98 protein-coding genes and 3 tRNA genes (2 of these 101 only partly in view) are annotated in these 114,655 nt (G+C 72.9%); 37 read left to right on the plus strand and 64 right to left on the minus strand.

What is annotated here, in order from left to right; all coding sequences use genetic code 11:
• Together DN051_RS26020 and DN051_RS26025 are read right to left on the minus strand one after the other, a co-directional pair.
• On the minus strand, positions 1 to 709 hold the 5' end (the start) of the coding sequence (locus DN051_RS26020) for an amylo-alpha-1,6-glucosidase (RefSeq protein WP_112439606.1). 1,229 nt of this gene lie to the left of the window's left edge; 709 of the gene's 1,938 nt are visible here — the first part of the coding sequence; its start codon is at positions 707 to 709; the stop codon falls past the left edge of the window.
• Entirely contained in the window at positions 706 to 2,265 is a 1,560-nt protein-coding gene (locus DN051_RS26025) for an MGH1-like glycoside hydrolase domain-containing protein (RefSeq protein WP_246040661.1), read from the minus strand. Before DN051_RS26025 ends, DN051_RS26020 begins: the two co-directional genes overlap by 4 nt.
• A 119-nt stretch (positions 2,266 to 2,384) precedes the next feature.
• Here DN051_RS26025 and DN051_RS26030 point away from each other — a divergent pair, with 119 nt between their 5' ends.
• The 3 genes from DN051_RS26030 to DN051_RS26040 all read left to right on the plus strand — a co-directional run bounded on the left by DN051_RS26030 (position 2,385) and on the right by DN051_RS26040 (position 7,786).
• Complete coding sequence (locus tag DN051_RS26030; RefSeq protein ID WP_199314676.1) at positions 2,385 to 3,620, plus strand: ROK family protein; 1,236 nt, start codon at positions 2,385 to 2,387, stop codon at positions 3,618 to 3,620.
• A gap of 407 nt (positions 3,621 to 4,027) precedes the next feature.
• Complete coding sequence (gene ppdK, locus DN051_RS26035) at positions 4,028 to 6,775, plus strand: pyruvate, phosphate dikinase (RefSeq protein ID WP_053758253.1); 2,748 nt, start codon at positions 4,028 to 4,030, stop codon at positions 6,773 to 6,775.
• A 174-nt stretch (positions 6,776 to 6,949) separates the two neighbouring features.
• Complete coding sequence (locus tag DN051_RS26040; RefSeq protein ID WP_053758254.1) at positions 6,950 to 7,786, plus strand: ATP-grasp domain-containing protein; 837 nt, start codon at positions 6,950 to 6,952, stop codon at positions 7,784 to 7,786.
• Positions 7,787 to 7,822: 36 nt separating this feature from the next.
• Here DN051_RS26040 and DN051_RS26045 read toward each other — a convergent pair whose 3' ends face one another.
• From DN051_RS26045 to DN051_RS26075, 7 genes are all read right to left on the minus strand, one after another.
• Entirely contained in the window at positions 7,823 to 8,239 is a 417-nt protein-coding gene (locus tag DN051_RS26045; RefSeq protein ID WP_053758255.1) for a TIGR03668 family PPOX class F420-dependent oxidoreductase, read from the minus strand.
• 83 nt (positions 8,240 to 8,322) lie between these two features.
• Positions 8,323 to 8,742, minus strand: coding sequence for an LAETG motif-containing sortase-dependent surface protein (locus DN051_RS26050; protein ID WP_053758256.1), 420 nt, complete (start codon positions 8,740 to 8,742; stop codon positions 8,323 to 8,325).
• Positions 8,743 to 8,967: 225 nt separating this feature from the next.
• Entirely contained in the window at positions 8,968 to 9,909 is a 942-nt protein-coding gene (locus tag DN051_RS26055) for an SMP-30/gluconolactonase/LRE family protein (RefSeq protein ID WP_053758257.1), read from the minus strand.
• A 123-nt stretch (positions 9,910 to 10,032) separates the two neighbouring features.
• The gene (locus DN051_RS26060; RefSeq protein WP_053758258.1) at positions 10,033 to 11,193 is read right to left on the minus strand and encodes an alkaline phosphatase PhoX; all 1,161 of its coding nucleotides are present in this window, start codon (positions 11,191 to 11,193) and stop codon (positions 10,033 to 10,035) included.
• 193 nt (positions 11,194 to 11,386) lie between these two features.
• On the minus strand, positions 11,387 to 11,776 hold the full coding sequence (gene nirD / locus DN051_RS26065) for a nitrite reductase small subunit NirD (protein ID WP_053758259.1): 390 nt from the start codon (positions 11,774 to 11,776) through the stop codon (positions 11,387 to 11,389).
• Positions 11,773 to 14,385 carry a nitrite reductase large subunit NirB gene (gene nirB, locus DN051_RS26070; protein WP_053758260.1) on the minus strand — a complete coding sequence of 871 codons (2,613 nt, stop codon included), beginning with the start codon at positions 14,383 to 14,385 and terminating at the stop codon, positions 11,773 to 11,775. Before nirB ends, nirD begins: the two co-directional genes overlap by 4 nt.
• A complete protein-coding gene (locus DN051_RS26075; protein ID WP_112439607.1) occupies positions 14,385 to 15,596 on the minus strand; it encodes an NAD(P)/FAD-dependent oxidoreductase in 1,212 nt (403 codons plus the stop codon). The genes nirB and DN051_RS26075 overlap by 1 nt, the downstream gene beginning before the upstream one ends.
• 219 nt (positions 15,597 to 15,815) lie before the next feature.
• On the opposite strand from DN051_RS26075, the gene DN051_RS26080 reads away from it, so the two are divergent.
• Positions 15,816 to 16,598, plus strand: coding sequence for a sulfite exporter TauE/SafE family protein (locus DN051_RS26080; protein ID WP_112439608.1), 783 nt, complete (start codon positions 15,816 to 15,818; stop codon positions 16,596 to 16,598).
• Between the two features lie 157 nt (positions 16,599 to 16,755).
• On the opposite strand, the gene DN051_RS26085 is transcribed toward DN051_RS26080, so the two are convergent.
• Together DN051_RS26085 and DN051_RS26090 are read right to left on the minus strand one after the other, a co-directional pair.
• The gene (locus DN051_RS26085) at positions 16,756 to 17,382 is read right to left on the minus strand and encodes a class F sortase (RefSeq protein ID WP_053758263.1); all 627 of its coding nucleotides are present in this window, start codon (positions 17,380 to 17,382) and stop codon (positions 16,756 to 16,758) included.
• Between the two features lie 110 nt (positions 17,383 to 17,492).
• The gene (locus tag DN051_RS26090; protein ID WP_053758264.1) at positions 17,493 to 18,017 is read right to left on the minus strand and encodes a hypothetical protein; all 525 of its coding nucleotides are present in this window, start codon (positions 18,015 to 18,017) and stop codon (positions 17,493 to 17,495) included.
• A 275-nt stretch (positions 18,018 to 18,292) separates the two neighbouring features.
• Here DN051_RS26090 and DN051_RS26095 point away from each other — a divergent pair, with 275 nt between their 5' ends.
• On the plus strand, positions 18,293 to 18,886 hold the full coding sequence (locus DN051_RS26095) for an NADPH-dependent FMN reductase (RefSeq protein ID WP_112442445.1): 594 nt from the start codon (positions 18,293 to 18,295) through the stop codon (positions 18,884 to 18,886).
• Positions 18,887 to 18,928: 42 nt separating this feature from the next.
• Here DN051_RS26095 and DN051_RS26100 read toward each other — a convergent pair whose 3' ends face one another.
• Entirely contained in the window at positions 18,929 to 20,575 is a 1,647-nt protein-coding gene (locus tag DN051_RS26100; protein WP_112439609.1) for a M4 family metallopeptidase, read from the minus strand.
• Positions 20,576 to 20,735: 160 nt separating this feature from the next.
• On the opposite strand from DN051_RS26100, the gene DN051_RS26105 reads away from it, so the two are divergent.
• Positions 20,736 to 21,149, plus strand: a complete 414-nt coding sequence (locus DN051_RS26105; RefSeq protein WP_053758266.1) for a gamma-glutamylcyclotransferase family protein — start codon at positions 20,736 to 20,738, stop codon at positions 21,147 to 21,149.
• A gap of 81 nt (positions 21,150 to 21,230) precedes the next feature.
• On the opposite strand, the gene DN051_RS26110 is transcribed toward DN051_RS26105, so the two are convergent.
• Together DN051_RS26110 and DN051_RS26115 are read right to left on the minus strand one after the other, a co-directional pair.
• A complete protein-coding gene (locus DN051_RS26110; protein ID WP_053758267.1) occupies positions 21,231 to 23,375 on the minus strand; it encodes a molybdopterin oxidoreductase family protein in 2,145 nt (714 codons plus the stop codon).
• 107 nt (positions 23,376 to 23,482) lie between these two features.
• Positions 23,483 to 24,169, minus strand: a complete 687-nt coding sequence (locus DN051_RS26115) for a SanA/YdcF family protein (protein WP_112439610.1) — start codon at positions 24,167 to 24,169, stop codon at positions 23,483 to 23,485.
• Positions 24,170 to 24,408: 239 nt separating this feature from the next.
• On the opposite strand from DN051_RS26115, the gene DN051_RS26120 reads away from it, so the two are divergent.
• The 5 genes from DN051_RS26120 (at position 24,409) to DN051_RS26140 (ending at position 31,544) form a co-directional block, all read left to right on the plus strand.
• Positions 24,409 to 25,317, plus strand: coding sequence for a sirohydrochlorin chelatase (locus DN051_RS26120; RefSeq protein ID WP_079000715.1), 909 nt, complete (start codon positions 24,409 to 24,411; stop codon positions 25,315 to 25,317).
• A gap of 34 nt (positions 25,318 to 25,351) precedes the next feature.
• A complete protein-coding gene (locus DN051_RS26125) occupies positions 25,352 to 26,668 on the plus strand; it encodes a deoxyguanosinetriphosphate triphosphohydrolase (RefSeq protein ID WP_053758269.1) in 1,317 nt (438 codons plus the stop codon).
• 215 nt (positions 26,669 to 26,883) lie between these two features.
• The gene (locus tag DN051_RS26130) at positions 26,884 to 28,149 is read left to right on the plus strand and encodes an NAD(P)/FAD-dependent oxidoreductase (protein ID WP_053758270.1); all 1,266 of its coding nucleotides are present in this window, start codon (positions 26,884 to 26,886) and stop codon (positions 28,147 to 28,149) included.
• 90 nt (positions 28,150 to 28,239) lie between these two features.
• A complete protein-coding gene (dnaG, locus tag DN051_RS26135; protein ID WP_053758271.1) occupies positions 28,240 to 30,141 on the plus strand; it encodes a DNA primase in 1,902 nt (633 codons plus the stop codon).
• Between the two features lie 104 nt (positions 30,142 to 30,245).
• Positions 30,246 to 31,544 carry an RNA polymerase sigma factor gene (locus DN051_RS26140; protein ID WP_053758272.1) on the plus strand — a complete coding sequence of 433 codons (1,299 nt, stop codon included), beginning with the start codon at positions 30,246 to 30,248 and terminating at the stop codon, positions 31,542 to 31,544.
• Between the two features lie 116 nt (positions 31,545 to 31,660).
• Here the strand turns inward: DN051_RS26140 and DN051_RS26145 are convergent, their stop codons facing one another.
• From DN051_RS26145 to DN051_RS26155, 3 genes are all read right to left on the minus strand, one after another.
• On the minus strand, positions 31,661 to 33,589 hold the full coding sequence (locus DN051_RS26145; protein WP_112439611.1) for an ABC transporter ATP-binding protein: 1,929 nt from the start codon (positions 33,587 to 33,589) through the stop codon (positions 31,661 to 31,663).
• The gene (locus DN051_RS26150; protein WP_053758274.1) at positions 33,589 to 35,322 is read right to left on the minus strand and encodes an ABC transporter ATP-binding protein; all 1,734 of its coding nucleotides are present in this window, start codon (positions 35,320 to 35,322) and stop codon (positions 33,589 to 33,591) included. The genes DN051_RS26145 and DN051_RS26150 overlap by 1 nt, the downstream gene beginning before the upstream one ends.
• A 102-nt stretch (positions 35,323 to 35,424) precedes the next feature.
• Positions 35,425 to 36,876 (minus strand): FGGY family carbohydrate kinase, encoded by a 1,452-nt coding sequence (locus DN051_RS26155; protein WP_079000717.1) that lies wholly within the window; start codon positions 36,874 to 36,876, stop codon positions 35,425 to 35,427.
• Positions 36,877 to 37,244: 368 nt separating this feature from the next.
• On the opposite strand from DN051_RS26155, the gene DN051_RS45885 reads away from it, so the two are divergent.
• Entirely contained in the window at positions 37,245 to 37,652 is a 408-nt protein-coding gene (locus DN051_RS45885) for a helix-turn-helix domain-containing protein (protein WP_246040655.1), read from the plus strand.
• Positions 37,649 to 38,332, plus strand: coding sequence for an IS630 family transposase (locus DN051_RS45890; RefSeq protein ID WP_199314655.1), 684 nt, complete (start codon positions 37,649 to 37,651; stop codon positions 38,330 to 38,332). Before DN051_RS45885 ends, DN051_RS45890 begins: the two co-directional genes overlap by 4 nt.
• 14 nt (positions 38,333 to 38,346) lie before the next feature.
• Here the strand turns inward: DN051_RS45890 and DN051_RS26165 are convergent, their stop codons facing one another.
• The gene (locus DN051_RS26165; RefSeq protein ID WP_112442447.1) at positions 38,347 to 38,652 is read right to left on the minus strand and encodes a YtxH domain-containing protein; all 306 of its coding nucleotides are present in this window, start codon (positions 38,650 to 38,652) and stop codon (positions 38,347 to 38,349) included.
• Between the two features lie 157 nt (positions 38,653 to 38,809).
• On the opposite strand from DN051_RS26165, the gene DN051_RS26170 reads away from it, so the two are divergent.
• From DN051_RS26170 to DN051_RS26190, 5 genes are all read left to right on the plus strand, one after another.
• A tRNA-Asn gene (locus DN051_RS26170) sits at positions 38,810 to 38,882 on the plus strand.
• A gap of 5 nt (positions 38,883 to 38,887) precedes the next feature.
• A tRNA-Asn gene (locus tag DN051_RS26175) sits at positions 38,888 to 38,960 on the plus strand.
• A gap of 168 nt (positions 38,961 to 39,128) precedes the next feature.
• A tRNA-Ile gene (locus tag DN051_RS26180) sits at positions 39,129 to 39,205 on the plus strand.
• 197 nt (positions 39,206 to 39,402) lie between these two features.
• A complete protein-coding gene (locus tag DN051_RS26185; protein ID WP_053758276.1) occupies positions 39,403 to 42,087 on the plus strand; it encodes a winged helix-turn-helix domain-containing protein in 2,685 nt (894 codons plus the stop codon).
• Positions 42,088 to 42,199: 112 nt separating this feature from the next.
• Positions 42,200 to 42,397, plus strand: coding sequence for a hypothetical protein (locus DN051_RS26190; RefSeq protein ID WP_053758277.1), 198 nt, complete (start codon positions 42,200 to 42,202; stop codon positions 42,395 to 42,397).
• Between the two features lie 9 nt (positions 42,398 to 42,406).
• Here the strand turns inward: DN051_RS26190 and DN051_RS26195 are convergent, their stop codons facing one another.
• The 3 genes from DN051_RS26195 to DN051_RS26205 form a co-directional block, all read right to left on the minus strand.
• Complete coding sequence (locus tag DN051_RS26195) at positions 42,407 to 42,826, minus strand: DUF7144 family membrane protein (protein ID WP_053758278.1); 420 nt, start codon at positions 42,824 to 42,826, stop codon at positions 42,407 to 42,409.
• Between the two features lie 137 nt (positions 42,827 to 42,963).
• Positions 42,964 to 44,388, minus strand: coding sequence for a DUF2252 domain-containing protein (locus tag DN051_RS26200; protein ID WP_246040662.1), 1,425 nt, complete (start codon positions 44,386 to 44,388; stop codon positions 42,964 to 42,966).
• Positions 44,389 to 44,400: 12 nt separating this feature from the next.
• Positions 44,401 to 44,814, minus strand: coding sequence for an SHOCT domain-containing protein (locus DN051_RS26205; protein WP_053758279.1), 414 nt, complete (start codon positions 44,812 to 44,814; stop codon positions 44,401 to 44,403).
• 339 nt (positions 44,815 to 45,153) lie between these two features.
• Between DN051_RS26205 and DN051_RS26210 the strand changes: the two genes are divergently transcribed.
• A complete protein-coding gene (locus tag DN051_RS26210; protein WP_234388742.1) occupies positions 45,154 to 45,510 on the plus strand; it encodes an STAS domain-containing protein in 357 nt (118 codons plus the stop codon).
• Positions 45,507 to 46,472, plus strand: coding sequence for an anti-sigma factor RsbA family regulatory protein (locus DN051_RS26215; RefSeq protein ID WP_053758281.1), 966 nt, complete (start codon positions 45,507 to 45,509; stop codon positions 46,470 to 46,472). The genes DN051_RS26210 and DN051_RS26215 overlap by 4 nt, the downstream gene beginning before the upstream one ends.
• A gap of 21 nt (positions 46,473 to 46,493) precedes the next feature.
• Here the strand turns inward: DN051_RS26215 and DN051_RS26220 are convergent, their stop codons facing one another.
• The 4 genes from DN051_RS26220 to DN051_RS26235 form a co-directional block, all read right to left on the minus strand.
• Positions 46,494 to 47,531 carry a rod shape-determining protein gene (locus DN051_RS26220; RefSeq protein WP_053758282.1) on the minus strand — a complete coding sequence of 346 codons (1,038 nt, stop codon included), beginning with the start codon at positions 47,529 to 47,531 and terminating at the stop codon, positions 46,494 to 46,496.
• 451 nt (positions 47,532 to 47,982) lie between these two features.
• On the minus strand, positions 47,983 to 49,338 hold the full coding sequence (locus tag DN051_RS26225; protein WP_053758283.1) for a carboxyl transferase domain-containing protein: 1,356 nt from the start codon (positions 49,336 to 49,338) through the stop codon (positions 47,983 to 47,985).
• Positions 49,331 to 50,803 (minus strand): acyl-CoA synthetase, encoded by a 1,473-nt coding sequence (locus DN051_RS26230; protein WP_112439612.1) that lies wholly within the window; start codon positions 50,801 to 50,803, stop codon positions 49,331 to 49,333. The genes DN051_RS26225 and DN051_RS26230 overlap by 8 nt, the downstream gene beginning before the upstream one ends.
• A 50-nt stretch (positions 50,804 to 50,853) precedes the next feature.
• Positions 50,854 to 52,266, minus strand: a complete 1,413-nt coding sequence (locus DN051_RS26235) for an SLC13 family permease (RefSeq protein ID WP_112439613.1) — start codon at positions 52,264 to 52,266, stop codon at positions 50,854 to 50,856.
• Between the two features lie 217 nt (positions 52,267 to 52,483).
• On the opposite strand from DN051_RS26235, the gene DN051_RS26240 reads away from it, so the two are divergent.
• The gene (locus DN051_RS26240) at positions 52,484 to 53,197 is read left to right on the plus strand and encodes a FadR/GntR family transcriptional regulator (protein WP_053758286.1); all 714 of its coding nucleotides are present in this window, start codon (positions 52,484 to 52,486) and stop codon (positions 53,195 to 53,197) included.
• Positions 53,198 to 53,243: 46 nt separating this feature from the next.
• Here the strand turns inward: DN051_RS26240 and DN051_RS26245 are convergent, their stop codons facing one another.
• Entirely contained in the window at positions 53,244 to 54,329 is a 1,086-nt protein-coding gene (locus tag DN051_RS26245; RefSeq protein ID WP_112442451.1) for a MerR family transcriptional regulator, read from the minus strand.
• A 139-nt stretch (positions 54,330 to 54,468) separates the two neighbouring features.
• Between DN051_RS26245 and DN051_RS26250 the strand changes: the two genes are divergently transcribed.
• On the plus strand, positions 54,469 to 55,332 hold the full coding sequence (locus DN051_RS26250) for an ATP-grasp domain-containing protein (protein WP_112439614.1): 864 nt from the start codon (positions 54,469 to 54,471) through the stop codon (positions 55,330 to 55,332).
• A gap of 45 nt (positions 55,333 to 55,377) precedes the next feature.
• Here the strand turns inward: DN051_RS26250 and DN051_RS26255 are convergent, their stop codons facing one another.
• The 9 genes from DN051_RS26255 to DN051_RS26295 are packed head-to-tail and all read right to left on the minus strand — an operon-like array spanning position 55,378 to position 66,209.
• Entirely contained in the window at positions 55,378 to 56,013 is a 636-nt protein-coding gene (locus tag DN051_RS26255) for a hypothetical protein (protein WP_246040663.1), read from the minus strand.
• 29 nt (positions 56,014 to 56,042) lie between these two features.
• Positions 56,043 to 56,852, minus strand: a complete 810-nt coding sequence (locus tag DN051_RS26260; RefSeq protein WP_053758289.1) for an FkbM family methyltransferase — start codon at positions 56,850 to 56,852, stop codon at positions 56,043 to 56,045.
• Entirely contained in the window at positions 56,849 to 57,076 is a 228-nt protein-coding gene (locus DN051_RS26265) for a Trm112 family protein (RefSeq protein WP_053758290.1), read from the minus strand. The genes DN051_RS26260 and DN051_RS26265 overlap by 4 nt, the downstream gene beginning before the upstream one ends.
• Positions 57,073 to 57,981, minus strand: a complete 909-nt coding sequence (locus DN051_RS26270; RefSeq protein ID WP_053758291.1) for a hypothetical protein — start codon at positions 57,979 to 57,981, stop codon at positions 57,073 to 57,075. Before DN051_RS26270 ends, DN051_RS26265 begins: the two co-directional genes overlap by 4 nt.
• 15 nt (positions 57,982 to 57,996) lie before the next feature.
• On the minus strand, positions 57,997 to 58,722 hold the full coding sequence (locus DN051_RS26275) for a class I SAM-dependent methyltransferase (protein WP_053758292.1): 726 nt from the start codon (positions 58,720 to 58,722) through the stop codon (positions 57,997 to 57,999).
• Positions 58,719 to 60,017 carry a condensation protein gene (locus DN051_RS26280; protein WP_053758293.1) on the minus strand — a complete coding sequence of 433 codons (1,299 nt, stop codon included), beginning with the start codon at positions 60,015 to 60,017 and terminating at the stop codon, positions 58,719 to 58,721. The genes DN051_RS26275 and DN051_RS26280 overlap by 4 nt, the downstream gene beginning before the upstream one ends.
• The gene (locus DN051_RS26285) at positions 60,014 to 64,288 is read right to left on the minus strand and encodes a DUF3367 domain-containing protein (RefSeq protein ID WP_112439616.1); all 4,275 of its coding nucleotides are present in this window, start codon (positions 64,286 to 64,288) and stop codon (positions 60,014 to 60,016) included. Before DN051_RS26285 ends, DN051_RS26280 begins: the two co-directional genes overlap by 4 nt.
• Positions 64,285 to 65,061 carry a class I SAM-dependent methyltransferase gene (locus DN051_RS26290; protein WP_053758295.1) on the minus strand — a complete coding sequence of 259 codons (777 nt, stop codon included), beginning with the start codon at positions 65,059 to 65,061 and terminating at the stop codon, positions 64,285 to 64,287. Before DN051_RS26290 ends, DN051_RS26285 begins: the two co-directional genes overlap by 4 nt.
• Positions 65,058 to 66,209 carry a glycosyltransferase family 4 protein gene (locus DN051_RS26295; RefSeq protein WP_112439617.1) on the minus strand — a complete coding sequence of 384 codons (1,152 nt, stop codon included), beginning with the start codon at positions 66,207 to 66,209 and terminating at the stop codon, positions 65,058 to 65,060. Before DN051_RS26295 ends, DN051_RS26290 begins: the two co-directional genes overlap by 4 nt.
• Positions 66,210 to 66,529: 320 nt before the next feature.
• Here DN051_RS26295 and DN051_RS45895 point away from each other — a divergent pair, with 320 nt between their 5' ends.
• The 4 genes from DN051_RS45895 to DN051_RS26310 all read left to right on the plus strand — a co-directional run bounded on the left by DN051_RS45895 (position 66,530) and on the right by DN051_RS26310 (position 69,942).
• Entirely contained in the window at positions 66,530 to 66,682 is a 153-nt protein-coding gene (locus DN051_RS45895; RefSeq protein WP_199314677.1) for a hypothetical protein, read from the plus strand.
• A gap of 2 nt (positions 66,683 to 66,684) precedes the next feature.
• Positions 66,685 to 67,929, plus strand: coding sequence for a PucR family transcriptional regulator (locus DN051_RS26300; protein ID WP_053758297.1), 1,245 nt, complete (start codon positions 66,685 to 66,687; stop codon positions 67,927 to 67,929).
• Positions 67,930 to 68,329: 400 nt separating this feature from the next.
• On the plus strand, positions 68,330 to 69,103 hold the full coding sequence (locus DN051_RS26305) for an IclR family transcriptional regulator (RefSeq protein ID WP_053758298.1): 774 nt from the start codon (positions 68,330 to 68,332) through the stop codon (positions 69,101 to 69,103).
• Positions 69,100 to 69,942 (plus strand): SMP-30/gluconolactonase/LRE family protein, encoded by an 843-nt coding sequence (locus DN051_RS26310; RefSeq protein WP_053758299.1) that lies wholly within the window; start codon positions 69,100 to 69,102, stop codon positions 69,940 to 69,942. The genes DN051_RS26305 and DN051_RS26310 overlap by 4 nt, the downstream gene beginning before the upstream one ends.
• A gap of 97 nt (positions 69,943 to 70,039) precedes the next feature.
• On the opposite strand, the gene DN051_RS26315 is transcribed toward DN051_RS26310, so the two are convergent.
• Genes DN051_RS26315 through DN051_RS26325 form a run of 3 tightly spaced genes read right to left on the minus strand, consistent with a single transcriptional unit; the run spans position 70,040 to position 73,228 of the window.
• Complete coding sequence (locus tag DN051_RS26315) at positions 70,040 to 71,434, minus strand: FAD-dependent oxidoreductase (protein WP_079000720.1); 1,395 nt, start codon at positions 71,432 to 71,434, stop codon at positions 70,040 to 70,042.
• Positions 71,427 to 72,656 carry an MAB_1171c family putative transporter gene (locus DN051_RS26320; protein WP_053758300.1) on the minus strand — a complete coding sequence of 410 codons (1,230 nt, stop codon included), beginning with the start codon at positions 72,654 to 72,656 and terminating at the stop codon, positions 71,427 to 71,429. Before DN051_RS26320 ends, DN051_RS26315 begins: the two co-directional genes overlap by 8 nt.
• Positions 72,653 to 73,228, minus strand: coding sequence for a toxin-antitoxin system, toxin component family protein (locus DN051_RS26325; protein ID WP_199314679.1), 576 nt, complete (start codon positions 73,226 to 73,228; stop codon positions 72,653 to 72,655). Before DN051_RS26325 ends, DN051_RS26320 begins: the two co-directional genes overlap by 4 nt.
• Positions 73,229 to 73,462: 234 nt before the next feature.
• Between DN051_RS26325 and arfA the strand changes: the two genes are divergently transcribed.
• Positions 73,463 to 74,980 (plus strand): arabinosylfuranosidase ArfA, encoded by a 1,518-nt coding sequence (gene arfA, locus DN051_RS26330; protein WP_112439618.1) that lies wholly within the window; start codon positions 73,463 to 73,465, stop codon positions 74,978 to 74,980.
• Position 74,981: 1 nt separating this feature from the next.
• On the opposite strand, the gene DN051_RS26335 is transcribed toward arfA, so the two are convergent.
• Complete coding sequence (locus tag DN051_RS26335; RefSeq protein ID WP_053758303.1) at positions 74,982 to 75,164, minus strand: DUF397 domain-containing protein; 183 nt, start codon at positions 75,162 to 75,164, stop codon at positions 74,982 to 74,984.
• Complete coding sequence (locus DN051_RS26340) at positions 75,161 to 76,000, minus strand: helix-turn-helix domain-containing protein (RefSeq protein ID WP_053758304.1); 840 nt, start codon at positions 75,998 to 76,000, stop codon at positions 75,161 to 75,163. Before DN051_RS26340 ends, DN051_RS26335 begins: the two co-directional genes overlap by 4 nt.
• Positions 76,001 to 76,127: 127 nt before the next feature.
• Here DN051_RS26340 and DN051_RS26345 point away from each other — a divergent pair, with 127 nt between their 5' ends.
• A complete protein-coding gene (locus tag DN051_RS26345; RefSeq protein WP_112439619.1) occupies positions 76,128 to 76,598 on the plus strand; it encodes an ATP-binding protein in 471 nt (156 codons plus the stop codon).
• A 25-nt stretch (positions 76,599 to 76,623) separates the two neighbouring features.
• Here the strand turns inward: DN051_RS26345 and DN051_RS26350 are convergent, their stop codons facing one another.
• From DN051_RS26350 to DN051_RS26385, 8 genes are all read right to left on the minus strand, one after another.
• On the minus strand, positions 76,624 to 78,411 hold the full coding sequence (locus DN051_RS26350; protein WP_112439620.1) for a pyridoxal phosphate-dependent aminotransferase: 1,788 nt from the start codon (positions 78,409 to 78,411) through the stop codon (positions 76,624 to 76,626).
• 136 nt (positions 78,412 to 78,547) lie between these two features.
• Positions 78,548 to 79,693, minus strand: a complete 1,146-nt coding sequence (locus DN051_RS26355) for an aldose epimerase family protein (protein WP_112439621.1) — start codon at positions 79,691 to 79,693, stop codon at positions 78,548 to 78,550.
• A 52-nt stretch (positions 79,694 to 79,745) separates the two neighbouring features.
• The gene (gene mmsB / locus DN051_RS26360) at positions 79,746 to 80,990 is read right to left on the minus strand and encodes a multiple monosaccharide ABC transporter permease (RefSeq protein ID WP_053758621.1); all 1,245 of its coding nucleotides are present in this window, start codon (positions 80,988 to 80,990) and stop codon (positions 79,746 to 79,748) included.
• A complete protein-coding gene (mmsA, locus tag DN051_RS26365) occupies positions 80,987 to 82,537 on the minus strand; it encodes a multiple monosaccharide ABC transporter ATP-binding protein (RefSeq protein ID WP_053758620.1) in 1,551 nt (516 codons plus the stop codon). Before mmsA ends, mmsB begins: the two co-directional genes overlap by 4 nt.
• A gap of 47 nt (positions 82,538 to 82,584) precedes the next feature.
• Positions 82,585 to 83,697 (minus strand): multiple monosaccharide ABC transporter substrate-binding protein, encoded by a 1,113-nt coding sequence (gene chvE, locus DN051_RS26370; protein ID WP_053758619.1) that lies wholly within the window; start codon positions 83,695 to 83,697, stop codon positions 82,585 to 82,587.
• A gap of 133 nt (positions 83,698 to 83,830) precedes the next feature.
• Positions 83,831 to 84,799 (minus strand): hypothetical protein, encoded by a 969-nt coding sequence (locus DN051_RS26375; protein WP_053758618.1) that lies wholly within the window; start codon positions 84,797 to 84,799, stop codon positions 83,831 to 83,833.
• A gap of 129 nt (positions 84,800 to 84,928) precedes the next feature.
• Positions 84,929 to 85,933: a zinc-dependent alcohol dehydrogenase gene (locus DN051_RS26380; protein WP_053758617.1), complete on the minus strand. Its 1,005-nt coding sequence runs from the start codon at positions 85,931 to 85,933 to the stop codon at positions 84,929 to 84,931.
• Positions 85,930 to 87,087: a mandelate racemase/muconate lactonizing enzyme family protein gene (locus DN051_RS26385; protein ID WP_112439622.1), complete on the minus strand. Its 1,158-nt coding sequence runs from the start codon at positions 87,085 to 87,087 to the stop codon at positions 85,930 to 85,932. Before DN051_RS26385 ends, DN051_RS26380 begins: the two co-directional genes overlap by 4 nt.
• A 256-nt stretch (positions 87,088 to 87,343) precedes the next feature.
• Here DN051_RS26385 and DN051_RS26395 point away from each other — a divergent pair, with 256 nt between their 5' ends.
• Positions 87,344 to 88,174 carry an SCO2400 family protein gene (locus DN051_RS26395; RefSeq protein WP_199314681.1) on the plus strand — a complete coding sequence of 277 codons (831 nt, stop codon included), beginning with the start codon at positions 87,344 to 87,346 and terminating at the stop codon, positions 88,172 to 88,174.
• Between the two features lie 21 nt (positions 88,175 to 88,195).
• Here DN051_RS26395 and DN051_RS26400 read toward each other — a convergent pair whose 3' ends face one another.
• From DN051_RS26400 to DN051_RS26415, 4 genes are read right to left on the minus strand one after another with little or no spacing between them, the layout of a single operon-like run.
• Entirely contained in the window at positions 88,196 to 90,262 is a 2,067-nt protein-coding gene (locus DN051_RS26400) for an iron ABC transporter permease (RefSeq protein WP_112439624.1), read from the minus strand.
• A gap of 3 nt (positions 90,263 to 90,265) precedes the next feature.
• Entirely contained in the window at positions 90,266 to 91,249 is a 984-nt protein-coding gene (locus tag DN051_RS26405; protein WP_053758614.1) for an iron-siderophore ABC transporter substrate-binding protein, read from the minus strand.
• The gene (locus tag DN051_RS26410) at positions 91,246 to 92,106 is read right to left on the minus strand and encodes an ABC transporter ATP-binding protein (RefSeq protein ID WP_053758613.1); all 861 of its coding nucleotides are present in this window, start codon (positions 92,104 to 92,106) and stop codon (positions 91,246 to 91,248) included. Before DN051_RS26410 ends, DN051_RS26405 begins: the two co-directional genes overlap by 4 nt.
• 57 nt (positions 92,107 to 92,163) lie before the next feature.
• A complete protein-coding gene (locus DN051_RS26415) occupies positions 92,164 to 92,619 on the minus strand; it encodes a MarR family winged helix-turn-helix transcriptional regulator (RefSeq protein ID WP_112439625.1) in 456 nt (151 codons plus the stop codon).
• A gap of 117 nt (positions 92,620 to 92,736) precedes the next feature.
• Between DN051_RS26415 and DN051_RS26420 the strand changes: the two genes are divergently transcribed.
• Together DN051_RS26420 and DN051_RS26425 are read left to right on the plus strand one after the other, a co-directional pair.
• Positions 92,737 to 93,759: an NADP-dependent oxidoreductase gene (locus DN051_RS26420; protein ID WP_053758611.1), complete on the plus strand. Its 1,023-nt coding sequence runs from the start codon at positions 92,737 to 92,739 to the stop codon at positions 93,757 to 93,759.
• Between the two features lie 143 nt (positions 93,760 to 93,902).
• Positions 93,903 to 94,322: an organic hydroperoxide resistance protein gene (locus DN051_RS26425; RefSeq protein WP_053758610.1), complete on the plus strand. Its 420-nt coding sequence runs from the start codon at positions 93,903 to 93,905 to the stop codon at positions 94,320 to 94,322.
• Between the two features lie 62 nt (positions 94,323 to 94,384).
• Here the strand turns inward: DN051_RS26425 and DN051_RS26430 are convergent, their stop codons facing one another.
• Both DN051_RS26430 and DN051_RS26435 read right to left on the minus strand, forming a co-directional pair.
• Complete coding sequence (locus tag DN051_RS26430; protein WP_112439626.1) at positions 94,385 to 95,533, minus strand: serine hydrolase domain-containing protein; 1,149 nt, start codon at positions 95,531 to 95,533, stop codon at positions 94,385 to 94,387.
• 50 nt (positions 95,534 to 95,583) lie between these two features.
• Positions 95,584 to 98,145, minus strand: coding sequence for a M14 family zinc carboxypeptidase (locus DN051_RS26435; RefSeq protein WP_112439627.1), 2,562 nt, complete (start codon positions 98,143 to 98,145; stop codon positions 95,584 to 95,586).
• 559 nt (positions 98,146 to 98,704) lie between these two features.
• On the opposite strand from DN051_RS26435, the gene DN051_RS26440 reads away from it, so the two are divergent.
• A complete protein-coding gene (locus DN051_RS26440) occupies positions 98,705 to 99,511 on the plus strand; it encodes an EI24 domain-containing protein (RefSeq protein ID WP_112439628.1) in 807 nt (268 codons plus the stop codon).
• Positions 99,512 to 99,558: 47 nt separating this feature from the next.
• On the opposite strand, the gene DN051_RS26445 is transcribed toward DN051_RS26440, so the two are convergent.
• Complete coding sequence (locus tag DN051_RS26445; protein WP_199314683.1) at positions 99,559 to 100,836, minus strand: pyroglutamyl-peptidase I; 1,278 nt, start codon at positions 100,834 to 100,836, stop codon at positions 99,559 to 99,561.
• 164 nt (positions 100,837 to 101,000) lie between these two features.
• Here DN051_RS26445 and DN051_RS26450 point away from each other — a divergent pair, with 164 nt between their 5' ends.
• Positions 101,001 to 103,442: a beta-glucosidase gene (locus DN051_RS26450; RefSeq protein WP_112439629.1), complete on the plus strand. Its 2,442-nt coding sequence runs from the start codon at positions 101,001 to 101,003 to the stop codon at positions 103,440 to 103,442.
• Positions 103,443 to 103,524: 82 nt separating this feature from the next.
• Here the strand turns inward: DN051_RS26450 and DN051_RS26455 are convergent, their stop codons facing one another.
• A complete protein-coding gene (locus tag DN051_RS26455) occupies positions 103,525 to 104,502 on the minus strand; it encodes an aldose epimerase family protein (RefSeq protein WP_112439630.1) in 978 nt (325 codons plus the stop codon).
• Positions 104,503 to 104,524: 22 nt separating this feature from the next.
• Complete coding sequence (locus tag DN051_RS26460) at positions 104,525 to 105,418, minus strand: SGNH/GDSL hydrolase family protein (protein ID WP_112439631.1); 894 nt, start codon at positions 105,416 to 105,418, stop codon at positions 104,525 to 104,527.
• Positions 105,419 to 105,705: 287 nt separating this feature from the next.
• On the opposite strand from DN051_RS26460, the gene DN051_RS26465 reads away from it, so the two are divergent.
• Positions 105,706 to 106,200, plus strand: coding sequence for a DUF3145 domain-containing protein (locus DN051_RS26465; RefSeq protein ID WP_053758603.1), 495 nt, complete (start codon positions 105,706 to 105,708; stop codon positions 106,198 to 106,200).
• Positions 106,201 to 106,328: 128 nt separating this feature from the next.
• Here the strand turns inward: DN051_RS26465 and fabF are convergent, their stop codons facing one another.
• The 5 genes from fabF to DN051_RS26490 form a co-directional block, all read right to left on the minus strand.
• Positions 106,329 to 107,600 carry a beta-ketoacyl-ACP synthase II gene (gene fabF, locus DN051_RS26470; RefSeq protein WP_053758602.1) on the minus strand — a complete coding sequence of 424 codons (1,272 nt, stop codon included), beginning with the start codon at positions 107,598 to 107,600 and terminating at the stop codon, positions 106,329 to 106,331.
• A gap of 85 nt (positions 107,601 to 107,685) precedes the next feature.
• Positions 107,686 to 107,934, minus strand: coding sequence for an acyl carrier protein (locus tag DN051_RS26475; protein ID WP_053758601.1), 249 nt, complete (start codon positions 107,932 to 107,934; stop codon positions 107,686 to 107,688).
• A gap of 104 nt (positions 107,935 to 108,038) precedes the next feature.
• Positions 108,039 to 109,040, minus strand: coding sequence for a ketoacyl-ACP synthase III (locus DN051_RS26480; protein WP_053758600.1), 1,002 nt, complete (start codon positions 109,038 to 109,040; stop codon positions 108,039 to 108,041).
• A 23-nt stretch (positions 109,041 to 109,063) separates the two neighbouring features.
• Positions 109,064 to 109,999, minus strand: coding sequence for an ACP S-malonyltransferase (locus DN051_RS26485; protein ID WP_053758599.1), 936 nt, complete (start codon positions 109,997 to 109,999; stop codon positions 109,064 to 109,066).
• Between the two features lie 89 nt (positions 110,000 to 110,088).
• On the minus strand, positions 110,089 to 111,294 hold the full coding sequence (locus tag DN051_RS26490) for a PucR family transcriptional regulator (protein WP_053758598.1): 1,206 nt from the start codon (positions 111,292 to 111,294) through the stop codon (positions 110,089 to 110,091).
• A gap of 73 nt (positions 111,295 to 111,367) precedes the next feature.
• On the opposite strand from DN051_RS26490, the gene DN051_RS26495 reads away from it, so the two are divergent.
• Positions 111,368 to 112,018 carry a pirin family protein gene (locus tag DN051_RS26495; RefSeq protein ID WP_107093908.1) on the plus strand — a complete coding sequence of 217 codons (651 nt, stop codon included), beginning with the start codon at positions 111,368 to 111,370 and terminating at the stop codon, positions 112,016 to 112,018.
• Between the two features lie 157 nt (positions 112,019 to 112,175).
• Here DN051_RS26495 and DN051_RS26500 read toward each other — a convergent pair whose 3' ends face one another.
• A complete protein-coding gene (locus DN051_RS26500; RefSeq protein WP_112439632.1) occupies positions 112,176 to 112,997 on the minus strand; it encodes a serine hydrolase domain-containing protein in 822 nt (273 codons plus the stop codon).
• A 136-nt stretch (positions 112,998 to 113,133) separates the two neighbouring features.
• On the opposite strand from DN051_RS26500, the gene DN051_RS26505 reads away from it, so the two are divergent.
• Positions 113,134 to 113,619 carry a MerR family transcriptional regulator gene (locus tag DN051_RS26505; RefSeq protein WP_053758631.1) on the plus strand — a complete coding sequence of 162 codons (486 nt, stop codon included), beginning with the start codon at positions 113,134 to 113,136 and terminating at the stop codon, positions 113,617 to 113,619.
• Positions 113,616 to 114,632 carry an aldo/keto reductase gene (locus tag DN051_RS26510; RefSeq protein ID WP_053758595.1) on the plus strand — a complete coding sequence of 339 codons (1,017 nt, stop codon included), beginning with the start codon at positions 113,616 to 113,618 and terminating at the stop codon, positions 114,630 to 114,632. The genes DN051_RS26505 and DN051_RS26510 overlap by 4 nt, the downstream gene beginning before the upstream one ends.
• A 20-nt stretch (positions 114,633 to 114,652) precedes the next feature.
• Here the strand turns inward: DN051_RS26510 and DN051_RS26515 are convergent, their stop codons facing one another.
• A protein-coding gene (locus tag DN051_RS26515; RefSeq protein WP_053758594.1) for a DUF4429 domain-containing protein crosses the window boundary here: on the minus strand, positions 114,653 to 114,655 show its final stretch. It continues 849 nt past the right edge of the window; only the last 3 of its 852 coding nucleotides appear in the window; its start codon lies beyond the right edge, outside the window — the gene reads right to left on this strand; it ends in the stop codon at positions 114,653 to 114,655.

Genomic DNA, 114,655 nt, shown 5'->3' on the forward strand with positions numbered 1-114,655 from the left:
CCTCCACGAACCGGCCCTCCATCGCGAGCAGTTGCCCGTTCAGGGCGGCCGGTGAGCGCGGCACCCGCAGGGCCCGCCTCTCGCCGTGCGGGCGGGCCACGACCCGCAGCGTCAGCTCCGCCGTGCCGTGCGGCTCCAGGTCGAGCGCCCACACGAGGCGGCGCGCCCCGGTGCCGGTCTCCTCCACCGCGTCCGGCGCGGGCTCGGCCGTCACCGTCGTACGGGACTGCCACTCGCCGCGCCGGTAGGTGAACTCGACGCCGTCGTCCAGGACCTGGCGGGAGCGCACCGCGCCGGACTTGGCGTAGGTGCGGTGGTCGGAGCGCAGCTCGAACTGGTCGGTGAAGTCCGCGTCGGCGGTGACGGCGAGCCGGACCGCGGTCGGCACCGGGCGGTTGCTGGTGATCCGCAGCGACTCGACGAACGAGCCGTCCCCGACCGCCTGTTCACGGAAGATCGCGTACGCCGGCGGCTCCTGACGGCCGCCGCGCGGGACCAGCACACAGCGCGCGGTGTCCCCGCCGGCCACCGGGCTCAGCGCTTCGGGCACGGCGCCGTCGACCGTCAGCTGCCAGCGGCTGAGGTGCCGGCCGTCCCGTACGAACAGCCCGTCCGGGGAGCTGCCGCCCCGCACGCCGCTGATGTCCCCGCTGTCACCCACGGCGGCGAACGTCCCGCCGTGCACCAGCAGATGATGCCGGTTCGTCATCCCCGGTCCCCTCCTTCGGCTCCGTCGGCTCCGGCCGCCTCGGCGCTCCTGGCACTTCTGTTGCTCCCGGCGCTCCGGTCGGCCCCGGTGTCGTGGGAATCCCTGCCCTCCAGCAGGTCGAGCGTCAGCGCGGCGGTCCAGCTGAAGCCGGCCGCCCCGCAGGCCTCGCCGGTGTACGGGTCCACGTACTCCGCGAACCCGGAGGCGTCGGCCGTGTCGAGCATCGCCTCGCGCAGCGCGCCGGCCCGCTCCCGCTCGCCGTGCACCCGCAGCCCTCGCTCCAGCAGCCAGCCCGTGTTGAACCAGGCCGGGCCGCGCCAGTAGCGGTGCGGGTCGAACGCCTCGCCGCGGAGGTCGTAGCTGGGCACGAGGCGGGTGCCGTCGCCGAAGTGGGGGCCGCTCAGGGTGCGCACCAGCGCGCCGGCGACCTCGCCGGGCAGCGTGGGCAGCAGCAGCGGGACGAGGCCGGAGACACCGCGTTCCGGGACGAGGCCGCCGCCGCGCAGGTCCCGGCAGAAGAACATGCCCCGCGCCGGATCCCACAGCCGCTCGATCAGGACGCCCGTCAGGCGCTCCGCGCGGGCCCGGCGGGCCGTCCCCGTGGCGCCCAGCTCGCCCGCGATGTCGGCCAGCGCGTGCTCCGAGGCGATCAGCAGCGCGTTGAACGCCGGGTCCTCCACGGCGAAGGCGCCGCCCGCGCCCGGCCCGTCCCGGTACCCGCCGTCCCGGTACCCGCCGTCCCGGTAGTCCGTCGCCAGCCGCACGTACCGCCCGTAGTCCAGGTCCGTCGGCCGGTCCTCGGGCGCGCCGTGGTCGAGGTCGGCGCGCCGGAACGAGCGGGCCGGGGCCGGGGCGACCCGGGCCAGCGGGGCGTCCCAGCAGGGGCTGTTGTCCATACCCTGTTCCCAGGGGTGCACCACGGACGCGAGCCCGGCCCCGCCCAGATCACGCCGGTGCAGCAGATAGCGGTGCCAGGCCGCGAGCCGCGGGTACACCCCGGCGAGGAAGCCGCGCGCCCGCGACAGACCCGGGTCGGCGCGGTGCACCAGCCAGGCGGCCAGCGCGTGCACCGGTGGCTGCACGGTGCCGGAGGTCTGTACGGTGCGCGGGGCGCCCGCAGCACGCCCCGCGGTCGAGGAGCGCCAGAAGTCGGGGCTCGGGAAGTACGCGTCGAGCGGCACGGAGGGGTTGAAGACGATGTGCGGGATCCGCCCGTCGCCCCACTGGGCGCCGAGCAGCGTCTCCAGCTCCGTCTGGGCCCGTAACGGCGACAGATGCCGCAGCCCGATCGCGATGAACGCCGAGTCCCAGGACCACTGGTGCGGGTACAGACCACGTGAGGGCACCGTCGAGGTTCCGGTCCAGTTGTCCTCCAGGACGCGCGCGGCCCTCAGGCGCACGGAGTCCGCGCCGGCGCCGGGATCGTATGCGACGGCGCGGGAGTCCTGGACCGGGGCACGGCCGGGAAGGAGGACGGCGCGTCGGGTGCGTGCCGGTTCCGTACGGTCGGCGGGCTCCGCGCGACGGGCGGTGAGTTGCGATGAGCGGTGTTCCACTCGGGGCTCCCCGAAGACGTCCGGCCGACCAGTTCGGCAGTGGCTACCGTAGGGTTACGTCTATTTAACACGCAAAACCCAATATGTAATGCAGGGTTGAGAAACACAAGGGGGTGCGCATGACCGGACGGCCCGGAAGAACGGCGGGCACGGGCAGGGGAACGGCTCAGGCGAGCGCCGGCGACCTGCTGGAACTGGTGCGCAGCGGGCGGGCCACCACCCGCGGTGCCCTCCAGCAGGCAACGGGCCTGTCCCGGGCCACCGTCGGCCAGCGCCTGGACCGCCTCTTCCGCGCGGGCTGGCTGCGCGAGGGCGCCGGCGGTCCGGTGGGTTCCCCGCTGGGGGGCCGCCCGTCCATCACCCTGGAGTTCGACGACGCGCACGCCGTCGTCCTCGCCGCCGACCTGGACACCCGGCACGCGCGTGCCGCCGTCCTGTCGCTGACCGGTGAGATCCTGGCCGAGCACGGCGGCACGCTGGTCATCGAGGACGGTCCGGAGGCGGTGCTGGGCGAGCTGGGGCGCTGGTTCGCCGACCTGCTCCGGAAGGCGGGGCACGGCGCGGAGGAGGTCTGCGGCATCGGAGTGGCCGTCCCGGGACCGGTGGACAGCGAGACCGGCCGGGTGGTCCAGCCGCCGATCATGCCCGGCTGGGACGGCTACGACATACGCGGCCGGCTGGCCCGGTCCCTGACCGAGCACACGGGCGCTCCCGGCGTACCGGTGCTGGTCGACAACGACGCGAACCTGATGGCCTACGGCGAGCAGCGCACCGGCCATCCGGACTGCTCGGCGTTCGTGCTGGTCAAGGTGTCGACGGGCATCGGCGCCGGGGTCGTGGTGGACGGCACGGTCTACCGGGGCGTCGACGGCGGGGCCGGCGACATCGGCCACATCAGGGTGCCGGAGGGCGTGGACGCGCTGTGCCGCTGCGGTTCCTACGGCTGTCTGGCCGCCGTCGCCAGCGGCGGTGCCGTGGCGCGGCGGCTGGCGGAGTCCGGGGTGCCGGCGGCCTCCGGCTCGGATGTGCGCGACCTGCTCGCGGCCGGGCATCCGGAGGCCACCGGGCTGGCACGGGAGGCCGGGCGCCGGGTCGGGGACGTGCTGGCGACGGTGGTGACCCTGCTGAACCCCGGGGTGCTGATGATCGCCGGCGATCTGGCCGGCACGTCCTTCGTCACCGGTGTGCGGGAGCTGCTCTACGAGCGGGCGCTGCCCCGGTCCACGGCCCGGCTGGAGGTGGTGACCTCGCGCCTGGGGGAGCGGGCGGGGCTGGTGGGGGCAGGTGCGCTGGTGGTGGAGCATCTGTACGCGCCGCAGCGGGTGGAGGAGAGGCTGCGGGCGATGGGTGTGTGACGGGCGTGTTTCCGTCTCTCGCGCACCGTCCGCATGGTGAAATCCGGGCTCCTGTGGCAGCGTGATTCTCACCACCCTTGATAAGGGTTGCGCTCAGATGAGCGGATCATGGGCGATTGCAATTCTCGGAGGGGTGGCACTCAGTGCCACCCCTCGATCGTTCATCGATCGAAATCAGACGTGCTGGAATGTGCTCATCTGAGCGGCAAACCCGATGCCGGGGTGGCCTTGTGTTCAAGAAGTGAAAACATCGGGCCGTCACCGCTTACCAAGCTTTGACTTTCGATCCGGTGGCGGACGAGTGGTTACAGGCGCATGACGCGCAAGTAGACGTACCCAGGCGCCTTCGATCTGGGTATGTTCCTCGCCGTCAGGGCAGCCACCGCGTCCTCGAGGAGTCGAGACCCGTGTCGGAAAACAAAGATCCCCAGGTAGCTGAGCACGGCACCAGCGTTGAGGACGTGAAGTTCGTTTACGACTTCACCGAGGGCAACAAGGACCTCAAGGACCTCCTCGGCGGCAAGGGCGCGAACCTCGCCGAGATGACCAACCTGGGGCTTCCCGTCCCTCCGGGCTTCACCATCACCACCGAGGCCTGCAAGGTCTACCTCGACAGCGGCGAGGAGCCGGCGGCACTGCGTGACGAGGTGAGTGCGCACCTCGACGCGCTGGAGCGGCGCATGGGCAAGAAGCTCGGCCAGGCCGACGACCCCCTCCTCGTGTCGGTCCGGTCCGGAGCGAAGTTCTCCATGCCCGGCATGATGGACACGGTGCTGAACATCGGCCTCTCCGACAGGTCCGTGCAGGGCCTGGCCAAGCAGGCCGGCGACGAGCGTTTCGCCTGGGACTCCTACCGCCGCCTGATCCAGATGTTCGGCAAGACCGTCCTCGGCGTCGACGGCGACCTCTTCGAGGAGGCGCTGGAGAAGGCCAAGGAGGCGAAGAAGGTCGCGGTCGACACGGAGCTGGAGGCCGCGGACCTCAAGAAGCTGGTCACCCGCTTCAAGAAGATCGTCAAGACCGAGGCGGGCCGGGACTTCCCGCAGGACCCGCGCGAGCAGATGGACCTCGCCATCAAGGCGGTCTTCGACTCCTGGAACGGCGACCGGGCCAAGCTCTACCGCCGCCAGGAGCGCATCCCGCACGACCTGGGCACCGCCGTCAACGTCTGCTCGATGGTCTTCGGCAACCTCGGCCCGGACTCCGGCACGGGTGTCGCCTTCACCCGGGACCCCGCCAGCGGCCACCAGGGCGTCTACGGCGACTACCTCCAGAACGCCCAGGGCGAGGACGTCGTCGCGGGGATCCGCAACACCGTCCCGCTCGCCGAGCTGGAGCGGATCGACAAGAAGTCGTACGACCAGCTCATGCAGATCATGGAGACCCTGGAGAACCACTACAAGGATCTCTGCGACATCGAGTTCACCATCGAGCGCGGGCAGCTGTGGATGCTCCAGACCCGCGTCGGCAAGCGCACGGCGGGCGCCGCTTTCCGTATCGCCACCCAGCTCGTCGACCAGGGCCTGATCGACGAGGCGGAGGCGCTCCAGCGGGTCAACGGCGCCCAGCTCGCCCAGCTGATGTTCCCCCGCTTCGACGACAGCGCGAAGGTCGAGCAGGTCGGCCGGGGCATCGCCGCGTCACCGGGGGCGGCCGTCGGCAAGGCGGTCTTCGACTCGTACACCGCCGTCAAATGGTCGCGTTCGGGCGAGAAGGTCATCCTGATCCGGCGCGAGACCAACCCCGACGACCTGGACGGCATGATCGCCGCGGAGGGCATCCTCACCTCGCGCGGCGGCAAGACCTCCCACGCGGCCGTGGTCGCGCGCGGCATGGGCAAGACCTGTGTCTGCGGCGCGGAGGAGCTGGAGGTCGACACCAAGCGCCGCCGGATGACGGTGCCCGGCGGTCATGTCGTCGAGGAAGGCGACCTGATCTCCATCGACGGCTCCAGCGGCAAGGTCTACCTGGGTGAGGTCCCGGTGGTCCCCTCCCCGGTCGTGGAGTACTTCGAGGGCCGTATGCACGCCGGTGCCGACGACGCCGACGAACTCGTCGAGGCGGTCCACCGCATCATGGCCTTCGCCGACCGCAAGCGCCGGCTGCGGGTGCGGGCCAACGCGGACAACGCCGAGGACGCCCTGCGCGCCCGCCGCTTCGGCGCCCAGGGCATCGGCCTGTGCCGCACGGAGCACATGTTCCTCGGCGACCGCCGTGAACTGGTGGAGCGCCTGATCCTGGCGGACACGCAGGCCGAGCGCGAGGAGTCGCTGAAGGAGCTGCTGCCGCTCCAGAAGCAGGACTTCGTCGAGCTGTTCGAGGCGATGGACGGTCTGCCCGTCACCGTCCGGCTGCTGGACCCGCCGCTGCACGAGTTCCTCCCCGACATCACCGAGCTGTCGGTGCGCGTTGCCCTCGCGGAGTCCCGCCAGGAGCCGCACGAGAACGAACTGCGGCTGCTCCAGGCGGTCCACCGGCTGCACGAGCAGAACCCGATGCTGGGCCTGCGCGGTGTGCGGCTCGGCCTGGTCATCCCCGGCCTGTTCACCATGCAGGTACGGGCGATCGCGGAGGCCGCGGCCGACCGCAAGGCGGCGAAGGGCGACCCGCGCGCCGAGATCATGATCCCGCTGGTCGGCACGGTCCAGGAGCTGGAGATCGTCCGCGAGGAGGCCGACCGGGTCATCGCCGAGGTGGAGGCGGCCCGCGGCACGGAACTGAAGCTGGCGATCGGCACGATGATCGAACTGCCCCGAGCCGCGCTGACCGCCGGTCAGATCGCGGAAGCGGCGGAGTTCTTCTCCTTCGGCACCAACGACCTCACCCAGACGGTGTGGGGCTTCAGCCGCGACGACGTGGAGGCCTCCTTCTTCACGGCGTACCTGGAGAAGGGCATCTTCGGCGTCTCCCCCTTCGAGACGATCGACCGGGACGGCGTGGGGTCCCTGGTGCAGGCCGCCGCCAAGGCCGGCCGCGCCACCCGCCCCGACCTCAAGCTCGGCGTCTGCGGCGAGCACGGCGGTGACCCGGAGTCGGTGCACTTCTTCCACGAGGTGGGCCTGGACTACGTCTCCTGCTCCCCGTTCCGCATCCCGGTGGCGCGGCTGGAGGCCGGACGCGCCGCGTCCCGGTCGCAGGGCAGCGACCACCGCTGACCGGGCGGCGACCACCGCCGCCCCCAGGCACCGGAGCCGCCGTCGGTCCCCGACCCTCACCGATCAGGCGGCGGCTCCGGCTCGCGGGGCAAGGAGGACGGCACCCTGTGCGGGGGTGCCGTCCTCCCCCGTCGAACGGGTAGGTTGAACGATCATCCAGTCAGGAGACGCGTCGTGACCGCCCGCCCCAGAGTTCTGTTCGTGACCGATCTGGCCTACCGGGCCCGGGGACGGCGCTACTGCGACGAGGACATCTTCCTCACGTCCAGGCTGCGCGACGAGTTCGACCTCGCCCTGTGCAACCCGCTGGACGCCGCCCGGCTGATGGACGGCTTCGACGCGGTGGTCGTCCGCAACAGCGGCCCCGTGCTGCACTACCGGACGGAGTACGGCGCCTTCCGGGAGCGGGCCGCGGCGCTCGGCACGCTCGTCTACAACCCGCTGTCCGGCCGCGGCGACATGGCCGGAAAGCAGTACCTGCTGGATCTGACCGCCGCCGGCTACCCGGTGATACCCACCGTCGACCGGGCCGAGGACCTGGGCCGGCTGCCCGGCACCGGCGAGTACGCCGTCAAGCCGAAGGCCGGAGCGGACTCCATCGGGCTGTCCTTCCTGCCCGCGGACCGGCTGCCCGGCCTGACCTTCGGCGACGTCCTCGTCCAGCCGCGCGTCGACTTCCGGTACGAGGTGTCGTTCTACTACGTCGACGACGCCTTCCAGTACGCGCTGTACGCCCCCGACCCCGGCCGCCGCTGGGTCCTCGAACCGTACGAGCCCACCGGCGCCGATCTCCGCTTCGCCCGCCGGTTCATCGAGTGGAACACCCTCGACCACGGCATCCAGCGGGTGGACGCCTGCCGCACCGCGGACGGTGAACTGCTGCTGGTCGAGCTGGAGGACCTCAACCCCTACCTCTCGCTCGACCTCGTCGCCGACCGGACCCGGGACGCCTTCGTCACCGCTGTGACGGCCTCCCTCCACCGATTCCTCGACGCCCCGTCACCCGTCTGAGGCCGCGGCGGCCCGCCGCTCACCGGCCCGGAACGGCTACGCCGACGACCAGCCGCTCCACCGCTCCACCCGGACCGCGACCGCGGGACCGAGCGGCGGGGAGTGCCGGTACTGGTCGTACCTGGCGCACAGCAGGTCCACCGCGGACCGCCGCTCCGGACCCTGCCCCAGTACGTCCGCGCGGCCGTCCGCGCGCACCCACCACAGCGTCGACCAGTCGTCGTCGTAGTGGTCGGCGAGCACGGCCACCGAGGGGTTCTCCCGGATGTTGCGCAACCGGCGCAGGTCCCAGGTGCTCTTGGGCTTGTGATCGACCGCGAAGTACACGACGTCGCCCAGGACGGCGAAGGTCACCGGCACCGCGTGGGGCACTCCGTCGGCGCCGGCCGTCGCCAGCCGGGCGACCGGCGAGGCGGCGAAGCGCTGCCGGGCGACGGACGGCGGGAGCCTCATGTGCCTCACCGTACGGCGGGCGGGAGGCCGGCGCCGCGCGGCGCCGTTCGGGGCGCCGTTCGGGGTATCGCCCTCCGCGCGGTTCAGTCGTTCGCGCGGCGCTTGCGGGCCGCCAGGACCAGACCGCCGCCCGCGAGCACCACGAGGGCGCCGCCCCCCGCGAGGTACGGGGTGGCACCGCTGCCGCCGGTCTCGGCCAGGTCGGTGTCGTCAGCCGCGCCGTCGTCCGAGGCCTGCTCCCCGGTCCCGGCGTCGTCCGTCGCCTCGTCGTCGGCCGGCACGAAGTCCGCGGGCGGGCTGTCGCAGCCGATGCCGTCCTTGTCGCGGTCGAGGTGCTCGCCGTAGTGCTCGTCGCCCTCCTCGATGTTCGCGTAACCGGCGGCGTACGCGGCGGAGCAGTTCTCGAAGGGGTGGTCGCCGTCGTGGGCCAGCGCGGTGGAGGGCAGCGCGGCCGCGGTCACGGCGGCGAGGGCGACGGCGCCACGCTTGAGGAACGGGTTCACGAGAGAGTCCTTCCGGGTTCGTGGTGATATCCGGGCCGGTGATCCTGATGGTGTGAACCGCCGGATATGAGGTGACCGAAGCTAGTGCGGGGCCACCACCGCGGGGGTGGGATGAAGGACTCGTGATGGGAACGTGACGTGACCGGAAAGTAGCTCTCCGTACGGGGCGCGGGCGTTGTCACCACCGCCCGGGCGGTGTCGTCGTCGCCCGCGCCCTCCCTGCGGTCAGGCCGGGATCGGGACCGCGACCCCGGTGAACGTCGTCTCCGGCGTCTGCGGGCTGGTGAAGCGGGCGTTGACCAGATACAGACGGTCGCCGTACCGGGCCGCCGTCGTGGGGACGTCGAAGCGCGGGTCGCTGATGGTGCCGCGCAGGGTGGCCGTGCGCAGCCGCCGGTCGAGGGTCCAGACGCTGATCAGGTCGAGCCGGTTCTGCACCACGTACAGGGTGTGCCCGATACGGACCAGGCCGTCGCCGTTCACCACCGAGTCGGCTCCGCGCAGGGTGATCCGCTCGGCCCGGCCCGTTCTCGGCGAGACGTGGTACAGCGTGCCCGGCGTGCTCCTGACGACGATCAGGCCCCGCCCGTCCGGTGTCGTCACGATGCCGTTGGCGTTGTTGACGTCGGGGAGCTGCTCCCAGTCGCCGGTCAGCGGCAGCGCGCGGACCGAGCCGCCGCGGGCACGCGGCACGCCGTACAGGACCGCGTTGCGTGAGTCGGTGAACCAGGCGCGGTCGCCGGTCAGGACGACGTCGTTGACGAAGGTGGTCGTGGCGGTGGTGAGCCGGTGGGTGCGTACGGCCTCGCCGGTGCGGGAGTCGATGACGCGGGCCGTGCCCCCGCCGCCGCCCGCCACGTACAGCAGGCCGTCGCGGTCCAGCTTCAGGCCGATCGCGACCGTGCCCGGCGTGCCCGCGGCGACGATCCTGCCGGCGCCGGTGCGCAGATCGGTGCGCAGGACGGCGCCGTCGGCGCGGGAACCCATGTAGGCGTACGGCTTGTCGCCGATGGTGATGCCCTCGGGCAGGAAGCCGTCGGGCAGGGCGAACTGCGTGGGCCACTTCCGGGGTGTGGCGGCGGCCGTGCCGGACGCGCCGGCCGCGGTGAGCGCGGCGGCGGCCGTGCCGGTCAGGACGGAGCGCCGGGACAGGTGGTTCCTGGTCATGGTTCGGGCCTCCGGGGATGGGAGTGATCGGGTGGGGCGGCGCACACGGCGACCTGCCCGCCGCACACGGGAGTTCCCGCCCGCCCCACCCACAACACGCCCCGGAGGCTGTCGAGTTGCTGTCTACGAGCGGAAGGGACCCGTCACCTCGTAGGTGATGCCGCCCGAGGAGCTGCCGCTCGTGCCGCGCTGGCTGGAGAAGTACAGGCGCCGGCCGTCGGGGGAGAACGCCGGGCCCGTGATCTCCGAACCGGACTGGCCGTCGATCCGCAGGAAGGGCGCGATCACGTCGTTCGGCGTGATGACGCAGATCTCCATGTTGCCCCCGTCCTCCGAGACGAACAGGTCGCCGGAGGAGGTCCCGGTGATGTTGTCGACGCCGGTCAGGGGGGCCGTGCCGGAGCCCACGAGGGAGTCGTCGTAGGCGAGTTCGTAGGTGTTCGCCGCGAGGTTGAGCTGCCAGACGCGGTTGTCGCCCTTGGTGGTGAACCAGACGGTGTTGTCGGCGTAGTGGCAGCCCTCGCCGCCGTTGAAGGACTTCGAGCCGGAGACCTGGCTGCGGGTCACGGTGGGGGAGCCGTCCGGGTCGGGCACGTCGGCCCAGGTGAACGAGCCGGACGTGGCGGATCCGGCGACCATCACCTGGAGGGTGCCGGACGACAGGTCGCCCCAGGTCGTCGGGATGAAGCGGTAGAAGCGGCCGTTCGTCTCGTCCTCGGTCAGGTAGATCACCCTGCGCACCGGGTCGGCCGCCGCCGCCTCGTGCTTGAAGCGGCCCATGGCGCCGCGGCGGACGGCAGCCTTCACGCCCCACGGGTCGGTCTCGTAGACGTAGCCGAGGGACACCTCCTCGCAGGACAGCCAGGTGTTCCACGGGGTCTTGCCGCCGGCGCAGTTGGTGCGGGTGCCGGAGAGGATGCGGTACGCCGACGTGATGGTGCCGGTCGCCGAGAACTTCACCGCGCTCGCGCCGCCGTTCGGGTCGATCTCCGAGTTCGACACGTAGATCCACCCGCTGCCGTCGGTGTAGCAGGCGCCGCCGTCGGGGGCGTTGTGCCAGGTGTACGAGGTGCCGGGGACCGTCTGCCCGGAACGGGCCACCACCCGGCTGGTGAAACCGGCGGGCAGTCTGATGCCGTTGGCGTCCGGGGAACCGAGCGCCCCGTAGGGACCCGTGCCGGGCTGTGCGGGGGCGGCGTACGCGGCGCCGCGCCACAGGCTTCCGCCGAGGGCGGCGGTCGAACCGCCGAGGACGGCCGCACGCAGCAGGCTACGACGTTCCACTCTGACTCCAGGGGTGTGGTGACCGTCCCGTCACCGGTCGGCGACGGGTCGTGCGGTCAGGGACCCTAGGAGAGCGGGGTGGACGGACCGTGGCCGGACCGTGACGCGCCGGCGTACACCGAGGTCGGCCGCCGTGTCGGCGGCGGACGCACGGTCAGATTCGGCAGGGAATGCGGGAATTGGCGGCAGCCCGTCAGCCGGCGCCGTTCTCGGAGCCCGGGCAGGACGGCGTCGCCACCCGCACCTCGTACGTGGCCACGTGTGCCGTCTCGTCGTCCAGGCAGTGCCCCGAGCGCAGGTCGTAGCGCTGCTTGAGCAGGGGAGAGGCGACGAACACGCGGCCCTCGTGGGTGCCGAGCAGGCCGCGGGAGAGAACCGCCGCGCCGCCGAACGGATCGCGGTTGTCGACGGCGTAGAGCCGCCCCCCGCGGTCCCGGAACAGGGCCGCCTGGCGGCCGTCCGGCAGCAGGGCCGCCACACCGCGGCCGGGCAGCAGCCGGTCCAGGCCGCAGACCGTGAACCAGTCCTCGCCCAGCCGGAGCTGGACCTGCGGGCCGGTCGTCTCGGGAGCCGAGGTCGTCACCGGGCGCTTCCTTCCAGGACGTCGTGCGCGGGCCGCAGGCCGATGGAGAGCAGCGGCAGGTCGGGCTTGATCTGGTCGCGCTCGGGGACGAAGCCGACGACCGGGTCGGGCGTGTCGGGGGCGTTGACGAAGGAGACGAACCGGGCGAGCTTCTCCGGGTCGTTGATGGTCTCGGACCACTCGTCCCGGTAGTGGGCGACGTGCGCCGCCATCAGGGTCTCCAGCTCCTCGCAGATGCCGAGCGAGTCGTGCACGACGACGTCGCGCACATGGTCCAGTCCGCCGGGGATCCGCTCCAGCCAGGTCGAGGTGCGCTCCAGCCGGTCGGCGGTACGGATGTAGAACATCAGGAACCGGTCGGTCAGGCGGACGAGTTCGGCGTCCGACAGGTCCTGCGCCAGCAGGTCGGCGTGGCGCGGGGTCGCGCCGCCGTTGCCGCCGACGTACAGGTTCCAGCCCTGGGAGGTGGCGATCACGCCGAAGTCCTTCGACCGGGCCTCGGCGCACTCCCGGGCGCAGCCCGAGACCGCCGACTTCAGTTTGTGCGGCGAGCGCAGTCCGCGGTAGCGCAGTTCCAGGTCGATCGCCATCCGGACGGAGTCCTGGACGCCGTAGCGGCACCAGGTGCGGCCCACACAGGACTTCACCGTGCGCAGCGACTTGCCGTAGGCGTGCCCGGACTCGAAGCCCGCGTCCACCAGGCGGGCCCAGATCAGCGGGAGCTGTTCTACGCGGGCGCCGAACATGTCGATGCGCTGGCCCCCGGTGATCTTCGTGTAGAGGCCGAAGTCGCGGGCGATCTCACCGATCACGATCAGCTTCTCCGGGGCGATCTCGCCGCCGGGGATCCGCGGGACGACCGAGTACGAGCCGTTCCTCTGGAGGTTGGCCAGGAAGTGGTCGTTGGTGTCCTGGAGGGCGGCCTGCTCGCCGTCGAGCACATGGCCGTCGGCGCCGATGGTGGGCGCGAGGGAGGCGATGATCGAGGCGACGGCCGGTTTGCAGGTCTCGCACCCGTCGCCGCCCCGGGCGCCGTCCCGGCCGTGGCGGTCTAGCAGGTCCCGGTAGGAGGTGACGCGCAGGGCCAGCACGATCTCGTACAGCTCCTCGCGGGTCTGGGCGAAGCACCCGCACAGCCCCTTGTCGACCTCGACCCCGCTCGCCTCCAGTTCGGCGGTGACCAGTTGGCCGAGCACCTTGACGCAACTGCCGCAGCCGGTCCCGGCCCTGGTGCACTTCTTGACCTCCGGCACGGTGGCGCAGCGGTGGTCGGTGACCGCCGCGCGGACGGTGCCCTTGGTGACGTTGTGGCAGGAGCAGATCACCGCGTCGTCCGGGAGCGCGGCCGGGCCGAGCTGATCGCCGCCGCCCGACCCGGCCGGCAGGACCAGCTGCTCGGGGGAGACCGGCGGCACGGACCCGGTGAGCGCGCGCAGCGTGCCGTAGGCCTCCGCGTCGCCGACCAGGACCCCGCCGAGCAGGGTGCCGTCGCGGCCGACCACCAGCTTCTTGTACAGGCCGGAGCGCGAGTCGGAGTAGACGACGTCCAGGCAGTCGTCGGTGGTGCCGTGCGCGTCGCCGAAGGACGCCACGTCCACGCCGAGGAGCTTCAGCTTCGTGGACAGATCGGCGCCGGTGAAGTCGGCGGCGTCATCGGCGGCGGCGATCGTGGCGGCCGCCGTCTCGGCCTGCTCGTAGCCGGGGGCCACCAGGCCGTAGACCCGGCCGTCCGCCGCCAGCGCGCACTCGCCGATCGCGAACACCCGCGGGTCCGAGACCGTGCGGCACCGCTCGTCGACGGTGATGCCGCCGCGCTCGCCGACCGTCAGGCCGCAGTCGCGGGCCAGTCGGTCGCGGGGGCGGACACCGGCGGAGAACACCACCAGGTCGGTGGCGATCGCGGAGCCGTCGGACAGCTTCATACCGGTGACGGCGCCGTCCTCGCCGACCACGATCTCCTGGGTGCCGGTACCGGTGTGCACGGTCAGGCCCATGTCCTCGATGGTGCGCAGCAGCGCGGCGCCGCCGCCGTCGTCGACCTGCGCCGGCATCAGGCGCGGCGCGAACTCCACGACGCGGGTGGCCAGCCCGAGGCCCTTCAGGGCGCCCGCGGCCTCCAGCCCCAGCAGGCCGCCGCCGACCACCGCTCCGCTGGTCGCCCTGGTCCTCGCGTACTCCTCGATGGCGAGCAGGTCCTCGATGGTGCGGTAGACGAAGCAGCCCTCGGCGTCCCGGCCGGGGACCGGCGGGACGAACGGGTAGGAGCCGGTGGCCAGGACCAGGACGTCGTAGCCGAAGACGTTCCCGGACCGGGCGGTCACCTCGCGCGCCGCGCGGTCGACGGACTCGGCGGGGTCGCCGACGTACAGCTCGATCGAGTGCTTCTCGATGAACTCCATGTCCGTCAGGGACAGCTCGTCGGGGCTCCGGCCCGCGAAGTACGAGGTGAGCTGCACGCGGTCGTAGGCCGGACGCGGCTCCTCGCACAGCACGACGACGCGGTGCGTGGTGGTCAGGCCGCGGTCGGCGAGCGCTTCGAGGAAGCGCTGTCCGACCATGCCGTGGCCGACGAGCACGATCGTGGGGGTGTCCCCCGGGGTGGCGGACATCAGCAGCCTCCATCGTTGGTCAGCAGGTGGAGCAGGGGGGCGCCGCCGGGGAGCTGCTCCGCGCCCTCCCAGGCGCGGGCCAGGTCGCCGACGGTGCCGAGTTCACCGACGAGGACCCCGCCGACCAGGCGGTCGTCGCGGACGACGACCTTGCGGTAGGTGCCGCGGGTGGCGTCGGCGAGCTGGACGACGTCGTCGCCGGGGCGGGGCTCCGGCTCGCCGAACGCGGCGAGGTCGAAGGGGTCCCGGCCGGCCAGGGTGAGGCGGGTGAGGGCGCGGGTGCCGGTGTAGCGGGCGGTGGTGTCGCCGGTCAGCGCGCGGGCCAGGACGTCGGCCTGGTCCAGGGCCGGGGCGGCGAGGCCGTACAGGGTGCCGTCGTGCTGGGCGCAGTCGCCGATCGCCCGGATGCGCGGGTCGGAGGTGCGCAGCTCGTCGTCGACCAGGACGCCCTTGTGCGCGGCGAGCCCGGCGTCCCTGGCCAGGCCCACCCGGGGGTGGACGCCGCAGGCCAGGACCACGAGGTCGGCGTCGAGGGTGTAGCCGTCGGCCATCTCGACCGCGCGGACCGCGCCGCCGGCCACGCGGACGTCGCGCACCCGGCACTCGGTGTGCACCTCGGCGCCCAGCTCCGCCAGATGCCGCCGGACGAGCCGGGAGGCGGCCGGGTCGAGCTGGCGCTCCATGAGCCGCTCGGACTGCTGGGCGAGCACGACCTGGGCGCCCCGCACGGCGAGCGCGCGGGCCGCGGAGACCCCGAGCAGCCCGCCCCCGATGACGACCGCCCGCACGCCCGGCCGCACCGCCTCGGACAGGCCGAGGCAGTCGTCCATGGTGCGGAAGGCGTGCACGCCCTCGGGCAGTTCGCGGCCCGGCGTGTACAGCCCGCGCAGCGGCGGCAGCACCGGGTTGGAGCCGGTGGCCAGGACCAGCGTGTCGTATGCGATCACCGTGCCGTCGGCGCAGCGCACGGTCCGCGCGTCCCGGTCGATCCCCGTCACCCGGCCGCGGGTCAGCCCGTCGGGCGCCGGCAGGGCGATCACCTCCGGGCCGTAGCGGCCGGCCAGCACCTCGGCGAGCAGGACCCGGTTGTACGGCCGGTGCTCCTCCTCGCCGACGAGCAGCGCGGGCGTGCCCAGCTCGGCCAGCCGCCGGGCGAGCCGTACGCCCGCGAGGCCGGTGCCGATCACCACCACACGCGTGTCCGAGGTCATGCACCGCAGCGTGCGGGGTGGGTGTTACCCGGCCGCATCACGGCTGTTTCCCACGAGGAACGCTGCCCTCAGCGGGGACCGGGGCGGGGTGTGAGGGGGCGAGGGCGGGCCCCGGGGTGCGCGGGGCCGGACCGCCGAACCTCAGAAGACCCTCTGAACATGCCGTGCGCGGCCGAAATCCGTGGACGCTACAACCGTCCGGTTCGTAGGGTCCCGATCATGCCCGACATATCGCTGACCACCGTCGTCCTGCTGTGCCTCGCCGCTCTCGTGGCCGGGTGGATCGACGCCGTGGTCGGCAGCGGTGGCCTGCTGCTGCTTCCCGCGCTGCTGCTCGGGCTGCCGGCCGGCACTCCGGCCGCGACGGCGCTCGGCACCAACAAGGCGGTCGCCATCGTCGGTACGACGGGCGCCGCCGTGACGTACGCCCGCAAGGCGCCGGTCGATGTGCGCACCGCCGTGCGCATCGGGCTCGCCGCGCTCGCCGGATCGTCGGCCGGGGCGTTCTTCGCGGCCGGCATGAGCACGGACGTGCTCAAACCCGTGATCATGGTGGTGCTGCTCGGCGTCGCCGCCTTCGTGATCCTGCGGCCGGCGTTCGGCACGGCCCCCGCGCCGGGCCCGGTCACCCGCCGCCGCGTCCTCGCGGCGATCGGCCTCGCGGGTCTCGGCATCGGCTTCTACGACGGGTTCATCGGCCCGGGCACCGGTACGTTCCTGGTGCTGGCGCTCACCGCGGTCCTGCACCTCGACCTGGTGGCCGCCTCCGCCACCGCCAAGATCGTCAACTGCTGCACCAACGCGGGCGCGCTGGCGATGTTCGCCTGGCAGGGCGCGGTGCTGTGGCAGCCGGCGGCGCTGATGGCGGTGTTCAATCTCGCGGGCGGGACGCTGGGGGCGCGCACGGCGCTGAAGAAGGGCAGCGGCTTCGTCCGGATCGTGCTGCTGACGGTGGTGTTCGCGCTGGTGGCGAATCTGGCGTACGAGCAGTGGGTGGCGTAGGCCTCGCCGGCGGCGTCCGTCCGGCGTGCGCCCGGGGTGCGCGCGGGGTTCTCACGGGGCCGGAGCCGGAGCCGGAGCCGGTGCGGTGCGGTGCGGGGTTCTGGCGAAGCCGGAGTCGGAGCGTGAGCCCGAGCCGGCGCCGGTGCGGTGCGCGGTGTCAGGCGCTGCCCGTCAGATGGGCGAAGACGACCACGTTGCCCCGGTAGCCGGAGTCGCGCGAGTAGCCCCCGCCGCAGGTGATCACCCGCAGCTCGGGTCGGGTCGCCGCGCCGTACACCTTCCGGTCGGGGAAGTTCTTCGCGTCGTACACCTCCACCGCGTCCACGGTGAACCGGGCGACGCCGCCGTCCCGCCGGTCGACCTCGATGACGCTGCCCCGCTTCAGGGCGCCCAGCCGGTAGAAGACGGCGGGCCCGTCGGCGTTGTCGACGTGGCCGGCGACGATGGCGGTGCCGGTCTCACCGGGAGTGGTGCCGGCCTCGTACCAGCCGGCCAGGTTCTTGTCCGCGGCGGGCGGTACGTCCAGGCTGCCGGTGGGCGTCAGTCCGAGGCCCGTCAGCGGGGCGTCCACCCGTAGCGCGGGGATGCGGATGCGGTCCGGTGGGGACGGGGCCAGCGGGGCCGCGGCGTCCCGTGTGACGGGGGCCGTCCGCGCCTGGGCGGCCGAGGGCTGCGGCGGGGCCTGCGGGGCGGCCGCGTCGCCCAGCAGCCACACCCCGGTGCACAGGGCGACCGCGGTGCCGGCGGCTATCGCGGCGTCACCCGCGTTCCCGAGTCTGCGCACAAGCGCCTCCTCTTCTGGCTGGGCCCGACCCCCTCCGGGCCGCGAGGGGCATCGGACCCGGAGGGGGTGGGGACTTGCGGTACCGGCGGACGGACAGCGGAGGGTGTCCGTCAGATCCCGTCGCCTCTCGCCCGGCGATGCAGGAGCCAGGTACCGCCCGCGGCGGCGACGGCGAGAGCCGCCACGCCGGCCGCGGTCTGCACGGGGTCGGTGCCCAGGGCGCCGCCGACCCCCGTCTTCACACTTCCCCGCGGGTACATCTGCCCGGCGGAGGAAAGAACCACGACCAGGTCGCCCCGGACCTCGTGACCGCCCCGGGTGCACTTCGCGACGATCTCGTACGTCCCCGGGTGCGCGCTCGGCGGCACCCGGAACCGCCCGGTGGTGGTGCCCTCGTACTCGTCGGTGCCGGGAGCGAGCGTGAAGGCCCCGGCGCCCACCGCGCTGGCGTCGCCGTCCGCCGTCGCGTCCTCACCGCACACCGACGTGTTCACGATGACGTCACGGCCCGGCACCACGGTGGACGGATGGACCTCGAGGCGTCCGGCGTCCGCGCCGTAGGCGGGTGCGGTGAGCAGCCCCACGGCGGCGACGGCGAGCGCGGCACCGGACAGCGGGCGGGCGGTACGTCGCATCGTGTTGCTCCTTCGAGCTCGTCGGGCCCAGCACTCCGAGGAAATCCGCACCTGCCCGAGCCCGCTTCCTGATGAGCCGTCAGAAATGCCGTTGAACGGGTGCCGCGGGACCTGTCCACGGGGCACTGCCGGTCTTGTTTCAGCAGGTCAACGGCGTGCTGTGGGCGTGTCGCGGAATTCATCCGGACGGCGTCCGTCGAAGGTGTGAACGGGTGACCGACACCCGTGGGACACGACTTGACCTCAACAATGGTCGAGGTAACAGAGTGGCCGGCATGACCACCGATACGGCATCCGCCGCCCCCCTGAACGTCACCGTCGTCGTCGGCAGCAACCGCCACGGCCGCTTCGGTCCCGTCGTGGCCGGCTGGCTGCTCGACCGGGTCCGGGACCGTGACGACCTCGTGCTCCGGGTCGTCGACGTCGCCGGGACCGACCTGCCCACCACACTGGCTCCCACCGCGGCGGCGCGGGCCGCGCTGGAGGACATCACGCCGAGGCTCGCCGCCGCCGACGCGTTCGTGGTCCTCACCCCGGAGTACAACCACTCGTTCCCGGCCGGACTCAAGAACCTGATCGACTGGCACTTCACGGAATGGCGCGCCAAGCCGGTCGCCCTCGTCTCCTACGGCGGTGTCTCCGGCGGACTGCGCGCCGTCGAACATCTGCGGCAGGTCTTCGCCGAACTGCACGCCGTCACCGTCCGCGACACCGTCTCCTTCCACAACGCCGGCGGGTCCTTCGACGACGGGGGGCGCCTGAGGGACCCGTCCGGGCCGGACGCGGCGGCGAAGGCGATGCTGGACCAGCTGGTGTGGTGGGGAACGACGTTGCGGGAGGGGCGGGAGCGCCGGCCGTACGGGGGCTGAGCACCCGGCGCGCAGGGTGCCCGCGCCCCCGGGCGGGGTTCCTCAGTCCACGTTCACCGCGCTCCAGGCGGCTTCCACCGCCGTGTGCTCGGCGCTGCCCGCGCCGTACAGGTCCCGTGCCGCGTTCAGCGTCGCCGTGCGCGCGCCCGCGTAGTCCGTCGACGACGTCATGTAGACCGTCAGGGCCCGGTACCAGATCGCGCCCAGCTTGCCCCGGCCGATCCCGCGCACCGAAGTGCCGTCGCAGGTGGGGGAGTCGTGGGCGGTGCCGCCCACCGTCCGCGCTCCGCTGCCCTCGGCCAGCAGATAGGCGAAGTGGTTGCCGATGCCGGAGGAGTAGTGCACGTCGAGGTCGGCGGCGCCCTCGGTCCAGCAGTCCGCCGAGACGCCGTCCTTGGACGGCTCGTCCATGTACCGCAGCGCGGACCGGCCGAAGCCCGGCCGGACGATCTTCTCGCCGATCAGCCAGTCGCCGGGATCGGCGGCGTTGCCCGCGTGGAACTCCACCAGCGTGCCGAAGATGTCGGACGTCGCCTCGTTCAGCCCGCCCGACTCGCCCGAGTACGTCAGCGCCGCCGTCTTCGACGTCACCCCGTGGGACATCTCGTGGCCGGCCACGTCCAGCGACACCAGCGGCCCCAGCAGGTTCCCGTCACCGTCGCCGTACGTCATGCAGAAGCAACTGTCGTCCCAGAAGGCGTTGTTGTAGCGGGTCCCGTAGTGCACCCGGTTGTACGAGCCCTTGCCGTCGCCCGCTATGCCGTTGCGCTTGTGGACGTCCCGGAAGTAGTCCCAGGTGACGTCGGTGCCGTACTGCGCGTCCACGGCGGCCGAGGCGCGGTCCGTCGCCGTGCCGTCGCCCCAGTGGTTGTCGGCGTCCGTGAAGACGGTCGCCGGCGCCCGGGTGATGCAGATCGTGCCGAGGAAGCACAGGTCGGTCCGGTTGGCCGCGTCGCCGGTGTAGGTGTTCCCGCGCGTCGGGTCCTTCAACTGGTACGCCGAATCCGCGGGCGTCGTCGCCAGCGGCACCGTGCCGCCGTACAGCGAACGCCCGTCGCCCGTCGCCGTCTCCAGTGCGTCCCAGGCGTCGATCCGGGCGCCCGTGCGGGCGTCCGTCAGCACGGTGCGGGCGACAGGGTTGCCCTGCGCGTCCAGCGCCGCCGCGTCGGTGCGCCAGGCCAGCCGCGGTGTGCCGTGCAGCGCGTCGACGACCAGGCGCGACTTCGCCGTCAGCCGCTTCAGCGTCTCGCCGAGCCGGGTGGCGCGCAGGGCGTTCGCCGCGCGGTCGGCCGCCTCCGGGGCGGACAGCGCGGGGGTGACGCCGTCCAGGGCGATGGGCGCGCGGGTGGCGCGGTCGGCGCCCCGGTAGCTGCCGTCCGGCGCCAGATGGACGACGAAGTCCCCGCCGAGCACCGGAAGCTGACGGTAGGTGCGGTCGTAGCGCACATGCTGGCTGCCGTCCGGGTCGACCACCACGTCGCGGACCTCGGTGTCCTGGGCGGCCGTGAGGCCCAGCTCCGCCGCGTGGCCGGCGAGGGCACGCGCCGCGTTCTCGACGGCCGCCGCCCGGGTCGGCCGGTCGGCCGCGCCGGCGCCGGGGGAGAGTGCCGTGGCCAGCAGGGTGGCGGCGGTCGCGGCCACACCTGCGGTCGCAAGACGGGAACCTCGGACATGCCGTATCCGGCTCATCGGTCTCCTCGGGAAGGCGCCTCAGTGGGGGGCGGCGCTGATCTTGACCGAGATTTAAGGGGCCATGACATGTCGTGTCCATAGCAATCACTGGAGACCGTGTGAGGGGTGAGAATCGTTCCTGCAAGCCTTCGGTAGCGCTTCCGTGCAGGTGGAAAGAGTGAGACTCCCCTTCTTCGTCTACGGCACCCTCCGGCCCGGCGAGCCCAACCACGGTCTGTTCCTCAGCGGCCGCACCCGGACCGAGGAACCGGGCCGTCTCACCGGCGCCGTGCTCTACGACGGTCCGGGCTATCCGTACGCCGTGGAGGAGCCGGGCGGAGCGGTGCGCGGCGACCTGGTCACCGCGCGGACCCGGGACTACGACGAACTGCTCGCCGCCCTCGACCGGTTGGAGGAGTACGTGCCGGGCGACCCCCGCAGCCTGTACGAGCGGGTCGAGCGCGAGGTCGTCCGCGAGGCCGACGGGGCGGCGGTCCGGGCCTGGGTGTACGTCGCCGCGCCCGCCGTCGCGGCGCGGCTGCGCGCCCGCGGCAGGCGTATCGAGGGCGGCGACTGGCTGACCCGGAGCTGACCGCGCGGCACGCGCGGCGGGAACCTGCCCGGGTCCGCCCCCCGCTGACTGACCCTCAGTGCCGGCCGGGCGGCCGGGCGGTCAGGTCCGTACGGCCTCCAGCCGTACCGCGCACGCCTTGAACTCCGGCATCCGCGAGGTCGGGTCGAGCGCCGGGTTGGTCAGCGTGTTGGCGCGGCCCTCGCCCGGCCAGTGGAACGGCATGAAGACGGTGTCCGGCCGGATCGCCGTGGTGATCCGCGCCGGTGCCACCGCCCGGCCCCGCCGGGACACCACCGCGACCGGGTCGCCCTCGGCGGCGCCCAGCCGTTCCGCCAGCCGCGGATGCAGCTCCACGAACGGGCCGGGCGCGGCCGCGTTCAGCTCGTCCACCCGCCGGGTCTGGGCGCCCGACTGGTACTGCGCCACGACCCGTCCGGTCGTCAGCAGCAGGGGGTACTCGGCGTCGGGCTCCTCGGCCACGGCCCGGTGCGAGACCGCCACGAACCGCGCCAGCCCGTCGTCGGTGGCGAACCGGTCGAGGAACAGCCGGGGGGTGCCGGGGTGCGCCGCGCCGCCGGCGGGTGACTCCGGCGCCGGGACGGCCCCGTCGGCGGGCCCGCCCTCCGCACCGCTCCCGGCGGGGGCCGGGCAGGGCCAGAACACCCCGTTCTCCTCCGCCAGCCTGCGGTAGGTGATCCCCGAGTAGTCGGCGGGACCGCCCGCGCTGGCCCGGCGAAGTTCCCCGAACACCTCCTCGGGGTCGGCCGGGAAGCCCTTCTCCACGCCCAGGCGGGCGGCCAGTTCGTGCAGGACCTCCAGATCGCTGCGCACCCCGGCCGGCGGGCTGACGGCCTGCCGGCGCAGCAGGACCCGGCCCTCCAGACTGGTCGTGGTGCCGGTCTCCTCCGCCCACTGCGTCACCGGCAGCACCACGTCCGCCAGGGCCGCCGTCTCCGACAGCACGACGTCGCACACCGCGAGGAAGCCGAGCGACCTGATGCGCTGCTCGATGTGCGCGGCCCGCGGCGCGGACACCACCGGGTTGGAGCCCATCAGCAGCAGCGCCCGGATGTCCGTGCCGAGCGCGTCGAGCAGTTCGTACGCGCTGCGCCCCGGCCCCGGCAGGCTGTCCGGGGCGACGCCCCACACCTCGGCCACGTGCCGGCGGGCCGCCGGATCGGTCAGCTTGCGGTAGCCGGGCAGCTGGTCGGCCTTCTGCCCGTGCTCGCGCCCGCCCTGCCCGTTGCCCTGACCGGTCAGACAGCCGTAGCCGGACAGCGGGCGGCCCGCCCGGCCCGTCGCCAGGCACAGGTTGATCCAGGCCCCCACCGTGTCCGTGCCCTTGGACTGCTGCTCCGGTCCCCGCGCGGTCAGCACCATCGCCGTCCGCGGCGTGCAGAACAGCCGTACGGCCTCGCGCAGTCGGGGAACGGACACGCCGGTGATCCGTTCCACGTGCTCCGGCCAGTGCGCCATCGCGGCGGCCCGGGCGTCCTCCCAGCCGCTGGTACGGGTGCGGATGTACTCCTCGTCCGTACGGCCCTCGGCGACGACCAGGTGCAGCAGCCCGAGCGCCAGCGCCAGGTCGGTGCCGGGCCGCGGCGCCAGGTGCAGGTCGGCCTGCTCGGCGGTCCGGGTGCGGCGCGGGTCGACGACGATCAGCGTGCCGCCGTTCTCCTTCAGCTCGGTGAGGTAGCGCAGCGCCGGCGGCATGGTCTCCGCGAGGTTGGACCCGACGAGGATCACGCACCCCGTCCTCGGGATGTCCTCCAGCGGGAACGGCAGGCCCCGGTCCAGCCCGAACGCCTTCGTGCCCGCCGCGGCGGCCGACGACATGCAGAACCGCCCGTTGTAGTCGATCTGCGAGGTGCCGAGCACGATCCGGGCGAACTTGCCGAGCGTGTACGCCTTCTCGTTCGTCAGCCCGCCGCCGCCGAAGACGCCGACCGCGTCCGCCCCGTGGTCCGCACGCGTACGGGCCAGCCCGTCGGCGATCCGGCCGAGCGCCTCGTCCCAGGTCGCCGGGGCGAGGACGCCCCCCTCGCGCACCAGCGGGGCGGTCAGGCGCACCCGGGACGACAGCACGGCCGGCGCGGTCCGGCCCTTGCCGCACAGCGCGCCCCGGTTCACCGGGAAGTCGGTCCGCTCCGACACCTCGACGCCCCCGTCCGGCGCGGGCGACAGGTTCATCCCGCACTGCAGGGCGCAGTAAGGGCAGTGGGTGGGCGTCGAGGTGCTGGTCATGCCGTTCAGCGTGCTTCGCCCGTGTTACGTGCCGTGACGGCTGCCTGTTACACCGCCGGGACGGCGGCCTCCCCTCCACCGCGCGGGCGCGGTGAGGCACCCGGCGGTCACGACGTGCGGGACTCCGCCGCCAGCGCCCGCCGCACGCCCGGCTCCCGGGGCCCCAGGAAGCGCGGGTCGGGTTCGAGGGCCGCGTCCAGCGCACCCTTGCCCGACGCGAACAGCTCACGGACACCGCCGTAGTACCAGGTGCTGTCGCGCGGCTCGGCCACTCCCACTCCGTGCGAGGTGACACCCGCCGCCTCGCAGAGCGCGACAGCCCGCCGGATGTGGAAGTCCTGGCTGATCAGCACGGCTTCCTCGACCCCGAAGATCTTCCTCGCGCGCACACACGAGTCCCAGGTGTCGAAGCCCGCGTAGTCGCTGACGATCCGGGCACCGGGGACGCCCCGCCGGGTCAGATAGGTGCGCATGGCGTCCGGCTCGTCGTAGTCCGCGCGGCTGTTGTCGCCGGTGACCAGGACGACCTCGACCCGGCCCGCCCGGTACAGCTCGGCCGCCGCGTCGAGGCGGTGGGCCAGGTAGGGGGAGGGCTCGCCGTTCCACAGACCGGCGCCGAAGACCACCGCCACCTCGGTGCGGGGCGCGTCGGCCGCCGAGCGCAGCCGGTCGTCCGTCGCGAGGTGCATCCAGGTGGACGGCAGCAGCGCGAGCGTGCACAGCGCCGCCGCCGCCTGCACCAGCCGCCGCTGCCCGGTGCGGGTGCGCGGCAGACGCGGTCGGCGGAACTTCATGGGACGCCCTCTCGGTCGGCTGCGGCACGGGAGGCGGCGTGCCCGCGGCGCGGGCGGACCGTCTTCGTCGGGAATGGACGCCGCGCGAGGCGCCCCGGTTGCCCGCCGCCCTCGAACACCGGACGGAAACCGCAGGTCGTACCGCCTCACACGGTGGAGGCGGCGCACGGTGAACCCGTGGAAAAGACCCGTCACGCCCGCGCAACGGGTCGGCAACGTCGTACGGACACCATCGCTTCATGACGGCGTCGCTTCCCGTGCACGACCAGTACGACGATCCCGACCACCGCCCCGGCGGCGAGCTGCCCGGTGGCGTCCACCTCGACAGTACGGCGCAGATCATGAACCGGATCAGTACCCGGCTGGCCGGCCGGCTCAGCCTCCTCGCCCGTGACCGCACGCCCCGCCCCACCCCGCCCGTGCTCGTCCTCGTGGCGCACGGCAGCCGCGACCCCCGCGCCCTCGCCACCGTACGCACCCTGGCCGAGCGGATCCGCGAGCTGCGCCCCGGCCTGTCCGTGCGGCTCGGCCACATCGAGCTCGACGAGCCCCTGCTGCCCGACACCCTTGCCGCGCTCGGCGAGGAGAGCGCGGTCCTCGTACCGCTGCTGCTCAGCCGAGGGCACCACGTCAAGCGGGACATCCCCGAGGCGGCCGCCGCCGTACCGGCCCGCACCCGGGTGGCCCCGCCGCTCGGACCGCACCCCCTGCTCGTGGAGACGCTGCACGCGCGCCTGCTGGAGGCCGGCTGGCACGCCGGGACGTCGGGGGCCGGGCGCGCGCGGTCCGCCGTCGTCCTGGCCGCGGCGGGCTCCCGCGACCCCGATGCCGCCCTGGACACCGGCCGCACGGCCGAACTGCTCGCCGACCGCCTCGGCGTCCCCGTCGTGCCCGCCTACGCCTCCGCCGCCGCACCCACGGTCGCCGACGCCGTGCGCTCCCTCAACGCCCGCGGCCGTCATCGCGTCGCGGTCGCCTCCTACTTCACGGCCCCGGGCCGCTTCGCCACGGAGTGCGCGCGGGCGGCCCCGGGCCTCGCCGCCGCCCCGCTGGGCGCGCACCCCCTCATGGCCCGGCTCGTCCTGCACCGCTACGACCGCACGGCCGCGACGGCGGCCGGCACGGAACGCGCGCTCTCGTCCGCCTGAGGCGCGGGCACGGCGGCCCCCTTACTGTCATGACATGGAAGGCACCGCACCGCACCCGTACGAGAACCACGTCCCGCCCGCCGGCTACGACCCGACATCGGTCGAACGCTGGGCCCCGGAGCCCGACAAACGCCCCGGTCGCACCGCCTTCCAGCGCGACCGCGCCCGCATCCTCCACTCCGCGGCCCTGCGCAGACTGGCCGGCAAGACGCAGGTGGTGACGCCCGGCACCAGCGCCCAGGCCTGGGATCCCAGCCCCCGCACCCGTCTGACGCACTCCCTCGAATGCGCCCAGGTCGGCCGGGAACTCGGCGCGGCCCTCGGCTGCGACCCCGACCTGGTCGAGGCGGCCTGCCTCTCGCACGACCTGGGCCACCCGCCCTTCGGGCACAACGGTGAGCAGGCACTCGACGAATTCGCCCACGACTGCGGCGGCTTCGAGGGCAACGCCCAGTCCCTGCGCCTGCTGACCCGCATCGAACCCAAACGCTTCGTGAGCAGCGCGGCGACCGGCGACCCGGTGAGCGTCGGACTCAACCTCACCCGCGCCGCCCTCGACGCCGCCACCAAGTACCCCTGGCCCCGCGGCGCCCACCCCACCGACCCGGCGTCGCGCAAGTTCGGTTTCTACGAGGACGACCGCCCGGTGTTCGACTGGGCCCGCAAGGACGCCCCCGGCACCCGCACCTGCTTCGAGGCGCAGGTGATGGACTGGTCGGACGACGTCGCGTACTCGGTGCACGACGTCGAGGACGGTCTGCACGCCGGTCACCTCGACCCCAACTGCCTGCACGCCGAGCCCGAACGGCAGGCGGTGTTCGAGGTCGCGATCGGGCGGTACGTCCCGGCCGGCACCGACCCCGCCGAACTGTCCGACGCCCTCGACCGGCTGCTGGACCAGGAGTGGTGGCCGCACGGCTACGACGGGTCCGCCGTCGCCCAGGCCCGGCTCAAGGACGCCACCAGCCAGCTCATCGGCCGCTTCTGCCTGGCCGCCGAGAGCGCCACCCGTGAGGCGTACGGCGGCGGCCGGCTCAGCCGGTACTCCGCCGAACTGGTCGTCCCGCGCGGGACACGCCTGGAGTGCGCGGTACTGAAGGCGGTCGCCGACCGGTACGTGATGCAGCGCGCCGAGCAGGCCCGGCTCCGCGCCGACCAGCGGATCGTGGTCGCCGAACTCGCCGAGGCGCTCACCGCCCGCGCCCCGGACGGCCTCGATCCGCAGTTCCGCGCGCTGTTCGACGCTGCGCCCGACGACCGCGCCCGCAAACGGGTGATCGTCGACCAGATCGCCTCGCTGACCGACGCCTCGGCCCGCGCGCTGCACACCCGGCTGACCGCACCCCGCTGACCGGCCGGAAACCAAGATCTCGTCAACAGGACGGGGAAAAACGCAAGTTGCCCGTCCGTACGCCGTAGCGTGCCCGCAGTGACGCGGGGAAACGCGTGGGGCGTACGAGCACTCGAAGGTGACCCTCCGTGGCCTGATCGGGTCACCCCCTCTTCCCCCATCACGCTGCGTGCGGGACGCTCGCAGGTGGCTGAACGTTCACGAGGAGGCATCAAGTGGTCGACGCGGATCAGACATTCGTCATCGTCGGTGGCGGACTGGCCGGCGCCAAGGCGGCCGAAACGCTTCGCGCGGAGGGGTTCACCGGCCGCGTGATACTGATCTGCGACGAGCGCGACCATCCGTACGAACGCCCGGCGTTGTCCAAGGGCTACCTCCTCGGCAAGGAGGAGCGCGACACCGTCTTCGTGCACGAGCCCGCCTGGTACGCGCGCAACGACATCGAGCTGCACCTCGGCCAGACCGTCGACGCCATCGACCGCACGGCCCGGACGGTCCGCTTCGGCGAGGACGGCACGGTCGTCCGCTACGACAAGCTGCTGCTGGCCACGGGAGCCGAGCCGCGCCGGCTGGACGTCCCGGGCACCGACCTCGCGGGTGTCCACCATCTGCGCCGCCTCGCCCACGCCGAACGGCTCAAGGGCGTCCTCGCCTCCCTCGGCCGGGACAACGGCCACCTCGTGATCGCCGGTGCCGGCTGGATCGGCCTGGAGATCGCCGCCGCGGCCCGCCAGTACGGCGCCGAGGTCACCGTCGTCGAGCCGGAGCCGACCCCGCTGCACGGCGTCCTCGGCCCCGAACTGGGGATGATCTTCGCCGAGCTGCACCGCGAGCACGGTGTCCGCTTCCGCTTCGGCGTCCGGCTGACCGAGATCATCGGCCAGGACGGCATGGTCCTGGCGGCCCGGACCGACGACGGGGAGGAGCACCCCGCCCACGACGTGCTCGCCGCGATCGGCGCGGCGCCGCGGGTCTCCCTCGCCGAGGCGGCCGGACTGGAGCTGGCCGACCGCTCCGGGGGCGGGGGCGTCCTGGTCGACGAGAGCCTGCGCTCCTCCGACCCCGACATCTACGTCGCCGGCGACGCCGCGGCCTTCCCGCACGCCCTGTTCGGCACCCGGCTGCGGGTGGAGCACTGGGCCAACGCGCTGAACGGCGGTCCGGCGGCGGCCCGGGCCATGCTGGGCCGGGAGGTCGTCTACGACCGCGTGCCCTACTTCTTCTCCGACCAGTACGACCTCGGGATGGAGTACTCCGGATGGGCGCCGCCGGGGTCGTACGACCAGGTGGTGATCCGGGGCGACGCCGGCAAGCGCGAGTTCATCGCGTTCTGGCTGTCCGAGGGCCGGGTGCTGGCCGGGATGAACGTCAATGTGTGGGACGTCACAGAGCACGTCCAGAAACTGATCCGGTCACGGGCCGAGGTGGACACGGAGGCGCTGGCGGACCCGCACGTGCCGCTGGAGACCCTCGTGCCCTAGGCGCATCGCCCCGTGGCGCGGTTCCGGGGCACCCCGGAACCCGGCCGGGCTCGCCCCGGCGCTGTCGGTCCGGCCCCGTAGACTCACCTCGTGGCAGGACGGATCAACGACGAGGACGTGAAGGCGGTACGGGACGCGGTCCCGATCGACGCCGTGGTGTCCGAGTACCTCCAGCTGCGCAACGCGGGCGGCGGCAACCTCAAGGGCCTGTGCCCGTTCCACGACGAGAAGTCACCGTCCTTCCAGGTCAGCCCCAGCAAGGGCCTCTTCCACTGCTTCGGCTGCCAGGAGGGCGGCGACACCCTCACCTTCGTGATGAAGGTCGACCACCTCTCCTTCTCGGAGGCCGTCGAGCGGCTCGCCGCCCAGGCCGGCATCACCCTGCGCTACGAGGAGGGCGGGTACAACCCGGCCCACCAGCGCGGCGAGCGGATCCGCCTGGTCGAGGCCCACAAGATCGCCGCGGAGTGGTACGCGGAGCAGCTCGCCACCGGCCCGGAGGCGGAGGCCGGCCGGGTCTTCCTCGCCGACCGCGGCTTCGACCAGGCCGCCGCCGTCCACTTCGGCGTCGGCTACAGCCCGCAGGGCTGGGACCACCTCACCCGGTATCTGCGCGGCAAGGGCTTCACCGACAAGGAGCTGCTGCTCTCCGGCCTCTCCCAGGAGGGCCGGCGCGGCCCCATCGACCGCTTCCGCGGCCGGCTGATGTGGCCGATCCGCGACATCGGCGGCGAGGTGGTCGGCTTCGGCGCGCGAAAGCTCTACGAGGCGGACAACGGGCCGAAGTACCTGAACACGCCCGAAACCGCCATCTATCGCAAGTCGCAGGTCCTCTACGGCATCGACCTCGCGAAGAAGGACATCGCCAAGGCCAGCCGCGCGGTCGTCGTCGAGGGCTACACCGACGTCATGGCCTGCCACCTGGCCGGCGTCACCACCGCCATCGCGACCTGCGGCACGGCGTTCGGCGGCGACCACATCAAGATCCTGCGCCGTCTGCTGATGGACAACGGCTCGGCCCGTGTGATCTTCACCTTCGACGGCGACGCGGCCGGCCAGAAGGCGGCGCTGCGGGCCTTCGAGGACGACCAGAAGTTCGCCGCCGAGACCTACATCGCCGTCGCCCCGGACGGCATGGACCCCTGCGATCTGCGCCTGGCCAAGGGCGACGAGGCGGTGGCCGAGCTGGTCGAACCGCGCACCCCGCTGTTCGAGTTCGCGCTGCGCCAGATCGTCGTCCGCTACGACCTGGACACCCCGGCGGGCCGGGCGGCCGCGCTGGACGAGGCCGCGCCCGTCGTCGCCCGCATCAAGAACAGCGGCGCCCAGCACGAGGTCGCGGTCCAGCTCGCCGGCATGCTCGGCATCCTCGACACGCAGTTCGTGGTCAAGCGGGTCGCCCAGCTGGCCCGTTGGGCCCGTGACCGCGGCGGCAAGGGCCCGGCGCCCGCCCGCGCCCCCCAGCAGCAGTACGAGCCGGCCGCCCGTCCCTCCGCGGCGGGCCCGGCCCTGCACCTGCGCAACCCCGTCCACGCCACCGAACGCGAGCTGCTCAAACTCGCCCTCCAGCGCCCGGAGCTGGTCTCCCCGGCGTTCGACGCGTACGGCGTGGACGAGTTCACCGCCCCGCCCTACGCCGCGGTGCGCCAGGCCGTCCTGGACGCGGGCGGCGCCGAGTACGGCGTGCAGGACCCCCAGGAGTACCTGGTCCGGGTGCGGGACGCGGCGCCCGACGACACCGTGCGCGCCGTGGTCACGGAGCTGGCCGTCGAGGCGATCATGCGCCGCACGGTCGACGAGGCGTACGCGGGCGACCAGCTCGTCATGGTCCGCCGCCGCGCCGTGGACCGCCGCATCCAGGACGTCCAGAGCACCCTGGCCCGGCTGGGCAGTGCCGGGGACCCGGCCCGACTCGCGGCCGTGCAGAACGAGTTGTGGGTGCTCCAGCAGTACGGACAGGCACTCCGGGAGCAGGGCGCGGCCGCTCTCTGAGCCCCGGCGGGCGGAGGCTGTCACCGTCCGGTCACCGAGCGGAAGCAAAAAGTCACCGCACGCCCCTCGTGGCGGAGATGTGTCTTACCCCACACTGGGTTCCGGTGCCTGAGTCCTCGGAGCGCGGCCGATCCGTCCCCCACGGGTCCTTCACCCCCGCTGTTCCGCTCATCGCGTTCGGGACGGAAAGCGGCGAGGCCGCCGACTCCGCCCCCCGAGCAGCGCTGCCGTACCACTCAGCAGCGATCATCCTGGAGGTCGCCCCCGTGCAGACCCAGACCCTCAGCCAGACCGACATCGCCACCGACGGCGCGGAACCGGGCGCGGAGCCCGGCATGCTCGCGGCCGTGCCGCCGCAGAGCCGTGCCGCGCACCACCCGGAGGCGGGGACGGACGGTGAGGCGCAGGTTCCGGCCGAGCCGCCCACCGACGCCGGCGAGGTCGTCCCCGAGCCCGTCGAACCACCCCTGCCGGGCCGGGTCGACAACAGCGGGCCCTCCTCGGACCTGTTCCGCCAGTACCTGCGCGAGATCGGCCGTATCCCGCTGCTCACCGCGGCCGAGGAGGTCGAACTCGCCCGCCGGGTCGAGGCCGGCCTGTTCGCCGAGGAGAAGCTGGGCAGCACCCCCGACCTGGACTCGCAGCTGGCCCTGGACCTGGACCGGCTCGTCGTGATGGGCCGGATGGCCAAGCGGCGGCTGATCGAGGCGAACCTGCGGCTCGTCGTGTCCGTGGCCAAGCGGTACGTCGGCCGCGGGCTGACCATGCTCGACCTGGTGCAGGAAGGGAACCTCGGGCTGATCCGGGCGGTCGAGAAGTTCGACTACGCCCGCGGCTACAAGTTCTCCACCTACGCCACCTGGTGGATCCGCCAGGCGATGTCCCGCGCGCTCGCCGACCAGGCCCGCACGATCCGCGTCCCGGTGCACGTCGTCGAGCTGATCAACCGGGTCGTCCGGGTCCAGCGCCGCATGCTCCAGGAGCGCGGCTACGAGCCGACCCCCGAGGAGGTCGCCGACCACCTCGACCTGCTGCCGGAGCGGGTCAGCGAGGTGCTGCGCCTCGCGCAGGAACCGGTCTCGCTGCACGCCCCGGTGGGCGAGGAGGACGACGTCGCCCTCGGTGACCTCATCGAGGACGGCGACGCCGCCAGCCCCGTCGAGTCCGCCGCGTTCCTGCTGCTCAGGGAGCATCTGGAGGCGGTCCTGTCGACGCTCGGGGAGCGGGAGCGCAAGGTCGTGCAGCTCCGCTACGGCCTCGCCGACGGACGGCCCCGCACGCTGGAGGAGATCGGCCGCATCTTCGGCGTGACCCGGGAGCGCATACGGCAGATCGAGTCCAAGACCCTGAACAAGCTCAGGGACCACGCCTTCGCCGACCAACTGCGCGGCTATCTGGACTGACCGGGGGCCGCCGGACGGCGGCGGCCCCCGGGACGGTCAGGGCCTGTTCCGACGATTCCCGTCTGCCACGCGAATCGTCGGACAGGCCCTGCTGACGGCCCTAGGGCCGACCGGCCCTAGTCGACCTCCGCGACCGCCTGCGCGAACTGCGCCTTGTACAGCCGCGCGTACGCCCCGTCCAGGGCGAGCAGTTCCGTGTGCGCGCCCTGTTCGACGATGGAGCCGTTCTCCATCACGAGGATGGTGTCCGCGTCCCGGATCGTCGACAGACGGTGCGCGATGACGAACGACGTCCGCCCGTGGGCCAGTTTGGCCATCGCCTTCTGGATCAGCACCTCGGTACGGGTGTCCACCGAGGACGTCGCCTCGTCCAGCACCAGGATCACCGGGTCGGACAGGAACGCCCGCGCGATGGTGATGAGCTGCTTCTCACCGGCGCTGACCCCGGTGCCCTCGTCGTCGAGCACGGTGTCGTAGCCGTCCGGCAGCGTGCGGACGAACCGGTCCGCGTGGGCCGCCCGCGCCGCCTCCTCGATCTCCCCGCGGGTGACCTTCGACGCGGCGCCGTACGCGATGTTCTCGGCGATGGTGCCGCCGAACAGCCAGGTGTCCTGGAGCACCATGCCGATCCCGGCGCGCAGTTCGTCGCGGGACATCTTCGCGATGTCGACGCCGTCGAGGGTGATGCGCCCGCCGGAGACCTCGTAGAACCGCATGAGCAGATTCACCAGCGTGGTCTTGCCCGCTCCGGTCGGCCCCACGATGGCGACCGTGTGCCCGGGATCCACCGTGAGCGAAAGATCCTCGATGAGCGGCTTGTCCGGGTCGTACCGGAAGGACACGCCCTCCAGCGCCACCCGCCCGCGCAGGTCCTCCGGCCGGGCGCCCGGCACCGGGTCCTGCGACTGCTCCTGCGCGTCGAGGAGTTCGAAGATCCGCTCGGCGGAGGCGACGCCGGACTGCACCAGGTTCGCCATCGACGCGATCTGCGTCAGCGGCATCGAGAACTGCCGCGAGTACTGGATGAAGGCCTGCACGTCGCCGATCGACAGCGACCCGGTCGCCACCCGGACCCCGCCCACGACGGCGACCAGCACGTAGTTCAGGTTCGACACGAACATCATCAGCGGCTGCATGACGCCGCTGTTGAACTGCGCCTTGAACCCGGCCTCGTAGAGCGCGTCGTTCTGCTCGGCGAAGTGCCGTGCCGACTCCTGCTGCCGCCCGAACACCTTCACCAGCGTGTGCCCGGTGTACATCTCCTCGATGTGCGCGTTCAGCTTGCCGGTCGTGCGCCACTGCTCCACGAAGTGCGGCTGCGACCGCTTGCCCACCAGCGTCGCCACGTACAGCGACAGCGGCACGGTCACCAGCGCCACCAGCGCGAGGATCCACGACACCCAGAACATCATCGCCAGCACACCGATGATGGTCAGCAGCGAGTTGATGAGCTGGCCCATCGACTGCTGGAGGGTCTGGCCGATGTTGTCGATGTCGTTGGTGGCGCGGCTGAGCACCTCGCCCCGCTGCCGCCGGTCGAAGTACGACAGCGGCAGCCGCGACAGCTTCGTCTGCACGTCCTCGCGCATCCGGTACATCGTCCGGTTGACCGCCCGGTTCACCAGCCGGGTCGCCACCGCCATCAGCAGACCCGCGGCGAGGAACACGGCGAGCGCCAGCAGCAGGACGTTGCCGACCGCGGTGAAGTCGATGCCCTCGCCCGGCGTGAAGTCCGTGCTGCGCAGCATGTCGGCGACGCCGTCGTCGCCGCCCTCCCGCATCGCGTCGAGGGCCTGCTCCTTGGTCTGCCCGCCCGGCAGGTCCCGCCCGACGATGCCGGCGAACACCAGGTCGGTGGCCTGCCCGAGGATCTTCGGTCCGACCACCGACAGCGCCACGCTGACCACCACGCACCCGAGCAGCGCGTAGATGGTCAGCCGCTCGGGCCGGAAGTGCCCGACGAGGCGCCGGCCCGACGCCTTGAACTCGATCGAGCGGTTCTCGGGGCCGGTCCCGGCCATCATCCGTCCCATGGGACCGGCCATCAGGCAGCCTCCGCTTCCGTCAGCTGGGAGAGCACGATCTCCCGGTAGGTCTCGTTGTCCGCCATCAGCTCCTGGTGCCGGCCGGTGCCGACCACCCGGCCCTCGTCGAGGACGACGATCCGGTCGGCGTCCCGGATGGTCGCCACCCGCTGGGCGACGATCACCACGGTCGCCTCGGCGGTCTCCCGGGCCAGCGCCGCGCGCAGCGCCGCGTCCGTGGCGTAGTCGAGTGCGGAGAACGAGTCGTCGAAGAGGTAGATCTCCGGGCGCTGGACCAGTGTCCGCGCGATGGCCAGCCGCTGCCGCTGACCGCCGGAGACATTCGTGCCGCCCTGTGCGATCGGGGCGTCGAGCCCGCCCTCCAGTCCCTGTACGAAGGGCTTGGCCTGCGCCACCTCCAGCGCGTGCCACAGTTCCTCGTCCGTCGCGTCCGGACTGCCGTACCTGAGGTTGGTCGCCACCGTGCCGGCGAACAGATACGGCTTCTGCGGGACGAGTCCGACGGTCCGGGCCAGCAGCGCGGGTTCGACGGTGCGCACGTCCACCCCGTCGACGAGCACCGCGCCGTCGGTGGCGTCGAACAGCCGCGGCACCAGCCCCAGCAGGGTGGATTTGCCGCTGCCGGTGGAGCCGATCACCGCGGTCGTCTCACCCGGCCGGGCCACCAGGTCGACGGCCCGGAGCACGGCCTCCTCGGCACCCGGGTAGCGGAAGCCGGCCCCCCGGATCTCCAGATGGCCGTGGCGGCGCAGCTCGACGACCGGGCTGCTCGGCGGGACCACGCTCGACGAGGTGCCGAGCACCTCCTGGACGCGCTCGGCGCACACCTCCGCCCGCGGCACCATCATGAACATGAACGTGGCCATCATCACGGACATCACGATCTGCATCAGATACGCGAGATAGGCCGTCAGGTCGCCGATCTCCATCCCGCCGCCGTCGATCCGGTGCGCACCGAACCAGACCACCGCGATCGACGACAGGTTCACCACCGTCATGACGATCGGGAACATCAGCGCGAGCAGCCTGCCGGTGCCCAGCGACACCTCCGTCAACTCGGCGTTCGCCCGGCGGAACCGCTCCTCCTCGTAGGCGTCCCGCACGAAGGCGCGGATCACCCGGTTGCCGGTGATCTGCTCGCGCAGCACCCGGTTCACCGTGTCCAGCCGCTCCTGCATGGACCGGAACAGCGGCCGCAGCCGCCGCACGATCAGCAGCACGCAGACACCGAGCACGGGAACCACGGCGACCAGCACCCCGGACAGCGGTACGTCCAGGCCGAGCGCCATGACGATGCCGCCGACGCACATGATCGGCGCCGACACCATCAGTGTGAACGTCATCAGGGCCAGCATCTGCACCTGCTGCACGTCGTTGGTGGTCCGGGTGATCAGTGACGGGGCGCCGAAGTGGCCGACCTCGCGGGCGGAGAACGACTGCACCCGGTCGAACACATCGGCCCGCACGTCCCGGCCGAGCGCGGCGGCCGTGCGCGCGCCGTAGTAGACGGCACCGATGTTGCAGACGACCTGGGCGAGCGAGACGCCGATCATCACGGCGCCGAACGTCAGGATGTAGCCGCTGTCACCGTTGACGACACCGTTGTCGATGATGTCCGCGTTGAGGGTGGGCAGGTAGAGCGTGGCGCAGGTCTGCACGAACTGCAGCAGCACCAGGAAGGTGATGGGTCTCTTGTAGGGCCTGAGATAGGTCCGCAGAAGTCGTATGAGCACACTGGTCTCTCGGAGTCGGCGGTGAAGGCAATTGGTTGCCTGTGGCCCCTATCGTCGGACACTCCACCGGTGTTACCTACCGAATTTCCCAGCGGACGGCTCTCACTGCCGGAAGGCCCCCGGGTGGGTCTGCTCCCGCACCGACACGAACTGCTGCCGCACCGCCTGGCCCACCGCCAGTTCCTCACCGGGTTCCAGCACTTGCGCCACCGGGCCCTGCCAGGCCGGCGGGGTGCGCGGGTCGAGTGTGCCCTGCGACACACCGAGCGCCCACGCCGCCTGCCGGGCCGCGCCGATCGCCGCGTAGTCCGCGGGCTGCGGCACGACGACCTGCGCCCCGAACAACGCGGGCGCCGAGGCCTGTACGGCGGGCAGTTCGGCGGCCGGTCCGAGCAGGAAGACCCGCCGCACCTCCACACCCCGGCCGCGCAGCACGTCCAGCGCGTCCGCGAGCCCGCACAGCATGCCCTCGAACGCCGCCCGCGCCAGGTGCTCGGCCTTCATCGACTCGCGCCGCAGCCCCGCCAGCGTCCCGGCGGTGTGCGGCAGCGCCGGCGTCCGCTCACCCTCCAGATACGGCAGCAGCACAAGACCGTGGGCGCCCGGCGTCGACTTCAGCGCGAGGTCGGACAGGCTCTCCAGGTCGGCCAGCCCGAGCAGTTCGGCCGTACCGCGCAGGGTCCGCACGGCGTTCAGGGTGGTGACCACCGGCAGATGCATCCCGGTGGCGTCGGCCAGCGAAGTGATCATTCCGGTCTGGTCGTACAGCGGCTCGGAATGGACCGCCATCACCGACCCGGAGGCGCCCAGCGACACCACCGCGTCACCCAGCCCGATCCCCAGCCCGAACGCGGCCGCCATCGTCTCGCCGGTACCGGCGGAGATCAGCAGCCCCTCGGGAGTCGTACCGGCCGCCTCCGCGGGCCCGATCACCTCGGGCAGCATCACCTGGTGACCGAGTGCCAGCTCGACCAGCTCGGACCGGTAGGCGCCGATGGCCGCGGACCAGTAGCCGGTCCCGGAGGCCCCGCCGCGATCGGTGGTCCGGCGCACCGGCCGCCCGAGCAACTGCCACACCAGCCAGTCGTGGGCCTGCATGAGGACGGCCGTGCGCGCGGCGGCGTCGGGTTCGTTCTTGGCGAGCCAGCGCAGCTTGGTCACCGGCTGCGCGGCCTGCGGCACACAGCCCACCGCCTGCGCCCACGCCTCGCGTCCGCCGAGCGCGTCGATCAGATCGGCCGCCGCCACCTGAGCCCGCTTGTCCCCGCCGACCAGCGCCGGGCGCACGGTGCCGCCCTGCGAGTCCAGCGGCACGAGCGCGTTCTGCTGCGCGGACACGCCGATGGCCTGCACGCCTTCGAGCAGTCCGCCCCCGGCGGCCTCACCGAGGGACAGCAGCCAGGCCTGTGGATCCACATCGCTGGGCCGGCCACCCTCGGGGCCTTCCATCGGATGCGGCGCATAACCCTGCCGCAGCACGGCTCCCGTGTCCGCGTCGCAGACGACGATACGAGTGAAATCGGGCGAACTGTCCAGCCCAGCGACTATCCCCATGGCCAAAATTCTGCCGTACCGGAAGCGATGACCGCGCCGGGTCGCGCCGCGGTCCCCCGGTCGGGGCCCGGAACCGGGCCGTACTCCAGTGCCGTAGCAGGCAACCTTCGCCCCGTCGCGACGCCCGGCAGGCTCCCCCACTGCCTGAAAGGCGTGGGAGGTGCCCCCACGACGCCGCTCCTCGACGGGCGGACGTTTCCTGATGCGGCACTAGTAGACTGTCGCGACTAAGTGTCGTTGTGGCGTACGGAGTTGGGGTCGGGCAGGCTTCGCTTGATGCTTCCGTTCGGCCGGGCAGGGGTGCCGTGTCCTCGCAGAAGAAGTATCCGGTTGTCTTGAGTGCCGAAGACCGTCGGGCGTTGGAGCGTGTGACGACGACGGGGGTCCGCAGCGCGTCGATGATCAGGCGGGCGCGGGTGCTGCTCGCGTTGGACACCTCGGCCGGTGAGGTCGCTCCGCGGGCGGTGATCGCGGAGCGGGTCGGGGTCTCGTGCGATTCGGTCCGCCTGATCTCGAAGCGGTACGCGGAGACCGGGGGCGATGTGTGGGCCACGGTCGGCCGGAAGGAACGCGCACTGCCGCCGGTGCCCTCCTCGGTGACCGGCGAGGTCGAGGCAAGGCTGATTGCGCTGGCCTGCTCGAAGCCGCCCGAAGGACACGCCCGCTGGTCGCTGCGCCTGCTGGAGAAGCACGTCGCGCTGGCTGAGGACATCCCGGATCTGGACCACTCCACGATCGGGCGGGTCTTAAAAAAACGGAACTGCGCCCTCACGTGAAGAAGTGCTGGACCATCCCGCCGGCCGCGAACGCGGCCTTCGCCGCGGCGATGGAGGACGTCCTGGCGGTCTACCGCCGACCCTTCGACCCGGCGCGCCCCGTGGTGTGCATGGACGAGAAGCCGTACCAGCTGCTCGGCCACGTCCGCGATCCGCTTCCCGCGAGGCCGGGCCGTGACCGGCGCGAGGACAACGAGTACGTCCGCTCGGGGACCTGCTCGATCTTCTGCTGGGTCGAGCCGCTGCGCGGATGGCGGCGCGTGGACGCGCAGTCCCGCCGGACCAGGGTCGACTGGGCGCACCAGGTCGAACACCTGCTGACCGTGGACTATCCCGACGCCGCCACGGTCGTGCTGGTGATGGACAACCTCAACACCCACACCACCGCCTCGCTCTACGAGGCGTTCGACCCGGCAAAGGCCTTCGCGCTGGCCCAGCGCCTGGAGATCCACCACACCCCCAAACACGGGTCCTGGCTCAACATCGCCGAGATCGAGCTTTCCGCGCTCACCCGCCAGTGCCTGGACCGCCGCATCAACGACCTCACCGTGCTCAACACCGAACTCGCCGCCTGGCAGCAGCACACCAACAGCAACCAGCGCCAAGTCGACTGGCACTTCACCACCGACGACGCACGCGTGAAACTACGCCACCTCTACCCAACCACACAGCGAAATTAAGCCGCGACAGTCCACTAGGTGTTGCTGGTGCCCCAGTCGTCCTCGGCGGAGCCGTTCGTGTTGCGCTCGCGCAGCGTGCGCACCCGGTGCGCCACCGAGTCCGGCATCCGGTCGCCGACCTTCTCGCTCACCGCGTGGTACGCCTTGCCGGCGTAGACACGGCCCTGCTGCGCCGCGGTCTCCGCGGTGTTGCGCACGGCGGGGTTCTGCGCGATCCGGCGCGCGGACTTCTTCAGCTGCTCGTAGCGCTCCCGTCCGGCGCGCGTGCCCAGCACGTAACCCACGGCGATTCCGACAACGAACGTGAGCCGGTAACGCATGGCGGCCACCCTTCCCTTGCGTAGGTATCTGGCACGGCACGTGGCCGGGGAGTACCGATTGGCGGAGCACCCCCCTGCTTGCGCTAATGTATGTGTCGCAGCGAACGCGCGCCTTCTGGCGAATACCCGGACAGGTGCGTTCGATGCAACGAGGCATTCCTCCGTAGCTCAATTGGCAGAGCAGCCGGCTGTTAACCGGCAGGTTACTGGTTCGAGTCCAGTCGGGGGAGCTCGATCCTCCGTAGCTCAATTGGCAGAGCAGCCGGCTGTTAACCGGCAGGTTACTGGTTCGAGTCCAGTCGGGGGAGCAGCCTGAACGAGGACCCCACAGGGGTCCTTTTTCATGTCCGGTGGAACCGCCACGGCCAGCGCGGAGTCCTCAAGGTCATGCGAAGCCGACCATCCGGAGCAGGAGATCGTATGAGCGGCTATGCTGCGGCAGACGACGCGCACACATGTACGCGACACGCCGCTATGGGGCGGTAGCTCAGCCGGTTAGAGCAGCGGACTCATAATCCGTCGGCCGTGGGTTCGAGTCCCACCCGCCCCACCATCGCGTTGCCGTGCAGGAACGTTTTCACCTGCGCCGTCCATCCGGCCCCCGAGCGGACCGGGGCCTTCCTCCCCAGCGCCGGGACGGTCCGGCACACGATCCCGTCGATCTTTTGCGGCGGGTGTCCGGTGCCGTGATGATCGAAGAGTGACTGTGCACGGCGCAGCCCGAGAACTCCCCCCTCCTTGGTGAGCCGCATGCCCCGTTCCTCTCGCGGTGACCACTCCGATCGGGCCGCCGGGGCCGTGTCGCCGAACGGCCGGCCCGTGCTGGCCGCGCGGTTCGCGGTACCGGCCGTACCGAAGACCTACGTCGGCCGAGCGCGCCTGACCGACCGCCTCACCGCCGCCCTGAACACACCGCTGACCCTGGTCAACGGCCCCGCCGGAGCGGGCAAGACACTGCTCGTCGCCGACTGGATCACCCCGCACCGCACCCCGTGGCCCGTGGTGTGGCTCACGGTCGAGACCGACGACAACGCACCCGGCGTCTTCTGGGCGTACGTCATCGACGCCTTCGCCCACCACGGGCTGCCGCTGCCCGCGGACATCGGCCGGCCCGCCCGGCCCGGTGAGGTCGACCGGATGCTCCTCGTCCGGCTCGCCGCCCACCTGAACGGACTCGCCGAGCCCGTCGTCCTGGTCCTCGACGAGTTCGACCGCGTCCGGGCGCCGCGGATCTCCGACGAGATCGAGTTCGTCCTGCGACACGCGGGCGCCGGACTGCGTCTGATCCTCGTCGGCCGCACCGAACCCCTGCTGCCCCTGCACCGGTACCGCGCCGCCGGTGAGGTCACCGAGATCCGCGCCGCCGATCTGGCGTTCCAGCCCGGGGAGACCGCGGTGCTGGCCGAGCGGCACGGACTGTCCCTGACGGCCGACGGGGTGCGTGCCCTGACCGAGCGGACCGAGGGCTGGGCGGCGGGGCTGCGCCTGTGCGTGCTGACCGCGCTGCACGCCGACGACCCCGAGGACTTCCTCGGCGAGTTCGAGGCGGGGCACAGCACCATCGCCGACTTCCTGCTCGCGGAGGTGCTGGCCTCGCGCAGCGACGAGGTCCAGGACCTGCTGCTGCGCACCAGCGTCCTCGACCGGATCCACCCCGACCTCGCGAACGCCCTCACCGGGCGGGACGACGCCGCCCAGGTACTCGCGGAGCTGGCCCGCGACAACGCGTTCGTGCAGCCCATCGGCCACTCCTGGTACCGGCTGCACCCGCTGTTCGCCGAGATCCTGCAAGCCCACCTGCGGGTCCGGCACCCCGGCCTGGAACCCGGCCTGCATCTCGCCGCGGCCCACTGGCTGAGCGACGCCGGGCTGCTCGCCGAGGCGCTGTCCCATGCCGCCCGCGCCGGGGACTGGGAGCTGGCGGCGGCGCAGCTCGTCGACAAGCTGGCGATCGGGCGGCTGTTCACCGGCCTGGACTCCGACCGTCTCGCCGAGCTGTTCGCGCACATGGACGCGACGGCCGCGGGCCCGGCGGTGGACCTCGTGCGGGCCGCCCGGGCACTGGCCCGCAACGACGCCGACCGGGGTCTGGACTGTCTGCGGCGGGCCGAACGGGAGCTGCCCGCCGACTGCCCGCCCACCACCCGTTTCACCTGGGCGTTCCTACGGGTGCTGGCCGGCCGCGTGACCGGCTCGGCGGAGCTCGCGGAGGCCGCCGCCCGGGACGCGCGGGCCCTGGAGGGACGGATCCCCACCGAGGGGCGGGAAGACCACCCCGAACTCTCCGCCCTGCTGCTCACCGGCCTCGGCACCGCCCAGCTGGCGGCGGGCCGCTTCGAGGCCGCCCGGGTGAACCTGTCCGCCGCCGCCCGCACCGGCGACGGATCGCTCACGGCCTTCCCCCGGCACGAGTCCCTCGGCCGGCTGGCACTGATCGACTTCCTCGAGGGGTGGCCGTCCCGGGCCGAGGCCCACGGGTGCGAGGCCCTCGCCGAGGCGGAGCGCGCCGGTCTGCCGCCCGCCGCCCGGTCCGGCGTCGGGCAACTCGTCCTGGCCGGGGTGGCCGTCGAACGCGACGACCTCGCCAGCGCCCGGACCCGGCTGGAGCAGGTGGCCGACTCGCCCGCCCTCGCCCAGGACCCGGTCGCCACCGCCGAGCTGGGCATTCTCCGCGCCCGGCTGCGGCTGGCCCAGGGCCGGCCCGGCGCGGCCCTGAAGGCCCTCGGCCCGCCCGAGGGACCGGCTCCCGCCGCACCGGTCCCGCCCTGGATGGAGGACCGGCTGGCCTGGGCGGAGTCCGCCGCGCACCTCGCGGCGGGCGACCCCCAGGCGGCCCTGAAGAGTCTGCGGGACCACGAGAGCGGCCCGGAGTACACGGTCGCCGCGGCCCGCGCCCGGCTCGCCCTCGGTGAACACGGCACCGCGCTCGCCCTGCTCGACGCGCTCGCACCGGACGACCCCCACCGTGAGGCACCGGCGTTCGCGGTGCGGATCCTGCTGACCCGGGCGCAGGCCGTGGACGCCGCCGGGGACGCGACCGCCGCCCGCAGACTGGTCGCCCGCGCCCTGACCACGGCCCGGCCCGAGCATCTGCGGCGGCCCTTCCTGGAGACCGGTCCCTGGCTGCCGGGGCTGCTGCGCCGCGAACCGACGCTGGCCCACTCCCACGACTGGCTGCCGACCGCCCTGCTCGGCGCGTCCCGGCCGGCGGCCCGCGGCGCGCCGGCCGCCGCGCCCGTCGTCGAGCAGCTCAGCGACCGCGAACAGCAAGTCCTCGAACGGCTCGCGCAGTTGATGTCGACCGAGGAGATCGCCGCCGACCTGTATCTGTCCGTCAACACGGTCAAGACCCATCTCAAGAGCATCTACCGCAAGCTCGCCGCGACCCGGCGCGGTGAGGCGGTGCGCCGGGCCCGGGAGCTCCATCTGCTGTGAACCACCCGACGGGGTCACCTGGGCCGGGTGATGCGCGGCGCCGGACGGACGGCCCACCATGGCGTGCACGGGGGGCCGTCCGAAAGCATCCAGGCAGCGGGAGAGCGTCCTCATGCGATACGAGATCCGCGTCGACGGAAAGATGTCGGACACGCTGATCGCGGCGTTCCCCGAACTGGAGAGCTTCCTCGTCCAGCACCAGACGGTCCTGTTCGGTCCGGTCGTCGACGAGGCCCAGCTGTACGGGCTGCTCTCCCGGCTCCAGGCGCTGGGACTCCGCGTGGCGGAGATGCGCCGACTGCCCGAGTGAGCCGGCGCCCTACGCGGGAGTGTCCCGCCGGACCACGCACAGCGCCCAGATGATGAAGGCGTACAGGGCGATCAGGATGATCGACCAGACCGGGTAGTAGGGCAGGTCCAGGAAGTTGGCGATGATCAGCAGGCCGGCCAGTCCCACCCCGACGACGCGCGCCCAGGTGGCCGCCGTGAACAGTCCCAGGCTGACCACGACGGCGAGCGCTCCGAGGACCAGATGGATCCAGCCCCAGCCGGTGATGTCGAACCGGAAGACGTACTGCGGGGTGGTCACGAAGACATCGTCGTTGGCGATGGCCATGATGCCTCGGAAGATGTCGAGGACACCGCCGATGAAGAGCATCACCGCGGCGAAGACCACCAGCCCGGTGGCGGCGCCCTGCGCCGTTGCGGACCGGTGGTGCGAAGTGGTGGTCGCGGACATGGCATCCCTCTCGATCCGTCGTTCGGCTGCCGAGCGCAGCCGTTCACTTCGAGACTGCGCAAGCGGGCACGGGCCGTCCTCACCCCGGGCGGGTGAGGACGGGTGGGACGCACCGTGCGGAACCGGAGCGGCCGGTGTCAGCCGGTCCCGGCCGTGACCCGGCCGGTGCGCACGGCCTCGGCCAGCGCCGCGTGGTCGCGTTCGTTGCGGTCCGCGTACGCCTCGGCGAACTCCACCAGCGCCCGGTCGAAGCGGTCGGTCTCACCGAGGTAGGCGCCGATGGCGACGGGGTCGCCGGAACGGGCGTGGGCGCGGGCCAGCGCGCCGCCGCACAGCCGCCCGAAGACACCCATCAGGTCGGGCGCCCACGTCTCGGGCTGCGCGATGCCCTTCCAGTCCCGCAACTGCCGGACGTAGAAGTCGCGGGGCCGGCCGTCCACGCCCTCGACGTGCTCCCAGCCGAGGAAGATGTCGCCCGCGGCCTGCATCAGGCGCTGCCCGGCGACGACCCTTCTGCCCTGGTTGGTGTAGCGGCTCGCGCCGGCGAACGGGGCGAGCACGGACTCGCCCGCCTCCTTGGCCTGGAGCAGCAGCGGATCGTCCTCGTCCCGGCCCAGCAGCAGGAGGATCCAGCAGCGGGTGCCGACACTGCCGACCCCGACCACCTTGCGGGCCATGTCGACCACCCGGAACCGGTGCAGCAGATGCCGTCGCTCGGAGGACAGACTGCGGCCGTAGGACTTGACCAGTCCGCGCAGGGCCTGCTCCAGTTCCGCCCCCACCGGGTCGGGCAGCAGATCGTGCAGGGGAGTGATGAGCGGCGGATCGGGCGTGATCCGCCGTCCGTCGCCGGTCAGCCGGGTGAGCTTCTCGAACGCCTGCATGCTGGTGCGGGTACGGGCCCGGGAGGTCGCCTCGCCGGCCCGCCGGCGGACCTCCGCGCGCAGCGCCTTCCCCTCGGTCCCGGCCAGCATCGTGTCGAGATCCTCGGCGTCGTCACGCGCGTACCAGACGTCGAGGGTGTGCATCCCGGCGAACTCCCGCATCCGCGTCCGGTACGAGCGCACGCAGGCCGCGGTGACGTCCGCGCGCTCCCGCTCCGAGAACCCGTTGGCGCGGCCGGCGATCACCAGGCTCGTGGCCAGACGCTTGACGTCCCATTCGAACGGGCCGGGCAGCGTCTCGTCGAAGTCGTTGATGTCGAACAGCAGATGTCTCTCGGCCGTGCCGAGGAGGCGGAAGTTCAGCAGGTGGGCGTCGCCGCACAGCTGGGTCGTCAGTCCGGTGTGCGGCGCGGCGCCGAGGTCGGCCGCCATGATCGCGGCGGCTCCGCGGTAGAAGCGGAACGGCGACTCCAGCATGCGGCCGTAGCGGATCGGCACCAGCTCGGGCACCCGTACGGCGGACTGCGCCTCGATGAGGTCGATCGGGTCGGGCCGCCCGCCGCCGGGTTCGAACCGGCCCTGCCCGGAGCGGGGCAGCAGGGACCGCGCCTGCTTGCCCCGCGCGGCACGCTCGGCAGGGGTCGGGGCTGCCGGGCCGGAGAGGTCGATGGTGCTCACGGCGCGACCCGTTCAGGCCGCCAGTACCTTGGCCTTGGCCTGTTCGTACTCGGCCGGGGTGAGGTCGCCGTGGTTCTTCAGCTCGGCGAGCCGGCCCAGTTCCTCGGCGCGGCTGGTCGTGCCCGCCGCGTCCCGCATGTAGGCGCGGAACTGCTGCTCGCTCCGTTCGACCTGCTTGCGGTCGCGCTCGCCCATCCCGCGGCCCCGGGCCACCAGGTAGACGAAGACCCCGAGGAACGGCAGGACGACCACGAAGACGCACCAGCCCGCCTTCGCCCAGCCGCTCAGGTTGTCGTCGCGGAAGATGTCCGTGATCACGCGGAACAGCAGCATGAACCACAGGATCCACAGGAAGACCCACATCGTGGTCCAGAACACCTCCAGCAGCGGGTAGTCCGCGGCCAGCGTCACCGTTGCGTCGTTCATGGTCGCTCTCCTGTCCGGTCCGCCGCTCCGGGGCCGCGCTTCGAGGCGACACGCTGAGGGAACGCCCGGATGCGTCTGGCATCAGCCTGCGCCCGCGGCAAGGGCGCCGCCTCACCCCGTGCGGGTGACGACCGCGGGGGCCGCCGCCGCGCCCCGCCGCTCCGGAGGTGCGCGGTCCCGTGTCGCGGGGCACCGCGTCCCGCCGTACGGGAATGAGCGGATCGCCGCGGGGTATCAGCGGGTACTGGAGACGACGTTCGGGAGTGCCGGTCTCCCTGGGGACGGCTTTTCCTCGGGGACGGGTTTTCCGTGAGGACGGCAGGGGGGACGCCTGTGACGATCGGCCGTCGGGCGCCGTCCGGGAGCGAGGGCGCCGCGGCCGAGCTGACCGCGGCGCCGCTGGCCGGGCCGCGCGGTGTGCGGGCGGCCGGGGAAGTGGGACTGACCACGCGGGACGTCTGGGACCACGTACTGGACCAGCTGGACCGGATCGTGCGGGAGGGCGAGGAGGTGTGTCATCTGGAGCTGTCGGCCGTCACGTTCGTCGACGTCGCGGGCGCCGGCGCGCTCGCCGACGCGGCCCGCCGCCTGCCGGACGGACACCGGATCGTGCTGCACGGGCCGCCGTCCGCCCTGTGCCGGACACTGGAACTCTTCTGGCCCGACCTGCCGGCGATCGAGGTGTCCGTGACATGACTGCCGCAGCCGAACCGCACGGCCCCGTCGACGCGCTCGGCCCGGCCGACGGTTTCGCGCACCCCGCGCTCTTCTACGCGGACGAGCGGGAGTACGTCGCCGGCACCGTGCCCTTCGTCCGGGCCGGACTGGCCGCGGGGGAGCCCGTGGCGGTGGCCGTGCCGGGGGACCGCCTGGAGCTGGTGCGGGAGGCGCTGGGGGACGTCGCGGACGTGGTGTGCCTGCTCGACATGCGGGAGGCCGGGCGCAACCCGGGCCGCATCATCCCCGGTGTGCTGCGGGCCTTCGCCGACGCCCAGCCGCCCGGCCGCCGGGTGCGCATCGTCGGCGAGCCGGTCTGGGCCGGCCGCACGCCCGGCGAGTACCCGGCCTGCGCCCAGCACGAGGCGCTGATCAACCCGGCGTTCGCCGGGCGCCGGATCACCGTCCTGTGTCCGTACGACGTCCGGCACCTGGACGCACAGGTGCTCGCCGACGCCCGGGCGACCCATCCCACCGTCATCCGCTCCGGAGTGGAGCGGCCCAGCGCGGCGTACGACCCCGAGGGCGTCGTCGCCCGCTACAACCAGCCGCTGCCCGTCGTGCCGGACGCCCTGTCCTTCGCCTTCCACGCCGGCACCCTGCCCACGGCCCGGCACACCGCGACGCGGGAGGCGGCGGCCCACGGGCTGTGCGGCACCCGGCTGGAGGACCTGGCGCTGGTCACCGCCGAGCTGACCACCAACAGCGTGGTGCACGGCGGCGGTTCGGGTGTGCTGCGGGTGTGGGCCGAGGACGGCCACGTGCTGTGCGAGGTGCGCGACGCGGGACGGCTGACGGACCCGCTGGCGGGACGCCGGCCGGCCGCTCGGGAGCAGCGCGGCGGACGGGGGCTGCTGCTGGTCAACCTGCTCGCCGATCTGGTCCGCGTGCACTCGGAGCCGGACGGGACGACCGTGCGGTGCTGGTTCGCCCGGGGGTGACGGCGCCCGGCGCCGGCCGGCTCAGAGGTCCACGGGATCGAGCTGGAGCGGCTCCACGCCGCCCTCCATCATCGTGCCGAGGCCCTGCACCGCGCACACGTCCGGCCGATCGGCGATGTGCACCGGCATACCGGTGGCCTGCCGCAGCATCTGGTCGAACCCGGGGAGCAGCGCGCTGCCGCCGACCATCATGATGCCGCGGTCGGCGAGGTCGGCCACCAGGTCCGGCGGGCATTCGCGCAGCACCTTGCCGATGCCGTCCAGCACGCCCGTGAGCGGTGTCTGGATGGCGTCGCGCACGGCGGCCGTGTCGATCCGGACCGAACGGGCCAGGCCGGTGGCGACGTCCCGGCCGTGGATCTCCGTGGACGACGGTCCGTCAGGGGTGAGCCCGTTGCCGGACAGGGCCACCTGCAACGGCCGGACGGACTGACTCGGCAGCATCAGCGCGTGCTCGTGCCGCAGATGCTGCACGATCGCGTGGTCGACGGCCTCGCCGCCCACCGGGATGCGTTCGGCGGTCACGATGGAGCCCAGCGACAGCACGGCGACCTGGGTGGCGGCGGCGCCGCACACCATGACCATGGTCGCCTCGGGCTGCTCCACGGGCAGTCCGCAGCCGACGGCGGCGGCGATGAGGGTGTCGACCAGTTCGACGCGGCGGGCGCCGAGGCCGACCAGGGTCTCGATCGTCGCCCGCTGGGCGAGCGGGCCGGCGTCGTGCGGGGTGCACGCGGCGCCGCGCAGCCTGGGCTTGCGGCGCAGGGTGCGGCGGATCTCGTCGCCGAGAAGGTGGCGCAGCATGCGCTGGGCCATCTCGATGTCGACGACCGTGCCGCCGGACACCGGCCGGACGACCCGGATGTAGTGCGGGGTGCGGCCGGTCATCTTCTCGGCGAGTTCGCCGACCGCGATGAGGGCTCCGGTACGGGTGTTCACGGCGGCCACGGACGGCTGGTCCACGACGAGCCCGGAGCCCTTGACGTACACGCGCGTGCGCGCCGCCCCCAGGTCCACGCCGAAGTGGCAGCGCCGCAGCTGCTCCAGACTCGCGGTCATGGCGGTTCCTCCCGGGAGCACAGACCGGGTCCGCCGGGCGGCGGGCCCTCTTTCGCATGGTGTGCGGCGCAGGGAGGTGGACGCCTTCTGGAGGGGGCCGGGCGGGGTGCGGCCATATGGGGGTTTGTCGGCGGTGTCGTGCGGTGCGCCCCGGCGTGGCGCCGCACGGCGGCGGCGAAAACGTGCCCCGCGAGGGCTTCGGCGGCCGGTGCGGGAAGCGCGGACGGCGCCGCCTCCCTGGGACGGGGAGGCGGCGCCGCGGATGTCGGTTCCCCGACTCAGACCAGCCGGCCGAGGAGGTGGACGAGGCCGGCGAGGATGTCGGTGAGAAGGTTCATGATCGTGCTTTCTCCTTGCGATGACGCATGTGCGGGACCCGCGAGCGACCACGGTCTGCAGCCCTTCGCTCGCGCACCGCAAGTATCGTGCGGCGCGCCGGGCCCCCGCGGGCTCAGAAGCGGCGATCACCTGTTCCGGGGAACAACTGATCGTCCGTTCGGGCCGTGCCCGGTTCCGCCAGGTCCTGCGGTCTGAGCCGGAGCCGGTCGGCCGTCTCGGGCACCTCCCGCGGGGGCCGTTTCAGGATCCGGGCGGCCGACTCGGGAGCGATCACCGAGAAGTAGCTGTCCCCGGTCGCCCACGTGCCGCCCGGCGCCGCCAGCGCCAGCGCGCCGCCGGAGCCCCCCTCGCCGATCACCAGCGTCGTGACCGGGGTGCGTGCCTCGGCCACCGCGCCGAACAGCTCGGCGATCGCGGCGCCCACGCCCTGCCGCTCGGCCTCCGCGTCGTTGGCGGCGCCCGGGGTGTCCACCAGGGTCAGCACGGGGATGCCGAGCCGGTCCGCGAGCCGGATCAGACGCGCCGCGGTCCGGTAGCCGGCGGGCCGGGTCGCGGACCCGGTCTGGGCCGCGTAGGCGACGGTGCGCCCCTGATGCGCGCCGAAACCGCACAGCATCCCGTCGTCGGTGCCGCCGCAGCGGTCGCCGCTGATCGCCACCCGCTCGGTGAAGTAGGCGTCCAGGTAGCTCCCTGCGCGCGGCCGGTCGTGCGCGCGTGCGCGCCGGACCGCCTCCCAGCCGGTGGCGGGCGGATCCGTCGCGCCGAGCGGGCGCGGCGGCGGCGCGGGCTCGCCCGACGGGGCCGTCAGCAGCCGCAGCCAGCGGCCCAGCACCGCCCGCAGCTCCTCTTCGCCCACGACCGCGTCGACCGCACCCGCCGCGAGCTGCCCCCGCGCCGTGTACGCCGCCGGGTCCGCGCCGGCCGGCCGCACCCGCGAGCCGGCGAAGCCGATCTGGGCGCCGGGCAGCGCGAGGATCACGTCGGCGCCCGCGCCCAGGGTGGCCCAGCCGCCGCCGGTCGTCGGGTCCCGCACCACCGCGATCTGCGGCAGGCCGGCCCGCCGGGTCAGCGCCGACTGCCGGGCCACGCGCTGGAGCTGGGTGAGCGCGACCATGCCCTCCTGCATCCGGCTGCCGCCCGTGGCGATCAGCGGCACCACCGGCAGCCGGTGCTCGCGGGCGTGGACGTACGCCGCCACCAGCCGGTCCCCGGTGCCCTCGCCGAGCGAGCCGCCGAGGTAGCCGAACTCGAACGCGGCGAGCACGACGGGCACGCCCTCGATCCGGGCGGTGCCGCAGATCACGGACTCGTCCTCGCCGGTGCGTCCGGCGGCCCGCGCGCGGGCGGCGTCGTAGCCCGGCCAGCCCAGCGGCCCGTCGGGCACCGGCTCCCGGGCCGGGTGGGGGAGTTCGGTGAAGTCGTCGGCGACGAGGGCGACCACCTGGCGTGCCGACCGGCGCTCAGGCACGGCCCAGCGCCCGCTTCATGATCTTCCCCATGTCGTTGCGGGGCAGCGCGTCCAGATGGTGCACGACGCGCGGCCGCTTGTGCGGGGCGAGCCGGCGCGCCACGTGCTCGGCCAACTCCTCGACCCCGGGCGGGGACTGGCCCTCCGCCGGGACGATCCAGGCGACGATCCGCTCACCGAGGTCGGGGTCGGGCTCCCCGGTGACGGCCGCCTCCCGCACCCCCGGATGTTCCAGCAGCGCGTTCTCGATCTCCCCGGCCCCGATCTTGTACCCGCCGCTCTTGATCAGGTCGGTGGCCTTGCGGCCGACGATGCGGACCTGGCCGTCGGGGTCGCGCACGGCCATGTCGCCGGTGCGGAACCAGCCGTCGGCGGTGAAGGCGGCGGCGGTGGCGTCGGGCCGGTTCAGGTACTCGGTGAACAGGTTCCGTCCGCGCACCTGGATCTCGCCCACGCTCTGCCCGTCGTACGCCGCGACCGGCGACCCGTCCTCCTCGACCAGCCGCAGCTCCACCCCGGGCAGCGGTACGCCGACGGTGCCGGGGCGGGCCTGTCCGTCCGCGCGGACGGCGGTGTTCATCAGCGTCTCGGTCATGCCGTACCGCTCGATGACCCGGCGGCCGGTCGCCGCCGCGATGCGCTCGTGGTCGTGCACCGGCAGCGCGGCGGATCCCGAGACCAGCAGCCGCGCCCCGCTCAGCGCCTTCACCAGTTCCGGGTCCCCGGGCAGCGCCTCGGCGATCCGGTGGTACATCGTCGGCACCCCGAACAGCATGGTCGCCCCGCCGCTCAGTTCGCGCGCCACGGCCTCGGGGGAGAACCGGCCCAGATGCCGCAGGGATCCGCCGCGCCGGAGCGGGCCGAGCGTGCCGAGCACCAGTCCGTGCACATGGAACAGCGGCAGTCCGTGCACCAGCACGTCGTCGCCCGTCCACTGCCAGGCGTCGGCGAGCGCGTCCAGGGTCGCGGCGATCGCCCTGCGGGGGATGACGGCGCCCTTGGGCGGGCCGGTGGTGCCGGAGGTGTAGACGATCAGGGCGGGGTCCTCGTCGGACGCGGTGCCGTGCGGGACCGGGCCGGCGCCCCGTACGTCGACCTCGACGCGCTCCAGGGCGCCGAGGGCGGCCGGGAGCTGCTCCCCGGGGGCCGTGAGCAGCAGCGCCGGTGCGCTGTCGGACAGGATGTGCCCGAGCTCCTGCTCGCCCGACCTGGGGTTCAGCGGCACGGCGGGCACCCCGGCGAGCAGCGCGCCCACGACACCGACGGCGGTCTCCGCCGTGGGGGTCGCCCAGACGGCGACCCGGTGCGCCGCGCGGATCCGGTCCGCGACGGCACCGGCCGCGGCGGCGAGTTCCGGGTACGTCAGCGAGCGGTCGCCGAACGTCAGGGCGGGGCGCAGCCCGGGTCCGGCCGGGCCGCCGGTGAGGGCCGGGTCGCCGGTCAGGGCGGGGAAGAGAGAGGACACGCGTCGTACTCCTTGGTCGTCGTCACCTGTTGCCGTGCCGTGCGGGAGGACTACCCGAGGCCGGGCACGACCAGCACCAGCCACACCACCGCGGGCACCGCCGCCACCACGATCCCTCCGTACATCATCAGCTGCCGGAAGAAACGTTCGCGGTCGACGTCCGGTGCCGCGGCCAGCACCAGCGCGCCGTTCGTCGAGAAGGGGCTGACGTCGACCACCGTCGCCGACACGGCCAGCGCCGCGACCATGCCGACCGCCCCGATCTCGCCCTGCGCGAGGAACGGCACGGCCAGCGGGATGAGCGCGCCCATGATGCCGACGGACGAGGCGAACGCCGAGACGATCGCGCCGATGTAGCACAGCAGCAGCGCGGCCAGCAGCGGGACACCGATGCCGCCGACGCCCTCGCCGGCCCAGGTGATGGTGCCCATCTCGTCCAGCACGCCGACGTACGTCAGGACGCCGCAGATCAGCAGGACCGTCGGCCAGGCGATACGGCCGACGGCCGGCCGGCTGTCCTCGGGCCACACGGTGCTCAGCACCACGGCCAGGGTGATCGCGGTCAGGCCCGCGTCCAGGTCCAGGGCGAGGACCGCGACGACCAGGGCGACCAGGGCGACCAGGGTGGCGATCCGGGCGGGGGTGAGGCGGGCCCCGGTCTCGTCGGTCTCCTCGCGGGTGTCGACGGCGGTGACGGTGGTGCCGGTGCCGGTGCCGGTGCCGGGTTCGGGTCCGGGTTCGGGTCCGGTGCCGGAGGCCGACGGGGGCCGCTTGCCGGAGGCGCCGTCCGCGGGCCGGCTCGTCCCGTGCGGGGCCGCTCCGGCCGGGCCCGCCGGGTCCGGTGCCACCGACCCCTGCCGCCACAGCCCGAGCCCGCCGAACAGCACGAACACCACGGCCGCGATCACGAGGTTGGCGACCAGCGAGGCCAGGAAGAGGACGATCTCGTCGCCCGGGAGCTTCTCCCGCTCCACGATGCCGTTGACGATCGAGCCGTAGATGCTGATCGGCGAGAAACCGCCGGCCTGCGCGCCGTGCACCACCATGGCGCCCATCAGCAGCGGGCTGATCCCGTACCGGACGGCGAAGCTGAGGGCGATCGGCGCGACGATCGCGACGGCGGCCGGACTGACCGCGCCGATCGCCGTGAGCGCCCCGGTCAGGGCGAACATCACCCAGGGGATCAGCGCGACGCGGCCCCGCACCAGCCGGATCGCGGCGTGCACCAGCCAGTCGGTGGTGCCGTTGGCGTGGGCGATGGCGAAGAGGTACGTGACCCCGACCAGGACGACGAACAGGTCGCCGGGGAAACCGGCGAAGATGCCGTCCGCGTCGAGGTCGGCGACCAGCGTGCCGACCCCGAAGGCGGCGGCGAAGGCGAGCGCGCCCATGTTGATCGAGCGGGTGGTCGCGATGACGAACACCACGGCCAGGACGAGGATCGAGATGAGTTCGGGGGACATACGGGGCTCCCGTCTTTGGGTCCCGGAACGATGGGGGGATGGACTGGGCGACGTGGGGAGATCCACCAAGTGGCCAATTGGCTGAACCAATCGACCCGGCTGGCAGGTCAGCGTGGGCGCACCGGCGGGGCACGTCAAGGGGTCGCGCATGAATTGGTTCAGCCACCCGGCCAATCGGCGTCCCCCGGTGTTACGCTCCGGGCGAGAGGGGGACCCAGTGACCGACGCCCTGCGCCCCATGACGAAGCAGCGCCTGTACGAGCAGGTTCTCGACCGGCTGCGCCAGTACGTCGACGAGGCCGGCCTGCGGGCCGGTGACCGTCTCCCGCCCGAACGCGACCTGGCCCAGCGGCTCGGTGTCAGCCGGGCCTCGGTGAAGCAGGCGATCGTGGTCCTGGAGGTCCAGGGCCTGGTGGAGGCGCGGCAGGGCGGCGGCACGTACCTCGTCCGGGACAGCCTCGAGGTCGAACCGGTCGAGAAACTGGTCGAGCGCCGCCGCCGGCTCCCCGACGTGCTGGAGGCCCGCGAGGCCCTGGAGACCAAACTCGCCGAACTGGCCGCCGAGCGGCGCACCGAGGCGGACCTGGCCGCGATGCGGTCGGCGCTCGACCACATGGCGGCGGAGGTCGAACGGGGCGGTCACGGCGTCGAGGGCGACCGCCTCTTCCACAGGGCGGTCACCGAGGCCGCGCACAGCAGCATCCTCGCGGAGTTCATGCGCTCCATCGCCGAGCAGATCGCCGAGAGCCGCACCGAGTCCCTGCGCCAGCCCGGCCGCCCCGGCCGGTCCCTCGCCCAGCACCGGGCCATCCTCGACGCCGTCGAGGCGCGGCAGCCGGGCCGCGCGGCCGCCGCCATGCGCCGCCATGTCCGCACCGTCGCGAAGGTGCGCCTCCTGGACTGGGACCCGGAGGGGGAGCGGGACCGGTAGCGGGCACGCCCCGCCCGGGAAGAGCGGGGCGCGGGCGCCGGACGGGTCAGGCCGCCGGCTGTGTCACGTCCGCGACCACGCAGCTGACGTTGTCCGGCCCGCCGGCCGCGTTCGCCGCGTCGACCAGGGCGCGGACCGCGTCCTCCGGGGCCGCGGTGGTGGTCAGGACGTGCCGTATCCGCGCCTCGGGGACCACGGCCGACAGACCGTCGGAGCACAGCAGACAGCGGTCGCCGGGACGCGCGTCGTGCAGGCGCAGATCGGCGGGTACGGGGGCGCCGCCGGTCAGGGACTTCAGCAGCAGGGCGCGCCGGGGGTGGGTGGCGGCCTCCTCCGGGGTGAGCCGGCCCTCGTCGATCATCGACTGGACGACGGTGTGGTCGTGGGTGATGCGGAACAGGCCCCCGTCGCGCAGCAGATACGCCCGTGAGTCGCCGATGTGCACGAGGGCCAGCCGGGAGCCGGTCCACAGCATCGCCGTCAGGGTGGTGCCGGCCTCGTCGGACCCGGCGGCGTCGCGCACCGCCGCCGTCGCGTCCCGCACGGTGTCCGCCAGCAGGTTGAGCACCTCGCCCGCCGGTGTCTCCGCGCCGTCCTCCAGCACCTTCAGCGCCTCCACGACCGCGGCGCTCGCCGGGCCGCCCGCCGGTCCGTAGCCGTCGGCGACCGCCAGCAGGCGGGCACCCGCGTACGCGGTGTCCTGATTGGCGGGGCGGACCAGACCGGGGTCGGTGAGAGCGGCGTAACGCAGGTCCAGGGTGGTCATGGCGGTGTCCCTTCTCGATGGGCTCGATGGCCCCGACGGTGTCGTCAGGTGGTCGACGAGGAACCGGGCGAGGTCCCGCCGCTCGGCGGTCTCCGCCTCGACCCGCTCCCAGTGGGCGCGGACCTCCCGGGCGGCGGCCGGGGGCGGCAGGGCGCACACCGCGCGGATACCGGCCAGCGGCATGCCCAGCCGGCGCAGCCACGCCACCAGCCGGGCCCGCTCCAACTGCTCGGGCGCGTAGTAGCGGTAGCCGGTGTGCGGATCGACGCGGGCCGGGCGCAGCAGGTCCAGCTCGTCGTAGAGCCGCAGCGCCTTCGGCGACAGCCGGGACGCCTTCGCGAACGCGCCGATCGTCAGCATGTCCATGTGCACCTCGCACTCCTCCGGTTCCGCCACCGATGCTGGAGCTTCACCGAAGGTGAAGGTCAAGCGCCTTTTTCCGACGCCGGGACGGTTGTTAGCCTGCCCAGCGGCCCATCGTCGCCCGACCTCGGAGGAAACCGCCGTGCCCCGCATCGCCCTCGTCACCTGCCGGCCCGGTCCCGAGGTCGCCGCGGACCTTGATCTGCCCGTGCTGGCCGGGGCGTTGACCCGCGCCGGGGCCGACACGGCCGTCGTCGAGTGGGACGACCCGGCGGTCGACTGGGCCGGGTTCGACCTCGCCGTGATCCGCTCCACCTGGGACTACAGCTGGCGGGCCACCGAATTCCTCGCCTGGGCGCGGAAGTGCGGCGGGGTCACGCGGCTGGCGAATCCGGCGCACGTGGTGCGGTGGAACGCCGACAAGCGCTACCTCGGCGATCTCGCGGCGGCCGGTGTCCCGACCGTCCCCACCCGCTACCTCGCCCCCGGCGAGCCGGTCGGCCTGCCCGACGACCACGACTACGTCGTCAAGCCGACCTCCGGCGCGGGCGCCCGCTTCGCCGCCCGCTACTCCCCGCACGAGCACGCCACCGCCGTACGGCAGCTGGCGCGCATGCACGCCGAGGGGTTCACCGCGATGGTGCAGCCCTATGTCGAGGGCATCGACGTCACCGGCGAACGGGCGTTGCAGTTCTTCGGCGGGCGGCTGCTGCACGCCAGCCGCAAGGGCGCCGTGCTGGCGCCGGGCACCGCGTACGACGCGCGGAAGGTCGCCCATCCCGGGCTCGAGGTGTGGCGGCCGACGGACGCCGAACTGGCCGTGGCCGAGCGCGCGCTGAGCACGGTGCCGGGGGCGCCGGAGCTGCTGTACGCGCGGGTGGACCTGGTGGACGGACCCGACGGGGAGCCGCGGGTGATGGAACTGGAGCTGGTCGAGCCGAACCTGTTCCTGTCGCTGCACCCCGGATCGGTCGGGCCGGTGGTGGAAGCGATCCTGTCCCACTAGGCGTCCCGGCGGGCCGGTCCGTCCCCCCGCGCGGCCGGTCCGTTTCTACCGGGGGCGGTCCGGTGGGGCCTCGTCGGCGACCGCCGTGCGCTGCAGCAGTCCCCAGGTGAACTCGGCGGCCACCCGGTGGCGCACGCCCCGGGTGTCCGGCGCCGTGAACGCCAGGCCCCACCGGGTCGGCGCCGAGCCCTCCAGCGGGCGGGCCGGCGCGAAGGCGCGGGCGGCCTCGTCCACCGTGCAGGACCAGGGGGTGAGGTCCTCCAGGGTGTGCAGCTCGGGGCCCGGCACGCCCGGCGCGCGCACCAGCCACTCGTTCCAGACGGCGCCGTTCGGGGCGAGGAGGACCTCGAAGCGCAGGTCGGGCCAGAGCGGCAGCCGCCACTGCCGGGCCTCGCAGTCCAGGTCGCCGACGCGGCGGGCGGCCGTCGACTCCGGTGGCCCGAGGACCGAGCGCAGCCGGTCCGCGGCGCCGCGCGACCGCGGGGAGCGGACCATGGCCTGCCACCGCTTGTTCGCCTCCCGCATCCGCGCGAGCGGGACCCCCAGTTCGCGGCGGGCGTCCTCCACCAGGCCGGGGTTGTGGTCGGCCATGCGGCGCAGCAGGACCAGCTGGAAGTCGAGCGGGGTGAACCTGCCGCCGGACGGCTCCTCGCCGGCGGGTGGCATTCCTGAGGACGGCATGCGCTCCATCGTCGCCCACCGGGCGCGGCTCAGCCCCTCGACACCGGCACACCGTCGCGGTCGCGCGCGCCGCCGGGGCGCCGGCCGTCCGGCAGGAAGAGGACGGAGTTGACGTAGCGGGGACGGTCGCGCAGCGGGAGCACCCGGCGCAGCAGGCCGTGCGAGGCGACGTGCGAGGTGGCCGCCTGGTGGGCCTCCAGCGGGAAGTCGCCGAGCGGGACCCAGGCCGAGCCGGGCAGCACCCAGCCCGTGTAGCCGAGGAGCGACAGATACGTCACGGCCGGGGCGATCGGCTGGATCCGGGTCTCCAGTTCCACCAGCAGGGCCGGCCGGTCGCGGGCCAGCAGTCCGGTCGCGCCGCGCAGCACGGCCAGTTCGCTGCCGTCGACGTCGACCTTGACGAAGCCGACGTCCGTGAGGCCGAGGTCGTCCAGGGCCACGCAGGGGACCTCCACCGAGCGGGCGTGGATGTCCCGCCGCAGCAGGGAGGAGACGCCCCGCTCGCCGGTGTCCCCCGGGGGCAGCCACAGGCGGGCCGTGCCGGGGCGGTCCGAGGCGGCGGCCCGGACCACCCGGACGTTCGCCGGGGCCGTGGCGGAGAGCAGCCGCGCCAGGTGCGGGACCGGTTCGACGGTCACCACCCGCCGGGAGCGGGCGCTCAGCCTGCGGGTCCACGGGCCGTACCAGCCGCCGACGTCGACGGCGGTGCCGCAGCCGGGCGGGCAGAAGTCGGCGAGCCGGGCCAGCTCCGGTTCGAAGCGGGGGTACACCGCGCGGGCGGCCGCGGCCACCAGCCGGGCGGGCAGGAAGCGGGCGACCCGGGCGGCGAGCGTGGTCACGGCACCATCCGTTTGAGCAGTTCCTCGTGCTCGTCCTCGGAGACCTGCTCCCCGGACGACGGCAGCAGTTGCGGGATGCCGTCCACGATCGGGTAGCGGCGGCGCAGCCGCGGGTTGTACAGGATCTCCGCCGACGCCACGGACTCGTCCGGCGGCAGCAGATGCAGCGGGCCCTTGTCGAGCGGGCACGCCAGGATCCTCAGCAGCGGGTCGTCGGGGGTCATGGGGGTGTCAACTCCTTCGCGGGTGCGGGTTGTCGGGGTGCCGAGTCGTGCTTCGGCATGGTCAGCAGCACGCCGACCGCCAGCGCGGTGCCGGCCAGCCGCAGCGCCATCCGCAGCGGGTGGTCGGGCAGGGCCTCGCCGAACGACAGCGTGCCGAGCACCGCCGTGTACAGGCAGGTGACCGTCGTGCACACCGGCACGATCAGCGAGGCCCGGCAGCGTTGCAGCGCCGCCTGCGACATCACCAGACCGAACGCGCCGGTGAACAGCAGGAGGTACGGGTACGGCGAGCGCAGGACGTCCAGGAGGGCGCCGCCCGCGCTGGCGGCCGACGTCCAGTAGCCGGAGACGCCCTTGATCGCCAGCGAACTGACGCCGTAGAGCAGGCCCACCGCCACCCCGTACTCGACACCGGTGGTCGGCAGCCGGTGGCGGCGCAGGGCGCGGCGCTCCGCGGCGCGGTACAGCCACACGCCGGACGCCAGCGACGGCACGCACAGCAGCAGCACCAGCGGGTAGGGGGCGGCCCGGCCGACGGTCTCGGTGCCCTCGTCCAGGGACAGCACGACCATCAGCAGGGCGGCGAGGATCGCGGCCAGCGCGTACCGCTCGCGCCCGCTGGTCTCCTCGCCCAGCAGCCGGGCGGAGAGCAGCACCAGCAGCACCAGGCCGGAGACGAAGATGCCCTGCGCGGCGGCGATCGGCAGGGTGCGGTAGACGACGAGCTGGGCGGCGAACCCGGCCGCGAGGGCGAGTGAGCCGCCGATCCACAGCGGGCTGCCGAGCACCAGGCGCAGCAGCCGGCCCGGACGGCGGACCGTGACCTCCGGCAGGGCGGCCAGCGCCCGCTTCTCCAGGACGAACCCGCTGCTGTACAGCACGTTCGCGAGCAGGGCCGCGGCCACTCCCCACCACACGGCCTACGACCTTCGCGCGTGCAGCAGCAGGATGGACGCGAGCGGTGGTCTGGCACACGCCAGCCGGTCCAGCGGCCGCAGCGCACGCGGCACCCCGTGGAACGGCGCCCCCGCCAGCCGCACCACCTCGAAGCCGGCCGCGGCGACGAACGCCCGCAGCGCGCGGGCGGTGTACAGCCGCAGGTGCCCGACGACCTCCCGGCCGGGGCGTCCGTGGATCGCGCGCAGGCTCACCTCGGAGAAGACCGGCTGCACCCCGGCCAGCAGCAGGGCGCGGTTGTACCAGGCGGCCAGGTTCGGGGTGGACAGCATCAGATGGCCTCCCGGGCGCAGCACGCGGCGGATCTCGTCCAGGGCGGCGTCCGGGTCGACGAGGTGCTCGACGACCTCGCTGAACAGGACGGCGTCGGCCGACTCCGAACGCAACGGCAGGCCGCCGCCGGTGAGTTCGCCGCGGACCGCGTACGGCAGCCGGGTGCGGGCACGGGTCAGGGCGTCCTGCGACCAGTCGACGCCGATGATGCGGTGCCCGGACAGCAGCGGGGCGGCGGTGGCGGCCGCCGTGCCGTCGCCGCAGCCGATGTCGACGACGGTGCGGGCGGTGCCGGTGCCGAGGGCCGCGGCCAGCATGCGGGCCTGCCGCAGGCTGCGGGGGGTGCCGGAGGCGACGGGGACGGCCGGGTCCTCGTAGAAGTCCCGCAGGTCGCCGGGGGACGTGGTGGTGGTCATCGGGTGACCTCCGTGGTGTGCAGATGGTGCTCGAACAGGTCCCGCAGGTGGGCGCCGTCGCCGTGGCCGAGCAGGGTGCGCGACCAGCGCAGCGCCAGGTGCAGCCGGCCCGCCGTGGAGGCGGTGGTGAGCGTGAGGCCGCGCGGCATACGGGCCGGGGCGGAGAACCACACCGCCGTGGCGCGGCCGGCCTCCGCGCCGAAGTCCAGGGGGTACGGGATACGGCCGATGTTGCTCAGCAGCGTGGTCGACGTCCACGGCGCCGCCGCCCGGCGCAGCCCGCGGGTGACCGCGGCCCGCCACGGGACCGGCACCACCGGCGCCGTGAGCAGGGCCGCGCCGTGGCCGAGCTGGGGGCGGGTGAGGGACTTCAGGGCGCGGGTGCGCAGCGCGGTGCGGCCCAGCAGCGCCGGCATGTCGTCCGTGGTCAACTCGTGCGGGGAGAACGGGACCTCGACCAGCCGGGTGCCGTTGCCGATGGGCATGGTCGCGTCGCGCGGACGGTCGTCCACCGGCATGGTGACGCGCAGCGGGCGCGGCCGGACGCCGTGCTCCCGGTTCCAGTGGGCGATCGTCAGGGCGGTGGCGACCATCAGCTGGTCGTTGACCGTGTACGGGGCGCCCTCGGGCCGCCGCGGGAGGGACAGCTCCGTGACGATCAGTCCGTTGCCGGGGGAGGGCTCGGGCCTGCCCGGGGCGACCCGCGCGGGCGGCCGCCAGTTGGACGGTGTGTCCGCGGGGTCGGGCGCGGACGCGGACGGAGCGCGTACGGGGGGTGCGGCCGGGGAGTTGTCCCGGCCGCCGTACAGCTCCGCCGCGGTGGCGAGGACCCGCAGGCACGCCGGGCCGTCCAGGGCGGTGTGGTTGATGGTGAGGAACAGGACGCTGCCGGTGCGCGCCGGCACCGCCTCCAGCCGGATCGGCGGGGACGCGGACAGCGGCGGTGCCTGGGTCAGCGACCTGGTCCGGGCGTCGCGCAGCGCGTTGCGGCCCGGCGGCGGGAAGCTCACGGCCTCCACGTCCGGCTCCGCGGTCAGTTCCCACTCGTAGCGCCGCCGGTACCACCGCCCCGGAGCCTCCCGCATCAGGATCCGGGGGTGGCGCAGGAGCGCCCGGTGGAAGGCCCGGCGCAGCCGGTCGGGGTCGAGGCTGCCGGGGAGGTGGACCTCGATGTGGACCGTCTCCGGTTCCTCGTCCTGGAGGCAGTGCCGGGCCACCTCGTCCACGACCGGGAACGGGATGCGCACCGGCGGCCCGTCCGGCGCCGGACGGGCCGGCTGGTCGATCGCGGTCACGGCCGGTCCGCCTCCCCCTTGTCGAGCGACGGTCCGCCGGGGCCGCGCGCGGAGACGGTCGGGCCCGCGGCGGGCCGCGGCGGCGGCCCGCTCTCACCGCGCCGCCGGCGCGGCAGCGGTCGCGTGGGTGCCTCCGGGTCCGGCTCCGCCGCAGGGTCCGGGGCCCGGCGCCCGCGGGTGCTCACCAGCGCGGCGAACAGCCCGATCAGCGCCAGCAGCTGGGCCACCGGCCCGAACGCCCCCGCGCCGTCCGCCACCGGCCGGCCGGCGCCCGCCGCCGCGGCGACACCCGCGCCGGCGAGCGCCACGAACGCGATCGGGACGAGCAGGGCGTGCCGCCGGTGGGCCAGCACCGCGAGCGCCGGCACCAGCAGCGCGAACCAGCCCGCGATCACGACTCCGACGACCGTCAGCGCCACCGTGCCGAGCCACGGACCGGGCGGGGCGGGCACCGGCTGCGGCGCGTCGGGGTTGGGGGCGCGCCGCCGCCACAGGACCAGGGCCACCAGTCCCGCCACGCCGACGCCGCTGCCGATCAGACCCGCGTCGTACGTGGTCGACGGCTCGTAGGCCAGCCGGACCGTGCCGCTCACCCCGGCCGGGATCCGCCAGCCCTGCTGCCAGCCGTCCAGCCGGACCGAGGTCAGCTCCCGGCCGTTCAGCGTGGCCCGCCAGCCGTCGTTGAAGTTCTGGTAGGTCGTCAGGTACGACGCGGCGCCCGGACCGACCGCGACCTCGCGGCGGTCACCGAGCCAGTCCCGGATCTCCAGGTCACGGTCGGCGGCGAGCGGCTCGGTCACCGTGCCCCGGGTGAGGGTGACGCCGGTGACGACCAGGGGGCCCGCGTCGCCCGCCTCGACGCGGTGCGCGCCCCGGGCCAGCTCCAGACCGTCCGCCTCCGGACCGTCCGCCGGGCACAGCGACACCTTCACCGGCCGGCGTTCCACCAGGTCCCGCACCGTCCCGCGCACACCGGTCCGGTACAGCTCCCCGTCCACCGCCAGCACCGGCCCCTGCCCGCACGGCAGCGAGAAGGTCCGGTCGGGGTCCGGCTGCGGGGTGCGGTAGGCGTCGAGGGCCGGCAGATAGGCCTCGGTGAGGCCGACCGGGAGGTTCAGGTCCTCGTCGACGACCGGGTTGTGCAGGGTGAGCGGGGCGGTCTCGGTGACCGTGATGTCGAGGCGGTCGGTGGTGATCGGCGGGAAGCGGACCCAGCCGTTGTCGTCGACGCCCGCGAGCGTCGCGCCGTCGGGGGAGCTGATCCGCACCTCGGTGGGCCGGGCGGACAGGCCGCCGGCCGCGGCCAGCACCAGTTCGCCCACCGGCTGCTTGCCCTCCCAGCGCAGATGGACCGTCGGGCGGGCGCCGGCGACCCACGCGGTGGTCAGATCGCCGTCGGTGAGGTTGCGCGCGGACAGGCCCGCGCCGAGCCGGGCCGTGGAGTCGGCGGTCGCGGTGATGCGGTCCCGCTGGTCGGGCGCGATCTCGTAGAGCAGCCGGTCGAGTTCCTCGCCGGGGACCGCGACCGCGCTCGCCGCCACCTCGTAACGGCCCGCCGTGTCCGTGGTGAAGCGGCGGTGCAGGCCCGCCTCGGTGCCGGTCGGGGAGAGCCCGGTGGGGTCGGCGGCGCGGTGCAGCGAGATGAGTTCGTTCGCCGCGGGTTCGGCGTCCGCCGGCAGCCGCAGCAGCCGTGTCACCTGCACGTCCGGCAGGGTGATCTCGCTGAAGCCGGCACCGAGCAGACCGGAGCGGCGCTCCACCGAGTCGACGATGGTCAGCCGCATCCAGCCGGTCTCGCCGGCGGGTGCCTTGACGCGCTGCGTCATGCCGTTCGGTTGGAGGAAGCTGGTGACGGAGCCCCGTTCGGTCTCCACCCGCACCCGGGTCGGCGCCGACCGGACGCTCTCCTGCGGCAGCGGCGTGACCCGGAACGACGACGGCATGTCGTAGTCGCCGGTGAAGGCGATGCGCAGCCACTGCCCGTCGGGCGAGTCGGCCGAGCCCTCCGTCCACGCGGTGTCCGGATTGCCGTCGAAGGCGCCCACCGGGTCGAACTGCGGCAGATGGAAGAACCAGCTGCCGTAGGAGGACGCGGTCACCGAGCGGGCGCCGCGCAGTTCGGCCACGGTCTGGTGGCGGGTGCCGGTCACCGGCAGGATCTGGTGCGGCGGCTCGCCCGCGTCCTGGTGGGCGTCCGGGGCGTTGCGCTCGTCACGGGTGTACGTGTACGAGGTGTTGGCGTTGACCAGCCCGAACCGGGTGTCGGCGCGGCGCAGTCCGTCGCCGGTGACCTGGAGCTGCGGGGAGCCGAGCCCGGGGTGGTTGTCGCCGGCCAGGACGGTCGCCCGGCCGCGCAGCGCGGCGGCGACCGGCAGCAGCGACTCCGGGCCGCCGGAGACCACGGCCGTTTCGGCCACCGGGTACAGCGAGGCCTGGCCGGGCCGCGGCACGTCCTCGGTGAGCGGCCGGTAGATCTCCACCGCCCGCTGGCGCGGATACAGGCCCTCCACCTGGAGCGGGGCGTCGTCGGCGATCCGCCCGCCGGTCATGACCGGGCCGAGGCCGGTCACCCGCTCGTAGCCGGACTGCTCCAGGGTGCGCTTGACGGTCGTGGTCGGGACGGCCCCGATCTGGTCGGGGTCGAGGTCGTTGCGGACGACGACGTAGTGGATCCCGGCGCGGCTCAGGAAGTCCGCGAGGCCCGGGACCTCGGCGCCGGTCAGCAGCGCCTGTTCGACCGCGTCCATGGCGCGCCGGTTGCCGGGCGTGCCGAAGGGGACGTAGTCGCGCTGGGCCCAGCGGGAGTCGGCCAGCACGTCCAGCGGCTGGTCGATGGTGGAGCCCCAGGTGTGGATGCCGTGCGCGGTCGCCGGGACGACCAGGGCACGTGAGTCGGGGGAGTACTTCTCCAGCCAGTCCGCCGTGGCCTGCCAGTACTTGGGCAGCTCCCGGAACGAACCCGGGTTGAGGACGGACCCGTTGAGGTACGGCCACAGCAGGCCCGGCAGGACCAGCACGGCCGCGATCAGCGCGGCGAAGCGGCGGCCCGGCAGCGGGCGCGCGCCGCGCGGCTCGGCCGCCACGGCGACCAGATGGGCCAGGCCCAGCACCAGGGCGAGCGCCAGTCCCGTCTGGAACTTGTAGATGTTGCGGAACGGCGCCAGCCAGCCGTTCAGCCAGTCCTGCACGGTCTCGTGGAAGGGACCGCCGAACGTCCCGCCGTACCCGGCCAGCAGGATCAGCGCCGCCGTCAGCGCGGTCAGCACCAGCCACCGGCGCTCGGGCAGGTCCCGGCGGGCCAGTCCCGCGAGGCCCAGCGCGGCCGCGAACGCCGAGCAGACGATCACCGGTACCGAGGTGGCCACCGTCCAGCCCGCGGGCAGCCACGCCTCCCCGAAGTGCAGGTACGCCACCCAGTTGCCGGCGCCGCGCAGGGCCTCCGTCGCCGACATGGTGGCCGTCGTGGTCTGCGAACTCTCGATGTAGGGCAGGAAGTTCTCCCCGTACGCGCCGAGCAGCAGCAGCGGGATCCACCACCAGGCGGTCGCCACCAGCACGCCGGGCACCCACCAGGCGATCAGCTTGCGCTGCCGCGGCCCGGGCGGGCGGGACAGCAGGTACAGGCCCACCGGCAGCAGGGAGGCCAGCGTGGAGGCCGCGTTCACACCCCCCATGAACGGCACGATCAGCGCCGAGCGCAGGGCGGCGATCCGGGCGCTGCGGCGCTCGTCGGCCAGCGGCAGCAGTACCCACGGCAGGAACGCGCCGGGCAGCGCGGCGGCCGACGTCGAGCCGACGACGGTGGTGAACACCGGCCACAGGGAGTACGCGACCGCGGCCGTCAGCCGGGAGGCGCCGCTGCCGACGCCCAGCCGCTCGGCCAGCCGCAGGGCGCCCCAGAAGGCGACGGTCACCACCAGCGACAGCCACAGCCGCTGGGTCAGCCACACCGGCAGGCCGGCCGCGCCGCCGAGCCAGTGGAACGGCAGCATCGGCCACACGTAGCCGATGTACTGGTCCTGGATGCCGCCGAAGCCGGCCCGGTCGTGCCACAGCCCGCCCAGGTCGGAGAGGAACCGCCCCGGGTCGACGGTCACGCCCAGCTTGGTGTCGAAGGTCTGCCGGCCGGGCTGCACGGCCAGGAACAGCGTGAGGACCACGGCCCAGAACCCCAGCAGCCAGCGCCGCGACCGCGGGCCCTCCGGGGGGCCCGCGGTGGTCGCGGTGGTGGGGACGGCTGCCGGGGGAGGAGCCTGGACCGTGGTCGTCATGGGGAACACCGCCGGAGGATGAGGAGGAGGTTCCAGGTGGCCAGCTCACGGATGCCGGGGACCTTGACGACGGCCTCGGTGAGGAACGGCCAGTAGCGGGAACGCGCCGAGACGACCGTGACGTCGTCGCGGGCGCGCACCTGCCGCAGGGTGGGGCCGATGTGCACGGCGAAGAGGTTCTCGCCGAGGGTGTGCTTGGCTTCCTTGCCGGTACGGCGCCGGTAGCGGGCGCGGGCCCGCTCGGCGCCGAAGTAGTGCCAGGGCGCCCACTCGTGGCCGCCCCACGGGGACAGCCAGTTGGTGAACGACACATAGATCAGCCCGCCGGGCCGGGTGACCCGGGCCAGCTCGCTCAGGAACGTCTGCGGATCGGCCACGTGCTCCAGCACGTTGGAGGAGAACGTGACGTCCGCGACCCCGTCGTACAGCGGCAGCAGATAGCCGTCGGCGATCACCGTGCCGTCCGGCGGCTTCTCGCCCAGCTCCCGCACGTCCGGTTCGAAGAGGTGGGCCTGGGCGCCGCGGCGCCGGAACTCCTCGGTGAAATGGCCGCTGCCGCCGCCGACGTCGACCACGGTGCGGCCGGCCAGCGGGCCGTCGTAGGCCTCGACCTGGTCGGCGGCGTCCCGGGCGAGCAGCGCGTAGCACGCGTCGGGGTCGTCCTGCTCGTGCAGGAAGGCGCGGAAGAGGGTGAGGGAGCGGCGGAACGACGGGTCGCGCGGACCGCGGCCGGGCTCCGCGCGCCCCCGGCCGCCACCGGCAGCCGCGGTCATGGCTCCCAGCCCCTCACCGCCTCGGCGGCCACCGCCCGGAACTGCCGGACGGTGCGGTCCCAGCGGTAGCGGGCGGCCCGTTCCCGGGCGGCCTTGCCCATGAGTTCGCGGCGGTGCCCGGACAGGGCCAGGGTGCACCAGGCCGCCGCGAAGGAGGACTCCCCGACGGCGAGCACGCCGGTCTCGCCGTCGACCACGGAGTCCCGCAGGCCGGGCACGTCGAAGGCGATCGTCGGTGTCTCACGGGTGGCCGCCTCGGTCACGACCAGCCCCCAGCCCTCCACCGCCGAGGGGTGCAGCAGCAGCCAGGCCGCGCACAGCAGACGGTGCTTCTCGACGTCCGGGACATGACCGGTGAACTCCACGTCCGGGCCCGCGAGCCGTTCCAGCCGCTCCCGCTCCGGGCCGTCGCCGACGATCACCAGCCGGCCGCCGGTGACCGGTCTGACCCGCTCCCACAGCCGCAGCAGCAGATCGACGCGCTTGTACTCGACCAGCCGGCCCACCGCCACGAACAGCGGCTCGGGCGAGCGGTCGGCGCGGGGGCCGGGTTCCTCCACACCGTTGTGCACGACCCGGATGCGTTCGCGTGCCACGCCGATCGCGCGCAGGGCGTGGGCCGTGGACGGGGAGACGGCCACCAGCAGGCTGTGCTGCTGCGCCTCGGTCAGCGCCCAGTGCTCGATTCTCCGGCCGAGCCGGGCGGCCGGCGCGAGCGGCCCGCCGAAGCGCATCCTCCACAGGTCCGTGTGCACATGGTTGACCAGGCACAGGGTGGGGCCGTGATGCCACAGCGGCGCCAGGTACGGCATGCCGTTGCACACCTCCACCAGCAGGTCGCAGTCGCCGACCTGGCGGGCGAAGGCGGAGCGGGCGCGCAGATAGTGACCGTAGGCGCCGCCCGCCGAGACGACCCGGTAGTCGCGGTACGACGCGGGGCCGCCGCACAGCAGGGTGACCTGGTGGCCCAGTCCGGTCAGGCCCTCGGCCAGCCGGTCGACGAGCAGTTCGGAACCGCCCGCGGCCGGATTGCCGAGGTCGCGATGGGCAAGGAAAACGATTCGGCGCGGGGGTGGGGGGAGCACCGAAGAGTGCTGCTGCGGCCGGGGGAGAGCGGTGCGCAGCGGCGGCGGTACGTGCTGGGGCATGGGCGCTCCAACTCGTCTCGGGGTGCGGAACTCAGCGTGGGGGAGGGATCGTTCTCTGTGCTTGTCCTGAGCGGGGGCTGTGGACGGGTTGTGCTCGGGGTGGGGTGGACAGTTTTCGCCGAGCCGTTCGCCACGGCTACTCACCGGCGTGACAATTTCGGGCCTTGTTGTACCTGACGTCACGTCACAAAGTGAGCCCGGGCCGATACCGGCCCCTTGACGCCGCGTGACGGGCCTGTCGACACTGGGCGGGGACCGGCACGGGTGGGGCGCCGGGGTGGGACGACCTCCGGACTCTGGACGAGAGAGGCTGACCCCGCATGTCCAGACTGATCGCCGCCACCGTGACCGTCGTCGTGGCCGCCGCCCTCGCGGTGGTCACCGCGCTCGGCATCGTCGCGCTGCTCGAAGCGACGCCCGACCAGCCCAACACACCCCTGATCACATACGAGCAAGCGGGCCAGGGGAGCTGACCGTGGCGGCCCGCCCGGCAACGGTCACCACCCGCTCCGCCTGGCACGAGGTGCCCCGGCTCCAGGTGCGCCGGTTCGCGGCGATCGCCATGGCCGAGGCGCCCGCGCTCGCCGAGGAGATCCTGCGCGAGATCCGCCGCGAGTACCCGCACCTGCCCGTCGTCCTCGACGAGAACGGCGAGCCGATGGCGCTCGTCGGCATCCGCCGCGCGATAGAGGCCTTCGTACAGCACCTGGAGCAGGCCGACTACTCCTCCGGCCGCCCCACCGTGCCGCCCGGCGTCTTCCAGGACTTCGGCCGCGGCGAGGGCTACAACGGCCGCACCCTGGACTCCCTCCAGGCGATCTACCGGATGGGCGTCCGGCTGGCCTGGCGCCGCTTCGCCGACATCGGGCAGCGGGTGGAGATCCCGCCGCCGGCGATGTACGAACTCGTCGACGCCGGCTACGAGTACCTCGACGGCCTGGTCGACCAGTCCGTGCGCGGCTACGCCGAGGCCGCGGCCCGGCAGGCAGGGGAACGCCTGCGCCTGCAACGCCGCCTCATGGAGCTGCTGCTCGCCGAGCGGCACCGCAGCGACCCCGCCGACGCCCTCTCCGAACGGGCCGCCCGGATCGGCTGGGCGCTGCCCGAACGGGTCGCCGTCGGGGTGCTGCTGCGCCCGGCCCGCGAGGCGCTGGCACCCGCGGTCGGGCAGGGCGTGCTGCTGGACCTGGAGTACGAGCAGCCGCGCATGGTCGTGCCCGAGCCGGACGCCGCGGGCCGGCAGGAACTGCTGCAGCGGGCGCTCGGCGGCTGGTCCGGCGCGATCGGACCGCCCGTGCCGCTCGCCCACGCCGCCAAGTCGCTGCGCTGGGCCGAGGCCGCCGTGCACCTGATGGAGCGGCGTCTGCTGCCCGCCGGCGAGGTGCTGTTCTGCACCGAGCACACCGAGGCCCTCGTCCTGCTCCAGCCGGAGGAGCTGATCGACGACCTGGCCCTCAGATGCCTCGCCCCGCTCGCGCACTGCGGGCCCACCCACGGGCGGCGGCTCGCGGAGACGCTGCTGGCGTGGCTGGAGACCCGCGGCGGTGCGCCGGAGGTGGCCGCTCGGCTCGGTGTGCATCCGCAGACCGTCCGCTACCGGCTGCGGCAGATCCGGCAGCTGTGGGGGGACGAGATCGACGACCCCGACCGCCGGTTCGAGCTGGAACTGGTGCTGCGGGCCCGGCGCCTGCGCGGCGAGTTCGGCCGGGTCCGTACCTGAACGGACCCGGCCGGCGCGCCCCGGCCCCGCCGCGGGCGGGCCGAGCACGAGGCGTCGGGACGAGCGGAGTGCGGGCGTCCGCGTGCGTGGGGTGAGGGTAGCGTGCGGGCGCCAGCGCACGCGGCGTGAGCCCCCCGGCCGCGCGTCCGTGCGCGGAGTGGAGTGTGCCGGCCGCGCGTCCGCGCGCGGATTGGAGTGCGACGGGCGCGCGTCCGTGAGCGGAACGAGCGCGCCCGGTGCGTATCCGACCAGCGCAGGGCATTGCCCGGGCAAAGGCTCCATGAGTAGCCTGTGTTCGCCATTCCGATCGGCAGTTGAAATATCGAACGAGGCTGGGACGGACACAGCCTCGGACAGACGCCTCAGACGCAAGTCTCACACGCAAGGGAGGGGGCCGGCCGTGGGACGCCTCGTACCAGCCGTGACCCGGGCTCTCGACATCCTGGAGCTCTTTCTCGACGGAGACGGCACGCTCTCCGCCCCCGACATCGTGCGCAGGCTCCAGCTGCCGCGCACGACCGTGCACGAGCTGGTCACCACGCTCGCCGCCAGGTCGTACATCGTCCAGGTGCCGGGCCAGCCGGGGCGCTACCGCCTCGGCGTGCGCCCGTACCAGCTCGGCAGCCGCTACGCCGAGCAGCTCGACCTCGCCGCCGAGGGCCAGCAGGTCGCCCGGTCCGTCGCCGAGACCTGCGACGAGACCGTGCACGTGGCGATCCTGGAGGGCACCGACGTCATCTACATCGCCAAGGTGGACTCCACGCACGCGGTGCGGATGGTCTCCGCGGCCGGCCGCCGGCTGCCCGCGCACTGCACGTCCGTCGGCAAGATGCTGCTCGCCTCGCTGCCCGAGCCGGAGCTGGCCGCGCGCATCCCGGACGGTGCGGAGCTGGTCGCGATGACCCCGAACAGCGTGACCGACCCGGTGGCCCTGCGCGAGGCGCTGACCGGCATCCGCGAGCGGGGGATCGCGGTGGAGAGCCGCGAGTCCAATCCCGACGTGAGCTGTGTGGCCGCGCCGGTCCGGGACCGCACCGGCCGGGTGGTGGCCGCGCTGTCCATCTCGGTGCCCATGATCCGATGGAGCGACGAGCGCCGCGCCGAACTGGAGCAGCTCGCCGCGAAGGGCGCCGCCGAACTGTCCGAACGTCTCGGCCACCGGAGCGCGGCATGAAGTACGAAGTGGCGGTGCGCGCCGAGGCGACCCTCGGTGAGGGCCCGACGTGGGACCCGGTGGCGGCCAGGCTGATCTGGATCGACATATTGGGCTCCCGGCTGCACACCTACGACCCCGCGACCGGCCGCCGGACGGTCCGTACGACCCCTCAGCACATCGGCGCGGCCAAACCGCGCACCGGCTCCGGACTGGTCCTCAACCTCCGCGACGGAGTGGCACTGCTCGACCCGGACGGCTCCTTTTGCTGGCTGCACCACGACCCCGTGCCCGGCCGCCGCGCCAACGACGCCGCCGTCGCCCCCGACGGCTCGCTGTGGGCGGGGACGATGCACTACGACGAGACCCCGGGCGGCGGCACCCTGTCCCGCGTGTCCGCCGACGGCTCGGTGGTCCCGGTCCTGGACGACGTGACGGTCAGCAACGGCACGGGCTGGAGCCCCGACGGACGCCTGATGTACTACGTCGACTCACCGACCCGCCGCGTCGACGTCTTCGACCACCGGGACGGCCGGGTCACCAACCGGCGCACCCTCGCGCGGATCGAGGACGGCGCCGGCTACCCCGACGGTCTGACGGTCGACGCGGACGGCTGCGTGTGGGTGGCGCTGTGGGACGGGGCGGCCGTACGCCGCTACACGCCGGACGGCCGACTGGACCGGGTGATCGGCCTGCCCACGCCCAGGGGCACGGCCTGCGCGTTCGGCGGACCCGACCTGACGGACCTGTACGTCACCACCGCCCGGGTGGGCCTCACGGCGCCCGATCCGCTGGCGGGTTCCGTCCTGGTGGTGCCGGGGGCGGGCAAGGGGCTGGCACAGCCGGCGTTCGCCGGGTAGGGGATCGCCGAGGCCGTCGCGGCGCCGCACGCCGGCGCCGTGGCGGCCCTCCCGTGTGCCGTCGTCCAGGGGGCTGGCCTGTCGGCCGTCCGGCGGGCTACGACAACCCCGCCGCCTTGAGCTCCTCGGCCGTCAGCGGCACCTCGTTCAGCGGCGGGCGGAGCGGTCCCACCGCCGCCGCCAGCAGCATCCCCGGAGCCAGCAGCACCTCCGCCCCCCGCTCCAGGGACATGACGTCGGTCACCTTCCGGGCCACACGGCCGTTGCCGGTGGCGGTGTACAGGAGCCGGTTCACGTACGCCGCGGCGAGCCGCTCCCGCAGCGTCGGCCCCGTCCGGGTCGCCCCCGGACAGAACACGTCCTGCCCGATCGCGAGGTCCCAGGCCGCAGCCACCGGCCGGGCCATCGCCCGCTGGGCCCGCCGCGCCAGCCCGGGGGAGCCCCATCCGCGGCGCACCACGACGTCGCGCAGGGCCACGGCGCCCTGCGCGGCCACGGACATGCCGTGCCCGTACACGGGGTTGAACGCGGCGAGTGCGTCCCCCAGCACCACCAGGTTCTCCGGCCACGCCGGCATGCGCTCGTAGTAGTGCCGCCGGTTGACCGTCATCCGGGTGAACGCCACGTCGCCGAGCGGCTCGGCCCGCCCGATCAGGTCCGCGACGACCGGATGCCGCAGCTCCTCGCGCGCGTACCGCTCGAAGTCGGCCGTGTCGGAGGCCGGTTCGCCGCCCCGGGTGCCGTGCAGGGTGACGAGCCACTGCCCGTCCTCGACCGGCAGGAGCACACCCCCGCGTCCCGGCCGGCCGGTGCGCGGGTCCGCCTGCACGTTGACGACGGGGAAGCCGTCGCGGGCCTCCTCCGGCGCCCGGTAGAGCCGGCTCGCGTACACCAGCCCGGCGTCCACCTCCCGCCGCTCCGGCTCGGGCAGCCCGAACTCCGTCAGCCAGCGCGGCATCCGCGAGGCGCGTCCCGTCGCGTCCACGACCAGGCCGGCCGTCAGTGTGCTCTCGGTGCCGTCCGTCCGCCGGATCCGCACTCCGGTGACGGCGGTGTCCGTGCCGCACAGCGACAGCACCTCCGTCGCGTCGAGCAGTTCGATCCGCTCGTCGGCCAGCACCTGCGCCCGCACCGTCGCGTCCAGCAGGTCCCGGGTGCACAGCAGCATGAAGTGGGACTGCGCCCAGCGCCGGAACCAGCCCTGCGCCGACAGCATCACCATGTCGGTGGTGACGCGCTGCCGGTGCGCCCCGGCGCCGGTGAGCCGCTCGATGATCCCCGGCAGCAGGTCCTCCAGGGCCAGTGCCCCACCCGACCACAGCTGGTGCACATGGCGCGCCTGCGGCAGTCCCCGGCGCGCGTCCGGCCCGGTGGGCAGCGTGTCGCGCTCCACGACGACGACCCGGCCGACGGTGCCGGCCAGGGCGCGGGCCGCGAGCATGCCGGCGAGGGAACCGCCGAGGACGACAGCGGTGGCGGTGCGTTCACTCATGTACGGACACGCTCTCTACGGGTGCGGCGGCCCGGGCGCGGACCGCGTCGATGACGTCGGGGTGACGGAGGGCTCGGGACAGCGCCCCGATGTCCTGGAGCAGATCCGTGGGGTCGGGGTTCCCGCCGCCGTCTCCGTCCGGTGCCTGCCGGCCGGTGTCGACGGCGTCCCGGACGGCGACGGCCGCCGCCAGCGCCTTGGCCCGGCCGGGCGGGTGACCGAGACCGAGCGCCGCCTCGTAGGACCGGCTCCGCAGATCCTCGTCGAGATGCCGGGCCAGCGGGAGCAGCACGTCGCGGATGAACGTCTCGCGGCGGATCAGCCGCAGTTCGGGGTTGGCGCGCAGGATGCAGGGCGCGCCGGAGCCGTTGACCCGGCGCATCAGCACGTACAGCGGGCGGAGCCGGTGATGGGCGAGCCGGACCCGCCAGCGGCCGTGCAGGTACTGGCCGGCGTGCGGCAGGATGAAGCCGACCGCGATCAGGATCGCGGACAGACAGGCCACCGGCGGCGCCAGGTCGGTGCTCAGCCAGTCCAGGTCGTGGCCGGTCCAGCGGGCCGCCACGGCGGTGAGCTTGGACGCGTCGAAGATCAGGTTCAGTCCGTAGCCGACGCCGAGGAACTTCAGCCCCCAGCGCAGCCAGGCGTCCAGTCCGTCGGTGCGCACCCACTCCCAGATCAGCTTGGACGTGATCAGGACGGCCACGCAGTGCGCGAGCAGATAGAGGACTATCTCCTCGCGCATGAAGGGGGTGTTGGCGTAGTACGTGTCGAGGTCGCGCAGCCGCTCCTCGGGCACGTCGGCCAGGAAGAACAGCACCCACAGCGCGACGATGACGCCCGTGTAGGTGCCGACGACCCAGCGCATCGCCCGGCGGGCCTCGGCGGAGCGCTCGGACAGCCCGTTGCGCCAGGCGATGATCAGCAGCAGGCAGGACGCGCAGAACGCGGTGAGCAGGGAGTAGCACCAGGGCGCGGAGATGTTGGGCACTCCGGTGACGCGGTTGGTCCAGGCGATGGTGGACGGCGCCACGAAGACGAACACGGCGCAGGCGAGCAGCAGCAGGCCGCCGACCGCGCGCAGCAGCGGGTCCCGCCACAGCCGGACGATGGTGGGCAGCTTGATGGCCAGGGCGGCCGTCAGCACCACGGTCGGGATCCAGAAGGAGATGTACACCTTGTCGAGGAGCCCGGCAGGGTCCAGTGCGAGGACCCGGGTCACGGCGCCGCCCCGCCGCGTCCGCGGTAGCCCAGCGACCGCTGCACCGGCCCCAACTCCTCGCGGCCGCCCCCGCCCTGGGACAGCAGGGGCCGGAACTGCGCGGCCAGCCGGTGGCCGAACTCCTCGGCCTCGGACTCCTCCCGGCGCCGGGAGCCGTTGCGGGCGGCTGCGGCCAGCGCCGGGCCCTTCCAGCCGGGCCGCTCCGCGAGGGCGTGGGCCGCGGCCGAGCCGACGGCCTGCCGGTGACCGTGCCCGGCGTGCAGATGCCACAACTCGTGTCCGAGGATGACCAGTTGCTGCACGGCCTCGGCGCGTTCCTCGACGATGACGAGGTCGAAGTCCTGGAACTCCACCCACAGACCGGTCACTTCGATCTCGTCGGGGAAGCGTTCGAAGCGCAGCTCCACGGGGCGTCCGCCGCGGCGCGCGGCCATCGCCTCGCACAGTGCGCGGCACAGTTCGCGGGCGTCGGCGGGGGGACGCGGGCGGGCCCGCAGCGCGGTGCCGAGTTCGGCGGCGAGGGTGCGCATGCGCGGGCCGCGCCGCCGTCGTCGTAGCGCCGCGAAGTCCATGGCACCCCCTCTCGCCGCCGTACGGCGGGCTGTTCGAGACTACGCGGACGGAACTGCCCGCGTCATGCGATCCCGCGACCGTTGTTCAACCGAGAACGACCGCGACCTGTCGAAAGCCGTGTGGGCCCCATTGACGCCCAACCGCCGTGATCCTACGGTCCGTTCGAGCTTCCGAGCTACATCCGAAATACCGAACAGATCGGCCGAGGAGTATCCGCACCCCGGAAGGAACAGATGCGCACCGCACGTTTCACCCTCGACCCCGCCTTCACCGTCGGCACCGCCGGCCCCCGCCTCTTCGGGTCCTTCGTCGAACACCTCGGCCGCTGCGTCTACACCGGCATCTTCGAACCGGACCACCCCCTGGCCGACGAGGCCGGCATCCGGACCGACGTCCTGGACCTGGTCCGCGAACTGGGCGTCACGGTGATCCGCTACCCCGGCGGCAACTTCGTCTCAGGCCACCGGTGGGAGGACTCCGTCGGACCGGCCGCGGACCGCCCCCGCCGACTCGACCTCGCCTGGCACTCCACGGAGACCCACCGCTTCGGGCTCAGCGAGTACATCGGCTTCGTGCGCAGGATCGGCCCGGAGGCCGAACCGATGATGGCCGTGAACCTCGGCACCCGCGGTGTGGCCGAGGCCGTCCGGCTCCAGGAGTACGCCAACCATCCCGAGGGCACCGCGCTGTCGGACCTCCGGGTCGCGCACGGCGACAAGGACCCCTTCGGCATCAGGCTCTGGTGCCTCGGCAACGAGCTGGACGGCCCCTGGCAGACCGGCCACAAGACCGCCGAGGAGTACGGCCGCGTCGCCGCCGAGACCGCCCGCGCCATGCGGCAGCTCGACCCGGGCGTCGAACTCGTCGCCTGCGGCTCCTCGAGCCGGGCCATGCCCACCTTCGCGCAGTGGGAGGCGACGGTGCTCCAGGAGACGTACGACCTGGTCGACCACATCTCCCTGCACGCCTACTACGAACCCGTGGACGGCGACACCGACTCGTTCCTCGCCTCCGCCGTGGACATGGAGGCCTTCATCGAGAGCGTCGTCGCCACCTGCGACCACGTCGGTGCCCGCCTGAAGTCGACGAAGCGGATCGACCTCTCCTTCGACGAGTGGAACGTCTGGTACATGTCCCGGTCGCAGGAACAGGCCCGGGCCGCCGATCCGCACGACTGGCCGGAGGCCCCGCGCCTGCTGGAGGACAACTACAGCGTCACCGACGCCGTCGTCCTCGGCTCGCTGCTGATCGCGCTGCTGCGGCACGCCGACCGGGTCACCGTCGCCTGCCTCGCCCAACTGGTCAACGTCATCGCGCCGATCATGACCGAGCCCGGCGGCCCCGCCTGGCGGCAGACCACCTTCTTCCCCTTCGCGCAGGCCTCCGGGCACGGCCGCGGCCAGGTCCTCGACGTACGGGTGGACTCGCCGACGTACGTCACCCGCAGGTACGGCGAGACCGACCTGCTGCACGCCACCGCCGTGCGCGCCGAGGACGGCACGGTCACCGTCTTCGCCGTCAACCGCGGCCGGACCGAGGCGCTGCCGCTCGACGTCACCCTCAACGGGCTGGGCCTGACCGGGGTCGTCGAGCACAGCGTGCTCGCGGACGCCGACCCCGACGCCCGCAACACGCTCGACGACCCCGAGCGGGTCGTTCCGCACCGGGTGACGGGCACCGTCCTGCGGGACGGCCGGCTCACCACGGTCCTGGAGCCGCTGTCCTGGAACGTGATCAGGCTGACCCCGTAGGTCACTTCGTGAGATGGCCGAGGAAGTCGCCCCACACGGCGGGGGACACGGCCATCCGCGGTCCCTGCCGGTCCTTGGAGTCACGGACGTGCACGGTGGAGGGGGTGAGGGCGATCTCTACGCAGTCGCCCGAACCACCGCTGCTGTAACTGCTCTTGAACCAAGCCAGTTCGCTGGTGCTCATAGGTCTCCTTGCATCCGCCGCAACAGGCTCGTCGAGTCCTTGAGAGTGAGAGCCTGTGAGCGCATCCTGGCATACCGCATCTGGAGCATGCTGACCACCTTCGGGTCAGCGATGAACTGGCCGCTTTCCTGGCCCTCGCAGTAGGCGAACCACTTGTTCTCCGGGGTTTCCAGCAGTTGCATGGGACCGTCCAGCCCTGCGTGTGACTCCTGTTCCGTCGGCATGATCTGGATCTCGATGTTCCGCAGCGCCGCCATCTCCAGTAAATGGCCGACAAGCTGCCGCGTGACCGCCTCGCCTCCGGTCCGCCGCCGGAAGAGGTGTTCCTCCAGGATGAAGCTGAACGCCGTGTTGGGGCGTTCCCGTAACAGCCGTTGCCGTTCCGCACGGGCCGTCCACTGCGCCTCGATCTGCTCGTCACCCAGGGGCGGAAGCTGATTCGTGAACAACGTTCGCCCGTAGGCTTCTGTCTGCAACAGTCCTGGAATCAACCGGCATTCGTACGTGTACAGCGTGATGGCCGCCTTCTCCATGTGCGCCCAGCGCCTGAACCACGCCGCCAGCCCGGGTTGCCGACCCAGGTGCTCCGCCGCCCTGCGCAGCGCCCCCGTGTTGCCCAGCACCTCCTCCGCCCGCTCCACGAACGCCGGATCCGGCATACGCCTGCCCAGCTCCACCGACGCCACGGTGTGTTTGGAGTAACGCACCCGCTCGCCCAGCTCCTGTCGGCTCAGCCCCGCGTGTTCCCGTAACGCCTGGACCATCGCTCCGAACGTCCGCATGCTGTCGGACGACTCGGGCTCGCCACCGCTACCCACCACACCCTCGACGACCATCGGTCACCTCCGCGCCCCATGGTCACGGCCCGTCACGAGTACAGTCCAGCCCGCGACCGCGTACGCCGCCCCCGCGTACGCGGCCGATGCCTGGTGAACCGCCCTTTCCGGCCCTCACATTGGGCCCATGAGCGCATCACCCTCCGCCCGCCCGCCGGTTACCGTACGTGTGTTCACGCAGCGGTTGAGTTCCACGCCGCGAGGTGCCCGGCTCGCCAGGTACCTCGCGCTGAACCAGCTCGTCGCCTGGGGCGTCCCGCGTGGCACGGACCTCCTGGACATCGTGGCCGTCGTCGTCGCCGAGCTGGCCGCGAACGCCGTGACCCACGGCCGGGTGCCGGGCCGGGACTTCGAACTGCGGCTCGCCCTGGTCCCCGGCAGCGTCCGGATCGAGGTCACCGACACGCGCACCGCGCCCTGCCCGGCCGGTCCCGGTGACGTACGGCCCCCATGTCCGTCGGACGAATCGGGGCGGGGCCTGGTGCTGGTCGAAGCCCTGGCCGACCGGTGGAAGGTGCTGGACCGGAGTCCGGCGCCGGGGAAGACCGTGCGCGCGGAGGTGGACCTGCCGGGATGGCTCCGGCTGTTCCGTACGTGACGGAACAGCACGCCGACCCCGTGGGTCAGCCCGTCTGCCCCATCCCGGCCGCGTTCGGCCAGTGGGTGGCGCCCGGCCAGCCGGTCGCGGGTGCGGTGGCCAGGCCGGCCGGTACACCGGGGCCGGTCATGCCCCGCACCTGGGCGGCGGTGAGGCCGCCCCGGGCGGGCACACCGGGCGGGGTGGGGCCGGAGGGCTGCTGGGGGATCGCCTGGGGCGGCATGGCCTGCGGCATCGCGGGCTGCGGGATCGCGGGCTGCGGGATCGGGGGCTGGGGGACGACCTGCTGGGGGATGGCGGGCTGGGGGAACGGCGGCTGGGGGGCGAGCGGTTGGGGGTACGACTGGACCAGTTCGGGCTGGGGCACCGCCTGGGCGACCGCGGGCAGCGGGAGCTGGGGTTGGGGCGGCGGGAACTGCTGGGGTACGGCCGGTGGCGGGAAGGCCTGCGCGGCGGCCGGCATGGGCATCTCCGGCCCGCCGGGCTGCGGCGCGGCCGGCATCGGCATACCGGTGCCGGCGGCCGGGGCGGCTGCCGGGCCCGGGCCACCGGCACCGGCCGCACCGATGGCGCCGACGGCCTGAGCGGCAAGGCCGTGCATCCCGGCGCCATTGGTGGCACTGACGAGCCGGTCCACCGCCGCCGTGCCCGAGCTGTAGCTGGTCCCGGTGCCCAGCTCGGGCACGGCGGCTCCCCTCCTGGTCCCGTAGAGCACCTGTTCCAGGCCGGACACCAGGCGACGCACGTCCACCTGGGGGCGCACCACGAGCCGCAGGAAGCGGCTGGAGGATCCGATCTTGTTGCCGCACTCCCGGACCAGGACCCGGTGCTCGGTCAGCAGCCGGTCCCGGACCACGGTGCCCTCGGCGCCCACGGGCAGGCGCACGAAGAGGAAGTTCCCCTGGGAGGGGTAGACCGTGAGGCCGGGGAGCGCGGAGAGCTGGCTGGCCATCTCCAGCCGGTCGCGGCGGACCTGCTGGAGGCTCTGCGTGTACTCCGCGCCGTGCTCCTTCAGCATGAACACCACGTGCTCGGCGAAGGAGTTGAGATTCCACTTGGGCAGCATCGAGCGGATCCGGCCGGCCAGCGCCGGGTTGGCCACCAGATAGCCGAAGCGGATGCCGTGCAGCCCGAAGTTCTTGCCGAGGCTGCGCAGCACGACGACGTTGGGCCGGATCATCGCCTCCTGGACGACGCTGGGCTCTGCCTCGGCGTCGGCGAACTCCAGGAACGACTCGTCGATCACGACCAGGTCCCGGTCCGCCATCGCGTCCATGAACTGCACGACCGAGTGCTTGTGCAGAAAGCCGCCGTCGGGGTTGTTGGGGTTGCAGATGACGGCGACTCGGGTGCCGCGGGCCCGGATGAACTCGGCGTACTGCGCGAGGTCCAGGGCGAAGCCGCCGGACTCCTGGAGCGGGAACATGTCGACCCGCTTGCCGGTCTCCATCGGCTGGTCGGTCCAGCGGCCGAAGGTGGGGACGGGGACGGCGAGGGACTCACGGACCAGCAGGTGGTCGATCCAGGTGATCAGCTCGGTCGATCCGTTGCCCATCGCCACGCACTGCGGCGGGAGCTGGAGCAGGCTGCACAGTTCGGCGGTGATGGTGTCGGCGCTGCTCGGGTAGTACGTGATGATGTCCCGCAGCCTGCTCGCCATGTCGTCGAACATGGCCGGGGTGGGGAAGTACGGATTGCAGGGGATGCAGAAGTCCACCGGGCCGGCCCCGTCCCCGCCCTCCCGCGCCAGCGCAGCCATGGAGGGGCTGTGCGCCGCGGTGCTGCGGAACAACGACGTGACGTTGTCGGCCATGGAACCTCCGAGTGAGGCGGGCCCGGTGGGGAGGTCCGGGCCCGTCGTCCGGGTGGCCCGCGCGGGGGAGCACGGGCCACCCGTTCATACGTGTCGGGCCGAGGCGCCGTTCAAGCGGTGTGAGGAAAATGTGTGCTCACGCGCTGAACGAGTGCACCGTCGTCGACCGGTAGGTCTGCCCCGGCCGCAGCACCGTCGACGGGAACGACGGGTGGTTCGGCGAGTCCGGGTAGTGCTGTGTCTCCAGGCAGAGGCCGTCGCCCTGCCGGTAGACGGTGCCGCCGCTGCCGACGAGCGAGCCGTCCAGGAAGTTGCCGGAGTAGAACTGGAGCCCCGGCTCGGTGGTGGCGATCCGCAGGGTGCGGCCCGAGGACGGGTCGCGCAGGGTGGCGATGTGCCCGGGGCGGGAGGTGATGCCCTTGTCGAGGACCCAGTTGTGGTCCAGGCCCTTGCCGTGGAGCAGTTGCGGGTGCGCCACGCGGATGTCCTCGCCGACGGTCTTGGCGCGGCGGAAGTCGAAGGGGGTGCCGGCCACCTTCGCCAGTTCGCCCGTGGGGATCAGCCCCGCGTCGACCGGTGTGTAGCGGGAGGCGGCGATGGACAGCTCGTGGTCGTACACGGTGCCGCTCGACTCGCCGGCCAGGTTCCAGTACACGTGGCTGGTGAGGTTCACGACGGTGGCCCGGTCGGTGGTGGCCTCGTAGTCGATCCGCCAGTCGCCGTCGCGGGTCAGGGTGTAGGTGACCTTCGTGCGGAGCGTGCCCGGGTAGCCCATCTCGCCGTCGACGCTGGTGTAGTACAGGTGCAGGCCGACGTCGGAGCCCTTGGTGAACGGCTCCACGTCCCACACCCGCTTGTCGAAGCCCTGCGCGCCGCCGTGCAGGGTGTTCTCGCCGTCGTTGACGGACACCTGGTGGGTCCGGCCGTCCAGGGTGAAGCGGCCCTCGGCGATGCGGTTGCCGTACCGGCCGATCAGCGCGCCGAAGTACGGGCTGGAGGACACGTAGTCCTCGAGGGTGTCGAAGCCCAGCGAGACGTTGGTGTGCCGGCCGCGGCGGTCGGGGACCTCCAGGGACTGCACGATCCCGCCGTAGGAGAGGACCTTCAGGCGGGTGCCGCCGTTCTCCAGGGACCAGCGGTGGACCCTGGTGCCGTCGGCGAGCGTGCCGAACGGTGTCCGTACCGGCTTCCTGACCTCGGCGGCGTGCGCGGTGCCGAGGGTGGCGGCGGTGACTCCGGCTGCCGCGGCCCCGACGATGACCGTACGTCTGCTCATGTCCATGTGCGGCTCCTGCAAGGGAAGGGGCCCCGCCGAGCGGCGGGGCCCGGCGGGTCTACGAACCGACCTTGCGCTTGTTCCACACGTCGAACCCGACGGCCGCCAGCAGTACCAGGCCCTTGATGACCTGCTGCCAGTCGGTGCCGATGCCGACGAGGTTCATACCGTTGTTCAGCACGCCCAGGACCAGACCGCCGATGATCGCGCCGAGCACGGTGCCGACACCGCCGCTCATCGACGCGCCGCCGATGAACGAGGCCGCGATCGCCTCCAGCTCGAAGTTCAGGCCGGCCTTGGGCGAGGCCGCGTTGAAGCGGGCGGCGAAGACCAGACCCGCCAGGGCCGCGAGCATGCCCATGTTCAGGAAGACCAGGAAGGTGACCTTCTTGTCCTTCACGCCCGACAGCTTGGCCGCGGGCAGGTTGCCGCCGATCGCGTAGATGTGCCGGCCGATGATCGCGTTGCGCATCACGTAGCCGAAGCCGACGAGCAGCACACCGAGGATGAGCAGCACGATCGGGGCGCCCTTGTAGCTGGCCAGCAGCAGGGTGAGCGTGAGCACCGCGGCGGACAGCGCGATCAGCTTCAGCACGAACAGCTTGGTCGGCGGCACGTCCAGCGCGAACTCCTGCTGGCGCCTGCGGTCGCGGAACTCCTGGAACACCACGAAGGCGATCAGCGCGAACCCGAGCAGCAGGGTGAGGTTGTGATAGTTCGTCTGTGGACCGGTCTCGGGCAGGAAGCCGTTGGCGACCTTCTGCAGGCCCTCGGGGAACGGGCCGAGGGTCTGGCCCTCCAGGAAGATCTCGGTCAGCCCGCGGAAGATCAGCATGCCCGCGAGGGTCACGATGAACGACGGTATGCCGCCGTAGGCGATGAAGAACCCCTGTGCCGCGCCCGCCAGCGCGCCCATGGCCAGGCACAGGATCACGGCGACCGGCCAGGGCAGGTCGTTGCGCACCATGAACACGGCGGCCATCGAGCCGATGAACGCGGTCAGCGACCCGACCGACAGATCGATGTGCCCGGCGATGATGACGAGCATCATGCCGATCGCCAGGATCAGGATGTAGCTGTTCTGCAGGACCAGGTTGGAGACGTTGCGCGGCAGCAGCAGGTCGCCGTCGGTCCACACCGCGAACAGCACCACGATCAGGCCGAGCGCGATCAGCATGCCGTACTGCCGCATGTTGCGGCGCATGCCGTCCAGCAGCAACTGGAGCAGGCCGTCGCCCGAGGTCGTGCCGCCCTTGCCGGGCGGCGCGGGGGCCGGCGTCCTGGCCGTCACATCCGTGCTCATCGGGTTACCTCTTTGTCCTTCGTCATCTGACGCATCAGCGATTCCTGCGAGGCCTCGGCCCGCGAGAACTCACCGGTCAGCCGGCCCGCGGCCATCGTGTAGATGCGGTCGCACATGCCGAGCAGCTCCGGCAGCTCGGAGGAGATGAAGACGACCGCCTTGCCCTCGGCGGCCAGCCGGTCGATGACCGTGTAGATCTCGTACTTGGCACCGACGTCGATGCCGCGCGTCGGCTCGTCCAGGATCAGCACGTCCGGACCCGCGAAGATCCACTTGCTGAGGACGACCTTCTGCTGGTTGCCGCCGGACAGTTTGCCCACCGGCTCGAAGACGGTGGGCGCCTTGATGTTCATGGACTTGCGGTAGCCCTCGGCGACCTGCCGCTCCTCGTGCTCGTCGACCACACCGCGCTTGGCGACCTTCCCCAGGGCACTGAGGGAGATGTTGCGGTTGATGGTGTCGATGAGGTTGAGGCCGTAGTGCTTGCGGTCCTCGGTGACATAGGCGATGCCGTGCCGGACCGCCTCCGGGACGGTTCTGGTGCGGATCTCACGCCCGTCCTTGAGGACCGAACCGCCCGCGTGCCGGCCGTACGTCCGCCCGAACACGCTCATCGCGAGCTCGGTGCGGCCGGCGCCCATCAGGCCCGCGATGCCGACGATCTCGCCGCGCCGCACCGTGAGCGACACGTCGTCGACCACCTTGCGCTGCTGGTCGATCGGGTGGTGCACGGTCCAGTTGCGGATCTCCAGCGCGGGCGCGGCACCCTCCTCCGGCTCGTGCGGGGTCCGCTCCGGGAAGCGGTGCTCCAGGTCGCGGCCGACCATCCCGCTGATGATCCGGTCCTCGGTGGTCTCGGGCGCCCGTACGTCGAGCGTCTCGATGGTGCGCCCGTCGCGCAGGATCGTCACCGAGTCGGCGACCCGGCGGATCTCGTTGAGCTTGTGGGAGATGATGATCGAGGTGATGCCCTGCTTCTTCAGCTCCAGGATGAGGTCCAGCAGCTTGCCGCTGTCCTCGTCGTTGAGCGCGGCGGTCGGCTCATCCAGGATGAGCAGCTTCACCTTCTTCGACAGGGCCTTCGCGATCTCGACGAGCTGCTGCTTGCCCACGCCGATGTCGGCGACGCGGGTGTCCGGGTGGTCACCGAGCCCGACCCGCCGCAGCAGCTCGGTGGCGTGCCGCAGCGTCTCGGTCCAGCTGATGATCCCCCGGGTCGCGTGCTCGTTGCCGAGGAAGATGTTCTCCGCGATGGAGAGATACGGCACCAGGGCCAGTTCCTGATGGATGATGACGATGCCGTGGTGCTCGCTCGCCCGGATGTCCTTGAACCGGCAGGGCTCCCCCTCGAAGAGGATCTCGCCCTCGTAGGTGCCGTGCGGGTGGACGCCGGAGAGGACCTTCATCAGGGTCGACTTGCCGGCGCCGTTCTCCCCGCAGATGGCGTGGACCTCGCCCTGCCGGACGGTCAGTGTGACGTCCGACAGCGCTTTGACGCCGGGAAAGGTCTTGACGATCGAGCGCATTTCCAGGACGGGTCCCGCCATGGTCGTGCCTTCCAATCCCTAGGGTTAGGCGGTCAGTTGGGATTCGGTCACTTCAGGTCGCTCTCCTTGAGGTAGCCGGAGTCGACCACGGTCTCCTGGTAGTTGGCCTTGTCGACGGCGACCGGCTCCAGCAGGTACGCGGGCACGACCTTCGAGCCGTTGTCGTAGGTCTTGTCGTCGTTGACCTCGGGCTTCTTGTCGTTCAGCAGGGCGTCGACCATGTTGGAGGCCACCTTGGCGAGTTCGCGGGTGTCCTTGTAGACGGTCATCGACTGCTCGTCGGCGATGATCGACTTCACCGAGGCGACCTCGGCGTCCTGTCCGGTGACCACCGGCAGCGGCTTGGCCTTGGAGCCGTAGTCGTCCGACTTCAGCGCCGACAGGATGCCGATCGAGATGCCGTCGTACGGCGAGAGGACCGCGTCGACCCGGTCGCTCTTGTAGGCCGAGGTCAGGATGTCGTCCATGCGCTTCTGCGCGGTGCCGCCGTCCCAGCGCAGGGTGGTGACCTGGTTCAGGTCGGTCTGGCCGGACTTGACGACCAGCTGCTTCTTGTCGATGTACGGCTGGAGGACGTTCATCGCGCCCTGGAAGAAGTAGCGCGTGTTGTTGTCGTCGTTGGAGCCGGCGAACAGCTCGACGTTGAACGGCCCCTTCTTGCTGCCGTCCTTCAGGCCGAGCTTCTCGACCATGTAGGTGCCCTGGAGCTCGCCGACCTTCTCGTTGTCGAACGACGCGTAGTAGTCGACGTTCTCGGTGCCCAGGATCAGGCGGTCGTAGGAGATCACCGGGATGTCGGCGTCCTTGGCCTGCTGGAGGACGTTGTTCATCGACTTGTTGTCGATGGCCGCGATGATCAGGGCGCTCACGCCCTGCGTGATCAGGTTCTCGATCTGCGAGACCTGCTGGTCGGGGTCGTCCTCGCCGTAGACCAGCTTGGTCTTGTAGCCCTTGGACTCCAGATCCTTGACGACGTTGTTGCCGTCGGCGATCCAGCGCTCGGAGGACTTGGTCGGCATCGCGATGCCGATGGTGGCGCCGTCGGCGCCGCCCTTGTCCTCCTCACTGCCGCCCTCGCTGTTCTGGCCGCAGGCGGACAGGGCGAGGGCGAGGGAGGTGGCTGCGGCTGCGGCGGCGAGTGCGGCTCGGCGATTGCGCATGGTCATCTTCCTTGATGTCAGCACGGCTGGGTCAGGGTGTGCGGCGACGCTGGGAACGGCCCGGAGGGCCGCGTCGTGGATGTGGGATTCTGTTTGTCTGCGTCCTCTTCTGTGAAGAGGACAGCTCCAAGCTTTATGAACATGTGTCAAATCGCTGAAGACTGCCGGGCATCCGTGAGCCCAGCGGAGCCATCTCCGCGTCGGCTCCGTGCCGGGCGAGCAGGTCCAGGGCCAGCCGGCCGCGCCGCACCCGCTCCCTGGCGGTGGCCAGGGTGACGTCCCGCATGTGGTGGCCGTACGGGTAGATCCCGGGAGCCTTGGACAGGCCGAACTTCAGATAGAGCGGTGCGCCGCGCCGGATCAGCTCGGCGACCTCGTACATCCGCACATAGCCGCCGAGATCGTCGGGGGCCTCGATGTACATGTCCATGGGGGCGCCGGACACCCGCCGGATCTCGGTGAGGTGATCCAACGTCAGATCGCTGGGCACATTGACCGAGTCGGCGCCCAGCCGCTCGTACACGGCGTACGACGCCGGGTTGACCGGACCGATCAGCGCCGACACCTTCAGGGTGGTGTCGGCCGGGATGATCCCGGCCTCGCGCGCCCGGTGCAGGGTCCACAGCACACCCTCGTCGGCGACGAGCAGGCACTTCACCCCCAGCTCCGTGGCCCGTACGGCGTCCTCGACGCACCCGGCGACCGCGTCGTGGCCGCGGGTCCGCGGGCCCGCGCCGCGCGAGTCCGTCCGGGTCGAGCCGCCGATGTCCCAGGTGCCGCGCGGGCCGGTGAACAGGCAGAGCTCGATGTCGCGTTCGGCGGTTGCCTCGACCATCTCGGTGATCTCGGCGTCGGTCAGCATCCACACCCCGCTGCCCTGGCTGATCCGGTGGATCGGCACATCGAGGAGCGAGGACTCCTTGAGGACCACCGCCAGCGCCTCGGGTCCCTCGCACGAGGGGATCTCGGTGCGCCAGCGGCCACCCCCGGGGAAGGTGTGCGGTGAGGCGTCGGAGGGGTCGAGGGCGGGCGCGCCCAGGCCGAGCGCGGTGAGCACCTGCTCACCGGGCCTGCGGGCTGCCCTGACGGAAGCGTCGGTCACAAGCTGTCCTTCATTGTTCGAGATATTCGAAATATTCGAGATATCGGACAAGGTTCGCCGCTGTGGACGGAAAGCGGCCCGGGTACGCCGGTACGGCGGCCGTCGGGTCGCCCCCGTACCGGCGTACGTCTAGGGCCGCAGCAGCACCTTGCCCACCTTCGGATCACCGGCGCCGACCAGCTCGATGGCCTGGGCGAACTCGGTGAGCGGCAGCTCGTGGGTGACCAGCGGCAGCGGGTCGAGCAGCCCCGCGCCGAACACCCGCACCGTGTGCGCCCAGGCGTCCGGCGGCGCCCCGAAGACGGTGTGCACCTCCAGTTGCCGCACCACCAGGTCCGTCGGGTCCAGACCGTCGGCGCCGGGCGCCGGGATCCCCGTCAGGACCAGCCGGCCGCCGCGCCGCAGCAGGGCGGCGGCGGTGCGGGCGGCGTCGGCGGAGCCGGCCGTCTCGATCACCACGTCGAAGTCGCCGGGGAGCTCCTCGTCCTTGGTGCGGAACTCCGTCGCGCCGAACTCGCGGGACAGGGCGGCACGGTCCGGTCGGGTGCCGACGACCAGCAGCTCGGCCGGTGAGGCCGCGTGCAGGAACTGCACCGCGAACATCCCGAGCGTGCCGGTGCCGACGACGGCCACCCGCTCGCCCGGCAGGGGCCGGCCCTTCAGCGCGGCGGCGGCGATACAGGCGGCCGGCTCCAGCAGGGCGGCGGCGGTGAGGTCCGCGTCGTCCGGCAGGGTGTGCAGCAGCCGCGCCGGGAGGGTGAGCGTGCCGGCCATGGCGCCCGGCTGGGTGAAGCCGGTCTCCTCGTAGCCGTGGGTGCACAGCGTGGTCTCGCCGGCGTGGCAGCGGTCGCACACCTGGCAGTTGCGGAAGCCCTCGCCGACCACCTTGCGGCCGACCAGGTCCCCGGGCACCCCGGCGCCCACCGCCGCCACCGTGCCCGACCACTCGTGGCCGGGGGTGAGGGGGTAGCGGACGTAGCCCTCGGGCCGGTTGCCCTGGTACACCTCGCGGTCGCTGCCGCAGATGCCGACCGCGTGCACCCGCACCAGCGCCTCGCCGGGACCGGGTGGGCGCGGTGTGTGCTCGACGAGCCGGTGCTCGCCGGGCGCCTCGACGACGACGGCGGTGCTCACCGGGACTCCTTCGGCCTGCGCTGCTCCCAGCCCTCGGCCCACAGGTCGAACCGGGCCTGCTGCTGCGGGAACTCGGCCGCCGCGTCGGTGTCCAGCTCGACGCCGAGGCCGGGGGCGTCGGAGAGGTAAAAGTAGCCGTCGACGACCTCGGGGGCGCCCTTGACCACCTTCTTGATCTCCGCGTCGGCGAAGTCGTTGAAGTGCTCCAGGATCTTGAAGTTCGGCGTGGTGAAACCGACCTGGAGCGAGGCGGCGGTGAGCACCGACCCGCCGACGTTGTGCGGCGCGACGAGCATGTAGTGGGTCTCCGCCGTGGCGGCCAGCTTCCGGGTCTCCCAGATGCCGCCGATGTGCCCGACGTCCGGCTGGATGATGTCGACGGCCTGGCTCTCGAACAGCTCGCGGAACTCGATCCGGTCGTGGATGCGCTCACCGGTCGCGACCGGCATGTCCACCTTGGCGGCGACCTTCTCCAGGGCCTTCAGGTTCTCCGGCGGAACCGGCTCCTCCAGCCACGCGGGCTTGAAGGGCGCCAGTTCGTGGGCGAGCCGTACGGCGGTGGCGGGGGAGAAGCGGCCGTGCATCTCCAGCATCAGCTCCGTCTCCGGGCCGATGGCGTCGCGCACGGCCTCGATGAGGGAGACGGCGTACAGGCTCTGCTCGTGGTCGAGTTCGAAGTGGCCGGTGCCGAAGGGGTCGATCTTCAGGGCCTTGTAGCCGCGGGCCATGACCTCCTGGGCGGCCTTGTGGTAGGCCTCCGGGGTCCGCTCCGTGGTGTACCAGCCGTTGGCGTACGCCTTGACCCGGTCGGTCACCTTGCCGCCGAGCAGCTGCCAGACGGGCACGCCGAGCGCCTTGCCCTTGATGTCCCAGCAGGCCATCTCGACCAGGGCGATACCGGACATCACGATCTCCCCGGCGCGTCCGTAGTCGCCGTACTTCATACGCCGGACCAGGGCTTCCGTGTCGAACGGGTCGGCGCCGAGAATATGGTTGGCCTGGGCTTCCTTCAGGTAACCGACGAGGGCGTCGGTGTGGCCCAGCATCCGCGTCTCGCCGACACCGGTCACTCCCTCGTCGGTGTGCACCTGGACGTAGGTCAGGTTGCGCCACGGCGTCCCGACCACGTGTGTGCTGATTCCGGTGATGCGCACGGCAGTTGCCCCTTGTGAACGTCGGCTCTGTTCGAAATTTCGTCACACGTTCGAAATGTTGGCGTGACAGTAAGGAGGGGGCGGTCGGGGTGTCAATGGGGGGAGCGCATAACGGTTTCGGCACGTTCGGACGCCGGTTTCGAGCAGAAGGGGTGAGTTGCCCTCAACTCACCACGCCGGAACGGGTCGTTCCCCACAGAACATTCACAGCGGCGACTAGGAACGTTACCGGTTCAAAACTTAACCTTCCCGCGTCATGGACTACTGCCACCCGTGCCGACGGCACCTGAACGGCGCCCTTGCCTGCCCGGGGTGCGGCACCTCTGCTGATCAGCTCCGCGGATACGCGGAGGAAACGGTTGTGCACACTGTTGTGCGGACGGACGTACGGACCGATGTCCGTACCGACGTCGTCACGGTGGTGCGCACGACGGGATCCGACGAGCCGTACGACGGCTCCGACGACGATGCCGACGCCGAATACGACGACGAATACGACGACGACGGTGACGACGGCGAGGACGACGACCGTTCCGCCCGCGGCTCCCGGCGGCGTCGCCAGCCGGGCGTGAGCCGTCGCGACCGCAAGGCCGCGGCGCACCGGCGCCGGCGCAAGCGCGTCCTTCTCGTCGGCGCGGGCTTCCTCCTGGCCGCCGGTGTGCTCAGTCTCGCCGAACTCGGTCTGGACGCCGGCTCGGGGCCGAAGCCGACCGCGGCCGGGGACGCGTCGGCGGACGGCGGGGCCGCGGAGGCCTCCGAGTCCGCGGACGCCGGCACCGGCGGCTCCCAGGGGACCGGCCCGGGCTCCCCGGGTGCCTCGGCGTCCGCCTCGCCCTCGAAGTCCGGCGAGGACGACAAGGACGAGAAGGACGGCAAGGACGGCAAGGACAAGGACGACGAGGAGTCGGCGTCGCCGAACGACGCCGGGTCGCCGGGCCCGAGTTCCGCCCCCTCGACACCGCCCCCCGCGGCACCCCCGGCCCCGGATCCGACGCCGACCCCGACGGCGCAGCCGACCAGCGAGGAACCGCAGCCGGATCCGGAGCCGTCGCAGACGTGCGAGCGCTTCCTGTGGTGGTGCACCTGAGGCGTGCACCGCCTCCCCGCCCTACCGGCGGCTGCGCACCAGCAAATACAGGAAGTACGGCGTACCGATCACCGCCGTCATCAGGCCGGCCCCGAGCTGGGCCGGCGCGATCACGGTGCGGCCGAGCAGGTCCGCGGCGCACACGAGTGTCGCGCCGAGGAGCACCGCGACCGGCACCACCCGCGCGTGCTGACGGCCCACCAGGGCGCGGGCCGCGTGCGGGGCCACCAGGCCGACGAAGCCGATGGTGCCCGCGGCGGCCACCGCGGTGCCGATGAGCAGCACGCTCAGCACCAGGAAGCCCAGGCGGGCGGGCGCCAGACCGATGCCCAGCAGCCTCGGGGTGTCCTCGTCGAGTGAGACGAGGTCGAGTTCCGTGCGCCGCGCGACCGCGGCGGCCACACCCGCGGTGAGCACCACGGCGAGCGGGAGCGCGTCGGGCCAGGTCCGCCCGTAGGTGGAGCCCGACAGCCAGGTCAGCGCCTTCGTCGCGTTGAACGGATCGGTGAGGACGATGAGCAGGCTGATCAGCGCGGTGGCCGCGGTGGCGACGCCCATGCCGACCAGGACCAGCCGGTTCTGCCCGAACCCGCCGCGCGCGGCGAGCCCGAAGACGACGACCGAGGCCGCCGCGGCGCCCGCGAAGGCGGCGCCCGCCACGCTCCACGACCCGGCCAGGGGCACCGTGGTCACCAGCAGCACGGCGCCGAGCGCCGCCCCGCCGGAGACACCGAGGACACCCGGCTCCGCGAGCGGATTGCGGGTCACCGCCTGAACGAGCGTCCCGGCCAGGGCGAGTGCCGCCCCCGCGAGGAGCGCCGCGAGGACCCGGGGCACCCGGGTGTCGAGGACGAAGGAGACGGTGCGGCCCGCCCTGCCCTGCGCCCAGTTCAGCACGTCGCCGAGCAGCAGTTTGCTGTCGCCCAGCAGCACGGCGGCGACGACGACGCCGATCAGCACCGCCACCAGTACCGCCGTGGTGGTCAGGTGGACCGTGCGGCTCCTGATGCGCAGTCCGTCGTTCGCGGCGGCCCCGGCGGTGTCCCGGACCCGGGTGGCCATCACGACCAGGAAGACGGCGCCGACCAGGCTGGTGACGACGCCCGTCGGTACGGCGACCGCGACGTCCGGCGCCACCACGGCGCGCAGCAGCACGTCGGAGCCGAGCACCAGGGCCGCACCGGTCAGCCCGACGACGGGCAGGCTCGTGCGGGCCCGGGAGAACGCGCGGATCCTGCGGGCCAGGGGCCGTACCAGGGCCGGTGCGGTGAGGCCGACGAAGCCGATCGGCCCGGCGAGCGTGACGGCCGCCGCCGAGAGCAGGGCCGCGAGCGCCACCGCCGTGACGCGGGTGGCGCGGACCGGCACACCGAGTCCGCGGGCGGCGTCGTCGCCGAGGGCCAGGGCGTCGACCCGGCGCGCGACCAGCAGCAGCCCGACGAGGCCGACGAGGCCGAGCGGCGCCATCTGGAGGACACCGTCGAAGCCGTGCTGCGCGATGCTGCCCTGGTTCCACTGGTACAGGCCCTCGGTCTGCTCGGGGAACAGCAGGAGCAGTCCCTCGGTGACCGAGGTCAGTCCGAGGGTGAGGGCGCTGCCGGCGAGGACGAGGCGGACGGTGCCCGAACCGAGGCCGGACAGGCCGAGCACGACGCCGGCCGCCGCGACGCCGCCGACGAAGGCGATGCCGGAGGAGGCGAGCAGCGGGAGCGAGATGCCGGTGGCGGCGACCAGCCCGAGGGCCAGGTAGGAGCCCGCGTTGACGGCGAGGGTGTCGGGGGCGGCGAGCACGTTGCGGCTGACCGCCTGGAGGGCGGCGCCCGCCATCGCGAGCGCCGCCCCGACCAGCAGCCCGGCGGTCATCCTGGGCAGCCGGGAGGCGATGACGACCGACGCGTCGGCCGGATCGGCCCGGCCGGTGAGCGCCTTGAGGACCTCGTCCGCGCCGACGGCGGCCGTGCCCTGGGTGACGTCCACGACCGCGAGGCCGGCGACCAGCAGGACGAGCGCGGCCGTCACCGCGGCCGCGCCCGTCCGGGACGTGGCCGCCGGGGGACGGGTGGCGGGGGTGGATGCGGTGACGGCCATGTGCTACTTCGTCAGGGCGCCGACGACGGCGTCCACGTACGCCCCCATCGACTCGGGCCCGCCGAACATCCAGATGCCGTCGGGCAGCCGGTGCACGTTGCCCTTCTTCACGAACGACAGCGACTTCCACACGGAGTCGTCGGCCAGGGCGCCGGTGAACGGCGTGCTGTTCTTGTCGCCGTCGCTGCCGATGTAGGCGAACCGGACGTCGTCGCCGAGCTTGGTCAGCCCCTCGACGTCGGTGGAGCCGAGGCCGTAAGCCTCGTCGCCCTTGACCGTCCAGGCGTTCTTCAGACCGAGCTTCTCGTTGACCGCGCCGATGAGCGAGCCACCGGTGTACGGCCGGACGGAGACCTGGTTGGAGACGACGTAGCCGTCCGCGAAGGCGTACTCGGCGCCCGCCAGACCGGCGTCCGCGAGGGCCTTTTTGCCCTCGGCGAGCTTCGCGTCGAAGTCCGCCTTGAGCTCCTCGGCCCGCTCGGTGGTGCCGGTGGCCTGCGCGATGAGGTCGAGGTTCTCCGTCATCCGCCCGATCTGGTCGGCGGCGTCGGCGGAGCGCACCTCCAGGACCGGGGCCACCTCGCGCAGTTGCTTCACCGCGGCCGGGGGCAGGTCGGTGGTGGCGACGATGAGGTCGGGCGACAGGGCGGCGATGGTGTCCATGCTGGGCTCGCCGCGGGTGCCGATGTCCTTGGGCTCGTTCGTCAGTTCGACGGTGGTGTCCCAGGTCTTGTAGCCCTTGACGTCCGCGACGCCGACCGGGTCGACGCCCAGCGAGATCAGGCTCTCGACGACGTTCCACTCGGTTCCGACGACCTTCCGGGCGGGCCCGTCGAGCTCCACCTTCGCGCCGGAGGCGTCGGTGAGGGTGATGCGTTCGGCGGTCTTCTCGGTCTTGTCGTCGGCCGCGGGCTCGGTGGTTCCGCAGGCGGCCAGGGTGAGCGCCGCGGCGGTGGCGGCGGCCGTGGTGAGCAGGATGCGTCTCATGGGGTGGTGCTGAGCCTTTCGCTTCGGGTGTGGTGCCGGCCGATGGCGCGCGTGCGCAGCCGCCCGGTCAGGGGGTCGGTGTCGACATCGATACGGATGCCGTAGGTGTCGGTCAGGCGCTGCGGCGTGAGGACGTCCTCGGGCAGGCCGTCGGCGATGATGCGCCCCGCGTGGAGCAGCACGATCCGGTTGGCCACGGCCGCGGCCTGGTCGAGGTCGTGCAGGACGGCGCCGACGGCGATCCCGTGGTCGTCCGCCAGATCGCGGACCAGGTCGAGGAGTTCGACCTGGTAGCGCAGGTCGAGGTAGGTGGTCGGTTCGTCGAGGAGCAGGACCCCGGTCTCCTGGGCGAGGCAGCCGGCGAGCCAGACGCGTTGCAGCTGCCCTCCGGAGAGGTGTTCCGCGCCGCGTTCGGCGAGTTCCGTGACGCCGGTCAGGGCGAGGGCGCGGTCCACCGCGGCCCGGCCGCCCGGGTCGGCCTTCCCCCAGCGGCCGCGGTACGGGTAGCGGCCGAACTCGACCACGTCCCGTACGGTCAGCCCGCTGGGCGTGGGGCGCCCCTGGGTCAGCAGGGCGACGTGCCGGGAGAACTCACGCGGGGTCAGGGCGAGGCCGTCGGTGTCGGCGTCGAGGGTGAGCGTGGCGGTCCGGGGCCGCTGGAGCCGGGCCAGCGTGCGCAGAAGGGTGGACTTACCGCTGCCGTTCGGGCCGACCAGGACGGTCACCTCGCCGGGCCGCAGCGTCAGGGACGCCGAATGCACCACGTCGGTCCCGTCGTACGCCACCGTCACGTCCGTGGCGCTCAGTTCATGACCACGGGGGCGGGTGGGCGCGGAGCTCTCTTCACCAGCTGTCACGGAGGAAGGTTAGCCTAGCCTTACCCCCGCTCGGGAAGGGGGTGATGCCGAATCGTGTCATTCGGGATCTTGCGGCGATCCCGTCTCCATCATCCGCCGCAGCAGGTCCCGCAGTGTCAGCCGCTCCTCCTTGCTCAGCCCCGCCAGCGGCTCGCGCGCGAAACGCAGCGACTCCCGCATGCTCCGCGCCACGCGGCGGCCCTCGTCCGTCGCCGCCGCCAGCTTCACCCGGCGGTCGCCCGGGTCGGGGCGGCGCTCGGCGAGGCCCCGGCTCTCCAGCCGGTCCACGATGCCCGTGACGTTCGAGGGCTCGCACTTCAGCTTGTGGGCGAGCTTGCGCATCGGCAGCGGTTCCAGTGACAGCAGGCTGAGCAGCTTGGCCTGCGCGCCGGTCAGCCGGTGCTCGCCGGCGGCCTCCTCGAACTCCTCGTGGTACAGGGCCACGACCGAGCCGATCAGGTCGACGACCTCCAGGGTCAGTTCGTCGGGACGGGTGGTGTCAGGGCTGGCCATGCACTCCAGCGTACCCGGTTACTTGACAGTCTGAAATATTCAAGAGCATTGTTGTTTCAGACACTGAAGCATTTTCGCCGCGCACCTCCGCCGCGCGGCCCGCAGGAAGGGCGCCCCATGAGCGACACCCCCGCACTCCCCGCCGTCAGCCGCGAGTGGCATCTGGTCAGCCGCCCGGTCGGCTGGCCGAAGCCCGAGGACTTCGCGCTGGTCGAGACCCCGATGCCGACACCCGGCGAGGGCCGGCTGCTGGTGCGGAATCTGTACCTCTCCGTGGACCCCTACATGCGCGGCCGAATGAGTGCCGCGAAGTCCTACGTCGCCCCGTTCGAGCTGGGCAAGGTCATGCAGGGCGGCGCGGTCGGCGAGGTCGTCGCCTCCGACGCGGAGGGCTTCGCCGTCGGCGACCACGTCCTGCACTTCTTCGGCTGGCGGGAGTACGCCGTCGTGGACGCGCAGAGCGCCGTCAAGGTCGACGCCGGGGCCGCGCCGTTGTCGACGTATCTCGGCGTCCTCGGCATGACCGGACTGACCGCGTACGCCGGTCTGCTGCGCACGGCCGCCTTCAAGGAGGGCGACGTGGTCTTCGTCTCCGGGGCGGCGGGTGCCGTGGGCAGCCAGGTGGGCCAGATCGCCCGGCTCAAGGGCGCCTCGCGGGTCATCGGCTCGGCCGGCTCCGACGAGAAGGTCAAGCTCCTGGTCGAGGAGTACGGCTTCGACGCCGCGTTCAACTACAAGAACGGCCCGGTGGCGGAGCAGTTGCGCGCCGCCGCCCCCGACGGCGTCGACGTGTACTTCGACAACGTCGGCGGCGACCACCTGGAGGCCGCGATCGGCTCCCTGAACCGGGGCGGCCGGATCGCCGTCTGCGGCATGATCTCGGTCTACAACAACACCGAGCCCGCCCCCGGCCCGAGGAACCTGGCCCGTCTCATCCAGACCCGCGGCCGTATCGAGGGCTTCCTGGTCGGCGATCACTACGACCTGCAGCCGCTGTTCGTGCAGGAGGTCGGTCCCTGGGTCGCCTCGGGAGCCCTGAAGTACCGGGAGACCGTCGTCGAGGGCATCGAGAACAACCTGGAGGCCTTCCTCGGCGTCCTGCGCGGCGACAACACCGGGAAGATGATCGTCAAGCTCTGAGCCGCACGCGGCCGGTGACGGCGGCGGCCCTCGCGGTCGCCGCGACCCCTTCCCGGGCGTTTCCGCCCTGCGGTAACTTCTTTTCGAAACCGTTGCGATCGTGGGCGCGAGTCGCGACGGTACCGAGGAGGAAGACCACCGTCATGCCCATCCAGCAGTCGGACGTCCTGTACACCGCAGTGGCCACCGCCGAGAACGGCCGCGACGGGCGCGTCGCCACCGACGACGGCAGGCTCGACGTCGTCGTCAACCCGCCCGAGGAGATGGGCGGCTCCGGCACCGGCACCAACCCGGAGCAGCTGTTCGCCGCCGGCTACAGCGCCTGCTTCCAGGGCGCCCTCGGCGTCGTCGCCCGCCGGGCCGGCGCCGACGTGACCGGCTCGACCGTCACCGCGAAGGTCGGGATCGGCAAGAACGCCGACGGGTTCGGGATCGTCGTCGAGATCTCGGCGCACATCCCGAAGGCCGACGCGGCCACCGCGCAGGCGCTCGTCGAGCAGGCCCACCAGGTCTGCCCCTACTCGAAGGCGACCCGCGGCGACATCACCGTGACGCTCGCCTGACGGCACTCGTTGCGTACGGCGAAGGCCGCACCCCTGGACGTGGGGTGCGGCCTTCGCCCGGGTCAGAGTGCCGCGCCGTGCACCGCGCGCACGAACCGCTCGTTCTCCGGCGCCGCCCCGCCCGGGAAGGCGCACCGGCGCCGCGTGTAGCCGTACGCCAGGCCGCTGCGCGGATCGGCGAAGGCCTGCGAGCCGCCCGCGCCGCTGTGCCCGAAGGCCCCGGCACCCAGACACGGGTACCAGCTCTCGGCCGTCGCCTGGAAGCCGAGCCCGAACGTCTTGTGGGCGCGGGCCACCAGGTCGTGGCCGACCGAGTGGATCTGCCCCACCTCGGCGACCGTGTCCGGCTTCAGCAGCGGCGGCCGGCCGTCCACCTCGCTGATCGCCGCGGCGTACAGCCCGGCGAGACCGCGCGCCGCGGCCACCCCGCCCGCCGACGCGGGACCCTTGGCGCGCACGGTCCGGGAGTTGGCGTGGTCCTCCAGCTCACCCGCGCCGGGCACATGCGTGTTGAACGCGATCGAGGCGAGCGAGTGCGGTCCGGGCCGCGCGGCGTCCAGCACCGCCCGCTGCTGCGGCGTCGGCGCCATGGGCTGCACGGACCGGAAACGCGGCTCCTCCGAGGCCGGCAGGCCCAGGTGGAAGGCCAGTCCGTAGGGGGCCCGCACCCGCTCCTCGTACACCTCCTGGAGGGTGCGGCCGGTGGCCCGCCGGACGACCTCGCCGGCGAGCGCCCCGATGACCAGCGCGTGGTAGCCGAAGGCCGTGCCGGGCCGCCAGAACGGCCGCTGGTCCGCGAGCCGCTCGGCGATCATCCGGTCGTCCGCCAGCTCCTCCTCGGTGAACCCGGCGTCCAGACCGACCAGGCCCGCCCGGTGCGTGACCAGCTCGCGCAGCGTCAGCGCCCCCTTGCCCTCGGCGCCGAACTCCGGCCAGTAGTAGGTCACCTTGCGGTCCAGTTCGAGCGTGCCGTCCTGGACGAGGAGCGCCACGACGATGTGGGCGGCGCCCTTGGTGGACGAGAAGACGCCGTACAGCGTGTCGGCCGAGACGCCGTCCGGTCCCGCCCACAGGTCGACGACCCGCCGCCCGCCGACGTAGGCGCACAACTGCCCCTCGTAGTCGTGGCGCTCCGTCGCGACGAAGGCGGCGAACTCCGCGCGCACCTCCTCGAAACCGTCGGCGACGGTGCCGTGGATCTCCTGCGTCATCCGATCTCCTCTACCTCCTCGGCCGAACCGCTGCTCGCGAGTGCCGTGGTTTACATGGTCGCCATGGTGAACAATGCCCGACCGATCTGAGGGAATTCCCCCTTGGGGTGTGCCCGGAAGAGCGGTTCCGTACCGAAGAGCACCGCATGACGACCGCTGACGACCGAGGCGCGCCCGGCCGCGGCACCGGGTCCGCCGGTGCCGTCCGGCAGCGGACGCCAGTGCCCCGACACGAGCGGCTTCCCGGTCGCGTACGACTGATCCGCCCGCACACCGGGGCCGAGGTCGGTGAACCAGACGGGGGCGTAGACGAAACCGTGGCCGGGCGCGCCGCCGGTGATCCGGCCGCCCGAATTCACCACCCGCACCACGCCGTTGGCGTCCCCGTTGCCCTGGACCGCCTTGACCGGCAGCAGCCCCGCGTCCGCGTTCAGGGCCGCTCCCACCGCGCCGCGGCCGACGAGGCCGTGGCCGTCGAGGAAGGCGTCGAGAGCGGTCCGGGCCGCGGCGTTCAGGGCGTCGTGGTCCAGCCCCGCGGACACGAACAGCACATCCACCGCCGACCAGTCGAAGCCCGCGTTGAGCACGGCCGTCGACACCGGCGTGACCTCGAAGTCCATCTCCCGCAGCGCGAACAGCTCGCCGGGTGTGACCGCGGCGGCGACCCGGACCCGGGCCAGCGGGGTCCCGCCGGCGGTGCGGGCGGCCTCGAACACGACGCCGTACGTCCGTGCCGCGGCGCCCGCCCGCCGCCGTGCCGAACCCGGCACGATCGCACTGCCGTCCGCCGCCTGCCGGACACGAACCCCTTGCCGGAGCAGGGAGTTGAGCGCGGCGACCTCGGCCGGGTCGGTGAGCGGCAGCCGCAGGTCGCCCCGCGGGGCGACGTGCCCGACGGGCGTCGCGGCACTCACCGGCCGCAGCGCGGCGTACGGCAGGCTCCCGCCCGGCACCGACCGGACGGTGGCGCCCCACAGCCGGCCGAGGCTCCAGCCGGAGATGTCGTACATGACCGAGACCTTGTCGCTGATGTCCCGGCCGTCCGACAGCAGCGCGTTCGCCAGTCCCCGCTTGGGCTGGCGCAGATCGACGACGTAGGAGCCCTCGGCGTACCACCTGCCGTCCAGCCGTACGGGGTGCGTGGCGCGGGTGACGCGGACGTCGTCGGCCAGCAGGTGGTCGACGAGCCGGGCGGCCGCGGTGGCGGAGCGCTGCCCGTCGGCGGGGATCACGTAGGCGCGCGGGAAGTCGGTGGTGTAGACGTCCTCGGGGCCGATGCCGGGGACGCCGGGCACGGTCGCCGCGGACACCGGTACCTGCGCGGCGCCCGCCGCTCCGCGCCGGAAGACCTCGATCTGGTCGGCGACCAGGGCGGTCCCGCGCCGCCGCACGAAGTCGAGCGTGGCCTCCAGGGCCGCGCCCGCCACATCGACGTTGATCGCGGACCGGCGGCGCAGCTCGCTCTCCGGCAGGGTGTCGTAGGAGGCGTTGTTGACCCGCAGCGGGATCTCGACGGTGTGCGCGGCGACCGCGCCGTGGTACGCCGCGTACTGCGGGGTGAAGATGGGCGGCCAGTCGTCCCAGCCCTCCTCCTGGTCGCGGAAGGGGATCTGGGCCGGTGCCACGCCGTCCTTGCCGGGCGTGTACCCGAGGCCGTTGACCGCCGACTCCATGCCGAGTGCGTTGGCGTAGGTGTTCTTCAGGAAGAGGTCGTACTCGTAGTTCTCGCCGTGCGGCGGGGTGGTGGGCTCGATCAGGGTGCCGTTGACGTAGCCGTGCAGGTCGAGCATGACGGCGGGCTGCTTGTCGACCATGATCCGGCGCATCGCGCGGGCCTCCGGCTGGGAGGCGGTGACGAAGTCGCGGTTGAGGTCGAAGCCGCCGGCGTTCGCGCGGGTGCCGGCGATCCGCCCGTCCGGGTTGGCCGTGATGTTGAAGTACAGACGGCTGTGCGCGAGCAGGTCCGCGGTCCGCGCGTCCCGCGCGGTCGCGAGCCGCTCGACCAGTTCCAGGGAGGCGTCCGTGCCCTCCCACTCGTTGCCGTGGATGTTGTTGTTGAAGAAGACGGGCGTCTTGTACCTCGCCTCGACCGCCGGGTCCGCGGCGGCCGCCGCCGGAGCCTTCTCGATCAGCTCGCGCAGCCGGCTCTGCTCCCGGGCCTGACGCACCGTCTCCGGGGCCGTGACGGTGACGAGGTAGAGCCGGTGGCCGCCGGCGGAGCGCCCCGCGACCTCGACGCTGACCCGGTCCCCGAGGCCCTGGAGGGCGTTCAGCCGGGGCGCGATGGCGTGGTACGGGGTCAGGCCCAGCTTGAGCGACTTGTCGGCCGGGTTCACCGGGTCCGGCGCGAGGGTCTGCTCGCGCGGGTAGCCGCGGTGGCCGTCGTCGGTGGAGCGGTCGGACAGGTCGGGGACGCGGGCGGTGAGCGCCTGACGCGCGGTGCTCGCCGGGGACTTGGCGGCCCGCCGGTCGAGGGCGGGGCCCTCGCGCGTGACGGGGTCGTCGTCCGCGCCCGCGGTGGCGGGAGCGGTGAACAGCAGAGAGCCGGCCGTGGTGAGGGCGAGAGCGGCGACCAGCACTGGCCTCGCTGGGGTGGTTCTCGTGGTGCGCACGGGTACCTCCTCCGGGCTTCCTGAGATCGGTACGGCGAGGTGTACCTGTTCGACTCAACCGCAACAAGAGGGTCTTGGTGGCGCCGACGCCCCCCGTTGCCCCGGATGGCGCACGGCTGCCGCCGCGTCACGGCAGACCGGGGAGTGCCGGTCCGCCGCCCCGCGGTGCTCCGGGCAGGCCCGGCGGGCGGGGGCGCGCCTCCGGCACGGGGAGGAGCCGCGGCGCGCCGGCGCGGGCGTCCTGGCAGGCGGGACGCCCGGCGCAGGGTGCGCGAACGCGGCACCGGTCCCGTCGCCGACCCCCGGTCCCCTCGCCGGCTCCCGGCTCCGTCGCCGACTCCGGTCCTCGCCGGCCCCGGTCCCGTCGCGGGTCCCCGACCCCCTCGCCAACTCGCGTGCACAGGCTCCGACATCACCCGGTCTCCGCTCAACACCCGCACAGAACAGTCCGGTTCCGACGCCCGCACGCGACGGGCGCCGGTCGCGAGCCCACCCGCGGAGACGCCGCTGCGACGGCCGGAGGGCCCGCGGTTCCCGGCCGCGGCACTAGAGTGCCCCCATGCGCGATCTTGGGGTGGGCTTCCGCTATCTGCTCAGGGGCCAGCGATGGGTGGCCCGGCACGGCAGGCAGTACGGCTTCGGGCTGCTTCCCGGTCTGATCACCCTGGTCCTGTACGCGGCGGCGCTGGTGGCGCTCGCGCTGTGGGGCCAGGACCTCGTCGGCTGGGCGACCCCGTTCGCCGACGACTGGTCGTCGCCGTGGCTCGGACTCTTCCGCGGCTTCCTCACGGCCGTGCTGTTCGCGCTGGCCCTGCTGCTGTCGGTGGTGACCTTCACCGCGGTCACGCTGCTGATCGGACAGCCCTTCTACGAGAGCCTCTCCGAGTCCGTCGACCGCGACGTCTCCCCGGACGGCGCCGCCCCCGAGTCCGGACTGCCCGTCCACCAGGAGCTGTGGATCTCGGCCCGGGACAGCCTGCGGATCGTGGTCCGCGCCGCCCTGTGGGGCGTCCTGCTGTTCGCGCTCGGTTTCGTCCCCGTGGTCGGCCAGACGGCCGTCCCCGTCCTCGGCGTCTTCGTCACCGGGTTCTTCCTCACCGAGGAACTCACCGCGGTGGCCCTCCAGCGCCGCCGGGTCGACCTGCGCGACCGCCTCGCCCTGCTGCGCGCCCGCAAGACGCTGATCTGGGGCTTCGGCACCCCCCTCGCACTCGCCTTCCTGGTTCCCTTCGTCGCGGTCTTCCTCATGCCGGGCGCGGTCGCAGGCGCGACCCTGCTGGCCCGGGACCTGCGGGGCGAGGAGATCGCCGAGGGTGAGCCGGACGGCGAGCAGGAGCCGACGTCGAAGGGCGACGCCGGCTGGTGAGCCCCGGCCGGTGAACGCCGGCCCGCGCCGCCCTTCGACGCCGCCGGTTACGGCGTCGCGTCGAGCGCGGCCACCACGATCGCCCGGACCTGCGCGACGATGTCCAGCCGGTTGCGCACGAACTCCGGGTCCGTCACCGCCCCCGTCGCCGGATCGGTGTTGCCCGCGCCGAACTGGAGCACCGGGGTGTGGACGTGTCCGCCCGGCAGCTCGTCGTGCAGCCCGAGCCGGTCCCGCAGCAGCGTCGCGCGGTAGGCGATCTCGTTGGACAGGTAGTCGCCGCCGCCCCCGGCCCGCGCCACCGACCCCGGGGTCGGTCCGTCCGGCCGTACGACCGGCTGGGTGCCGCCCGCCGGGATCTCGGTGACGCTCGTGTTGTCGTACACCGGGAAGCGCCCGGTCTGCGCGGCCACGATCCGCGCGTACGGCAGCGTGGTCGACCTCCACTGCGGCTGCGTCGCCGGATCGGCCACCGGCACGGTCTCCGTGCGGGAGACGTTGTCGTTGTCCGGGAAGCCGCCCCGCCAGGCGCCGTTGGTGCGCTCGATGTCGAACCGGCCGACCCGCCCCTGACTCACGGTCGCGAACAGATCGGTCCTCGGCAGGTGCGGGCGCAGCGTCCGCTCCACCGTCCCGCCCCCGGAGCCGGACGCTCCGGAGGTGGTCCCGGCGAAGTCCTGCCAGCGCACCGGGAACACGGCCGTCTCCACCCGGGCCGGACCGGCCGCCGTCTTGATCACCGTGCCGTCGAGCGCCAGCGCCGTCGCCCCGGACGGATTGGAGATCCGTACGTCCCGGTCCAGGGTGAACGGATCGAAGCCGGTCACCACGACCCGCCGGACCCGGTCGCCGTGCGGGAGGCGCAGATCGGTCTGGCCGCGCGAGGTCCGCTCCAAGGCGTCCAGCAGCGCGGCCCGCTGCCGCTCGCCGAGCCCGAACTCCGCGTCCCAGGCGCGCACTTCCCGGGTCATGCCGAGCCGTGCCCAGTACAGCGGGCGGTCGTCGTCCCGGCTCAGGTCCCCGCCGGCCGGGCCCCGCCCCTGCACCCGGTCCACGGCCCGCCGCCACAGCCGGGACCCCTCGCGTACGACGACGGCGCGGGCCTGCGGGTACGAGCGGGTCCGCTCCAGTGCCGCGGTGAAGTCCGGTGCCACGTCGTCGAATCCGGACCGCCGGAGGATCTCCTGCGGCACGGCGCGGTCCAGCCGCTGTTCCTCGGCCGTCGGCGTCGCCGCCGCGGGATGCGCGCCCGCGGGGGCGGGGGCCGCCAGCCCCGCCAGCAGGGCGAAGCCCAGTACGCCGATGCCAACTCGTATGGATTTCAAGGGGGTCGGATCCTTCCGTTCGCAGTGGGGTGCGGTGCCGGACTGCGGAAGTATCGCGCGGGAGAAGTGACTCGCGCCACGGTGGGGGACGCGAGTGACGAGGCGGACGGCCCACGACCGGGGCAGGATGGGGGAACGCACGGACTTCGACGAGGAGGCACCGCATGGCGGGAACCCGGGCTCGACCCACGCTTGCCGACCAGGCCCGCGAGGCAGCCGTGGAGGCGGCGCTGGCCGCGCTCGGCCTGGACGACAAGGCGCGTCTGCTGTCGGGCAGGGACGCCTGGACCCTGCCGGCCCTGCCCGGGATCGGTCTGAGGTCCCTCGTCATGTCCGACGGCCCGGTCGGTGTGCGCGGTGTGCGCTGGAGCGCCGACGACCCGTCCGTCACCCTGCCCTCGCCCACCGCGCTCGCCGCCACCTGGGACGAGGGGCTCGCCCGGCGGGCGGGCGTGCTGCTCGCCCAGGAGGCCCGCCGCAAGGGCGTCCACGTCCTGCTCGCCCCCACCGTCAACCTGCACCGCTCCCCGCTCGGCGGGCGGCACTTCGAGGCGTACAGCGAGGATCCGTATCTCACCGGACGGATCGGCACCGGCTATGTGACCGGTGTGCAGTCCGGCGGCGTCGCCACCACCGTCAAGCACTTCGTCGCCAACGACGCCGAGACCGAACGCTTCACGGTGAACAACGTCGTCGGTGAACGCGCCCTGCGCGAGCTGTACCTCGCTCCCTTCGAGGCGATCGTCGACGGCGCCCGCCCCTGGGGCGTCATGACCGCCTACAACTCGGTCAACGGCACGACCATGACCGAGCACCAGCGCCTGGTCGACGAGGTCCTGCGCGGCGAATGGGGCTTCGACGGCTTCAACGTCTCCGACTGGACCGCCGCCCGGTCCACCGTGGCCGCTCTCGAAGGCGGCCTCGACGTCGCGATGCCCGGCCCGCGGACCGTCTACGGCGCGGCCCTCGCCCGTGCCGTCCGGGACGGCGAGGTGCCCGAGGCCAAGGTCGACGCCGCCGTGCGCAACGTCCTGCGGGTGGCCGCCCGGGTCGGCGCCCTGTCCGGCGCCGAACCGGCCGTCACCGAGCTGCCGGAGCCCGTCGACGGCGCGGACCTGGCCCGGGAGATCGCCCGCCGCTCCTTCGTCCTGCTGCGCAACCGGGGCGCTCTCCCCCTGCGGTCCGGGACCGTCGCCCTGATCGGCGCCGCCGCCCGCGACGCCCGGATCCTCGGCGGCGGCTCCGCCACCGTCTTCCCCGAGCATGTCGTCTCGCCGCTCGACGGCCTCACCGCCGCCCTCCCGGACGGAACGGTGCGCTACGCCGTCGGCGCCGACCCGAACACCGAACTCTCCGTCGCCCGGCGGGGTTTCGCCCTCCGCGCGGTCTGCCGCGACAGCGAGGGCAGGATCATCGGCAGCGCCCCGGTGCCGGACGGCCAGATCCACTGGATGGGCGACGACCTGCCCGACGGAGTCACCCGCGACCGGCTGCACACCGTCGAACTGACCGGCACCCTCACGCCCCGCGAGAGCGGTCGGCACGTCCTCGGCCTCAGGGGCGTCGGCGCCTTCACCCTCACCGTGGACGGCACCACCCACTTCGACGGCGTCCAGCGCCCCGCCGAGGACGACCCCTTCGCCGCCCACTTCGGTGTCCCCGTGCCCCGCGCCCGGCCCGAACTCGTCGCGGGCGAACCGGTCGAGGTCTCCCTCACCCATGTCGTCGCGCGTTCCGAGGGAGCCCCGGTGAAGACGGTCACCTTCGCCCTCGCCCACCAGGCGCCGCCGCGCGACGCCGACGAGCTGATCGCCGAGGCCGTGGCGGTCGCGCGCGAGGCCGACACCGCCGTCGTCGTGGTCGCCACCACCGAGCGGGTCGAGTCCGAGGGCTTCGACCGGGCCGACCTGCGGCTGCCCGGGCGCCAGGACGACCTGGTCCGGGCCGTCGCCGCCGCCAATCCGGACACCGTCGTGGTGGTCAACGCCGGCTCACCGGTGGAACTGCCCTGGCGCGAGGAGGTCGCGGCGGTGCTGGTGACCTGGTTCCCCGGTCAGGAGGGCGGCACGGCGCTGGCCGACGTGCTCACGGGCGCGTACGAGCCGGGCGGGCGCCTGCCGACCACCTGGGGCTCGCTGGCGGACGCCCCGGTCACCGAGGTCACCCCGACCGGCGGCGAACTCGTCTACGCCGAGGGCGTGTTCATCGGGTACCGCGCCTGGGAGAGGCAGGACCGCACCCCGGCGTACCCCTTCGGCCACGGACTCGGCTACACCGACTGGACCTACGAGTCCGCCCGGGTCGAGGGCACCACCGTGCGGGTCCGGGTGCGCAACACCGGTGGGCGCGCGGGCCGCGAGGTCGTGCAGGTGTATCTGGCGCCCGGCGCACCCGACCCCGCGCGTCCCGCGCGCGCACTCGCCGGCTTCGCCGTGGTGGAGGCCGGTCCCGGCGAGCGCGCCGAGGCCGTCGTCGACCTTCCGCGCCGGGCCTTCGAGATCTGGGACGAGACGACCGCGTCGTGGTCGTTTGTGAAGGGTTCGTACGAAGTCCAGGTGGGCCGCTCGATCGCGGACCGTCGCGTCACCGCGGCGGTTACCGTCTGAGGCGGGACGGCTCACGAGCAGCCCCGGTCCGGGACCTGACACCCGGGCCGGGGCTCGTGCCGCGGACCGGCGACGCCCCGGCTCAGTCCTCCCGGCGCACCGAGAAGCCGTAGACCGACTCCGACCGGTACTCCTCGCCGGGCCGCAGCACGGTGCTCGGGAACTCCGGCCGGTTGGGGGAGTCCGGGAAGTGCTGCGTCTCCAGCGCGATGCCGTCGCCCGGGGCGAACGGCTCGCCCAGGTGCTCGCCGGTGTACAGCTGGAGACCGGGCTCCGTGGTCGACAGCGTCAGCACCCGCCCCGAGGCCGGGTCGTACAGCTCGGCGACCTGCTCCGGTGCGCCGGTCACCCCCTTGTCGAGCACGAGGTTGTGGTCGTAGCCGGCGCCGACCTTGCGCTCCGCCCGGAAGTCGAAGCGGGTCGCCTCCACATCGGCGACACCGGTCGGCACCAGGTCGGCGTCGACCGGGGTGTACCGTCCGGCGGCGAGCCGCAGCAGATGGCCGCCGGCGTTGCCGGAGCCGCTCAGGTTCCAGTACGTGTGGTTCGTCAGATTCACCACGGTCGGCGCGTCGGTGACCGCCTCGTAGGAGATGCTCAGCGCGCCGGCGGCGTCGAGGCGGTAGGTCGCGGACACCTCCAGGCGGCCCGGGAAGCCCTCCTCGCCGTGCGGGGAGACCCTGGTGAGCCGGATGCCGTGCTCGACCGGCGCCACGTCCCACACGCGCCGGTCGAAGCCGCGCTCGCCGCCGTGCAGGGAGTTCGGCCCGTTGTTGCGCGCGAGCGCGTACGTCCGCCCGTCCAGCGGGAACCTGCCGCCCGCGATCCGGTTGGCGTAGCGGCCGATCAGGGCGCCGAGATAGGGCTCAGGGTGCGCGACGTAGCCCTCCAGGTCGGGGAAGCCCAGCACCACGTCCTCGGCCCGTCCCTGCCGGTCCGGCACCTGGACCGACTGCACGATGCCGCCGTAGGAAAGGATCCGCACCCGCACACCCGCCCGCTCCAGGGTCCAGCGGTGGACCGGAGTGCCGTCGGAAAGTGTGCCGAAGTGTTCGCTCATGAGCGGAACTCTAGATCGTCGGTCAGCCGTACTCCGCGGTGACGTTCCGATAAGCGATCTCCGCCAGCCGGGCCTGTCCGTTCCGGCTCGGGTGGAACCAGTCCCACTGGCTGAGCTGGGCGGTGCCGAACCGGTACTCGTAGACCGCGCCGCCGTCGAAGCGGCACCGCTCGTCCTGCGCGCAGACCTCGGCCAGCACGCTGTTGTAGTCCTCCACGCGCTGCTGCACCGTCTCCCGCCGTTCGTTGGCGGCGGCGTCCAGGGCGTCCGCGTCGCCGAGCATCGACGGGCAGATGCCCAGCTTCCACACCTGCTTGCCCAGCGGGTTCGAACGGCCCTCGGACCACAGCCGCTTCAGGTTGGGCACGCTCGCCACATACACCTGAGTCTGGGGCAAAGCCTTGCGGAGCGTGTGCAGCGCGTCCTTGAAGCCGGCCCGGAAGTCGGTGACCGTGGTCATCTGCGAAGCCGAGGCCCGGCAGGCGTCGTTCGCCCCGACCATCACCGTGACCAGCTCCGGGCGGCGGTTCGCGGCCCGCGCCATCTGCCCGGGCAGGTCCGCCATCCGGGCCCCGGTCATGGCGTGGTTCCAGCTGTGCGTGGCGGCCCGCGCACCGCCCAGCAGCCGGACGGCCAGGCTGTTCACGTCGGGGCTGCTGCCGGTCGCCCAGGAGGCCTCCGGACAGTCCGACAGCACCTCGCAGGCGTCGAAACCACGCGTGATCGAGTCGCCGACGGCCGCGACCGAGCCCGGGCTGACGTCCCATGCGGGAGTCGGCGTCGGACTGGCCCTGCGCGCCGACGAGCCGGACGGAGCCGACTCGTCACCCCCCACCGTGTCGCAGCCCGCGACGCCGAGCACGGCGGCCATGAGTACGGCGAGCAGGGCCGGTGAGCGTTCCCCGGTCTTCCGCATCCGTTGCTGATCCCCTCGGTCGTCGTGAGCCGGCCTGCGACCGTCGCCCCATGACGGTGCGACGGTCTCCCTCCAAGACAACGCGCAACGGTTCCCGTTCGCGCGGTGTGGAACGGGTCACGGCCGTACAAGCGTCCTGCCGGGTGAATGGCGGGAGTTTCCCGGCACCGGGACCGACGGTACGTCACACTCCTTGCGCCGTCGCACGGTAGCCTCGCCATCAGCGGGGCTGCCTGGTCACCACCGCCAGCCCCAGCGCATCCTGCCCGCTCTGCACGGAGGTCCCGGTGACGACACGTGGAGTTCTGTACGTGCACTCCGCGCCGCGCGCGCTGTGCCCGCATGTCGAGTGGGCCGTCGCCGGGGTGCTGGGCATTCGGGTGAACCTCGACTGGATCCGGCAGCCCGCCGCTCCCGGCACCTGGCGCTCGGAGTTCTCCTGGAAGGCCGAGCCCGGCACCGCGTCCAAGCTGGCGTCCGCGCTGCGCGGCTGGCAGATGCTGCGCTTCGAGGTCACCGCGGAGCCCTGCCCCAGCGCCGAGGGCGAGCGCTACAGCTGCACACCCGACCTGGGCATCTTCCACGCCGTCACCGGCATCCACGGCGACATCCTGATCCCCGAGGACCGGCTGCGCGCCGCCCTGGTCCGCGCCCAGCGCGGCGAGACGGACCTGGAGGCCGAGATCGCCAAGCTCCTCGGCAAGCCGTGGGACGACGAGCTGGAGCCGTTCCGGTACGCCGGCGAGGGAGCCCCGGTCCGCTGGCTGCACCAGGTCGTCTGAAAGGCCCCCAGGGGCGCGGGGAACCCCGCGCCTGGCCACGCGGCGGCCGCCCCCGGCACAGCACGCACCACGAACGTCGACGGCCCGGACCCCCACGAGGGGTCCGGGCCGTCGACGTACAGCGGGAATCAGGCCGTCCGGAACGCCAGCACCACGTTGTGGCCACCGAATCCGAACGAGTCGTTGAGGGCGGCGATACGGCCGTCCACCGGCAGCTTCCGGGCCTCGCCGCGCACCACGTCGGCGTTGGCCTCGGCCTCCGGGTCGAGGTTCTCCACGTTGATCGTCGGTGGAGCCACCCGGTGGTACAGGGCGAGCACCGTCGCGACGGTCTCGACGCCGCCCGCGCCACCCAGCAGGTGACCGGTCATCGACTTGGTGGCCGACACGGCGATGTGGTCGGTGTCGTCACCGAACACCTTGCGCAGCGCCTTCAGCTCGGCGATGTCACCGGCCGGCGTCGACGTCGCGTGCGCGTTGACGTGCACGACCTCGGCCGGGTCCAGGCCCGTGCGGTCCAGCAGGTTCTGCAGGGCCTGGGCGATGCCGCGCCCCTCCGGCTCGGGCTGCACGATGTCGTGGCTGTCCGCGGAGATGCCCTGGCCGACCGCCTCCGCGTAGACGCGCGCACCGCGTCGCTCGGCGTGCTCGGCGGACTCCAGGACGACCACGCCGGCACCCTCACCGAGGACGAAGCCGTCGCGGGCCACGTCGTACGGCCGCGAGGCGCCCTGCGGGTCGTCGTTGTTCTTGGACATCGCCATCATGTTGCCGAACGCGGCGATCGGCAGCGGGTGGATCGCCGCTTCCGTGCCACCCGCGACGACGACGTCGGCGCGGCCGGAACGAATCATCTCGATGGCGTAACCGATGGCCTCCGCACCCGAGGCGCACGCGGAGACCGGGGTGTGCACGCCGGCCCGGGCGCCCACGGCCAGTCCCACGTTCGCGGACGGGCTGTTCGGCATCAGCATCGGGACGGTGTGCGGGGAGACGCGGCGGACGCCCTTCTCCTTGAGCACGTCGTACTGGTCGAGCATGGTCGTCACGCCACCGATGCCGGAGGCGATGACCGCACCGAGCCGGTCCGGGTCGACAGTGCTGTCGTCGCCGGCCTTGGCGGTGAAACCGGCGTCGGCCCACGCCTCCTGAGCGGCGATCAGCGCGAACTGCGCCGAGCGGTCCAGACGGCGGGCCTGCGGCCGGGGAATGGACTCGGACGGCTCCACCGCGACCGGCGCGGCGATACGGACCGCCTGGTCGGCGGCCCACTCCTGCTCCAGGGGCTTGACGCCGGAACGTCCGGCGACCAGGCCCTCCCAGGTAGAGGCTGCGTCGCCACCCAGCGGTGTGATTGCGCCGATACCGGTGACGACCACGGTGCGATTGGTCGAGCTCACGGGAATTCTTTCTCCAACGGATACGAGGATTCAGCGGCGCCACCGCCGGGTGGCGGGGCCGGCAGCCCCCGGCCTAAGGGTTGGCTCAGGCCTGGTGCTGAAGGATGTAGTTGGTCGCGTCGCCCACGGTCTTGAGGTTCTTGACGTCGTCGTCCGGGATCTTGACGTCGAAGCGCTCTTCAGCGGCGACGACGACCTCGACCATGGACAGCGAGTCGACGTCCAGGTCGTCGGTGAAGGACTTGTCCAGCTGGACGTCCTCAACCGGGATGCCGGCGATCTCGTTCACGATCTCCGCGAGACCGGCGACGATCTCTTCCTGAGTGGCGGCCATGTCAGGCGCTCCTTCGTAGATGTTCCAGAGGGTTTGGCGTCCGCCGCGTGAGCGGCAGGGTGGTGCTGCGCCCGCACCGGATCGCATGATCCGGCACGGAGTGCCTAGGGGAGGGTAACGACCGTGGCGGCGTAAACGAGACCCGCCCCGAAACCGATGACGAGCGCGGTGTCGCCGCTCTTCGCCTCGCCGGTCGCCAGGAGCCGCTCCATCGCGAGCGGGATCGAGGCGGCCGAGGTGTTGCCGGTGGTGCGCACGTCACGGGCGACCGTGACGCTCTCCGGCAGCTTGAGAGTCTTCACCATCGAGTCGATGATCCGCTCATTGGCCTGATGCGGGATGAAGACGTCCAGTTCTTCCGGTGAAAGCCCGGAGGCGTCCAGCGCCTCCTTGGCGACCTTCGCCATCTCGAACACGGCCCAGCGGAAGACCGCCTGGCCCTCCTGCGTGATCGCAGGGAATCGCTCGACCTCGCCGGACCGGTAGTCGGTCCACGGCACGGTCTGCTTGATGGTCTCGGACTTGTCGCCCTCGGAGCCCCAGACCGTGGGGCCGATCCCGGGCTCGTCCGACGGGCCGACGACGACCGCGCCGGCGCCGTCACCGAACAGGAAGGCCGTCGCGCGGTCCTCCAGGTCGGTCAGGTCGCTGAGCCGCTCCACGCCGATGACCAGGACGTACTCGGCGGAGCCCTCGACGACCATGCCCTTGGCGAGGGTCAGACCGTAGCCGAAGCCCGCGCAGCCGGCCGAGATGTCGAACGCGGCGGCCTTGGCCGTGCCCAGCTTGTCGGCGATCTCGGTGGCCACGGCCGGGGTCTGCTTGAAGTGGGTCACGGTCGAGACGATCACCGCGCCGATCTGCTCGGCGGTGATCCCGGCGTCGGCGATCGCCTTGCCGGAGGCCTCGACCGACATCGCGGCGACGGTCTCCTCGTCGCCCGCCCAGTGCCGGGTCTCGATGCCGGAACGCGAGCGGATCCACTCGTCGGACGAGTCGATCTTCTCCAGGATCACCTCGTTCGGCACGACTCGGGTGGGACGGTAACCGCCCACGCCGAGGATGCGCGCGTACGGGGCACCCTTGCTGGGCTTGATCTTCGGCATTCGGTCGGGCTCCTTAGGGAGGCTCAGGAGTGCTCTGCGGCGAGCTCGCGGGCCGCGTCGAGGTCGTCGGGGGTCTTCAGGGCCAGCGTCTTGACGCCGGGCAGGGCACGCTTGGCGAGGCCGGTGAGCGTACCGCCGGGGCAGACCTCGATCAGCGCGGTGACACCGAGCTCCTGGAAGGTCTCCATGCACAGGTCCCAGCGGACCGGGTTGGCGACCTGGCCGACCAGCCGCTCCAGGACCTCGGCACCGGTGGCGACCGCCTGCCCGTCCTTGTTCGAGACGTAGGTGACCTTGGGGTCGGCCGGGGTGAGCGCCCTGGCGGCCTCCGCCAGCGTGTCGACCGCGGGCGCCATGTGGTGGGTGTGGAACGCGCCGGCCACCTTCAGCGGGACGACCTTGCGGACGCCCTCGGGCTTGTCCTCGTTCAGCGCGGCGAGCTGCTCCAGCGTGCCCGCGGCCACGATCTGACCCGCACCGTTGACGTTCGCCGGGGTCAGGCCCAGCTTCTCCAGGTGCGCGACGGACACCTCCGGGTCACCGCCGAGCAGCGCGGACATCCCGGTCGCGGTGACGGCGGCGGCCCCGGCCATGGCCTGGCCGCGCCGGCGCACGAGGGTCAGCGCGGCGGTGTCGTCGAGGATGCCGGCGAACGCGGCGGCGGTGATCTCGCCGACGCTGTGGCCGGCCACCACGGACGGGGCGCCGGCCGCGTCGACGGCGAGCGGGTGGGCACCCAGTGCCGTGGCCGAGAGGATCCCGGCGGCGACGAGCAGCGGCTGCGCCACGGCGGTGTCACGGATCTCGTCCGCGTCGGCCTTCGTGCCGTAGTGGGTGAGGTCCAGTCCGACGGCGTCCGACCACGCGGCGACGCGTTCGGCGGCACCGGGCAGTTCGAGCCAGGGGGTCAGGAAGCCGGGCGTCTGGGCGCCCTGGCCGGGAGCGACGAGTACGAGCACTCTCACACTCTCTCTTGGGGACGGGCACGGCCGCCCGTGGGGACAAGGACGAAGAACACGGAGGGGTTTTGTGGGCCCCCGACAAAAGCCTAGGGTTGGGTGTCCCCATCGGCCAGACGCCCCAGAATCAGCGCGATGCGCAGCGTGAACGCGGACCGCACATCGGAGGGCGACCAGCCGGTGACGTCAGTCACACGTCGAAGCCGGTAGCGCACGGTGTTGGGATGCACGAACAGCATCCGGGCGGCCCCTTCGAGGCTGCTCGCCTGTTCCAGATAGACGCTGAGCGTCTCCAGCAGCGCCGAGCCGGCTTCCTCCAGCGGTCTGTAGATCTCCTCCACCAGTTGCTCACGCGCACCGGGGTCCCCGGCCATCGCGCGCTCCGGAAGCAGATCGTCCGCCAGTACCGGCCGCGGTGCGTCCTGCCAGGCGGAACACGCCTTGAGCCCGGCGGCGGCGGCCTGCGCGGACCGGGTCGCGGCCAGCAGGTCGGGCACGATCGGCCCGGCGACGACGGGACCCGCGGCGAACGGCCCGATCAGCGACCTGGCGACGGCGAGCGGATTGTCGCTGCCTCCCGCGATCACCACCAGCCGGTCCCCGAGCACACCCGTCAGCACCTGGAGCTTGGCGTGCCGTGCCGCCCGCCGGATGGCCTCCACGGTCAGCTCGGAGTCACCCTCGGGCGCGGTGCCCAGCACCACGCACACATGCTCGGGCGCGTTCCAGCCGAGCGCGGCGGCCCGTGACACGGCGCCCTCGTCGGCCTCGCCGCTGAGCACGGCGTTCACGACCAGGGACTCCAGCCGGGCGTCCCACGCCCCGCGTGCCTCGGCGGCCTGGGCGTAGACCTGGGCGGTGGCGAAGGCGATCTCCCGCGCGTACACCAGCAGCGCCTCCCGCAGGATCGACTCGTCGCCGGGGGCGGCGACCTCGTCGATCGCGCTCTCCATGACCTCGATCGTGGTGCGCACCATCTCGACGGTCTGCCGCAGCGTGATGGCCCTGGTCAGCTCGCGGGGCGCGGTGCCGAAGACATCGGTGGAGATGGCCTGCGGGGCGTCGGGGCGGCGGAACCACTCGGTGAACGCGGCGATACCGGCCTGAGCGACGAGCCCGATCCAGGAGCGGTTCTCCGGTGGCATGGCCCGGTACCAGGACAGCGTCTCGTCCATCCGCGCGATGGCCTGGGCGGCGAGACTGCCGGAGGACTTCTCCAGCCGCTTCAGGGTCGCGGCGTGCGGGTGCACGCCGAGGGCGGCGGCGTCGGTGTGACTGGCTTCGGGTTCGGGCACGGGGACAAGACTGCCTCATCCGGACGCCTGTGCGCGCCGCCGGGTCGGGGGTGACGTCTACGGTGGGTGCGTGATGGACGTACGGCGCGCTGACGAGCGCTATCGCGGAGGCGACCCGGAGGCCGGGATCGAGTCGCGTCACGCCTTCTCCTTCGGGCCGCACTACGACCCCGGCAACCTCCGTTTCGGCGCGCTGATCGCCTGCAACGAGGAGCGGCTCGCCCCCGGCGCCGGCTTCGGTGAGCATCCGCACAGCCACACCGAGATCGTCACCTGGGTCGCCGAGGGCGAGCTGACCCACCGCGACCCGGCGGGCCACGAGACGGTCGTCCGCCCCGGCGACGTGCAGCGGCTCAGTTCGGCGTCCGGCGTCCGGCACGTCGAGCGCAACGGCAGCGAGACCACGCTGACCTTCGTGCAGATGTGGCTGGCCCCGCTGTCCCCGGGCGGCGACCCGGCGTACGAGATCGTGCGCGGCATCGCCGACGCGACGCCCTACGCGGTTCCGGAGGCGGGCGCGATGCTGCACGTCCGCCGGCTCGGTCCGGGCGAGCGGACCGCGGTCCCGGACGCCCGGTACGTCTACGTCCATGTGGTCCGCGGCGAAGTCGCCCTGGACGGCGAGCCGCTGGGGTCGGGCGACGCGGCCCGCGTCACGGACGCCGACGGCTTGGAGGCGGTGGGCGTCACGGCGGCCGAGCTGCTGCTCTGGGAGATGGCCTAGGCCCGGGGCGCCACGGGGCGCGTCCGGCACCGCGTGCCGTCGCCCGCGCGGCGGCTCTCGGCCGCTGACGCGTGCACGGCGTCGCGTGGTGGCCGGAACCGCCGGTCGGAGCCCGGCGTCGCCCGTCCGCCGTCCCGCGCCGGTGCGGCGGGCGGTGTCAGCCGCGCACCTCTGCGAGCACCCCGTCCGTGAACACCGGCCACGCCTCGACCGCCCACGCCCCGAACGCACGGTCGCTCAGCGCCACGCACGACACCCCCGCGTCGGGATCGACCCACAGGAACGTCCCCGACTGCCCGAAGTGCCCGAACGTGCGCGGTGACGACGAACCGCCAGTCCAGTGCGGCGACTTCGCGCCCCGGATCTCGAAGCCGAGCCCCCAGTCGTTCGGACTCTGGTGCCCGTAGCCCGGGAGCACCCCCTTCGTGCCCGGGTACTGCACGGTCGTCGCCGAGGCCACCGTCCGCGCGTCCAGCAGGCGCGGCGCCTGCACCTCCGCGGCGAACCGCAGCAGGTCGTCCACCGTCGACACCCCGTCCTTCGCCGGGGACCCGTCCAGCGAGGTGGACGCCATGCCCAGCGGCTCCAGCACCGCCTGCCGCAGGTACTCCGCGAAGGGAATGTCGGTCGCCTTGGCCACATGGTCCCCGAGCTGCTCGAACCCGGCGTTGGAGTACAGCCGCCGCTGCCCGGGTGCGGCCGTCACCCGGTGCTCGTCGAAGGCCAGCCCGGAGGTGTGCGCGAGCAGATGGCGGACCGTCGAGCCGGGCGGCCCGGCCGGTTCGTCGAGGTCGACCGCCCCTTCCTCGTACGCGACGAGCACGGCGTACGCGGCGAGCGGCTTGGTGACCGAGGCCAGCGCGAACCGCTGTCCGGCCGGGCCGTGCCGGCCCAGGACCGTGCCGTCGGACCGTACGACACCCGCCGCGGCGGAGGGCACGGGCCAGTTCTCGATCGACGCCAGGCTGTTCAAGGACATGCCGTCGAGCTTAGGCGCCCCGTTCCGCGGGTCGTCTCCGGGTGCCGCACCGGTCCTGCGGCGGCCACGGTGTCCTGCCGATTTCTTACCTTCCGCGCTTGCCTGGAGCGCACTCCAAGGTCATAGCGTGGAGGTCATGACGGTGATGCAGACCACGGCAGCAGCCACCGAACAAGACCTCACCCGAGGGGACGACTGCTCGGCCCCACCGCGCCGGCGCCCCCGCCCCGACGGCCAGGACCGGTACACGATCAGCGAGGTCGTCGCCTTCACCGGTCTGTCGGCCCACACCCTGCGCTGGTACGAGCGGATCGGCCTGATGTCCCACATCGATCGCTCCCACACCGGCCAGCGCCGCTACAGCAACCGCGACCTCGACTGGCTCGACCTCGTCGGCAAGCTGCGGCTGACCGGCATGCCGGTCGCCGACATGGTCCGCTACGCGGAGCTGGTGCGGGAGGGCGACGACACCTACGGCGAGCGGCGCGCACTGCTGGAGCGGACCCGCCGGGACGTACTGACCCGGATCGCGGAACTCCAGGACACGCTCGCCGTGCTCGACCGGAAGATCGGTTTCTACACGGGCGCCGACCACGTCCGGGAAGCGGAGGCGACCCGATGACCGACAGCAGGATCCCGACGGTACGGCTCGGCGACGGCGGCCCCGTCGTCGGTGTGCAGGGCCTCGGCTGCATGGGCATGAGCTTCGCGTACGGACCCACGGACCTGGCGCAGGCCCGGGCGACCCTGGAGCGGGCGCTGGAGCTGGGCGTGACGCTGTACGACACGGCGGACGCCTACGGGGACGGCGACAACGAACGGTTCCTGTCGCCGTTCTTCAAGGCGCACCGGGACGAGGTGGTCGTCGCGACCAAGTTCGCCCTGGCGATCCCGCCGGACGAACCGGAGCGGCGGATCATCCGCAACGACCCGCCGTACATCCGGCGGGCCGTGGAGGCCAGTCTGCGGCGCCTGGACGTCGAGGTGATCGACCTCTACTACATGCACCGCCGCGACGTGGACGTGCCGATCGAGGAGACCGTCGGCACCATGGCCGACCTGGTCCGCGAGGGCAAGGTCAAGCACCTCGGGCTGAGCGAGGTCACCGGCGGTGAGCTGCGGGCCGCGCAGGCCGTGCATCCCGTGGCCGCCGTGCAGTCGGAGTGGTCGCTGTTCAGCCGGGACATCGAGACCGGTGTGGTGCCGGCCGCCCGGGAGCTGGGCGTGGCCCTGGTGCCGTACTCGCCGCTGGGCCGGGGTTTCCTCACGGGCTCCTTCACCAGCGCGGACAAGGAGCTCACGGCCGACGACTTCCGCCGCCAGCAGCCGCGCTTCACCGGCGACAACGCCGCGGCCAACGCCGTTCTGCTGGAACCGGTCCGCGCGGTCGCCGAGCGTCATGGCGCGACCCTCGGCCAGATCGCGCTGGCCTGGGCCCAGCAGCAGGCGGTGGTCCACGGCCTGACCGTGGTGCCGATCCCGGGCACCCGCACTCCGGCCCGCGTCGAGGAGAACGCCGCCGCCACCCGCATCGTGCTCGGCGACGACGACCTCGCGCTGCTGGAGCCCCTCGCCGCGGAGGTCTCGGGCGACCGCTACGCGGACATGACGTTCACCTCCGCCGGGCGGGAGTGAGCGGCGTCCCCCGCGGCGCGCTA

This window comes from Streptomyces cadmiisoli, from assembly GCF_003261055.1.
Taxonomy (GTDB): domain Bacteria; phylum Actinomycetota; class Actinomycetes; order Streptomycetales; family Streptomycetaceae; genus Streptomyces; species Streptomyces cadmiisoli.

Excerpts from the sequence above, each read along its gene's own strand:
- DN051_RS26030 (WP_199314676.1), top strand. The coding sequence starts at position 2,385 with ATGACCGGACGGCCCGGAAGAACGGCGGGCACGGGCAGGGGAACGGCT.
- DN051_RS26045 (WP_053758255.1), bottom strand. The coding sequence starts at position 8,239 with ATGAGGCTCCCGCCGTCCGTCGCCCGGCAGCGCTTCGCCGCCTCGCCG.
- DN051_RS26055 (WP_053758257.1), bottom strand. The coding sequence starts at position 9,909 with ATGACCAGGAACCACCTGTCCCGGCGCTCCGTCCTGACCGGCACGGCC.
- nirB (WP_053758260.1), bottom strand. The coding sequence starts at position 14,385 with ATGTCCGCCACCCCGGGGGACACCCCCACGATCGTGCTCGTCGGCCAC.
- DN051_RS26075 (WP_112439607.1), bottom strand. The coding sequence starts at position 15,596 with ATGACCTCGGACACGCGTGTGGTGGTGATCGGCACCGGCCTCGCGGGC.
- DN051_RS26080 (WP_112439608.1), top strand. The coding sequence starts at position 15,816 with ATGCCCGACATATCGCTGACCACCGTCGTCCTGCTGTGCCTCGCCGCT.
- DN051_RS26090 (WP_053758264.1), bottom strand. The coding sequence starts at position 18,017 with ATGCGACGTACCGCCCGCCCGCTGTCCGGTGCCGCGCTCGCCGTCGCC.
- DN051_RS26095 (WP_112442445.1), top strand. The coding sequence starts at position 18,293 with ATGACCACCGATACGGCATCCGCCGCCCCCCTGAACGTCACCGTCGTC.
- DN051_RS26100 (WP_112439609.1), bottom strand. The coding sequence starts at position 20,575 with ATGAGCCGGATACGGCATGTCCGAGGTTCCCGTCTTGCGACCGCAGGT.
- DN051_RS26110 (WP_053758267.1), bottom strand. The coding sequence starts at position 23,375 with ATGACCAGCACCTCGACGCCCACCCACTGCCCTTACTGCGCCCTGCAG.
- DN051_RS26115 (WP_112439610.1), bottom strand. The coding sequence starts at position 24,169 with ATGAAGTTCCGCCGACCGCGTCTGCCGCGCACCCGCACCGGGCAGCGG.
- DN051_RS26120 (WP_079000715.1), top strand. The coding sequence starts at position 24,409 with ATGACGGCGTCGCTTCCCGTGCACGACCAGTACGACGATCCCGACCAC.
- DN051_RS26125 (WP_053758269.1), top strand. The coding sequence starts at position 25,352 with ATGGAAGGCACCGCACCGCACCCGTACGAGAACCACGTCCCGCCCGCC.
- DN051_RS26145 (WP_112439611.1), bottom strand. The coding sequence starts at position 33,589 with ATGGCCGGTCCCATGGGACGGATGATGGCCGGGACCGGCCCCGAGAAC.
- DN051_RS26155 (WP_079000717.1), bottom strand. The coding sequence starts at position 36,876 with ATGGGGATAGTCGCTGGGCTGGACAGTTCGCCCGATTTCACTCGTATC.
- DN051_RS26165 (WP_112442447.1), bottom strand. The coding sequence starts at position 38,652 with ATGCGTTACCGGCTCACGTTCGTTGTCGGAATCGCCGTGGGTTACGTG.
- DN051_RS26185 (WP_053758276.1), top strand. The coding sequence starts at position 39,403 with ATGCCCCGTTCCTCTCGCGGTGACCACTCCGATCGGGCCGCCGGGGCC.
- DN051_RS26190 (WP_053758277.1), top strand. The coding sequence starts at position 42,200 with ATGCGATACGAGATCCGCGTCGACGGAAAGATGTCGGACACGCTGATC.
- DN051_RS26195 (WP_053758278.1), bottom strand. The coding sequence starts at position 42,826 with ATGTCCGCGACCACCACTTCGCACCACCGGTCCGCAACGGCGCAGGGC.
- DN051_RS26205 (WP_053758279.1), bottom strand. The coding sequence starts at position 44,814 with ATGAACGACGCAACGGTGACGCTGGCCGCGGACTACCCGCTGCTGGAG.
- DN051_RS26215 (WP_053758281.1), top strand. The coding sequence starts at position 45,507 with ATGACTGCCGCAGCCGAACCGCACGGCCCCGTCGACGCGCTCGGCCCG.
- DN051_RS26220 (WP_053758282.1), bottom strand. The coding sequence starts at position 47,531 with ATGACCGCGAGTCTGGAGCAGCTGCGGCGCTGCCACTTCGGCGTGGAC.
- DN051_RS26235 (WP_112439613.1), bottom strand. The coding sequence starts at position 52,266 with ATGTCCCCCGAACTCATCTCGATCCTCGTCCTGGCCGTGGTGTTCGTC.
- DN051_RS26245 (WP_112442451.1), bottom strand. The coding sequence starts at position 54,329 with ATGGACATGCTGACGATCGGCGCGTTCGCGAAGGCGTCCCGGCTGTCG.
- DN051_RS26255 (WP_246040663.1), bottom strand. The coding sequence starts at position 56,013 with ATGCCGTCCTCAGGAATGCCACCCGCCGGCGAGGAGCCGTCCGGCGGC.
- DN051_RS26265 (WP_053758290.1), bottom strand. The coding sequence starts at position 57,076 with ATGACCCCCGACGACCCGCTGCTGAGGATCCTGGCGTGCCCGCTCGAC.
- DN051_RS26275 (WP_053758292.1), bottom strand. The coding sequence starts at position 58,722 with ATGACCACCACCACGTCCCCCGGCGACCTGCGGGACTTCTACGAGGAC.
- DN051_RS26285 (WP_112439616.1), bottom strand. The coding sequence starts at position 64,288 with ATGACGACCACGGTCCAGGCTCCTCCCCCGGCAGCCGTCCCCACCACC.
- DN051_RS26290 (WP_053758295.1), bottom strand. The coding sequence starts at position 65,061 with ATGACCGCGGCTGCCGGTGGCGGCCGGGGGCGCGCGGAGCCCGGCCGC.
- DN051_RS26295 (WP_112439617.1), bottom strand. The coding sequence starts at position 66,209 with ATGCCCCAGCACGTACCGCCGCCGCTGCGCACCGCTCTCCCCCGGCCG.
- DN051_RS45895 (WP_199314677.1), top strand. The coding sequence starts at position 66,530 with ATGTCCAGACTGATCGCCGCCACCGTGACCGTCGTCGTGGCCGCCGCC.
- DN051_RS26310 (WP_053758299.1), top strand. The coding sequence starts at position 69,100 with ATGAAGTACGAAGTGGCGGTGCGCGCCGAGGCGACCCTCGGTGAGGGC.
- DN051_RS26315 (WP_079000720.1), bottom strand. The coding sequence starts at position 71,434 with ATGAGTGAACGCACCGCCACCGCTGTCGTCCTCGGCGGTTCCCTCGCC.
- DN051_RS26325 (WP_199314679.1), bottom strand. The coding sequence starts at position 73,228 with ATGGACTTCGCGGCGCTACGACGACGGCGGCGCGGCCCGCGCATGCGC.
- arfA (WP_112439618.1), top strand. The coding sequence starts at position 73,463 with ATGCGCACCGCACGTTTCACCCTCGACCCCGCCTTCACCGTCGGCACC.
- DN051_RS26335 (WP_053758303.1), bottom strand. The coding sequence starts at position 75,164 with ATGAGCACCAGCGAACTGGCTTGGTTCAAGAGCAGTTACAGCAGCGGT.
- DN051_RS26340 (WP_053758304.1), bottom strand. The coding sequence starts at position 76,000 with ATGGTCGTCGAGGGTGTGGTGGGTAGCGGTGGCGAGCCCGAGTCGTCC.
- DN051_RS26345 (WP_112439619.1), top strand. The coding sequence starts at position 76,128 with ATGAGCGCATCACCCTCCGCCCGCCCGCCGGTTACCGTACGTGTGTTC.
- DN051_RS26350 (WP_112439620.1), bottom strand. The coding sequence starts at position 78,411 with ATGGCCGACAACGTCACGTCGTTGTTCCGCAGCACCGCGGCGCACAGC.
- DN051_RS26355 (WP_112439621.1), bottom strand. The coding sequence starts at position 79,693 with ATGGACATGAGCAGACGTACGGTCATCGTCGGGGCCGCGGCAGCCGGA.
- mmsB (WP_053758621.1), bottom strand. The coding sequence starts at position 80,990 with ATGAGCACGGATGTGACGGCCAGGACGCCGGCCCCCGCGCCGCCCGGC.
- mmsA (WP_053758620.1), bottom strand. The coding sequence starts at position 82,537 with ATGGCGGGACCCGTCCTGGAAATGCGCTCGATCGTCAAGACCTTTCCC.
- chvE (WP_053758619.1), bottom strand. The coding sequence starts at position 83,697 with ATGCGCAATCGCCGAGCCGCACTCGCCGCCGCAGCCGCAGCCACCTCC.
- DN051_RS26395 (WP_199314681.1), top strand. The coding sequence starts at position 87,344 with ATGGACTACTGCCACCCGTGCCGACGGCACCTGAACGGCGCCCTTGCC.
- DN051_RS26400 (WP_112439624.1), bottom strand. The coding sequence starts at position 90,262 with ATGGCCGTCACCGCATCCACCCCCGCCACCCGTCCCCCGGCGGCCACG.
- DN051_RS26405 (WP_053758614.1), bottom strand. The coding sequence starts at position 91,249 with ATGAGACGCATCCTGCTCACCACGGCCGCCGCCACCGCCGCGGCGCTC.
- DN051_RS26415 (WP_112439625.1), bottom strand. The coding sequence starts at position 92,619 with ATGGCCAGCCCTGACACCACCCGTCCCGACGAACTGACCCTGGAGGTC.
- DN051_RS26420 (WP_053758611.1), top strand. The coding sequence starts at position 92,737 with ATGAGCGACACCCCCGCACTCCCCGCCGTCAGCCGCGAGTGGCATCTG.
- DN051_RS26425 (WP_053758610.1), top strand. The coding sequence starts at position 93,903 with ATGCCCATCCAGCAGTCGGACGTCCTGTACACCGCAGTGGCCACCGCC.
- DN051_RS26430 (WP_112439626.1), bottom strand. The coding sequence starts at position 95,533 with ATGACGCAGGAGATCCACGGCACCGTCGCCGACGGTTTCGAGGAGGTG.
- DN051_RS26440 (WP_112439628.1), top strand. The coding sequence starts at position 98,705 with ATGCGCGATCTTGGGGTGGGCTTCCGCTATCTGCTCAGGGGCCAGCGA.
- DN051_RS26450 (WP_112439629.1), top strand. The coding sequence starts at position 101,001 with ATGGCGGGAACCCGGGCTCGACCCACGCTTGCCGACCAGGCCCGCGAG.
- DN051_RS26455 (WP_112439630.1), bottom strand. The coding sequence starts at position 104,502 with ATGAGCGAACACTTCGGCACACTTTCCGACGGCACTCCGGTCCACCGC.
- DN051_RS26460 (WP_112439631.1), bottom strand. The coding sequence starts at position 105,418 with ATGCGGAAGACCGGGGAACGCTCACCGGCCCTGCTCGCCGTACTCATG.
- DN051_RS26475 (WP_053758601.1), bottom strand. The coding sequence starts at position 107,934 with ATGGCCGCCACTCAGGAAGAGATCGTCGCCGGTCTCGCGGAGATCGTG.
- DN051_RS26480 (WP_053758600.1), bottom strand. The coding sequence starts at position 109,040 with ATGCCGAAGATCAAGCCCAGCAAGGGTGCCCCGTACGCGCGCATCCTC.
- DN051_RS26495 (WP_107093908.1), top strand. The coding sequence starts at position 111,368 with ATGGACGTACGGCGCGCTGACGAGCGCTATCGCGGAGGCGACCCGGAG.
- DN051_RS26500 (WP_112439632.1), bottom strand. The coding sequence starts at position 112,997 with ATGTCCTTGAACAGCCTGGCGTCGATCGAGAACTGGCCCGTGCCCTCC.
- DN051_RS26505 (WP_053758631.1), top strand. The coding sequence starts at position 113,134 with ATGACGGTGATGCAGACCACGGCAGCAGCCACCGAACAAGACCTCACC.
- DN051_RS26510 (WP_053758595.1), top strand. The coding sequence starts at position 113,616 with ATGACCGACAGCAGGATCCCGACGGTACGGCTCGGCGACGGCGGCCCC.